This window comes from Tamaricihabitans halophyticus, from assembly GCF_004340875.1.
Classification (GTDB): domain Bacteria; phylum Actinomycetota; class Actinomycetes; order Mycobacteriales; family Pseudonocardiaceae; genus Tamaricihabitans; species Tamaricihabitans halophyticus.
The window spans coordinates 1-91,716 of record NZ_SLXQ01000019.1 but is presented as its reverse complement, the minus strand read 5'-3'; the positions used below and the strand labels follow the sequence as shown (position 1 = coordinate 91,716).

Genomic DNA, 91,716 nt, shown 5'->3' with positions numbered 1-91,716 from the left:
CGCAAAACGCTCGGCTGGGATACCCCAGCCGAGCGTCTGCGTGATCTAATCACCACCAACTAACAGCAGTGTTGCGTCGACCCCCTGAAACCGCCAAGATCCGGTCGGGCGTTTCGTGTATCTGTTTGGTCTGGTGCGGAACCGTGGTCTGCGGAGTCAGGCGGTTGCGCTCGCGCTCAGGAGGTCGCTGGGGCCCAGGCGCGCTCGCGGGCCGCAAGACGGGCGCGCCGGCGAAGTCCAGCGATGCTGTGTTTCGCGGGCACCAGGATGGCGGTGAACCAGTTCCGCCGGTACTCCTCGAGCGCCGTCGCGACCGGTCGGTACAGCACGCAGTGCACCAGGCCCGGCGTACCCAGCCGGTGCTTGCCCGGTTGCCTGCTCCTGGCGCGCATCAGACCTCCGCTCGCGTGACTCTGCTGCCGGCACCGTACGCGCTACCGGGCCAAATCCGTGGTAGGCCGGTGGGCGTGTCACCCACATAGTCAAAACCAGCGCCGTGGAACTTGCGCGTATCGACACAGCTGTGCTTCGTGGCGGTCTTGGTCAACGACGGGGCGGTCCCTGCGAAGATGGTCGCCATGTTGCGAGTAGGGCTGACCGGCGGCATCGGGGCGGGGAAATCCACGATCGCGAACCGGCTCGCGGAACATGGCGCGGTGCTGATTGATTCCGACCAGATCGCCAGGGAGGTCGTGGAGCCGGGGTCGGCCGGGCTTGCCGAGGTCGTCGATGCTTTCGGCGGCGAGGTGCTGGCCGCGGACGGAACGCTGGACCGTCCCGCGCTCGGACGGTTGGTTTTCGCCGATGACGCCGCGCGCACGAGGTTGAACGGCATCCTGCACCCGCGGATCGGCGCGCGTACCGCGGAGTTGATGGCCGAAGCGGCGCCGGATGCGATTGTGGTCCACGATGTGCCGCTCCTTGTGGAGAACGGAATGTGGGCGAACTACCACGTGGTGCTGGTGGTGGACGCTCCGGAGCAAACCCGGATCGACCGGCTGGTCAGCTCGCGCGGCATGCCGGAGGAGGACGCGCGGGCGCGGATTCGGGCGCAGGCAACCGAGGAGCAACGACGCCGCGCCGCCGATGTCTGGCTGAACAACGGCAGCACGCGGGATCTGGTGCTGGCCGAGGTCGATGCGCTGTGGGCGGACCGGTTGGTCGGCTTCGAAGGCAATCTGCGGCTGCGCAGAGCGGCCGCCCGGGATTCGCAGCCGATGTTGTGTACGTCGGATCCGAACTGGCCAACGCAGGCGGCGCGGCAGATCGACCGGATCAATGTGGTTGCGGGGGAGCGGGCGCACCGCGTCGACCACATCGGCTCCACCGCGGTGCCGGGGCTCGCCGCGAAGGATGTGCTGGACCTGCAGGTCGTCGTGTCCGATCTGGCCGCGGCCAATCGGCTCGCCGATGAGCTCATCGACGTCGGCCTGGTACGTAACAGCGAAGGTTTCACCGACACGGCGCAGGACGGTACGGAATGGGATAAGGCGCTTGCGGTGAACGCGGATCCGGGGCGCGCGGTGAACTGCCATATCCGGCCAGCCGATTCCCCTGCCTGGCGGGAGGCACTGTTGCTGCGCGACTGGCTGCGCGAGCACCCCGAGCAAGTGACGGCCTACGCGGACATCAAACGGCAGCTGGCCGAGCGCAACCGCTATACCCGGATGGATGACTACGCGACCGACAAGACCCCATTCCTGCGTGCGGCGCTGCGGCGGGCCGAGGATTGGGCGAAGGAAACCGGTTGGCGCTGAATCGCAATCTTTAGGGATCTCGCGGTCCGCGGACCCGGAGCTTCAGAGCAAGCCGCGCTGATGTGCCGCGCTCACCGCGGCGGCGCGATCCCGGACACCCAGCTTCGCGTAGATGTGCAGCAGATGCGTTTTGATAGTGGCTTCGCTGATGAATAGCTTCGCGGCGGCTTCCCGGTTGGTCGTGCCACTGGCGACCATGCGCAGTACTTCCAACTCGCGCTGGCTGAGCGCGTCCGGTGTGCTCGGTTGGCGGACCTGACCGATCAACCGGCTGGCGACCGACGGCGAAAGCACCGCCTCACCGCGATGCGCGGCATGTACGGCGCGGAGCAACTCTTCCCTCGGCGCGTCCTTGAGTAGATAACCGGTGGCACCCGCTTCGATCGCCGGTAGTACGTCGGCGTCGGAGTCATACGTGGTCAACACCAGGACCCGGGTACGAGGTGCGCTGGTCCGCAGCTGTTCGATCGCGGCGGCGCCGCCCATCCTGGGCATCCGTAGATCCATGAGCACCACATCGATCTCCTCGCGAGCGACGAACTCAAGCGCCTCGGCGCCGTCGCCGGCCTCGCCACGCACCTCGAACGCCGGATCACCGTGAAAGACTCCGTGCAAGCCATCCCGGACGATCGGATGGTCATCGACGATCAGCAGCCGGATTGGCCGGTTGGCGCTCATCGGGCCTCCGCGAGAATCGCTGGGACGCTGGCACTGATCGCGGTTCCCTCGCCGGGCCGGCTTTCCACTTCGAGGTTGCCGGCCACGCGCTGCAGCCGTTGTCGCATGGTGTTCAACCCGAACCCCTGCTCCCCGCCAGTATGCGCGCGATGCTGGAAACCCGTGCCGTCGTCACGGACATCGAGCAGCACCACATCGTCCATATAGGACAGCGTGATGCCGACCTTGCCGGCCTTCGCGTGTTTGCTGACGTTGGTCAACGCTTCCTGTGCCACGCGATAGAGCGCCAGTTCGATCTCGGCGAGCATCGGCTTGCTTTCTCCCGTGGTCTCGAAGGACAGTTCGGCCGTGGCGTCCCTGGCCCACCGCTCGGACAGCTCGGCCAGTGCGACCGGCAAGGCATGTCGTTCCAGCGATTCCGGACGTAGTGCCTGCACCGAACGCCGTGCCTCGGCCAGACCCTCGCGGGCCAAGATGCGGGCACGGTCCACATGCGCCCGCCACTGCGATGTTTCGGTGTGTGGCCGGTCGGCCGCTTCCAGCTGGGTGACGATACCGGTGAAGCTCTGTGCCAGGGTGTCGTGGATTTCCCTGGCCATCCGCTGCCGCTCGTCCAGCACCCCCGCCTCCCGAGCCTGAGTCACCAGCTGGGCGTGCAGCCCGGCGTTTTCCTCGAGCGCGGCCTCGAGTTCCTTGACGGTACGTCGGCGTTCCTCGTTCTGGTCGTGTACGTACTGGGAGGCCAACGCGCCGAGCCCGACACTGACCACCTGCACGGTAAGGATCACCAGATACAGCGCGGGCTTGTCGGTCAGCGCGACAACTGGCCCGCCCACCGGAAACGTGTGTACCACCACCGCGGTGGCCGTGAGCCCGAGGAACATCACGGCCGGCGGTCGCAGCATGAGGGCACGGAAGAAACCGGTGATCCCGAACAGGAGAAAGATCGGGTCCTGCAGGATCAGTAAGGCGCTCGTGGTGCACAGTACGGCGAAGGAAAGCAGGCTGCCGAGCATGCTTTCGCGCCACCACGCTGGCGGCAGGGTGAAGCTGAGCAGCTCCCCGAACGCCGCCGCGCCGATCAGCGCGACGATGGTCAGCCGCTGCTCTTCGGTAAACGTGCCGGCGAGCAAACTCACGCTGGCGGAGATCGCCAGCAGCACGTAGGCGCAGCTGAACATGAACCGGCTGGCCCACGGCTCGCCGGGAAATCCAGGCACGCTCGAGGTCGCGCGGGGCCATACCGGCTGGCCTGTTGCTGCACTCACCGTGGCATTATCGCTCACGGCAGCGCCCACTCGCGGAACTCGGGCCACAACTGGGCCCAGGAGCGGTCTGGCCCGCTGGCCAGCCAGAGTGGCGCGGATCGTCCGAAGTCGGCGACGCTTGCCGGAGAAGCCGCTGGCCGCAATTGCCGCACCGTCTCGAAATGTCGCCGGAGCACGGTCGGGTCGGTGCCCACGTACAACACGGTATCCGCCTGTTCGGCCGGGCTGCCCAAGGTCCAGTAACCTCGGTTACCGCTGTACGGCTCGGGTAGTTGATGCTGTGGGCCGTACTGCGAGAGTGCGCCGGCCTGCCAGTACAGTTCGGTCACGATCGCCGTACGCGATCGCTGTTCGGCCGGAATCGCCTGCCAAGCCTCGGCAACCGACTCGGTGAACCGCGGCCAGTCGATCTCCGCCACGAGAAATCGCGTTGCGTTTGGCGCTGAGCCGCTCCGTACCCACGACTCCGGCCAGACCGGTAGCGTCAACATCACGGCGATCAAGCCGCTGGCGACCATGCTTGGCCAGGTTGGCACCCAGCGCCACCAGCGGGCCGGCGGTCGCCGTTCGATCGTCACCGCCGCGGCCGCCCAGCAGATCGGGAACATCCCGGCGATGTAATAGTGGCGCCCGCCGGCGACTAGGAACAGCACGGCCAGACCGAGCAGCGTGGCACCGAGGAACCGATAGGGGCGCAGCGCGTCAGTACGGAGCAGCTGCCAGCAGCCATAGATCAGGAGTACGGCGCCGGCCAGCATCCCGGCCGAGAGAATCCCGGTCGGCAACAACAGCAGCCGACCACCAACCGCGCTCGTCTCCTCGTCGATGGCCGAGCTCATGGTCAGCTGTGGCCAGCCGTTGAACGCCTGCCACAGCACCGTTGGCAGGACACCGATCGCGGCGATCGCGGCACCGATCCACAACGCTGGTCGGCGTAGCAGTGTTCGCGGGCCGAAGAACAGCAGACAACAGCCGGCGACCAGCCAGAAACCAACGATCAGGAACTTCGTGTTGAGCGCCAGCGCGGTGACCACGCCAGACCAGACGAGTAGCCCGTCCGCGCGGGTGCGGATCCAGCGGACCAGCAGGAGGGTCAGCACCGTCCACAGGAACGGGTCGATCGTCGAGGTGGCCAGCAGGTGTCCCGTGCCGAGAAACTGGAGGCAGCAGGCGAAGGCGCTGGCGCTGAGTAGCTGCGCCCGCCGCCTGCCGCCCAACTCGCGCGCGATGAGCGCGGTGACCACCACACCGGCCGCGGTGAGCAGGGTCGCGGGCAGCCGCAGCACCACCAGTGACCCCGGTGCGATGCTGTCCATGAGGTGGGCGAGCAACGGCAGCAAGGGCGGTTGGTCGGCGTACCCCCAATCCAGCTGACGGCCGGCGGCCAGGAAGTACAGCTCGTCGAGGAAGTATCCATACCTGCCGCTGGTCAGCAGGAGCGCCAGCCCGACGATCCCGGCAATGGTCAGCACGCCACCGCGGGCGAACGTGGGCAGCTGTGCGCGCTGCGTGGGCAGCGCCGTTATCGCGGCCATGGTCACTCCCAGCGGAACAGTCGGGCCGCCGCCGCGGTGGTGACCACCCCGAAGGCAAGCAGCGAGATCAGCGCGACGGCGCTTGGCGCGCCACCTGCCCAGGTTTCCCGGAACCCGGCGAGCATCGCGCCGAGCGGCAACACCTCAGCGATGCGCTGCAGGAAGTCGGGAAACATCTCCACGGGCAGCCATACGCCACCGAGCGCCAGCATGGGCAGCAATACAGCCATGCCAACCCCGTTGGCCGCCTTCTCGTTCGGGACTACCGCCGCGATCAACATACCGATCGAGAACAGGCCGAACATTCCGGTCACGAGCACGAGGAACCAGCCACCCATGTTGCCGGGCAAGCGAAGATCGAACACCAGGAAGCCAGCGGCCAGTACCAGACCGATCGCCACGACGGCGGCCATCAGATGCACGAACAGCTGCGACAACAGCAGGTTGACCGGATGTACCGGGCTGACCGACAGCCTGCGCAGCATGCCCTTGTCGCGGTAGCCGGCGAGGAACCCGGGAAAGGCGGATATGGCCAGCATGGTGATCGTGATACTCACCGCGATGGGCGCGATCAGCGTGGAAAACGGTTCGGTGCCACCGAACTCGGCGCTGGGTTCCCGCATGGTCGGGATCAGCCCGAAGATGGTGAGCAAGGCGAGCGGCAGCCCGAGTGTGAGGGCCGCGGCGGCCGGCTCACGGAGAAACAGCTTCGTCTCGGTGGTAGTCAGTTTGCGTAGTGCCGGTATGGATGCGGACATGGATATCCCCTGTTGGTGGTCGAACTCAGGAATCGAAGCGGTGGCCGGTCAGCTCGACGAACGCATCGTCCAAATCGGCCTGATCGACCCGCAGCTCGTGCGCGACGATGTGATTGCGGGCGAGCACCGCGGTGACGGCTTGCACCAGCTCGGTGCCGCCGGTGACAAGGATCTGCCCGTCGTCCTCGCGCGCGTCGTGCACTTCCGGAAGCTCGGTGAGCATCGCGAGGTCGAACCGCGTGGACGGACGAAAGGACAGGTGCTGCCCGGTATCCACCCGCGCGACCAAGCCGGCAGGACTGTCGATCGCCACCACTGACCCGGCGTCGATCACCGCGATCCGGTCGCACAGCCGCTGCGCCTCGGCCATGAAGTGCGTGACCAACACGATCGTGACGCCACTGGCGCGCACCCGCTCGATCATCTCCCAGGTGTCCCGACGGGCCCGAGGATCGAGACCGGTGGTGAGTTCGTCGAGTACCGCGACGCGCGGATTGCCGATCAGCGCGAGCGCGATGGACAGCCGTTGTTGTTGCCCACCAGAAAGCCTGCGGAACTGAGTGTGTTGCTTCTCCTCGAGATCGAGCAGGCGCAACAGTTCATCGATATCCGCCGGCTTGTCGTAGAACGAAGCGAAGAGATCAAGCGCCTCCCGAACCCGCAGCCTTTCCGCGATCTTGCTTGCCTGCAGCTGGATCCCGAGCACCTGGCGCAACGCGGACCGATCCTGTTGCGGGTCCAGCCCGAGCGCGCGAACCATGCCGGCATCTGGCCGGCGCAGCCCAGCAAGGCATTCGACCGTGGTGGTCTTGCCGGCGCCGTTACGACCGAGAATGCCGAATATCTCGCCTTCGTCGACGGCGAACGACACATCCCGTACCGCGATGGTGTCGCCGTAGCGTTTGTGCAGCCCGTCGATCTCGATGACCGCCATGACGTGTTCCCCTCCGCAGGGCCGTGGTTATCCGTACGGAGAAGTCTTCCGAGAATCCTTGCCAAGGGGATCGACCAAGGCGACAGGATCGCACTGCGACGAGGTGGAATTCGGTATCCACCGATCGGCTGATGCCGAATTCCACCAGCCCACCTCGTTTCGCCACCGGGCCTGGTTACATGGGCGGCCAGACCTCAAAGACCCGGTGCGCCGCGAGCCAGGAACTGACGTCGTGCCGGCACCGGCAGAGCTCATCCAGTGTCCGGTGCACGGTTCGCAACGCGAAGTCCGCGTCCGTGCCGCGGATCAAGCCACTGGCGACGGCCGCGGCGAATTCCTCGGAGCGGGCGATCCGCGCGGCGCAGCCGGCGGGAACCGCGAGGCCGAGCAGCAGATCCGCGCTGTACCACCGGGTTCCGTCGACCCGGATCCGCACGGCGGTCAGCACGCTCGCGCCAGGCGAATGTATGGATCGCGGCTGTTGCCGGGTCAGCCGAATCCCGATGGCTGGCAGCAGCCAGGTGGTTTCCGAGGCATGGAACGGGTCCTCCGGAGTAGGGCATTCGGCGCGTAAACCCCAGCGTTCCGCCCGGCACAACCGTAGCCGCCTGCTGTTGCCGGAGGAGTAATGGCGGATGGACTGCGCATGATCAATCGTGTCCGCGAGCTGCGGGGTGATAGCCGTTCCCACGCGCGGACAGAGTAGCGGCACCGGTGCCAAGCACCGCTCGCAGGGGTGCCGGCATCCGCTCGCTCCGGTATCAGCCAGCTGGCCGCGAAACCCGGCGGCGCCAGCTCGTCGGACAGCCCGTCGTCGCGAGCCAGCCAGGCAGGTCGTAGCCATGCGCGGCAAGCCCGTGAATCGCCCGGTACGCGGCCTCCAGCGCGTAGCTGGCCGTCGCGGTGTCGATCAGCTCTGCCCGTAATGCGGCCAGCAGTTCGTCGGTATCCAGGACGGCCAGCCGGTGATCGGCGGCGCGCACCGTGAGGTCGAGATAGAGATCCGTGCTGCGCCAGCGTTCGGCATCGCGCTCGATACGCACGATATCCAGGTAGAAGTCCTGTGGGCGGGCGTGTCCGGGATTGAACCAGAAATCCGTGACACGCAAGCCGAGATCAGGTAGTAGCCACGATTCGAGATAGTGGAACTGGGTACGGCCCGGCGTCGCGCGCGCCAGGTAAAGACCGTACGGCTCGACTCGGTACTCGTCGACGGCGCGGACCACGCCTTTCGGATCGGTGTTGGTGTTGTTCGAAATATCGAAGATCTCGATCTTGGGCGGGTGAATCGCGGCCGGTTCACTGCTCATGCGCACCATCATGGCGGTTCAGGTCGACATCGCGCGAGCGAACCGGGTCAGGCTGAAACTGTCGGACCATACGCCTAGGCTGGTGACGTGGCATTCGCGACCGAATATCCGGTGACCGCCCAGTCGAGGTTCCGGCCGGTGGGGGATATCCCCCGCGCGGACGGTCGGTTCCAGGTGGTCGCCGACTACGAACCCTCCGGCGACCAGCCGGAGGCCATCAAGCAGTTGGCCGAACGGATCAACGGCGGCGAACGGGATGTGGTCCTGCTCGGGGCCACGGGTACCGGTAAGTCCGCGACCACGGCCTGGCTGGTCGAACGGGTCCAGCGGCCGACGTTGGTGATGGCGCCGAACAAGACGCTGGCGGCGCAGCTGGCCAACGAGCTGCGCGGATTCTTCCCGCATAACGCCGTCGAGTACTTCGTCAGCTATTACGACTACTACCAGCCGGAAGCCTACGTTCCGCAGACCGATACCTACATCGAGAAGGATTCCTCGGTCAACGACGACGTGGAGCGGCTGCGCCATTCGGCGACCTCGAACCTGCTTTCCCGGCGGGACGTGATCGTGGTTGCCTCGGTCTCCTGCATCTACGGCTTGGGTACGCCACAGTCCTACCTGGATCGATCTATCCAGCTCAGCGCGGGAGCGGAGGTCGAAAGGGATCTGTTGCTGCGGGCGCTGGTGGACGTGCAGTACACCCGCAACGACATCGCGTTCGCGCGCGGAACCTTCCGCGTGCGCGGGGATACCGTGGAGGTCATCCCCGCCTACGAGGAACTAGCCGTGCGCATCGAGTTTTTCGGCGACGAGATCGAGAAGCTCTACTATCTGCACCCGCTGACCGGTGAGATCGTGCGGGAAGTCGATGATCTGCGGATCTTCCCCGCGACTCATTACGTCGCCGGCCCAGAGCGGATGGAGAAAGCGATCCGCGGTATCGAGTCCGAGCTCGAGGAACGGCTGGCCGAGCTGGAGGGGCAGAACAAGCTGCTCGAGGCGCAGCGGCTGCGGATGCGTACCCAGTACGACATCGAGATGATGCGCCAGGTCGGCTTCTGTTCCGGGATCGAGAACTACTCGCGGCATATCGACGACCGCGAGGCGGGTTCGGCGCCCGCCACGTTGCTCGATTACTTCCCGGAGGACTTCCTCCTGGTTATCGACGAATCGCATGTAACGGTGCCGCAGATTGGTGGCATGTTCGAAGGCGATGCCTCGCGGAAACGTACTCTCGTGGAGCACGGTTTCCGGTTGCCGAGCGCGCTGGACAACCGGCCACTGGCCTGGGAGGAGTTCGCCGACCGGATCGGCCAGACGATGTACCTCTCGGCGACTCCGGGGCCATTCGAGATGGGCCAGACCGGCGGCGAGTTCGTCGAACAGGTCATTCGACCGACTGGCCTGGTGGACCCCGAGGTGATCGTCAAACCCACCGAGGGCCAGATCGACGATCTGGTGCACGAGATCCGCGCCCGTGCCGAGCGGGATGAACGTGTGCTAGTGACCACGCTGACCAAGAAAATGGCCGAGGACCTCACCGACTACCTGCTGGAACTCGGAATCCGGGTGCGGTACCTGCATTCCGAGGTGGACACCCTGCGCAGGGTCGAGCTGCTGCGTCAGCTGCGTAGCGGGGACTACGACGTGCTGGTCGGTATCAACCTGCTGCGGGAGGGGCTGGATCTGCCCGAGGTGTCGCTGGTGGCCATTCTGGACGCGGACAAGGAGGGGTTCCTGCGTTCGGAGACCTCGTTGATCCAGACCATTGGTCGTGCCGCGCGAAACGTGTCCGGCCAGGTGCATATGTACGCGGACACCACCACGGACTCGATGCGGAACGCGATCGATGAGACAAACCGCAGGCGAGCCAAACAGATCGCCTACAACACCGAGCGTGGCATCGATCCGCAGCCGCTGCGCAAAAAGATCGCCGATATTCTGGACAGGGTCTACGACGAAGCATCCGATTCGGACACCGCGGAGGTGCCGGTCGGCGGTTCCGGGCGCAACGTGTCCCGCGGCAAGAAGCCGTCGGGTGAGGCCACCAGCAGTCATAGCTCCGGGCTGTTCGCCGACAAGGATCCGTCGACGATGCCGCGAGCCGAGTTGGCCGATCTCATTCAGCAGATGACCGACCAGATGATGCAGGCGGCCCGCGATCTCCAGTTCGAGCTTGCTGCCCGGCTGCGGGATGAGATCGGTGAGCTGAAGAAGGAACTGCGCGGTATGGATGCCGCCGGGATCAGCTGATCAGGTCACTACCGGGCGGGGATCTGGCTGGCAACCAAGGTGGCCGCGTGTTCAGACCTTCCGCATGGATCCGGCGTGCCGTTCACGTTTTCCAAAGTCACGCTCATCATGAGGTCGTCGCGTACCCCGACCTGGACGGTGCAGTCGCCGAACTCGATATCGCGATCGTCGCCTAGGGCGACGGCGGGGAAACCGCGGATTGGGGGAAGCTCCTCGAAGAAGTCGTACCGGTCGCGATTCGCGTACGCGCTGCTCAGGCCCGCTGGCTGATCCTCGTGTACTTCGATCTCCAAACTGGACCAGTTGTCGCCAGTCCATTTGCAGCCTGGATTTTCCTCCGAAGGATAGGGATCGGGAAACGGCTCCAGAGCCAGACTCTCCCGATCCTGCTCGGTGAGCATCGTGCAGATCGAAGGGGAGAGCTCGCCGGCCGGGTTGGGCACCTGTGGCGCGCCGCTGTGTGGCAGTTCGGGTTCCGCCGGCTCACTGGGGCTGCTGCGTGGTGGGGTGGTGTCGCCGGCAATCGCGTCGCCGGCGACGGGGTTCGTGCAGCCAGCCAGGGCAATCAGCCCGGCGACGGCAACTACGGGAACCAGGTGACGCATGCCTGCCTCACAGTCGGGACAAGTAAGTGACATTTACATATTAGATGTCACATCTGGTCGTCCGGTTCCGTTGTTCGCTGGCTGAATTGCGGTGAGTGTGCGCTGGCACGAAGGGCGGCGGCCAGCCAGCTGGCAGCTGGGCCAAGGGTTCGGGTACGACGTGGCCAGTCGTTGATGATCGCGAGGAGTTCCCAGAAGCGTTCGCCGCGTTCATCGAATCCTTGTTCGAAGTCGTTCGCGGCTCGCTCCCGCAACCGTGGCCCGTCCGAGACGCCGTATTCCGCCGCGAACAGTGCCGCGATGCGGTCAGCCAGCATCCGGGCGTGTGCTCCGTCAGCGCTTTCCCCGCTGTCGTACGCCGCGCGCACCGCTTCCTGGGCTGACCACCACCGTTCGGCGGCCGCCGGCGCCGACTCCGGTTGCTGGGCCAGATGTCGAGTCGCGAGCGCGGCGTACATATCGCGAACCGAACGCCGGAACTCGGCGTCGCGCACCAACTCGGCAAGCTCGAGCCATGCTTCGAGTTGATCAGACGTGGGATCGTCCGGTAGGTGAGGTCGTGCCGAACGAATCCATTCGAGTAGGCCGGGAGCCAGCCGTAGCCCACCGGTGACCTCGTCCCAGAACTCGTCGAGCAGCTGATCGCGTTCCGCGTCGGACATGGTGGCCAGCTTGTGCATGAGCCGAGCCTCCGCCGCACCGCTGTCCACCTTGACTACCGCGCGCAACACCGCGCGGCGAACCCGCAGCGTCCGCAACTGCTCGTCCACCAGCTCCAGTTGGGTCCTGGCCAGCCCGGACACGGTGGTCGTCCGGTCAAGGACATCACGGATATCCGCCAAGCCCACGCCGAGTTCACGCAGTGTGCGGACCAACTCGAGCCTGCTGAGCGCGGTGATGTCGTACCGCCGGTATCCAGCCGCCGTGCGACCCGTCGGCGGCACGATCCCCGCGTCGGCGTAGAACCGGATCGTCTTGACGCTCAGCCCAGTGCGCCTGGCCAGCTCGCCGATCGAATACCACCCTTGTGCCTCGCCCACGGAATCCACCCTCGTCCAGCCGGCCGATGGAACTCCGGCGATTCTCGCGGAGCGCCGCCCGTTCAGCGCGTCGGGGCGGCCAGGTAGCGCGCCAGCATGGCGTCGCCGAGCTTGGCTCTGGCTACCTCGGTGGCACCCCGCCCTCCGGTCATGCCCGCGACGTGCTCGCCGCCGCCGGTACTGTCCACAGCGGAGTCAATCGGTACCGAAACTAGCTGGTGATGTCGCGGGTAGTGAACCGGCGTGCGGCCAGCAGTCCGAACACGGTGGCGTAGATGGTGGCCGAGAGCGCGCCATTGGCGATATCAGTCCAGTCGACGTCCTGCGCGATCAGATCGGTCCAGGCGAACGCGTAGTGGGTCGGCAGAAATTCACGCAGATCCCCGAGCGCGGTGATCTGATTGAGTATCTGGGACAGAATCGACACCAGCACCGCGCCGCCGACGGCGCCAAGTGGGGTATCGGTGGATACCGAAAGCAGCAGTGCGAGGCCGGCGAGCCAGGCAAGGTGGATCGCCAGGTAGCAGACGGCGAGCGCGATCGCGAGCAGACCGGACGAGAACGGGATAGCGTCCCCGGTTGGGCTCACGGCTTCGCCGGAGCCGTACCAGACCACGCCAACACCCAGCGCGACCACCGGCATCAGGGCAAGCGAGAACAACGCCAGTACCCCAGAAGCCAACGCCTTCTGGCGCAGCAGCCGGTGGCGTGGCACCGGTACCGCGAGCAGATACTTCAGGCTGGACCACGATGCTTCGCTCGCCACGGTATCGCCGAAGAACAGGGCCACCACCATAGGCAGCAGGAAACTGCCCGAGACGACCAGGGCGAACACCACGAAGTTGGGCGCGCTGGCCGTCGCGAGATCGACGAAACCGCCGGACCGGCGGTCCGGGTCGTCCTGGCCGACCTCGAACGCGATCACCAGTATGAATGGCAGCAACACCAGGAAGCCAAGAATCAGCTGGGTCCGCCGCCGACGCAATTGCCGAGCCAACTCAACGCGCAGCCGCAGCGTGCGTCCAGGGCGATAGCCAGCGACCGCGCCAGTGGGCTGATGTCCACTGTGCTCGTGACTGGCCAGTTCGGTGAGGTCATCGATCGCGGCCGGATCGGTGTGCACCGCGTGGCTGTTGCCGTAGGTGTGTGGGCTCTGTTTCTCGGTCACCCTTCGGTCTCCTCACCGACGAGCTGCAGGAAGGCATCTTCGAGTCGTCGCCGGGGTCCCGCCTGGTGTACGGCGACGCCCTCGCCGACCAGTTCGCGTACGGCCTCGGCCCGCGAGGTATCGCCAAGCTCGGCGTGTACCTGATCCGCCTCGGTCACCACGTCCTGAACGCCGTCGAGGCGGCTCAGTACGGCCGAGGCGGCGGCCGTGTCGTCCACCCGGAAGGTGGCCGCGCCACCGCCGGCCGTGACCTCGTTGACCGGCCCTTCGGCGATCAACCGGCCACGATGCATCACGACGACGTGGCTGCAGGTCTGCTCGACCTCGGCGAGCAGATGGCTGGATACGACCACGGTTCGGCCAGTGCTCGCGTACTGGCGGAGCACCTCGCGCATCTGGTGAATCTGCGGCGGGTCGAGCCCGTTCGTCGGTTCATCCAGTACGAGCAGGTCAGGCAAACCAAGCATGGCTTGCGCGATGGCCAAGCGCTGCCGCATGCCCTGGCTGTAGGTGCGCACCTTGCGGTGTACCGCGTCGCCGAGGCCGGCGATTTCCAAGGCCTCGGCGAAATGCGCTTGTTCGGTTGGTCGGCCGGTGCCAGCCCAGAACAGCTCCAGGTTCGCCTGACCGGACAGATGGGGCAGGAAACCGGCTCCTTCGACGAACGAGCCGATTCGAGACAGCACAGGGGCACCAGGGCCGGCCAGGTGACCGAAAACCCGGATCGTCCCCTCGGTCGGCGAGATCAACCCCATCAACATGCGCAGCGTCGTCGTTTTCCCCGCGCCGTTCGGGCCGAGCAGGCCGAGCACCTGGCCGGGTTCGACGCTGAACGACAGCTGGTCGACCGCGGTGAGGCCGCCTGGGTACGCCTTGGACAGATTCTCGATCACCAGCGGCAGGTCCGTCCGCTCGGCCACATCCTTCCCGCGGGCCCTGCGCCGCAGTACCCCGAGAACCGCCGCCAGCGCGCCGATCCCGAGTGTCACACCGATGCCGATCAGCGCTCCGGTCGGCGATTGCCCGGACGATGTCTCGCCGCGCACGGTCGGCACCTGGATCGACTGGTCATCGGCCAGGGAGATCCGGTAGCTGGCGGGGTTCGCCGAGTTCGCGTACGCCTGATCGGTCGTGGTGACGCTCAGCTGGAGCCGTTGCCCGGATTCGACCGGGCGGACGATTCCGGGCAACGTCACGGTCACGTCGACCGGGCTGCCGTCGGCGGGAAGCTCATCGATCCGGATCGGCGCGACCGCTGAACCGGGCAGCACCCTGGTCCCGTTCGACCCGACGTCATACAGTTTCGCGAACAGCACGGCGCCGTCCGCGGCGCTGTTCTGGTCGGCCGCCGCGACCCGCAATCGCACTTGGGCCGAGCCCGTCACGAGCAGCTGATTGTCCAGTTCGGCGGAGGTGAACTGGGCGGATTGGCCGGGCAGATCGACCGCGAGCTGATCGGCGATCCGGGAGGAACTCGTAACCAGCGAATTCAGCCCTGGAATGCTGCTGATGCTGGCCGGGTTGCCGCCCGGCGGGTTCACCACGGCCTGCTCCTGGCCACGAAGCGGCACGGTCTGCAGAGACGTGGCGTCCGATCCGGTCAGCCCCGGGTACTCGGGCGCGGTCACCGTGCGGATGGACGGGCTGCCCTGAGCCCGCAGCGCGCCTTCGACGTCGTATTCGAATCCGCCCTCGGCGGGACGTTCGTCGACAAGGCGGGCGGTGAACCAATCGGCGACCTTGCCGCGCAGACTAGGGCCGGGTGCGCCACCGTCATGCCCGCCGGCATACCAGACCGTGCGGACCGTGCCGCCGGCTTCGGTGATCTGGCGCGCCGTGGCGTCCGCCTGGTCGAGCCCGAACAGAGTGTCTTGCTCGCCCTGTACCAACAGTGTCGGGATATCGATGTTCTCGGTGACCGCGGCAGGGCTGCGGGAGCGCAGTAGCTGTTTGGTCTGCTCGCTCGCCTCGCCCGTGGTGGCAAGTTCCGTGTAGGCGGCGCAGATCTCCGGCAGGAAGCGGCCGCAGGGACCGAGTTGCTCCGTGGCGGCTGGCGGACTCGGGCCTGGCGCCGGTCCCGGCGGACTCGCCGTGTCGCTACCACCCGCCGAGCCGGATTCGTCGTCCGTCGTCCCATCCGCCTCGGGTGCCTCTGAGCGCGGACTGCCCACGCTCGCCCCGCCAAGACCCTGCGAGAAGAACACGCCAGCCCAGGACTGTTTGAAGACCCCGTTGTCCGCGAAGGCGCCCGCGGCCGGGGTGTTCGGGAGCTCCGCAGTGGTGCCCGCGTTCGGCACCAGTGCCTGTTCGAGATCGTTGTAGGTGATCATGGGAGCGATCGCGTCAACCCGCTCATCAGTGCCCGCGAGCAGGAGCGAGAGCGCGCCGCCGTACGAGGCGCCGGTGACGCCGAGTTTCGGATCGTTCTGGCCGTCCAGCTCGACCTCGGGCTGCCTGGCCAACCAGTCGATCAGCTGCCCGGCATCGGCAACCTCGTAGTCCGGGGAGTTCAGCGCGATCTCCCCGGTACTGCGCCCGAAGCCGCGCGCCGAGTAGGCGAGCACGGTAAAGCCCCGTTCGGCCAGCTCCCTGGCTTCCTGCTGAACGCTGTCCTTGCTTCCGCCGAACCCATGCGCGAGCAGGATCGCCGGCGCGGGGGTTTGCTCCGGCACGTACATGGTGGCATCCAGCTGGTTTGCCTGGTTCCGGTTCGGCCCGTCCTGGACGTCGATGACCGCGTCCCTGGTACTGACCTGAGCTGCTGCTGGCTCGCTGCGGAACCAGACGAGGGCGGCGCCGGCTACCGCCAGGATGACACCGACCAACAGGACATTACGGGTTCTCGAGCGGCGGAGTCGGGGCACATATGCGACCGTATGTGACGTTCGCTGAGAACGTCTTAGTGGGTTAGCTGCGTCTCATCTCTGGCGGCCCTGCTGGCGTGCTGGGTTGTCCACAAGGGATAATGAGCCGCGAACGTGGAGGGGAGTATTCCTTCGCGGCGATGTCGTCAACACGATCCCCTCATCGGGGTCCGGCAGCGCTGGTCGACCCAATATTGAGTCGGTGGAAGAGACCTCCGGGGCGTGGCTATCCCGCAGACCGGAGGTCGGAAGTACATGAATGTGCCCTTCTGGGTATGGATGGCGACAATTGGTGGATTTGTCGTCCTGCTCGCGATCGACCTGATCATCGTTGATCGCAAACCACATGAGGTGACTACCGGCGAGGCCGCCCGATGGGTCTGTTTCTACATCGGATGTGCGGTTTTGTTCGGCTTCGGCGTCTGGTACTTCGGCGGACATGGTCCGGCCATCGAATTCTTCACCGGGTATATCACCGAATACTCGCTGAGTATCGATAACCTGTTCATCTTTATGATCATCATGGCGAGCTTCGCCGTGCCTGCCATCCACCAGCACCGGGTGTTGCTGATCGGTATCGTGATCGCACTGGTGATGCGCGGTGCGTTCATCGCCATCGGCGCCAGCCTGATCAACAACTTCGTCTGGATCTTCTTCGTCTTCGGCGCATTCCTGTTCTGGACCGCATACAGCATGGTGCGGAAGAAGGACGAGGAAGAAGATCCGGAAAACGCCGTCGTACGCTGGGTGCGTAAGGCGTTCCCGGTGACCAAGGATTATCACGGGCACAAATCGATCGTGAAGATCGATGGCAAGCGGTGGCTGACGCCGATGTTCGTGGTCATTATCGCGATCGGCAGCGCGGATCTGCTGTTCGCGGTCGACTCGATTCCGGCGATCTTCGGGATTACCCAGGACGCCTTTTTGGTCTTTACCGCGAACGCCTTCGCGCTGATGGGGCTGCGGCAGCTGTACTTCCTGCTCGGCGGCTTGGTGAACAAGCTGGTCTACCTGACCTACGGGCTGGCCATCATCCTGGGCTTCATCGGCGTGAAGCTGGTTCTGCACGCGCTGCACGAGTACCACGTCGTGCCGGAGTGGCTGGACATTAACAACTGGCTCTCGCTCGGGGTCATCGTCGTGGTGCTGGCCGTCACGACCGTGGCCAGCATCGCGAAAGCCCGTCGGGACCCGGAGTCCGTGGCACATATGCAGATGAACCTGCGCGCCGAGGCACCCGAGCAGCGGGAGGAGCGGCAGGCGCAGGAGGAGGGCAACGCAATCGTGCCCTCGAGTGAGCAGGAGCAAGGAGATGCCGGGAAAAGCTCCTGAGCAAGGCTAACGATCGGGTACGGTCGTCGGCGTGCGTCCCCACGACATCGAGTTGCTCACCGTACCCGGCGCCCCGACCGTGTGCGGGGATGTGCTGCTGTTCGGCACCTCCCGCCCGGACCTCGGCGCCGACGCCTATCGAGGTGGCCTGCTCCGGCTCGACCTGAGCCGGAGCGACGGGTCCGCTACCGCCGATCCGGCGCCCGCTCGGCCGTTCACCCATGGTGACCTGGACACGGTGCCGGTGATCTCCCCGGACGGTCAGTGGGTGGCTTTCCTGCGTTCCGCGGAGGGGGTCATGGATGCGGCACCGCAGCTGCACGTGATGCCGCTGGAGGGTGGGGAGCCGCGACGGCTGACCGAACTACCGCTTGGCGCGGGGCGGCCGGCGTGGTCCCCCGATTCGCGGCGCATCGCGTTCACCGCCAGGGTGCCCGAGCCCGGTCGATACGGCGTCGAGGGCGCGGACGGGGCGGTGCGTACGGCGGGAGCGGAGTCGCCCCGCCGCTTCAGCCGGTTGGACTATCGGTTCGACGACATCGGATTCCTCGCGGACCGGCCGGCCCGCCTGTTTCTCGTGGACCTTCCGGTCGACAACGGGCCACACGGCCTGGTGACCGGTAACACGGAACCGCTGACCGACGCGCGGGTGAGCGTGCACGACCCCGCGTGGACGCCCGATGGTCAGCATGTCGTGGTCGCGGCCATGCGCGCTTGGGGCGAGCGCGAGTCGCTGCACGACGACCTGTACGCGATCCCCGTTGCGGGTGGCGACCCCGTGCTGATCGTCCGGACCGAGGGAAACGCGAGCTCGCTGGTGTTCACCGCGGACGGCCAGCTGCTCTATCTCGGCGGCGCGTATCGCGGCACCAACGCGGTCGCCCGCAACGACGGATTGTGGCGTGTCACGCCGACTTTTGATGGTGAGCTGGCCTCGCCACGGAGGCTGACTGACGCCGAAACAGTCCACTGCGAGCCGAAGGCCGGCGCGCCGGTTGTGGACGGTGATCGTGCGCTGGTCGCGGTGCTCAACCGGGGTGCGGTCGAACTGCGCGCCGTGCCATTGCGGTCCCATAACGCGGAGCTGGACGAGCTCGACGTGCTTGCCGGGAAGCGGGCGGCGGTGACCGGGTTCGCCGCATCCGACGGCAGGGTCGTATGCACCGTGTCCACACCGGACTCCGCCGGTGAGATCGTGCTGCTGGACGGGACGGGCTCGCGGGTGCTGACCGCGCTGTCCGCGCCGCTGCGGGATGCCGGGTTGGCCGAGAAGATCGAGCTGACCGGGACCGCGCCCGACGGCTACCCGGTGCACGGCTGGCTGGTGCGACCGAGCGGTCCCGGCCCGCACCCGGTGTTGCTGACGATTCACGGCGGCCCGTTCCGCAGCTACGACTGGGGACTGTTCGACGAGGCACAGGTGTATGCCGCGGCGGGATACGCGGTCGTCTTGCCGAATCCACGCGGTTCAGCGGGGTACGGCCAGGCGCACGGCCGGTCGATTATCGGCCGCTTCGGCACCGACGATGTGCTGGACGTATTGGCCCTACTCGATCTTGCCCTGGCCCGGCCGGACTGCGACGAGTCCAGGGTTGGCGTCATGGGCGGCTCCTACGGTGGCTTTCTCACCAGCTGGCTTGCCGCTTGGCACGGCGACCGGTTCCGTGCCGCGTGGAGCGAGCGGGCGGTCAACGCCTGGGATTCCTTCGCCGGTTCCTCGGACATCGGCTGGTGGTTCACCGATGCCTACTGCGGTGCCGATCCGGAAGTCCAGCGGGCGAACAGTCCACTCAGCTATGCCGAGCGGATCGAGATTCCCTTCCTGGTCGCGCATTCCGAACAGGACTGGCGTTGCCCACTCGAGCAGGCACAGCGGATGTTCGTCGCGCTACGCCGCAACGGCGTCAGTGCGGAGCTACTGCTGTTTCCCGGTGAAGGGCACGAGCTGACTCGGTCCGGGAAACCACGGCACCGGGTGCAACGGTTCGAGGCGGTCCTCGAATGGTGGCAGCGGCACCTCGGCTGAGACCGGCCTGTTCTTGCCCACGCCAACCTCAGGTGGCGAGTACCTGTTCGCGCAGGATGTCGGCGTGCCCGCAATGGTATGCCAGTTCCCGGAGCACTTGCAGGTACACCCAGCGAAGGGTGCGTGGCCCCCTCGGATGGCCGGTCACCACGGTGTCCAGCGACAGGCCCGTCGTCGTCGTTCGGGCCGTGGCACAGGCTCGCCGGTGCGCCGCGGTGATCGAGGCGATGGTGTCGTCGTCGGTGAGCTGGAAGGATTCCTCCGGGCTTCGCACCAGGCCAAGCTCGTCGCGAGTGGTGCCGCCGACGCACTCTTCGAACCACACCCGTTGCATCCAGGTGACGTGCTTGAGTAACCCGAGCAAGGTCGTCGCCGAGGTGACGAGTGTGCGGCGTGCCTGCTCTTCGGTGAGGCCGTCGAGAACCTCCTCGATGCTATGGCGGTACTCCTCGACGAAAGCGTCGAGCTGGGCACGCTCGCCATCCAGCAGGACATCGAAAGAACCCATGGGCGGTCTCCTCATCGCGTAGGCCTATGGCCGGGTCGACTTTGACCAGCTTGCTGGTCAAAGCAGGGTGTAGTTGAGTTCCGCGCAGACTCGTGCCAACGGCACGTCCAAACCCGGATGATCCAGTGCCAGCAGCACATCTGGCTCGTCGGGCAGCGCCGTGGCCGCCGGCGGATTCCACAGACATATCGCTGGCTCGCCGGAGTCCATCGAGGACCGGTACCAGATGCCGTCGAGATCGGGATGCGCCGCGCGGATCGTGCGCGCCCACGCCTGAGTGACGCTCTTCGGGCCGCTGCTGATCTCCTGCGAAGCACCAAGCCTGGTCGGCCATAGTCCACATAGGTCTAATAGGCGCAGGGTGCGATTCGGTCGTACCACGACCATTCTGGGCGCGTTCGTCTTTCGGTCCACAATAGAGGTTGTCTGGTACACCTCGGCGACGCTGGTGCGTACCGACAGCGCGAAGTAGACAACCCCCTGGTCGCTCTCGGTGCTCGGCGTACCGTCGATCGCGGGTGTTTGCGGATCGAACCGGCCATGCGCCAGCGGGCCGGTGTACCGAAAGGAATGCCACTCCTGCGGAAAGTTACCGCCACCGCTAAAGACCCGCACCAGGCGAGTCGCCGGATGCACAGCCACGACGTCCTCCGTCCGCCGCAAGGCAGCGGCGAGCACGTTCGGCGGTGGCGGCTGGGGAAGCCGTGCCATGAAACGCGATTCCTCGTGCTATCTCGGTCCGTTCACGCCGGCCGGTTAAGCCGGGACGCCGAGCGTGCTGGCGAGCGCCGCGACCGGGCGCGGGTCCCCGCCCGCGAGCAGCCATTGTCGTGGTGTCGCTGGCTGATCATCGAGTGACAGGTCGACCTGCACGGTCGTCATGAACGCGGCAAGCACCAACGGTGGCTGCTCGGGTGACACCGCGGCCAGTACCGACGCCAGGCCGGGTAGCGTTCCGTTCGGCGTGAACTGCCATGCGGGCAGTCGCCAACCACGCCGGTCCTTCCATCCCGAGAGCCGGCCGTCGGCGAGGCGGTGCCGGACCCGGCTCGTGTCGACCCCCAGTGCGCGCGCGGCATCGGGCACCGTCAACGCTGAATCGCGAAGTACGGCCTGCGCGGCCACCGCGCGGATCCGCCCGTCAGGTTCGTCCGGAGCGCCCGCGCTGAGGTCCAGCCCGACATCACGCAGGGCGGCCCGCTGTTTCGGGTCGAAAAACTGGGCGGGATCCGGATGCGGTGGAGACAGTCGGCTGGCTGCCTCTTCCACCAGCGAAAGGAACTCGCCCGCGGTACTGCGCAGGCCAGAGCGGGCAAGGACGGCTTCCAGTGCGACTGCCATGTCCCCAGTCTACCGCAAACGTGCGCATTCGTGCGGACGCGTTGCGTTACCCGCGTCGCGAGCTGGCGCGTTCGATCAACGTCGCGTTCAGCGTCGTCGTGCTCGGTGGCTTCGAGTTGTCCCCGATCCGCGCCAGGAGCAGCTGCGTAGCCACCGCGCCGATGTCATAAGCGGGTTGGGCAACGACGGTCAGGGGCGGGTCGAGTAGCTTCGCCCAGGGCACATCGTCGAAGGCGACCAGCCCGATGTCCTTGCCTGGTCGCAGGCCGAGTTCGTGACAGGCTTCGAGAGCGCCGATCGCGAGTGAGCTGTTCGCGATGAGTAGCGCATCCGGCGGGTCCGGTTGTTGGCGCAGTGCGAGCGTCGCGCCGTGTGCGCCCGCGCCGCGATACTCGGCGTGCCGGACCAGGCGTGGCTCGTGCTCGACGCCGGCGGCGACCAGCGCATCCGCGTAGCCGGCTAGCCGGTCGTCGGCGGTCTGCACCCCAGAAGGCCCTGCTACGCATCCGATTCGTCGGTAGCCCTGATCCAACAGGTGCTTCGTGGCCTGCTCGGCGGCCATCCGAGTGTCCACAAGTACGCGATCGCTGCCGGCAAGCGGGCGGTCTACGGCGACCACCGGGATGCCGTGCTCGCGGAGCACGTCGGCGTTGCTCGCGGAATCGGTTGGCGACATGATCACCCCGGCGACCCGCTCCTGGATCGCCACGTCGAGATAGCGGCGCTCCTTGGCGGCGTCCTCATCGGTGTTGCAGAGCACCACCGAGTACCCGACCGCTTGGGCGACGTCCTCCACGCCTCGGGCGATCGCGGTGAAGAACGGGTTGGCCACGTCGGAGATGATCAGTCCGAGTACGGCGGTTTCCTGTCGGCGAAGATTACGGGCGGGACCGTTCGGCTGGTAGCCGAGTTCCTTTGCCGCGCTGACCACACGAGCACAGAGCTCAGGGTCGACCGAGGCCACGCCGTTCAGGGCGCGGGAGACCGTTGCCGTGGACACCCCGGCCATCGTGGCGACATCGTTGATCGTTGCCACCCGCACCGCCTTTCCCGTTGCCAACCAGGCGGACCCCGCTCCTGATGCTCGTGCGGGGTGCACTGACAGCCTATTGACACTGTTCGCGAGCACAGCATAGCGTCCAGGTAAACGATTACTCGAGTTCTGGCCGACACGGGGTAGCTGGCCCGCCGCGTGCGCTTTGGGCAGTTCGGCCAACTCGCTCTCAGAAGTCGTCGGATCTGGCACGGGAGGGTTTGTGGCTCGCATCGGTGTGATCAGCATTTCGGACGGTCGGCCGTACGTGCAGGAAGGCGTCGCGGATTTCGTCGCGAGCTACCAGGACCAGCTGGTCCACCACCTGACGGCGGCCGGGCACCAGGTCGTGGTCGGCTCGGCGCAGGTCACCTCGAACTCGGTGGCCACCTCGGTAGCGCGCGAGGTGGACGCGGCCGAGGTGGACCTGACCGTGTTGCACTACGCCGTCTGGGCGTTTCCGCATTTCACCATGCTGGCGGCGGGGCAGCTGCGCGGTCCGCTCGTGCTGCTTTCCACCATCGACCCGGTACAGCCGGGCATGGTGGGCATGTTGGCCAGCGGCGGCGCTCTTGACCAGATCGGTCGCGCGCACGCCAGACTGTGGGGCGATTCGCGGGATGCTGAACTGATCGACGCGATCGGGGAACGGGCGGACGCGGCGGCGGCGGTCCGTTCCCTGCGGGGTGCCACGTTCGGCCGGATCGGTGGTCGGCCGATGGGGATGTACACCGCCGTCGCGAACGTCGACCAGTGGCAGCGGCAGTTCGGCGTCGACGTGGAGGAGATCGACCAACTGGAGATCATCCGGCGGGCGGAGGCCGCCGATCCCGCCGAGAAGCGCGCCGGGCGGGAGTGGTTCGAGCGGTACGCCACCGTGCACTACGACGGTGCGAAACTCACCCCCGAACTGCTCGAACGGCAGGTCGGCTCCTATCTGGCGATGCGCGAGCTGATCGACGAATGGGGCCTGGATTTCAGCGGGATCAAGGCGCAGCCGGAGCTGACCCAGTACTTCGCCACAATGGACGTTGCCGAGGCACTGCTGAACGATCCGTACGACTGGCGCGGGGCGAAGGTGCCGCATATCTGTGCCACCGAGGCCGATATGGACGGTGCGCTGACCATGCGGTTGCTCAACGGACTTTCTGGCACACCAGTGCTGTTCGCCGATGTGCGGCACTATCACGCGGATCGGGATGTCTGGGATCTGTGCAATTCGGGACAGCACGCGACCTGGTACGCGGCGCGCAGCGCCGACCCGGCGGAGAACCTCGCGAAGGTCCACCTGCACCCCGAGGTGTTCTTCTTTCCCGCTGGCGGCGCTTCGGTGCAGCATATCGCCGCGCCGGGCGAGATGACTCTGGCGCGGCTCACCCGGCTGGACGGGAACTACCGGATGCAGCTGATGCGCGGCGAGTTCGTCGAGTTCGACGCGGCGACGAACGCCGAGATGATGGACAGGTCCACGCCCGAGTGGCCGCACGCCTGGGCGCGGCTGGACGCGCCAGCGGCGACCTTCCTCTCCCGATTCGGGGCGAACCATATTCACGCGATACCCGGCGACCGCCGCGCCGGCGTCCGCGCCGTGTGTGATCTCCTTGGCATCACCATCGATGAGTTCACGGGAGAATGACGGTGTCTTCAGCCGGCCTGTTACTCGGTATCGACATTGGCACGGCGAGCTCGAAAGGCGTGCTGGTAGCCGCCGACGGAACAGTGCTCGCGCGCGCCAGCCGAGCGCATCAGACCTCCTACCCGCATCCAGGCTGGGTCGAGCATGACGCGCGAACCGTGTGGTGGCAGGACTTCCTGGAGATCACCAGGGAGCTGGTGGACGCGGCCGAGGGGCGGGAGCTGGCTGGCCTCGCGGTGAGTGGAATCGGCCCGGTGCTGCTGCCAGCGACCGCGGCGGGCGAGCCGTTGCGCCCGGCGATCCTGTACGGGGTGGACACCAGGGCGAGCGCGGAGATCACCGAGCTGACCGAGGAGCTGGGCGCCGAGGAGATCCTGCGGCGCGGCGGCACGCCGCTGTCCAGCCAGGCGGTGGGGCCCAAGGTGCGCTGGTTGGCAAAGCACGAACCGGAGGTGTTCGCGCGCACCGAGCGGCTGCTGATGGCCAGCTCGTATCTGGTGCACCAGCTGACCGGGGAATACGTTCTCGATCACCACTCGGCTAGTCAGTGCGACCCGATGTACGACCTGCACGCGCGGGATTGGGCAGCGGACTGGGCACGGCAGGTGGCCCCTGGGATCGAGCTCCCGAGACTGGCCTGGCCGACCGAGGTCGTGGGCGCGGTGACCGCCGAGGCAGCCGGGGAAACCGGACTGCCACAGGGCCTTCCGGTGACCACCGGCACGGTGGACGCATGGGCGGAGGCGACCAGCGTCGGGGTAACCCAGCCCGGCGAGACGATGATCATGTACGGCACCACGATGTTTCTGATCAACGTCCTCACCGATCCGCGGCCGCATCCCGGTCTGTGGACCACCTGCGGGGCGTTGCCGGAGACGTACTCGCTGGCGGCGGGGATGGCAACCTCGGGTGCGGTGACCGATTGGCTGCGCAAGTTGGTTGGCGGGGAGTTCGGCCCGCTCGTCGAGGAAGCCGCGCGTGTTCCGGCTGGCAGCAGGGGATTGCTGTTGTTGCCCTATTTCGCCGGTGAGCGGACTCCGCTGTTCGACCCGGATGCTCGCGGAATGCTTGCCGGGCTGACGCTCGGCCATGGCCGAGCGGAGCTGTACCGGGCAGCGCTCGAGGGTATCGCCTACGGTGTTCGGCATAACCTCGAGGTAATGCGTGAGGCGGGTGGTACCGCGCGGCGGCTGGTCGCCGTGGGCGGCGGCACCCAAGGTGGACTGTGGACCCACATCGTGTCCGATGTGGTGGGTGCCGCGCAGGAGGTTCCCGCCGAGACGGTCGGCGCCTGCTACGGCGACGCCGCGCTCGCCGGGATCGCCGTCGGTATGGATGTGGACGTGCGTGCGTGGAATCCGGTCCGGCGAACCGTGCAACCGGATCCCGACCGGGCCGCCAAGTACGAGACCTACTACCAGCACTACCGCGCGCTGTACCCGGCGAGTAAGGACATCGCGCACTTTCTCGCCGCTGAGCAGCGCGCGGCCGAACCGGCGGATTAGCCAGCCGCGCGCTGCCAGCTGTGTGGATCCGCGCTGGTCTGTGTGCCGTTGGCGAGGTCCTTGACCTCGTGCTCGCCACCCTCGTCGAAGGGTGGGAACCAGACGTACGGAATGCCCTTCCGTGCGGCATACCTGAGCTGCTTGCCGATCTTGTCTGCCTGGTGGTAGAGCTCGGTGTTCAGTCCGCGCCCGCGCAGGATCGCCGCGGTGCGCACCGCCGATTGCCGTCGTTCGTCGCTGGGGACGACCACAAGCACATCGCTTGGGCAGCTGGCGCCCGTGGTGATCTGACCGTCCGCGACCAGTTTCGCGAAGATCCGGGTCAATCCGATCGAGATCCCGATGCCCGGCAGGTTGCGCCGGATATAGGATCCGGCCAGGTTCTCGTAGCGGCCGCCCGCGCAGATACTTCCGTAGTCGGGCGCGTCGGTGAACTTGCACTCGTAGACGGTGCCCGTGTAGTAGTCCAGGCCGCGTGCCACGGACAGGTCGGCGAGCACGCTGCCGGAGGGCAGGTCGGACATCGAGTCCAATACGAACCCCAGTTCGTCCAAGCCCTCGGTAAGCAGTTCGGATCGTCCGCCCAGCTGGTCGATAGCATCAACGACCGAGCTGTCCGTGCCCCTGATCTGTGCTAGGTCCAGACAGGCCGTGATCTGGTCCTTGTCCAGTCCCAACTCATCGGCGAAGGCGCGCTCCACCCCGGCATAGCCGATCTTGTCCAGTTTGTCGGCGATCCGGATCACGCCGACCGGGTCGGTGATCCCCTGGGCTTCGTAGAACCCTTGCAGCACCTTGCGGTTGTTGATGTTGATCGTCCACGCGGGCAGATCCAGGCCGGTAAGGATCTCGTGCACGATCCGGGGGAGTTCGGCATCGAAGTGCAGTGGAACCTGGTCGACGTTGATCACGTCGATATCGCACTGGGTGAACTCGCGGAAACGGCCAGCCTGCGGGCGTTCACCGCGCCAGACTCGCTGGATCTGGTAGCGCTTGAACGGGAAGACCAGCTCGTTGAAGTGCTGCGCCACGTACCGCGCGGTGGGCACGGTGAGATCGAAGTGCAGGCCGAGCCGACCGTCTCCGGTATCGTCGCCGTCCGCCTGCAGCCGGCGTAGCGTGTAGACCTCCTGGGAGGTCTCGCCCTTGGCCATCAGCACGTCCAGTGCCTCGACCGAGGGTGTCTCGACCGAGCAGAACCCATAGCTCTCGAACGTTCTGCGGATCGTGTCCAGCCAATGCAGCTCGACCACGCGCACTTCGGGCGTCCATTCTGGGAAGCCGCTGATGGGCACGGGACGGACCAGCTGCTGGTCACTCATGGGTACCTGCACTCCTCGTCTGGTGGCGTGAACCCGCTCAGGATATCGGCCGGTACGCCCGCAGCCGGAGTCGGCGTAGGTGGGCCTGGTGGAGGTGGCGCCACCGCATCAAGCGCGCAGCGTCATCAGCATGATCGGCTCCGTCGTCGGCTGTGGTGAACCGCCAGTCGGTTCGACCGTCACGCCGAGTTGACTGACTTGCGGGGTCAGTTCGACGATTCGCGGAGTCCCGCCGCTCGCCTCCGGCTCCAGTAGTCCGGCCGACTGGGCGCCGTCAGGGCCGATCAGCCACAACTGATGGACGTGTTCGTCGCCCGGCGGTGCAATGTCGCCGAGGAAGGCGGCCTTGCCGAGTTGTTCGGACACCAGAACGGCACCCTGCTGGCGTCCGTTGGAGTCCCGAACCACCCGGGTGTCGGCGGCAAGCATGATCGCGGACAGTTCCGCGCTTCGCGCGGCGGCTCGGTCACTCTGTTGCTCGGCCTGCTCCAGTTGCTGCTGGGTCTGCCACGCGATTCCGCCCAGTACACCCGCGGCGACGAGCGCCACGGCCGCCGCGGCGGCGGCGATACGCACCGGCCACCCGGTGGTCCGGTCGGAGCGCTGGCGGGAGGCTGGTGCCATTGGGTCCGCCATCGGCGGGTCCTGTCGCGTGCGCGAGATCGTGGTCAGGATCCGGCTCTTGAGTTCGTCTGGTGGGTTTACCGGATTCGCGGCTCCGAGCTGGGCGACGGTCTCGCGTAGCTCGCGGACTTCGGCCGCGCACTCGGCGCAGACCGCGAGGTGCTGTTCGAACTCCACGCGTTCGGCCTCGCCGAGGGCGTCAACCGCATAGGCGCCAGTCAGTTTCGACATGTCGGCAGTCATCCGCCCACCCCCATGCAGTCGCGTAGCCGGATCAAACCGTCCCGCAAGCGCGTTTTGATGGTAGCCGCGGGTGTTTCGAGCAAATCCGCCGTCTCGCGGTAGCTGTACCCACGGTAGTAGGTCAATACGATCGACTCACGCTGCAGTTCGGTGAGCGTATCGATGCAACGGCGGACCTGCCGGTGTTCCAGCCGCCCGAGGACGGATTCGGTGACGTCGTCGAAGGCCGTGCCAACCGAGCGCGCGCCGACGCGTCGTTCCCGATCAGCCGAAGCCTGTGCGGTACGGACCCGGTCGACGGCGCGGCGATGGGCCAAGGTGCAGACCCAGGTGGGCACGCTGCTCAGGTCCGACCGGTAACGGCTGGCGGTGCGCCAGAGCTCAACGAACACTTCCTGGGTTACTTCCTCGGCCTGTGCTGGATCGCGCAGGATGCGCTGAATGAGTCCGAAAACCTGACCGGCAAGCTGGTCGTAGAGCGTTTCGAAAGCCCGTTCATCGCCTTTGGCGATCTCCGCCAGCAGTGCTCGCGGCTCGTTGGGTAGGTCCTCGCCGGTGGTGTCCCGTTCTGACCACCACGCGGCTCTGCGACCAGGCGAGCGGTCACGCGCCCCGGAATCTTGTGCCACCGTCTGCTCTCCTTGTCCTCGTCCGTCAGGCCGGACCCGGCTTGCGGAAGGCGAGCTGCCAGACGTCCAGTTGATGGGACCGAAAGCCCGCCTCAGAATAGGCCAGATAGAACTCCCACATGCGACGGAACTCCTCCGGAAAGCCGTGCTTTGCGATGATTGGCCAATTGCTCAGGAAACGAGTTCGCCACGACTGGAGTGTTTCGGCATAGCCAGTGCCGAACGAGCGCCGCTGTGCCGAACGCAGTTCCGTGTGCTGGCGGATGCCGTCGTCGATCACACGAATCGACGGGACGAGCCCACCGGGGAAGATGTACTTGTGTATCCAGGTGTAGGAGTCCTGTGTGGCCAACATTCGTTCGTGCGGCATGGTGATCGCCTGCACGGCGAGGCGTCCACCCGGCCGAAGTAGCCGGTCGATGGTGCGAAAATAGGTTGGCCAGTACTCGGCACCGACCGCCTCGATCATCTCGACGCTGACCAACGCGTCGTACTGGCCAGTTACGTCCCGGTAGTCGCAGAGCCGGATGTCGACGAGGTCCGCGACGTTTTCCGCGGCTATTCGTTCGAGCGCGAGCGTGCGTTGCTCCTCCGACAGGGTCACCGTCGTCACCCGAGCGCCTCGTCGAGCCGCGCGTATCGCCAGGGATCCCCAGCCCGACCCGATCTCAAGTAGCCGAGTGCCGCGTCCGACTTCCGCGTAATCCAGGATAGTGTCTAGTTTGGACATCTGGGCTGCGGCGAGGTCGTGATCGTTGCGGGCAAGTGGCGCCCCGGAGTACGTCATCGAGGGGTCGAGGAAGAGTTCAAACACGTCGTTCGACAGGTCGTAATGTCGGGCGATATTGCGCTTCGCGCCGCTGGTCGTGTTGCGCTCGGTCACTGGCCGACGAGTGTCAACCCAGCGGCGGAGCAGTTTCAGCGGGCGTGGAACCAGCGTCGGAAGGTGCTCGGCGAACGGCGTGAGCAGTGTGGCTGGTTCCGGGCTGGACCAGTCCTCGGCCATGTAGCCCTCGCCGAAGCCGATCAGTCCGCTTGCCCCTACGCGTTGGAAGAAGTCCGCGGGCCGGCTGATCCGCATCAGTGGCGCGTTGGGCCCGCCCATACCGAGTCGGTCTCCGCCGGCGAGGGCTATCCGCACGGGCAGGTCGCGAACGGCGTGCCGGAACAGCCTTTCGGCGATGCAGCCGCGAACTGGCGCGTGCGGGACCGGCGGCAATGCCTCCCAACTGGCCCTACTCGTGTCGGGCGGGGCAGTGGCGGTCCGGAGTGGGTGGCCGACTGTGCTCATCGCGGCTGCTCCCGAGCTTCGAAGGGGTCGCGGTTGGTTGTCGGTGAACAGTCGAAGTCCTTTCGGGGACGGCGGCGAGCGATGCCGTTGCGTAGCCATAGGGCGATGCCGTGCCGTCGGATCAACGCTGATACGCGCTGAGGCACAAACGGGTGGCGGAGGACCCTGCGGACCAGCCCGAATTGCGTGTAGGGGGCGCGGGTACCGGCCATTGTCGCGGTGAGCAGCGTGCCGCGCTGATCGCGGAGCTCGATGGTGATCGACAGGTACTCTCCTGGCTCGGTAAGCCACATCCGGTAGTGCCCCGTCGAGGGCAGGAATGGTGATACGAAGAATTCCTTGGTCGTTTCCGCATACCCGCTGCCGTTTGGGCGCAACACGTAGCGATGTGCCTGGTGATAGGTGTTGTGAACCTCCGCGACCACACAGGCAAGCGCGCCGTCCGGCCGATAGCACCAGTACAGCGTGATCGGATTGAACACATACCCGAACATTCGGGGATGCGCGAGCATCAGCACCGTACCGCCGGACAGCGAGACACCGCTCGCGGTCAGCCAGTACGTGAGATTGTCTCGAATGGACAGATTCGGGTCGCCGAGGTGATCGCGCGTGTCGAAGCGGGCTAGCGGACGAAGGTAGCGCGGCAACACCGGCAGCGCATCCAGATCTACGAGCCAGGTGTACATCCGGTGCCGAAATCCACGTGCCGGTCCATCAACGTGTCGGGTGTGCGCGATGGTGATGTCGTATAATGCGGGCGCGGTCATCGAACTCACCAGCCCGAGCCGAGCGCGGTCGCGGCGCGGACGCCACTCACGCAGCCGTCTTCATGAAATCCCCAGCCGTGATAGGCGCCGGCGAACTGCAAGCGTTCGTCGCCGAGTTCCCATAGCCGGCGTTGTGCCCGTACCGACTGCCGGGTATAGATCGGATGCCGGTAGACCATCCTGACCAGTACCTGGTCGGGTTGTACGCGGTCGGTGGCGCCCAGCGTGACGATATAGTCGCGCGGTTCGGCCAATCGCATAAGCCGGTTCAGGTGATAGCTGACCAGCACCCTGTCCGGTCCGGCCGCACATGCCGGCTTGAGGTAGTTCCACGCGCCGCGCGCGGCAGGCAGACTCGGCAGCAGCGAACTATCGGTGTGCAGCCATGTGACATTGTTCGAGTAGCCGAAGGCACCTAGGACGGTTCGCTGCTCCGGGCTTGGTTCGGCGAGCAAGCCGAGCGCGGTATCCGCGTGCGTCGCCACCACGGCCCGGCTGAACTGTGCCGATTCGCCGGTCGCGGTCCGCACGGAGACCCCGTTGGCGAGTCGGCGGACCTCGGTGACCGGAACGCCGGTGCGCACCACATGCAGTTGTTTCGCGACGCGAGCCACATACTCCCTGGATCCGCCGACGATCGTGCGCCACGTCAGCGTGTTGCGTATGGACAGTTGCCCGTGTCTGTCCAAGAACTCGAACAGATAGCGTGCCGGGTAGTTCTTGCAGAGTTCCCGTTCGGCAGACCACACCGCGGAGACCAATGGCAGGGCGAAATGTTCGACGAAGTAGTTCGAGTAGCCACCGGCGCGCAGGAAGTCACCGAATGTCAGATCTTCTGTCGTCGAGTCGGCAGCGAGTAGCTGTCGTGCCTGGCGGTGGAATCGGGGTATCTGACCAAGCATCCGCAGGTAGCGGCCATGTCCGACGTTGCGTCGCTGCGCGAAAAGCCCCGAGAGCCCGCGGGCGCCGGCGTACTGCAGCCGGCACTGCTCGCAATACACGCTCAACGACATCCGCGTGGGTTGCGTCTCGATACCCAGTTCGTCGAACAGCCGAAGTAGGTTCGGATAGGTTCGGTCGTTGTGTACGAGGAAAGCGCTATCCACCGCGATCGAGCTGGCATCCGCTGTGGGCAGCTCGTGCGTATGCGCGTGCCCACCGAGGCGTTCTGCTGCCTCGAATAACGTGACGTCGTAGCGACGCTGTAGCAAATATGCCGCACTGAGGCCCGAGACCCCGGAACCGATCACCGCTACCCGATCACGAGTCACGATCGTTCTCCTTGTCGAAGAACCGGTCGAGGAACTCGCGTACGACCAAGTTCCAGGCGGCCCGGCGTTGCAGCATGCCGTGTCCGGATCGGTCAATGGCCACGTATTCCGCGGAGGCGGAGTGTCCCGTAGCGCGTCTGACGTACGCCGCGCTGCGCAACGGCGAGGTGACCGTATCCCTGGTGCCGTGCGCGATCAGGACCGAACGATCGGCGAGATGAGCCACCGGTTCATCGTCTTCGAGCCACGGTGCGAGCGCGGCGATTCCACACACCTGTGGAGCATCGCCCAGTCGAAGCGCAACCCGGCCGCCCATGGAATGACCCACCAGCAGCACCCTGCCGCGCGGATGCGTCCGAGTGATCTCGCCAAGCGCCCAGTTCGCGTCGGCAACGGCGTCGAGGCGCTGTTCATTCCAGCCACGCATTCGGTTGCGGAGGACCGCGATGCTGACCGGCGCCTCGGTTACCGTCGAACGCAGCGAACGCGCGAACCAGCGCATCCGTTCGTAAGCTAGCTGGCCGGCGCGCACTGGCGACTCGTCATGCGCTCGGCCGCCGTGCAGCACCAGCACGACTACCTGGCTAGGCGCGTCTGGCGGGGTGGGCCAGGTATGCAAGGCAGGGCGGACAGGATGCTCAGTCATGAACATGACTGGTATTCGCCGCCGGCTGACCACCCGATCGGTATAAGTGTTGTGCGTCACATTTTCTGCGGCGCTGCCATCGGTACCGATGGCAGCGCCGAATGACACGTACGACTGATCTCCGTGCGCGCCGCACTGACGGAGGCCTCGCCGACCGCCTCGGTGCCGTACTCGAGCGCGTGCTTGGCATGTCCCTGCCGCTCGGGTTACACGCCTGGGATGGCTCGCGGACCGGACCATCGTCCGGGCCGCAGGTGCTACTTCAGCGGCGAAGAGCGGTGCGGTTCGTGCTGTGGAGCCCCGGCGAGCTGGGTCTGGCCAGGGCGTTTGTCGCCGGCGATGTGGTGGTCGACGGGGATCTCGGCGAAGCGCTCGAAGTGTGCCGCCGGTGGGCTGACGCGAACGCGGTTCGTGCGCCGCGGTTAACGCCGGCCACTATCTGGTTGCTGGGTTCACTGGCGGCACGCCTCGGCGCGCTTGGCCCACCACCGGCGCTGCCTCGCTCGGAGGCCAGACCGCGTGGCCGTGTGCACACCAGGATTCGTGACAAGTTCGCGATCTCGCATCACTATGACACCGGGAATGCCTTTTTTGAGCTGCTGCTTGACCCGAGAATGAACTACTCCTGCGGCTACTGGGAGAACCGGACAGCGTTGGCCGACGAACCGAGCCGGGCAGGGGAATGGTTGGCCCGGGCGCAAGTGGCCAAACTCGATCACATCTGTCGCAAGCTGGCGTTGCGTCCAGGCATGCGATTGCTGGACATCGGGTGTGGTTGGGGAGCGCTCATAATTCACGCGGCTCGGCAGTACGGTGTACACGCCACCGGGATCACGCTGTCGGCCGAACAGCACGACTATGTGTCAAGACTGATCGATCGCTATGCGTTGGGTTCGAGCGTCGAGGTACGCAGGCAGGATTATCGGGATCTGCCGTCCGTCGCGCACGACGCGGTCGCGTCGGTGGAGATGGGTGAACATGTGGGTGCCGCCAACTACCCAAGGTACGCGGCGACGTTGTATCGCATGCTTGCGCCAGGGGGACATCTGCTGCTTCAGCAGATGTCGCGTGGTAACGCCGCCGGTGGCGGTCCGTTTATCGAGTCCTACATCGCGCCGGACATGACGATGAACCCGATCGGCCGCACCGCGGACATGCTGGAGGCGGCCGGTTTCGAGCTCGCCGAGATCGAGGCGATGCGGGAACACTACGTGTGGACGATCCGAGCCTGGCGGCAGCGGTTGGCTGAGCAGCGGGATCGGGCGGTCGAACTGATTGGCGAGGAGAGATTACGAGTCTGGTCGTTGTATCTGGCCGGTGGCGAACTAGCATTCGCGGATAACCGGATGGGCGTCCATCAGGTTCTCGCGACCCGGCCAGCAGCCCGATGACCTTTCAGGTCGCCGGGTTGACCCTCGGGGCGGCGCTGATTTTGGTGACGATCGCGTTCGGTGTCGCTTGCCTGCGTCGGCGGTTCGACACGATCGATGGTTTGTGGGGCGTTGGTTTCGCGGCGATCGCTGTTGTCGGTTGGTGGGTCGCGCCGGTCGTTGACGCACCGGGTGCGATCGGTGCGCTGCTCACCGTGTTGTGGGGTACCCGGCTGTCGCTACACATCTACCAGCGCAACCGGGCCAAACCCGAGGACGAACGGTATGTGGCGATGTTACGGCGCGCGCGTCGACGCCCGCTCGGGAGGATGTATTTCCGCGCCTACCTCACGCAAGGCGTGGTGATGTGGTTCGTGTCCGCTCCGGTGCAGTTCGCGCTGCATGAACCCGCAACCGACGGTATGCGATGGTTGCTGTGGCCTGGCGTACTGCTGTGGACGGTCGGTTTCGCCTTCGAGTCGGTGGGAGATCTGCAGTTACGGCGATTCGCCCGCGATCCGGCGAACGCGAACTCCGTCCTCGAGCGGGGTCTGTGGCGATACACCCGGCATCCCAACTACTTCGGCGACGCTTGCGTCTGGTGGGGACTGTACGTCGTCGCCTGTACGAGTTGGCCAGGCGTGGCGACGATCGCCTCCCCGCTGCTGATGACCTGGTTGTTGGCAAGGGGAACAGGCAAACCAATGCTTGAGCGAGATCTGGTTCGCCGCCGGCCTGGTTATGCGGACTACGTCGCCCGGACGAGCGGATTCGTTCCGCTACCGCCGAAGCGATCAGACTGATCACCAATCCGTGACCGCACGGGCTCCGAATAAGCGGTATGCGTGCGCGCCGGTCGACTACCCATATGAGCCCAGTCCGTGGAGCGATAGTCGGTTTGTTGTCCGTTGGCTGTGGGTTGGCCTTCGGACAGCTGATCGCCGGATTGTCCGGCGCGGACTCCGCGCCGCATCTGGTGGTCGGCAACACCATGATCGATCTGACGCCGGAGCCGGTCAAGGCGTGGGCCATACGACAGTTCGGCGACAGTGACAAGGCCGTGTTGCTCGCGGGGATGGCAGTCGTGATCGCGCTGCTTTCCGCCTGTGCTGGCGTGATAGCACGGTTCGCTCCGTTGGTTGGATCTATCATCATCGCAACCTTCGGCGGGCTCGGCGTCCTGGCGGCCGTGCTGCGCCCGGACGGTGATCTCGTGCGCACATTGCCCGCAATCACGGCGGTACTCGTCAGTCTCGGCTGCTTTGCCGTGCTCATCCGGTTCGCCAGGCAGGAAGCGGGACGCGCCGCTGCGCAGACGACCGCCCCGAATCCAGCGAGACGTCGGTTTCTCGTCACTGCCGCGACAATGGCTGGGCTTGCCGGGCTGGCGGTAGCTGGCGGCGGGCTACTCATGAATCGAACGGGTATCGAAGCGGCACGACAACGGATCAGCGGGCTACTGCGCGCTAATCCACCCACGCCGCCAGGTGCCGATTTCGCCAGTGACGGCACACCCACATTCATTACCCCGAACCGGGACTTCTATCGGGTGGACACCTTGCTGTCCGTGCCCCGAATCAACCCGGCGGAGTGGCGGTTACGGATTCACGGCATGGTCGACAGTGAGCTCGACGTTGACTTCGCCGAGCTGACCGCTCGCCGTTCCGTCTCCCGGACCATCACGATGACCTGTGTGTCCAATGAGGTGGGTGGAAAGTACGTGTCGACGGCGGTGTTCACCGGGGTTCCGCTGCGTGAACTGCTCGCCGAGGCGGGGGTGCGGTCAGGAGCGGAGCAGGTCTTCAGTACCAGTTGGGACGGTTACACGGCGGGTACACCGGTGGAAGTGCTCACCGATCCGGATCGCGACGCACTGCTCGCCTACGGGATGAATGGTGTTGCCTTGCCCGCCGAGCACGGCTTCCCCGTTCGTATGGTGACTCCCGGTTTGTACGGCTATCTTTCGGCCACGAAATGGGTCGTTGATCTCGAGCTGACCACCTTCGATCGGCAGACCTACTGGGAAGCACGCGGGTGGGCGACCGATGCGCCGATCAAAGTGCAATCCAGGATCGACCGACCGGCGGCCTTCGAGAGACTCGCCCCCGGCCCAGTCACCATCGCCGGCGTCGCATGGGCACAACCCAACGGCATTGAGCGCGTCGAGGTCCGGGTGGACGGTGGTACCTGGCGATCGGCCGAACTTTCCACCGAAGTGAACACGCACACGTGGCGGATGTGGCGCCTCTCGGTCGAACTCGGCCCTGGCGGCCACAGCATCGAGTGCCGGGCAACGGACAAAACCGGACAGCGGCAAACGTCGCGTCGCGTACCACCGACTCCGAACGGCGCCACTGGCTGGCATTCAGTGTCGTGCTCGGTAAGCCAGTGATCGTGATCTGTTCGTGATCTCGCGTGGCCAATCGATTCCACGACCGGATGCGAATCACCCGTGACAAGAGAAAAGCAGTCCAAACAGGACGGGAGACGACCGTGAAGCGAAGGTTCCAAGGTAGTGCGGCGATGGCTGGCACGATCGGGTTGCTCGCCGTGGTCCTGGCCGGTTGTGGCACCTCGGATGATCAGGCCGGCGAGAACACCGCAGAGCAGGAAGCGGCGGCAACCGAACAGACCCAGAGCTCCCCAGCGGCGAGCAACGGCGAGACCACCGCGGACGACGTTTTCGGCCCCGGTTGTGACCAGGTGCCGACCGATCCGAACGACCAGGGTTCGGTCGAAGGCATGATCGATGACCCGGTAGGTACCGCGGCGAGTAACAACCCGTTGCTCACCACGTTGACAGACGCCGTTACCCAGGCCGGACTCGTTGATACGTTGAACGATACGGAGGCCAAGTACACCGTGTTCGCCCCCGCGGACCCGGCTTTCGACGCGGTGCCAGAGCAGGACCTGCAGGCGCTGCTCGACGACAAGGAGCAGCTGACCGCAACGCTGACCTACCATGTCGTTCCCGAGCGCATGGATGCGCAGGGCATCGTCGATGCGGGAATGCTCGAGACCGTAGAAGGCAAGAAGATCACCGTTGAGGGGTCGGCCGACAAGCCAACCGTGAACGGCGCCAATGTTCTGTGCGGCAACATTCCTACGGCGAACGCGACGGTGTTCGTGGTCGACGAGGTTTTGATGCCACCGCAGGGCTGACGTAGCACTACCGTGCGCGCGGCAGCCGTTGCTCGACAGGCGGCAGCTCGAATGGGCGATGCGGCAGGGTCTGATACCAGTAGGCCACCGAGGACCAGTCGTCGCTTCGCTTGTTCGCGTGACCGTGTTCGATGCCGACTCGGATGGACTTGGTGAAGTGCACCGGATCCTCGATATGGAACCGGTACAGCGAGATCTGGCCCTTCCAGTTCGGTTCACCTGGCAGAGTGATGCCGTGATAGGGCGCGTGATAACTCTCGGCCGGGCACCATGCGGTGTTGAAATAGTCCTCGGTTCCAGTGCCGTGTAGTCGTGGTGGGAACTCATCCCCGTCGACGAAGATCATGTCGTCACCTTCGCCGTACCAGTCCCATTCGGTACTGGGCGAGAGGTTGTGAATATTCACCACGCAGCCCACGTAATGCCCGCGCCCCTCGGCCTCCAGGATGAGGTAGTTGCCGGCACCACTCAGGTTGGTGCCGGCAAGGAGGTGTTCCGGCGTGCTCGTCTCACCCTGGGGCACGCCGTCGGTGGGGTTCTCGCGCCGCCACTGCGCGTGGAAGTAACCGAGGTTCTCCTCCACTCGGTCGTAGGTTTCGTAGTCCACGTAGTAGTAGAAGTACACCGGTTCGACACTCAGTTCGCTGATCAGCTCGATCGTCGCCGCGCGCGCGAACGGCATGGGAAACCAGCAGTTGAAGCCCTTTCCGTCCGCGGGGCTCATCTGCAGCGGGGCGGATACGAAGTTGGTGGTACGCGCGTGGCCGACGCCGAAAAAGTCACCAAGGGGCACCAGCACACTGGGCGCCTGCGCATCGTCCCAGGTGATGCGCAGCACCAGACGTCGCAGATAGTCCTGTTCGGCCACCCACGGCGCGGGACGGTCGGGCAGCGCGACGGTGCACCAGATATGCGTGATCGCACCCGGACCGGCCAGCTGGGCAAGCGTGGTGGTCGCGCCGGGTGGCACGGTGAGCCGATCGTCGTTACCGCCGCTTGTGTCCCAACTGGACACTCTGCCACGCCAGGCGTTCCGCAACCGCGGAAGGTCGCGCAGGCTGCTGCCATACGTGCCGTAGCTCGATTCGGCCACGGGTGAGCTCCCTTCGTCGTTATCTCAGCCCCGAAGTCTTCAGGGTTTCCACCAGCCGGCGCTGACCAAGCATGAACACGATCACCGTGGGGATCGCGGCAAGCACCGAGGCAGCGAGTACGTACTGGTACTCCTGGGCGTACTGGCCCTGCAGCGACGCGATGCCGACCTGGACGACGCGAAGATTCTCGCTTTGCGTCACGGTGAGCGGCCAGACGAACGAGTTCCAGTTGGCAAGAAAGAACAGTACGGCCAGCGCGGCGAGCACCGGCCGGCTCAGTGGCAGCACCACATGCCAGTACAGCCGGAGGTAGCCACAACCGTCCAGCAGCGCGGCGTCTTCCAGCTCGCTCGGCAGGTTGAGATAGAACTGCCGTAGCAAGAAGATGCCAAAGGCATTGAATACGCTCGGCACGATGAGGCCGGCGTAGCTGTCCACCATGCCCAGGGTCAGCGTGACCATGAACAGCGGGACCAGGATCACGGGCAGTGAAACCAGCAGGGTCGCGATCACCAGACCAAACGCGATACCTCGGCCGCGAAAGCGCAGCCGGGCCAGCGCGTAGCCGGCCATGGTGTGCAGCAGCAGCGCGATAACCGTGACCGCGATCGACACCAGCGCGCTGTTGGCCAGGTAGCGCAGAAACGGTACCTCGGTGAGTACGTAGGCAAAGTTGTCCAACGTCAAAGTCGCCGGCCAACTCATTGAGAAGACGTCACTGCCCGGCCGAAACGCGGCTAGCGTCAACCACAGCATCGGCAGCACGGTGAGCAGCCCCACCAGATAGCCAACGGCTGGCACCCAGCCGAAGCCGGCTTTTCCCGAAGCTGGGCTACGACTCGGAACTGGGCTACGACTCATCGAATCGCCCCCCCACGGGTCGCCGCGAAAAGCGCGCCGGTTACCACGATCAGCGCCGCCACGATCATGGCGCTGATCGCCGCCGCATAGCCAAACCGGCCATACAGGAAGGCTTGCTGATAGGCGTAATAGATAACCGTGGACGTCGCATTGGCCGGGCCGCCCTGGGTGGTCACGTAGATCAGATCGAAGGCCAGTACGCCGGTCGCGGCGTTGACCAACGAGGTCACCAGTACGAAGAAGCTGGTCGGGCGCAGCGCGGGCCAGGTCACGCTCCAGAAGCGCTGCCAGTAGTTCGCGCCATCCACCGTGGCGGCGTCGTACAGATCCTGCGGAATATCCTGCAGACCGGCCAGGAAGATGAGCATCTGGTAGCCCATCAGGAACCAGACACTGATCAGTACGAGGGTGGGCAGCGCGAGCGCGGTATCGCTGAGCCATGAGACGTCGCCAAGGCCGAATGGGGCGAGGATCGAGCTCACCGCACCGGTTTTGTCCGTCAGCAGAAACTTCCACAGTACGCCAACGACGACAAGGCTAATCACGTTCGGGAGAAAGAGCGCTGTTCGTACCAGGCCGACGCCGGGGTAGTCGCGCCTGGTGAGCAACGCGAGGCAGAGACTGACCACGAATGCCAGTGGCACGAACAGTGCCACGTAGGTCGCCGTGATCCCGAAACTCTTCCACAGCAGCTGATCGCGCGCCATCAGCCGGTAGTTGTCCAGCCCGACGAACTCGACCTTGCCGAATCCATCCACATCGAACAGTCCGATTGCGATCGCCAGCAGTGCCGGGCCGGCGACGAACACCACCAGTCCGATGCCGTCCAGGGCGAAAAAGCCGTAGCCGGCGCGCGCCTGACTTGGTCTGCGGGGCACCAGCATGGTCAGCCCGCTCATTGGATCGGCGCTCCGTCGTAGGTGGACAGAAACGTATCGATCGCTTCGGTAGCTTGTGCGGCCGAAGCCGCCGGATCGGCGTTGTCCAGCTGGCAGGCTTGCAGCGTGTCCGAGATCGTCCGGTAAATTTCCACCGGATAACGCGGCTCGCCCACCGCCTTCGGAGCGATTCGGTCGACGAAGAGCCGATAGGCCGGGTTCTCGAAGTCGCCCTGCCGTTGCGCCGCGCGGCGTACCGAATCGCGAACCGGAATCGTCATCTTGACTTTCGTGTTCCACTGCCGGCTTCGCTCGATGCACGCCGCGTCCGAACCGCCGAGCGCCCAGGCAACGAATCGGGCGGCGGCATCCGGGTCCCGTCCCTTGGCGTTCGCGCAGAGCGCCCAACCGCCAGCACAGGTCAGTTCCTCGCCGCCCTCGGGCACTGGTAACGGTGCCACGCCATAGCGGAAATCCGGGGCTAGCTCAGCGATCTCGCCGATCGCCCAGATGCCCACCTGCTGCATGGCGCAGTAGCCGGCGGCGAGATTGGAAATCGAGTCATTGCCGCCGGACCCCTGTGGACGACCGGGAGCGAGGCCACGATTGATGGCTTCCTGCCAGAGACGGAGCGCGGCGACGGTCGCCTTACTGTCGAACGTGCTGCGCCGCTGATCCGCGGCCAGCGGTGAGCCGCCGCCCATCCACATGAACGGGTACCAGGTGAAGTTCTGGTAATAGCCGGGATTGGTCTCGACAACCAGACCGAAGCGGCGAGCCGTGGTGAGCTTGTCCGCGACGTCGAGCAGTTGGTCCCAGGTACGCGGAACGTCCGCGGCGGAGAGCCCGGCGCGCTCGAACGCCTCGGTGCTGTAGAAGAGCGCCAGCGGCTCGCTTTCCATGGGCAGCCCGTACACCCGCCCTTCGAACGTTCGTGAATCCAACGCACCCGGTAGATAGTCCGCACGCACGGTGGCATTCAGGTAGGGCGTGAGATCAGCGAGCACGCCGGCGTTGTGGTAACGCAGGAAATCGCCGGGACTGAGCATGAACACATCGGGCCCATGGTTCGCACTGAACGCGGTCTGGAGGGTCGGGCCATTGAGGTAGTCGGCGTTGGGTACATATCGAAGGCGAACCTTGGGACGGTGGTCCGCGTTCCATGCCGCGGCCAGCCGCTGGATCCAGTCGCTCTGTTCCTGTGAGGTGCCGCCGGGGCCGATGAAGTTCCAGAAAGCGAGCTCGTCAGCGTTGGACGGGGCGCAGCTGGTGAGGGCGCCGGTGCCGAGCGAGCCGAGGCCGAGCGCGGTCAGCCCGCCTAGGGCGGCACGCCTGGTCAGCAGGGGAGGTGCCGCCCCTCGCGGGTTTCGTGGTGGCTCCGACATATGCACCTCGATCGGAGTAAACGATTTCTTGCGACGCTAATGGGTGATCCGTGCCACGTCAACCAGTGGCCGGGCACGTCGCCGTCCGATGGTTGTCCACAAAGGATGGATATGGCGTGGCGAGTGTGCGTACATCTACTGAACTTGCCGGAAAAGCGAGTGAATTGGCGGTGTTCTGCTGGCTCGGTGCGCGGTGGCAGCTCATGATGAGGTGTCCGGATCCGCGCACCGCGCGGGTCGGGCCGCATTGACCTGATCTTCTCCGGAAATGGGGTGCCTCGTGCCGACCTCCACCACCTTGCTGCGGGCGACCGGCGCGCCGGTCGCGGCCCTGCTACTCGGCTCGCTGCTGACACCGGCCGCTGCCGCGACACAACCGGCGAACGCGGTCGAGGAAATAGCGCCGGGAGTCAGCTATGAGCGGATGGAACTGTCCACGGACAACGGTTCGGTGGTGGCCCACGTGTTGACCGCCGAGCTGGGGCAGTCCGGGGTCGCGCTCGACCTGCTGTATCCGGGCGAGATCGCGGCAGGGGAGGCCGTCTCGGCGATGGCGGATTCGGCTGGGGCGGTCGGCGGGGTGAACGCGGACTTCTTCAATATCACCCAGGAACACGACCCGGCGCCGGCGACGAGCGCGCCGGTAGGCCCCGTGATCGCGAACGGCAACCAGCTCAAGGCCGCGGTGCCAGACGGTCAGCGGTTCGGCCCAGGCTTGGCCGAGGGCACATCGACCAAGGATGTCTTCGCGGTCGGCGCCGACGGTGCGGCACGGGTCGATACGCTGACCCTTGCGGGCAGCGTGCAAGGCGACAAGGGCAATTTCGACCTCGCAGGACTGAACCAGTACGCGATCGCGGTGGACGGTATCGGCGCATTCACCAGCGACTGGGGCACGGCGTCCCGGATGCGGGCGACCTGCGGCACGGATACCGATCGACAGGCACCGTGCAGTTCGGAAACCGCGGAGGTCACGATCACCGGCGGGGAGGTCACTGATACCGCCGACGAACCTGGCTCCGGAGACATCGCGGAGGATTCCGTGGTGCTGGTCGGCAGGGAACAGGGCGCGGCGGAGCTCGGCGAGCTTGCCGTCGGGGACAAGGTCACCGTGGACTATCAACTCGAATCGGCCGATGGCACGGACCTCGACTTCGCGGTCGGTGGCGCGCCGATCCTGCGGGATGGTTCGGCGTTGCCTGACCTGGATACCGGCACCTTGGCGCCGCGTACTTCGGCCGGCGTCAGTGCGGATGGCAAGACCGTGTACCTGGCGACCGTGGACGGTCGGTCGGGATCCAGCGTGGGAATGAGTATCGCGGAACTGGCCGATCTGCAGGTGGATCTGGGTGCGGCCGCCGCCGTGAACCTGGATGGCGGCGGCTCCTCGACGCTCGTCGCACGGGAATCCGGCGCGGACAAGGTCACGGTACGCAATGATCCTTCGGATGGCGCCGAGCGGTCGGTGGCCAACGGCATCGGGATACGCGTGGGCGGGTAACTGAGCGGGCGGGTGCTGGGCGGCGGCAACGAGCACGTCCGCCCCTGCGGCTACGCCAGTGCTTGGGCGGATGCGGTGCTGGCGCGGTGCGCCGGGTACTCTCACTCGACCGTGTCCGCCCGAAATGCCTACTGGGGATCAGATTGTCCGCGTCGTCAGATCTGTCCCCTGTTGGCGCCGGCGAGGCCGCCCCGTCCTCGCGGCGAATCAGTTGGGATGTCGTCCGGGTCGTCGCCGTCTTCTTCGTGATCCTCGGCCACGTAACGAGTTCCGGACCACGGATACATCCAGAGCTGGGGGAGTACTTCCCGCGCAGCAACCTCCCGTTCGGCGCGGCAGGGCTGATGGTCGTCTCGGCGTATTTCGTCTGCGTGACGATCCGGCGCGCGCGGCCCACTCGGTGGCTCTGGCACCGGTGCGCGCGATTACTGCCGACCTTTGTCGTCGCGGTGCTGCTGACCTATGGACTCACCCGTTATGCCGTAGCCGGGTTCAACGGCCTCACCTTTCCCGGTGGGTTCCTCGGGACAATGTTCGCGGATCCGATCAGCGTCGATGGGCCGGCCGAGGGGGTGCGTCCGTGGTATCTCCCTACACCGCTCGATCTCGGGACCAACCTCGCCATGATCGTGCCGTGGTCAGCGGATTTCCACTGGGTCGATCCGTCGTACTGGACGATGCCGATTCAGGTGCTCGCCTTCGCGGCGGCGGCCATGTTGTTTCCGCGCCGCCTGGTACGGGGTGCGCGGATCTTCTGGCTGCTCTGGGCGATGATCGTGATCCCGCTACTGCTCCCGGTCGCCATGCATCCGTTCGACACGGTGCGCGAATGGGTAGCGCCCGCCGTCAGCGGACTCGGGCTCAGCTACGCGCGGTTGTTCGCCGTCGGTGTGGCCATCTGGTTGTGGTCGAACGGCCGGATGGGCACGCGACATCTGGTGGCGCTGACGCTGGTGGTGACAACCGCGCAGTTCGTCAGCAGTCCTGATCTGTCCGAGATCAACCTGCCGGTGATGCTCGCGTTCGGGGTGTTCGTACTGCTTGTCGCCAAGGCGGCGAGCGGTCCCGACTGGATGTTTCCGGTGTTCGTGCGATTCCGCGCGCAGCTGCGCTGGCTGGCTGGCATTACCTTTGGCGTGTATCTGGTACAGCAGCAGCTCGGTTACGTACTCGCGCGCCTGCTCGCCGATCTCGGGGTAGGCCCCTGGCCACGGCTGGTCGTCATCTTCGGCGCGGCCGTCGTGGCTGGTTGGTTGCTCACCGTGGTGGTGGAGCGCCCGGCGGGCCGGCTACTCACCCGTCGGATCCGGCATCGGCAGGCGCCCGCACGCTAGGACTCGTTCCGCTCCGAGTCGCCGTCCATTGTGGTTGACTTCACATCCACGGTCGCTACTGTGAGATGTGCTGACAGTGAATTCGCGTGACGAGACGTTGTTGTCGACCAATCGCAGGCCGCTGTGCGCGGGCCTGCCAGCAAGCGATTTGCCATTTGGATATCCGGATCTCGCAAGGCTCGACCGTTGCGGATCTCCGTCGAGGAGCCCGCCCGCGGAAGGGAGTGCACATGGCCGCGCCGACGAAGGTAAGCATTCTGCATACCGGTGCTATGCACGCGGATCTGACCTGGTTGCTGCTGGCTCCGGGGAAGACCATTCAGCGTCGAGCCAACCGGGACCAACCAGCGCCATGGACGGAAGTGCCCAGCCACTGCGTGCTGGTCGATACGCCGGATGGCAAGCTGCTGTGGGACACATCCTGCCCGCCGGACTGGGAACAGCGCTGGGAGCCGACCGGGTTGCAGGAGTTCTTCCCGTATGACGCGGCAACCGAGGACGAGTACCTGCATTCCCGACTCGAACAGCTGGACCTCCAGCCGGGTGATATCGACTATGTGGTGCTGTCCCATCTGCACTTCGACCACGCCGGTAACGCCAACCTGTTCAAGAACAGCGAAGCCACGTTGGTCTGCAGTGACAAGGAAAAGGAGTTCGCCTTCGGCTTCGAAGGTGCCTTCCAGGGCGCGCACCTGAAGGCGGATTACGAGGATCTCGAGTTCGAGACCGTTTCGGGGGACACCGAGTTCCTGCCGGGGGTGACCTTGCTGCAGACGCCGGGACACACCCCTGGCTGTATGTCCATGCAGGTCGATCTGCCAGACACCGGAACGATGATCTTCACCTCGGATGCGGTGTACATGGGCGACAGCTATGGGCCGCCCACCGTGCCGGCGGCGATCGTCAACAATCTGGAGCAGTTCTACGACTCGGTGGAGAAGCTGCGCGGGGTCGCGGAGCGCACGAACGCGACCATGGTGTTCGGCCACGATCCAGATCAGATCCACCAGCTGCGCACCGCGCCAGACGGGTACTACACCTGATCAGTGGAAAGGCGCGGTGTCGAAGATGACCACTCCTGAGCTCACCGAGGAAACGATCTTTACCTGGGGTGCGCCCCCGTTGAAATTCGGCGCGGGCGCAGCCGACGAGATCGGTTTCGATCTTGCCCAGCACGGCGTGCGCCGCGTGCTGATCGTGACCGATTCGGGGGTCGCCTCCACCGGGATACCGCTGCGGATCGCGGATAGCCTGCGGCGCTACGAGATGGTGTCCGAGGTATTTGACGGGGTGCACGTTGAACCCACCGACGACAGTTTCGCCAAAGCGGTGGGCTACGCCCGCGAGCAGGGTCCGTGGGACGCGTTCGTGGCCGTTGGTGGGGGATCGGCGATCGATACGGCGAAGGCGGTCAACCTGCTGACTAGCCACCCCGGCGAACTGATGGACTACGTGAACAAGCCGATCGGGCTGGCGAAAACGCCGGCCGGAGCGCTCAAACCGCTTGTCGCGGTGCCGACCACGGCGGGTACCGGCTCGGAGAGCACGGCGATGTGCGTGCTCGACATCCTGTCCATGAAGGTGAAGACCGGTATCAGCCACTGGCGGCTGCGGCCGACCATGGCGGTCGTCGACCCGCTGCTGACGATGAGTGTGCCGCCGGAGGTCACGGCGGCGAGTGGGATGGACGTGGTCTGCCATGCCCTCGAGTCCTACACCGCGCGGGACTACCGAACGCTGCCCAGGAAACAGCCGGAGGAACGGGTCACCTACTGTGGGGCGAATCCGGTGTCCGACCTGTGGTGCCAGCAGGCGCTGAGCTTGCTCGCGCGGTCGTTTCGGCGTGCGGTGCGCAGTGGCGCGGAGGACCTTGCGGCCCGGACGGACATGATGATGGCGGCGACCTTCGCGGGTATGGGGTTCGGCAACTCCGGCGTGCATATCCCGCACGCGAACGCCTATCCCATCGCCGGGATGGTCAAGGACTATGTACCGGCTGGTTACCCGCCGGACGAACCGATGGTTCCGCATGGTCAGTCCGTGTCATTGACCGCGCCGGAGGCGTTCCGGTTCACCTACTCGGCCGCGCCCGAACGGCATCAGCATGCCGCGGAGTTGCTTTCTGGCGGCGGAGCACTGGCGGACGAACCGGCCGAGCGCTTACCTCAGGTCTTGGTGGATCTCATGCGGGATATCGACATCCCGAACGGGATCGGCGCGGTCGGGTACACCGAGGCGGATATCCCGGACCTGGTACCGGGCACCATGAAACAGCAGCGGCTGCTCGCGACGTGCCCGCGTCCGGCTGGTGAGGAGGAAATCGCGGAGATCCTGCGCCGATCCGTGCAGAACTGGTAGCCGAAGGGTGGGGTGACATGCCGATCTACGAGTACCGCTGTGCCTGCGGGCTGCGCTTCGAGAAGCTACAGCCGCATCCCGAGGCGCCGGCTCCCGGTTGCCCGGACTGCGGCGCCGAGCCGGCGAAGTTGCCGTCGGCTGCGGCGGTGCTCGGGAAGGCAGGCGCCGGACTGGCGCGCGAGGAAATGCCGCAGACCTGGCGGGGTACCTACAACGGCAACCGGGAGTACGTGACCAAACTGCGTCGCGACTGGGATCAGCGCCAGCGGCTGGAGCAGCGGCACCCGGAGCTGGCCGGGGATACCCGTCCAGTTCTCGCGCATGAGGGCAGATACCACGACAAGCCATTGCGTGCCGGCGATCCGTTACCCGGCGACGGCGGAAAGGAAGCGCCCAAGGCTGGCGGCCATGGCCACTTCCATGGACACGGGCACGGCCACGCGCACGGGCACGGCCACGCCGCCTCGTGAGGTTTGGTCAGTCGGATCGCTGTAGCTGATCGGTCTGTCGGGCCAACTCGTGATCTACCGGAATCGTCCAGTCGAGCGGGTAGTCGAAAAGCCAATCCCGGTCGGCTGGCTCCGCGTTCGGTTTCCACTGCCTCCGCGATCTGGCGTTGCGCACGGTGCGTTGTAGCGCATTCGGCATCTTGGCCGGGGTCAGCCGGGCACCGCTGGAGATGACGCGGTTGACTCTGGCGCGGCGAAGTAGCTCATAGCAGGCGACGGCCTCGTCGTGGGTCGGCAGATCGCGGAGGGCCTTACCGAGCATCACCGCGTCCTCCAGTGCCATGGACGCGCCCTGGCCGGAGGCGGGCGACGCCGCATGTGCCGCGTCGCCGATCAGTACCATCGGTCCGGCCAGCCAGGGGGCATCGGGCAGGTGGTAGATGTTGTCGACGAACAACTCGGCGGTGGTGTGGCCGACGATGTCAGCGGCGGGTGTCCGGTCTTGGCGGAACTCCTCGATGAGGCGGTCGCGCCAGCGCTCCGGGCTGGCGGTGAGTTGGTCCGGGTGCAGTTCCTGGCCGGGGGTTCTGGCGAACCACCAGGTTTCACCTTCGGGCGAGACCGTGTAGCCGAACGAACCGTTGCGCCCCCTGATCATATGGAACGTCGCCGGATCGGCGGGTGGGCTCGCGGTCCTGGTATAGCCGTAGCACACCTGCTGTCCGGCGTAGGCGGGTCCGGCAGCGGTGGGGTGCATGATTGGCCGAACGCTGGAGTGCAGCCCGTCCGCGCCGATCAGCAGTTCGCCCGTAGCGCTGCTGCCATCCGCGAACGTCGCCGTGACGGCGGCGTCCGATACGTGGACGTCGGTGAGCCGTTTACCGTGCACCACTGGGATGCCGAGCTCGATCGCCCGTTGTTGCAACACGCGGTAAAGCGCGGCGCGCCGCAGGTGGTGGTGCCCCGGCGTGGCACCATGCGGACCGCGTAGCGGCACGTTGGCGATGGGCTTACCCTTGTCGTCCCGGAGATCCATTGTGGACAGCGGGAAGCCGGCCTCGCGTACGGCATCGGCGGCATCGAGCTGTGTCAGCGCCAGCATTCCGTTAGCCCCTACGGTGAGGAACGCGCCCGCGTCCGCTCCGCCCGAAGCGCAGGCTTCGTACACCGCGACGTCCTCGCCGGCCTTGTGCAATGCCATCGCCGCCGCGGTTCCGGCGATGCCGCCACCGATGATCAGCACTCTGGGCACCTGGCCACCCTAGTGGGTTCGGTGCCGGTGCGGCGGCGAGTTGCCAACTCGACAGACTCGCCAACCTGAAAGAACGCGGGCACGTGGCACGACTCAGTGGCGGACGGCCGTCTCGTGTACGTATTGCCAGCGCAGTCCGTGCGGGGCTCCAGCGTCCTTGCGTAGCACCGCGGTGACGAGCCGCTGGCTGACGTCGCCGGCACGCGAATGCGTTTCCCGGAACCGCACCGTGACAAGGTCGGTGGTCTGGGCGACAATGCCGATCTCATCGATGTCGATCCGAAGTCCAGGGGCGGCGTTGCCCGCGCCGGCCAGGCCGTCGAACAGTTGGTCAACACGCAGCAGGTGACCGTCGATGGTGATGATCTCGAACTGCGGCAGGTGCGACCGCCGTAGCTCGTCCAACACCTCCGAGCCGCAATCGGTGCCCAGCCAGCGGGCCAGCCGCGCATGCTGTCGTTCGACCTCCGCGAGGACGTGCTCGGCGAGGTCGGTCACCAGCCGCGCTCGCGCCATTCGGCCAGCTTCGGGCGCTCCGTGCCGAGCGTCGAGTCGTCGCCGTGTCCGGGATAGAACCAGGTGTCCTCGGGCAGGGTGTCGAACAACCGAGTTTCCACATCGGCGATCAGCGAGTCGAAGTCCTCCTGCGACCAGGTCTTACCCACGCCGCCGGGGAACAGACTGTCGCCAGTGAACAGATGGGGATGCCCGGCCGGATCGCGGTACACCAGCGCGATCGATCCCGGAGTATGTCCGCGCAGGTGGATCACCTCAAGAGTGCAGTCACCCACCGTGACCGTATCGCCGTGCTCCACCAGCTGGTCCGGCGGCACCGGCAACGGCTCGGCGTCAGCCGGATGCGCCACCGTGTTCGCGCCATTCGCGCCGGCTACCGCACCAAGGGCCTGCCAGTGGTCCCCGTGCTGATGCGTGGTGACCACGGTGCGCAACGTCGGCCGGTCGTTGTCGTGCCCGATCAGATCGGAGATCCGCTCCGGTTCGTTCGCGGCGTCGATCAACAGCGCTTCGTTCGTATTCCGGCAGACCAACAAGTACGTGTTGTTGTCCATCGGCCCTACGGACAACTTACTGATCGTCAGCGCGGCCAGCGTGCGGCGCGCGGCCGGGCCGCCTTGTTCCACATGTCCGGTGTATTCCTCGACCACATCCACAGCGCTACCGTAGTAGCTGACCCGGCGTACCGGCCACTGAGCTACCGTTGGGTCATTGCCGGGACTTTGGCCGGGTGCAACCGCAGGTCGAAGCCACCGCGGAGATGCGGGCGCGATTTTGTCGGGGGCCGGTTCTAGCATGGGGCCCGGGAGTCTGAACAGCCATGCGCGTGTGGCTAGCACGTGGCATGTGGCACACCATGTGAAGGGGATTCGGCGTGGCCGACCGCCTTGTCGTTCGCGGTGCGCGCGAACACAATCTGCGCAGCGTAGACCTCGACCTGCCGAGGGACAGCTTGATCGTGTTCACCGGACTGTCCGGGTCTGGTAAGTCGAGCCTCGCGTTCGACACGATCTTCGCCGAGGGACAGCGACGATACGTCGAATCGCTCTCCGCCTACGCGCGCCAGTTCCTCGGCCAGATGGACAAACCGGACGTGGACTTCATCGAGGGCCTCTCGCCGGCGGTGTCGATCGACCAGAAATCGACGAGCCGGAATCCGCGCTCCACGGTCGGCACGATCACCGAGATCTACGACTACCTTCGATTGTTGTTCGCCCGCGCGGGCAAACCGCACTGCCCACAATGCGGCGAAGCGATCAGCAAGCAGACTCCGCAGCAGATCGTGGACCAGGTGCTTGCGATGGAGGAGCGCACCAAGTTCCAGGTGCTCGCCCCGGTCGTGCGCGGCCGCAAGGGGGAGTACGTTGATCTGTTCGCCCAGCTGCAGAGCCAGGGCTATTCCCGGGTTCGTGTCGACGGCGCGATCCACTCGCTGACCGAGCCGCCCAAGCTCAAGAAGCAGGAGAAGCACGAGATCGCGGTGGTGATCGATCGGCTCACGGTGAAGTCGAGCGCAAAGCAACGCCTCACCGACTCGGTCGAGACGGCGTTGCGCCTCGCCGATGGACTGGTCGAGCTGGAGTTCGTCGAGCTCGCCGAAAACGACCCGCACCGCATTCGCGGCTTCTCCGAACATCTCGCCTGTCCGAATGGTCATGCGCTCACCGTCGAGGATCTCGAACCGCGTTCGTTCTCCTTCAACTCGCCGTACGGTGCCTGCCCGGAATGCACTGGTATCGGCTCGCGCAAGGAGGTCGATCCCGAGCTGATCGTCCCGGACGACGAGCTGTCCCTCGCGGACGGCGCGATCCAGCCCTGGGCTGGCGGTCAGAGCGCGGACTACTTCCAGCGACTCCTTGAATCCCTCGCCGAGACCATCGGATTCCGGATGGACGCCCCGTGGCGGAGGTTGACGGCCAGAGCGCAGAAGGCCGTGCTGTACGGGGTCAACGAACAGGTACACGTGCGATACCGGAACCGCTACGGCCGGCAACGCTCGTACTACGCCAACTTCGAAGGCGTGATCCCGTTTCTCGAGCGCAGGCAGGAACAGACCGACTCGGACTATATGCGGGAACGCTACGAAGGCTATATGCGCGACGTGGCCTGTCCAGCGTGCCAGGGGAGTCGGCTCAAGCCGGAGATCCTCGCCGTGACGCTCGAACACGAAAGCCAGGGCCCGCGGTCCATCGCGGAAGTGTGTGCGCTGAGCGTTGCCGAATGCGCCGAGTTCGTCTCCGGCTTGGTGCTGGGCAAGCGGGAAGCCATGATCGCGGGCGCGGTACTCAAGGAGATCGACGCGCGCCTGCGCTTCCTGCTGGACGTCGGCCTCAACTATCTCTCCCTGGACCGTGCGGCGGGGACGCTTTCCGGCGGTGAGGCGCAACGAATCCGGCTGGCCACCCAGATCGGTTCCGGCCTCGTGGGTGTGCTCTATGTACTCGACGAGCCGTCCATCGGCCTGCACCAGCGGGACAACCACCGGCTGATCGAGACGCTCACCCGGCTGCGGGATCTGGGAAACACCCTCATCGTGGTGGAACACGACGAGGACACCATCCGCGGTTCCGACTGGATCGTCGACATCGGACCGGGCGCCGGTGAGCACGGTGGACATATTGTGCACAGCGGGCCGGTCAAGAAGCTGCTGAAGGCGAAGAACTCGCTGACCGGGGACTATCTCGCTCGCCGCAGGGAAATCGACATACCCGAGATCCGCCGGCCGGTCGATCGGAAGCGCAAGCTCACCGTGGTTGGCGCCCGTGAACACAACCTGCGCGGCATCGAGGTGGGTTTCCCGCTCGGCTGTTTGATCTCGGTGACCGGCGTGTCCGGCTCCGGTAAATCGACCTTGGTGAACGACATCCTGGCCACCGTGCTCGCGAACAAGCTCAACGGTGCGCGGCAGGTGCCCGGTAGGCACACCCGGATCAAAGGCCTCGACCTGGTCGACAAACTGGTGCAGGTCGACCAGTCGCCCATCGGTCGCACGCCGCGGTCCAACCCCGCGACCTACACCGGGGTGTTCGACCATATTCGGAAACTGTTCGCGGCAACGACCGAGGCAAAGGTCCGTGGCTACCAACCGGGCCGATTCTCGTTCAACGTCAAGGGTGGCCGCTGCGAGGCATGCGCCGGCGACGGCACCATCAAGATCGAGATGAACTTCCTGCCCGACGTCTACGTGCCATGTGAGGTGTGCAAGGGAGCGCGATACAACCGGGAAACCCTTGAGGTGCACTACAAGGGCAAAACGATCGCCGAAGTGCTCGATCTGCCCATCGAACAAGCCGCTGAGTTTTTCGAACCGATCAAGGCGATTCACCGGCACCTCAAAACACTGGTCGACGTCGGGCTCGGCTACGTCCGACTCGGTCAGCCGGCACCGACCCTGTCCGGCGGCGAGGCGCAGCGCGTCAAGTTGGCCAGCGAGCTACAGAAGCGGTCCACGGGCAAGACGGTGTACGTGCTCGATGAGCCGACCACCGGTCTGCACTTCGACGATATCCGCAAACTCCTCGGTGTCATCCATGGCTTGGTGGACAAGGGAAACACCGTGATCGTCATCGAGCACAACCTCGATGTCATCAAGACCTCGGACTGGATCGTCGATATGGGACCAGAAGGCGGCTCCGGGGGCGGCATGGTCGTGGCCGAAGGGACACCGGAATCCGTCGCGGACGCAGACGAGAGTTACACAGGACAGTTCCTGCATCCGATCCTGAACGCCTGATCCACCTGGCCGGCCGGGTAGGCGCGGTCGGCGCCACCCGCCGGCCAGGTTCGTTGGCACGTGGTGCGCGGCCACAGTAGCCGTAGAATTGGACCGTGCTTGGCGACCAGCTGAACCGCTATCGATTCACGGCCACCTGGGTGGTTCCGGTCGACCCAGGTACGGTGTTCGGTGCCTTGGTCGATATCGGTACCTACCCGACGTGGTGGGCAGATGTGCGCTCGGTTACGGCGATCGACTCGAACACCGCCGAGTTGGTGTGTCGTTCAGTGCTTCCGTATCAGCTGGTGCTGCGGGCCACTCGCGCCGAACAGGACGAGCACGGTGGCCGACTTCGCTTGGCGCTCAGTGGCGACCTCGAGGGCTACATCGGATGCGAGCTGGACGTGTTCGAGCATCGCGATCGTCGCCGGCCGGCCCGGCATGGCGCGCGGACCAGGCTTTCCATCGCGCAGGAAGTCGTCGTGCGGAAGCAACTGCTCCGCAGAGTCGCGCCAATCGCGCGACCGTTGTTGCGGGCAAATCACACGGCGATGATGCGTCGCGGTCAGCGTGGTTTCCGGCGCCATCTGCGGGGCCCGGCTCAGACCTTCGCTGGTTCTGGTGGTGGGGCGGACTCCTGATCCGAGTGATCGTCGAGCATCGTGGTCTCGTCGAATGGATCACGACCGGCGAAGACCTCCTTCGCCTTGCTCGTATCGAACTCTCTCGTCCAGGTCCCGATCAGCACGGTAGCGACTGCGTTACCGGCGAAATTGGTCAACGCGCGTGCTTCGGACATAAACCGGTCGATTCCCAGTATGAACCCTACGCCATCCACCAGTTCGGGGCGATGCGATTGCAGACCGCCGGCAAGGGTCGCGATGCCCGCGCCACTCACGCCCGCCGCGCCCTTCGACGCGATGATCATGAAGAACAGCAGCGAGATCTGCTCGCCGATGCTCAGCGGCTGATCCTGCGCCGCGGCGATGAACAGCGTAGCCATGGTCAGGTAGATCGCCGTGCCGTCGAGGTTGAACGAGTAGCCGGTGGGCACGGTGATCCCCACGACAGGCTTGCTCACCCCAAGGTGCTCCATCTTCGCGATCAATCTGGGCAGCGCGGACTCGGACGACGAGGTGGAAACGATGAGCAGGAACTCGCGGCCCAGATACCGCAGCAGCCGGAAGATGTTCACCCGCGCGCCCAGCCACAGCACCGTGCCGAGTACGCCGAAAATGAACAGCAGGCAGGTCGCGTAGAAGCCGAACATGATGACGGCGAGGCTGGTGAGCGCGTCCCATCCGGTGTTGCCGACAACAGCCGCGATCGCGCCGAACGCGCCGACCGGGGCGGCCCACATGATCATCGCCAGGATGCGGAAGACCAGCCGCTGCAGATGTTCGATACCGCGCAGAATCGGCTTTCCCGCCGGCCCGAGTTTCTGCAGAGCGAACCCCGCGAGCAAAGCGACCAGCAGGGTCTGTAGGACCGATCCTTCGGTAAAGGCGGACACCAGGCTTTCCGGAATGATGCCGAGCAGGAAGTCCACGGTGCCCTCGCCACCCTTGGCTTCCGCCTGTGCTTCGGCGGCAGCCTCGGGATTCAGATGCAGACCCTCACCCGGGTGCAGGATATTACCGACGACCAGCCCGATCACCAGCGCGAGCGTGGACATCGCGATGAAATACCCCAGCGCGAGCATGCCGACCTTGCCGACCTTCGCGGCCTTGGCGACCGAGCCGATACCTAGCACGATGGTGCAAAAGATGATCGGCGCGATCATCATCTTGATCAGCGCGACGAATCCTTCGCCGAGCGGTTCGAGTTGCGTGGCGAAATCGGGCGCGGCGAAACCCAACGCGATTCCCAGCACCACGGCCGCGATCACGGCCAGATAGAGAAAATGCATCCGGTCCCTGCCCTTGCGGGCTGGCGGCTCGGATGGCGCGGTGCTTTCCGTTGTTGGCACCGTTGCCTCCTCGGTTGGACTGCGCGGAATTGGCGCGAAACGAATAGCGTGACTATCCACAGTCAGGTCCGACCGGTCACCGTTGTGTTCATATCGTTCACGAAATCTCTCCGTGCCCACTGGGTGAGCGGGGGATTGTGGTGCGATACCGGACGTGGCACGTATCGCGCGACAATTCCGCAAGCCGTGGAGCCTGGCCCGCCAGCTGCTACTGCTGCAGGTGGTGCTGGTCGGGGTACTGGTCAGTACTGGCACCGTGCTCGCCTACCTGGACGCCACCACCGCGACCGAGGATGCCGCCCGCGAGGAGGTCACCTCGGTGGCCGAAACGATCGCGGACACACCACAGGTCCGCGAGGCGCTTGCCGGCAGTGGGCTGATCCCGCTGCAGCCGTACGCGGAACGAGTGCGGGCAGACACCGGGGTCGACTTCATCACGATCATGGCCCCGGACGGGACCCGACGTACTCATCCCAACCCGGAGCAGATCGGCCGGCAGTTTCTCGGTAACACCGCGCCGGCGCTACGGGGTAGGTCGTTCACCGAGACCTACGCCGGCACACTCGGACCGTCGATGCGCGCGGTTGTTCCGGTATTCGATGACCAGGAACGGATCGTCGGTCTGGTGAGCGTCGGCATTACGGTCCGGGCAATCAGCGTCGAACTGCGGGAACGACTACTGCCGCTACTGGCGACGGCTGGCGCTGTCCTGATCGCCGGAGTGTTGGGCACGTACCTGGTGAGTAGACGGGTCAGCCGGCACACCGAGGGTCGTTCACCCGCCGAACTCGCGCGGATGTTCTCGTACTACGAGGCGATTCTGCACGCGGTGCGGGAAGGACTTGTACTGGTCGGCAAGGATGGCCGAGTCGTGCTCTGCAATGCGGCGGCTCGCGAACTGCTCGCGATCCAGCAGGAACCGGACGGCACACCGGTCGCCGAGCTCGGCCTGCCGGCTCAGCTCACCGCGTCGATGCTGGATCCACTGCCGCGGCACGACGAGATCCACGTGACCGATACCAGCGTGGTTGTCGTCAATACCGCCCCGGTGCGGGCAACGGGAGATCCGATGGGCAATGTGGTGACTCTGCGCAATCACACCGAACTCCAGGAACTGACCGGCGAGTTGCACAGCGTGAAGGCAGTCGTCGAATCGTTGCGTTCCCAGGCGCATGAATCCGCCAACCGGCTGCACACGGTGGTGTCGCTTGTGGAGCTCGGCCGAACCGACGAAGCCATCGAGTTCGCTACCGAGGAGCTGCACCTGGCTCAGCGGTTGACGGACCAGGTGGTCGAAGCGGTGAGCGAGCCGGTACTGGCGGCGCTGCTGCTCGGTAAGGTCGCCCAGGCAAACGAACGGGGTGTCGAGTTGCGTATCGCGCCGGAGAGCTCGGTGGCCGAGCCGGTCGCCGGGATAACCGCCCGAGACCTGGTTACCGTTCTGGGTAACCTGCTGGACAACGCGATCGACGCCGCCGCGGAAAGTACCGGCAGGGCCAGGGTGGAGGTCGCCGTGCGAATCGTGTCGGAGGAACTACTGGTGCGGGTGCTCGACAGCGGGCAGGGCATGTCGGATGAAGCGATGGCGACCGCCTTCGAGCGTGGTTGGTCCACCAAACAGGTCAGCACGGACGCGCGGGGCGGCGGCCGTGGACTGGGACTGGCCCTGGTCGGACAGGTGGTACGCAAACACGGCGGAATCGTGCGGGCAGCGCGGGTCGAGCAGGGGACCGGCACCGAGTTCAGCGTGCGGCTCCCGCTGGATCGGGAGGATCCAGCGTGATCAGCGTGCTGGTGGTGGAAGACGATCCGATCGCGGCCGAGGCGCATCGCCGCTACGTGGATCGGGTGAGCGGCTTTCACACCGTTGCCGTGGCGCATTCCGGCGCTGAGGCGCGCCGCGCGCTGGACCGGGAGACCGTCGACCTGATCGTGCTCGACCTGTACCTGCCCGATGTACATGGGCTCGATTTCTGCCGAGCGCTGCGCGCGGCGGGCCTGATCGTCGACGTGCTCGTGGTGACCGCCGTGCGAGATCTGACCGTAGTGCGCGCCGCGGTGTCCATCGGTGTGGTGCAGTACCTGCTCAAGCCGTTCACGTTCCCCGGGCTTCGGGACAAGCTGGAGCGCTACGCCAAGTTCCGGAATGCCGTCGACGGTGCCGGCGCGGTTCGTGGTCAGGCCGAGGTCGACCAGGCATTCGGCGTGCTGCGCAGTGCTGACCGGCCACAGCTGCCCACCGGCATGAGCGAGACCACGCTCAGTGCGATCAACCAGGCGCTCACCGACGCCGGTGGCTCGCTGACCGCGACCGGGACGGCGAGCGCGACCGGTGTGTCCAGGGTGACCGCGCGCCGATACCTGGAATACCTGGCGGACAACGGATTCGCGGAGCGCGAGCATCGGTACGGCCAGGTCGGTCGCCCCGAGGTGTGGTATCGGGTGAATGGCTGATCGTCGAACCGGTATCCCAGACGCGGTGACTAGAAGTAGGTACGGATGAAGTCCACCACCGTGTCCCCGTCGACAAGCGGAATCAGCGGCCATTTGTCGAAGACCGTGCAGGGGTGGGAAAGGCCGAAACCGACCCAGTCGCCGACCTCGATCGGCGAATCGGCGGGCAGCTCGAGGTGGGTGTGCTGGTCGTTCATCGCGCGCACCATATGTCCGGTGAGCGGGGTCAGTCCCGATGCGCCGCGTCGCCATTGTGGTTCCGGGAGCCCGTCGTCGAACGAGGCGTCCCGCTTGCCCATGGTCAGTACCGCCCGGTCGGCGGTCGGCAGCGAACTCACCTGCGCCCAGGCGCGCAGCGCCGAGCGAAATGGCGCCGCGTCCGTCAGCCGCGGAGTCGCACCGAGCGGCGAGGTCGCGCGGTAGAAACCGTCGTCATGGCTGAGGTATCCGCCACTGCGCAGCACCGGACGCACCGCGAGGCCAGCTGGCCAGCCAGTGGCCAGCGCGTCGGCGACCTGGTCGAAGTACGCGCTCCCACCAGCAGTGACCAGCACCTGGTCGAGATGGTCAAAAAGGCCGTGCGAGGCGAGGGTGGTCGTGGTTGACCGAAGCCGTTCCAGATAGTCGGCGACGAGGGACCGCGTGTGTTCGGTGGCGTCATGGCCAAGCGAGCCCTCGTAGCCGCTGACGCCGAGCAGGCGAAGTTCCGGGCTGTCGCGAACCGCTCGGGCCACGTCCAGCGCCGTCGACTCGTCCTGGACGCCGGTACGACCGCCTTCCACTTCGACCAGCACGTCGACCTGGCGGTGCGCGCCGTGTTCCCGCAGGGTGTCGGCGAGTAGTCGCGCCCCGCGCACCGAATCGACCCAACAACAGAACTCGAAAGCCAGGTCGGCGGCCAACTCGTCGGCGAGCCAGCGAATCGCGGCCGGGTCGACCAGTTGGTTCGCGAAGACGATCCGGGATACCCCGAACGCCCGGTACACCCGCAGCTGGCTGGCATTGGCCGCGGTAATCGCCCAGGCCCCGTGCTCAGCTTGCTTGGCGAACAGTTGCGGCGCCATCGTCGTCTTGCCATGCGGGGCGAGGAGCATTCCGTGCGCCGCGCACCAGTCGGCCATCGCGCGCAGGTTGTGGTCCAGCGCGTCGGCCTCGAGTACGACGAACGGGCCGAGAAAGCCATCGGTGAACAGGTCCGGTCGTCGAGCCGCGGCGGCGGCGATGGTGAGTCCGTGCATCGCGCTGGGGATCGCCTTGAACCGCCAGTCCACTCGCTCGGCCCGGGCACGCTCGAGTGCACTGGGGTCGACGACACAGGCTGCGGTCCCGGGCTGCATGCCAAGTTGCATAGGATGCAATATACGTTGCACAAGGTGCATTATGATAGGGCTGCGAGTCGGAGTTTGCCGAGATTCGCGGAACCGGTGGGACGGGGGCAGTGCGATGAGCCAGAGTCTGGAACGCGGGCTCGCGGTACTGGCTCAGCTGGCCCAGTCAGGGCGCCCGGGGGACGGCAAGACCCTCGACGAGCTGGCAGCGGAGCTTGGCGTGCACAAATCGACCGTGTCCCGGCTGTTGCGCACCCTGGAAGCCGGGCATTTCGTCCGCCGCGTCAACACGCGGCACTACGTGCTCGGCAGTGCGCTGTTCGAACTCGCGAACCAGTCGCTTGACGAGCTGGACGTGCGGCGGGTCGCGCAGCCCGTGCTGGTCGACCTCAACCGGCGTACCGGGCATACCGTGCATCTGGCCAGTCTGGAAGCTCATGAGGCGGTCTGCATCGACAAAGTGGACGGCCGGCATTCGGTTCGGATGTATTCCAGGATCGGCCGGCGTGCGCCGGTGCACTGCACCGCGGTGGGCAAGGTGCTGGTGGCTGGCCAACCAGCTGAGCTCCGCGCCGCGATCGCCGCGGAACTCAGCTACTCCCGCAAGACCGGCACGACCATCACCGATGCAGGTGCCTTCGCGGCCGAACTGTCGCGAGTGGCCGAACGCGGTTACGCGGTGGACAACGCCGAACACGAAGACTTCATCCACTGTGTCGCCGCGCCGGTACGGCGTGGCGACGGCATGGTGGTCGCCGCGATCTCGCTGTCGGTGCCGGGCGTCCTGCTGGATCTGGACGGTTTGCTCGCGCTGGTGCCGGAGCTGCTCGCGGCGGCCGAGGAGGCCTCGGCCCGTAGTGGATGGACCGAGAAGAAAACCAACAGGTGAAGGAGAATTGATGGCCAAGGTGTCGATCAGCACCGAGGACGCGCCGAAGCCCGTCGCGGCGTATCAGCAGGCGGTGCGGAAAGGAAACATCCTGCAGGTCGCCGGTCAGGTCGGGATCGACCCGAAAACCGGTAAGCCGGCGGGGGACACCGTCGCTGAACAGACCGCCCAGTTGTTCGACAACCTGCGGGCCATCCTCGGCGCGGCCGGAGCCAGCATGGACGACGTCGTGATGATGCGGGCCTACCTCACCGATGGCGCGCACTTCGCCGAGTTCAACGAGGTCTATGAGCGGCAGGTGAGCGCACCATTCCCGGCTCGCACCACCGTTTACGTTGGGCTGAACCCCGGCCTGCTCGTCGAGATCGACGCGCTCGCCGTTCTGGACGACTAGAACTCCGCCGCTCGTGCCGGCAAGAGCCTGGCACGAGTGGAGTAGTCGAGTCAGTACACGGGCCCGGTGTAGCGTTCACCGGGCCCGTTTCCCGGTTCGTCGGGGAGCACCGACTCCTCGCGGAACGCGCGCTGCAGCGACTGCAAGCCATCTCGGAGAGGCCCGGCATGCGGCCCAAGGTATTCCGCGCTCGCCGTCACGAGGCCGGCCAGTGCGGTGATCAGGCGGCGCGCTTCGTCCAGATCGCGGCTCGGGCTCGCCGCGGGATCCGACGCGGACAGCCCAAGCCGTTCGGCTGCCGCGGACATCAGCATCACCGCCGAGCGGCTGATCACCTCGACGCTCGGGACCTCGGCAAGCTCACGCACGGACGGCTGATCAAGGGACTGCGCTGCGGGCTCGTCTGACACGTCTGTTACCCTCGCATGAGCGACCAGCTCCCGAACTGTCGGGGGCCGCAAGTGGAGCCCCGCTCCCACCCGGATCACCGAACCAGGTGGCCGGGTCCGGTCACACGATTCCGCGTAGTCGGGAGCTTTGAGCGTTCGGAACCGAGCACTCGGAAGCCCGTCACGGTCGCGGATTCGTGACGCCCGGGACGCAGGTCAACGCCTCGTGTCCGTGGGTGATCGGATTTGTGGGCCCCACACGTCGAAATAGACGGTGGGGTTCAGTTGTTTTATGGGGCGCTACTGCGAAACGACGGTCACCGTGCGGCGACCCTGGTCTGCGGCCAGGCAAGCGCGGCACAGCAGTAGCAACGACATTTTGACCCAGGGAGGCCCCATCAGCTCCGAGACGCGCATCAATGAGCGCATCCGTGTTCCCGAGGTTCGCTTGGTCGGACCGAACGGCGAGCAGGTCGGTATCGTCCGCATCGAGGATGCGCTCCGGCTCGCCCAGGAAGCGGATCTAGACCTCGTCGAGGTCGCGCCGCAGGCACGTCCGCCGGTCTGCAAGCTCATGGACTACGGCAAGTTCAAATACGAGAGCGCGCAGAAGGCTCGTGAGTCTCGTCGTAACCAGCAGCTCACGGTCATCAAGGAACAGAAGCTTCGTCCCAAGATCGATGCCCATGACTACGAGACGAAGAAGGGGCATGTTTCCCGCTTCCTCGAGCAGGGCCACAAGGTCAAGGTCACGATCATGTTCCGCGGTCGTGAGCAGTCTCGGCCGGAACTGGGCTTTCGCCTTCTGCAGCGGCTCGCCGAGGACGTGGCCGAGCTCGGGTTCATCGAGTCCAATCCGAAGCAGGACGGTCGCAACATGATCATGGTGTTGGCACCGCACAAGAGCAAGGCGAAGGCCAAGGCCGGCAAGGGGCAGGCGGAGCGCTGAGCGATCAAGCTCGTGCCGAAGCCGCCAGCCGAAGCAGGAAATCGAAGGACGACACATGCCGAAGAACAAGACGCACTCCGGGACCAAGAAGCGCATCAAGGTCACCGGTAGCGGCAAGCTGCGCAGGGAGCAGGCCGGGCGTCGGCATCTGCTCGAGAAGAAGGCGAGCAAGATGACCCGCCGGTTGGAGGGCACCGAGGCGGTGTCCGACAACGACAACAAGCGGATGCGCCGCTTGCTGGGCCGCTGATCGGCCCAGCGCACCCTCCAGTTCGCTGACCACCCGGGCGATACGCCTCACCCACGGCGTACGCCCCGAGAGATTGACAGGATGAACTAGTGGCACGCGTGAAGCGGGCGGTCAACGCCCACAAGAAGCGCCGCGCAACCCTCGAGCTGGCCAGCGGTTATCGCGGGCAGCGTTCGCGGCTGTACCGCAAGGCGAAGGAGCAGAACCTTCACTCGCTGAACTACGCCTACCGGGACCGCCGCGCTCGTAAGGGCGACTTCCGGCAGCTGTGGATCACCCGGATCAACGCCGCCGCGCGGGAGAACGGGATGACCTACAACCGCTTCGTCCAGGGCCTCAAGGCCGCTGAGGTCGAGGTTGACCGCAAGATCCTGGCCGAGCTCGCGGTCAATGACCCGCAGGCGTTCACCGCGCTGGTCGCGGTCGCCCGCGAGCACGCCCCGGCGCAGTCGGCCGCGAAGGGCCAGTGAGCGGCTACCTGCCCAGCTGCCCGACCAACGATGGCTGATCAACGACCCGAGGCCGATCCGTTCACCGAGCGGACGCCTCGGGTCGTTGCCGCGCGGCGGCTGACCACCCGCGCTGGCAGGGACGAAACCGGCCGGTTTCTTGTCGAGGGCGCCCAGGCGATCTCCGAGGCACTGGACTGGGCGGCCACCGCGCCAGCGCGGATGCACGAGCTGTTCGTCACCGAGCGGGCGGCCAATAAGCATGCGGATCTCGTGCGGCTGGCCGAACAGGTCGGGGCACGGATCTCCCGGATCACCGAGCGCGCCGCCGCGGCCTGTTCGGAAACGGTGACCCCGCAGGGCATCGTGGCGGTCTGCGCCCAGCCGACCGTATCGCTGGCGCAAGCCATATCGACTGGCACCGCACCGCGACTGGTGGCGGTGCTCGTCGATATCGCCGATCCGGGAAACGCGGGCACCGTACTTCGGGTGGCCGATGCGGCCGGCGCGGACGCGGTGGTGTTCGCCGGCGATACGGTCGATCCGCACAACGGGAAATGCGTGCGGGCCTCGACGGGCAGCCTGTTCCACCTGCCCGTCGCGCGCTGTCGGGATCCGGAGCAGGCGTTCAGCGCCTGTCGTGCCGCCGGCCTGCGGTTGATCGGGGCCGATGGCACTGCCGAGCGAACCCTGGACGACGCGGGCGAGCTGCTGACCGACCGGGCGGCGTGGGTGTTCGGTAGCGAAGCACACGGGCTGGCCGCGTCGACGAGGGGGCAGCTGGACGCCCTGCTAGGTGTTCCGTTGTACGGTGCGGCGGAAAGCCTGAACCTCGGTACGGCCGCGGCCGTCTGCTTGTACGCCAGCGCGATGGCACAACGCGCGACCAGTACCGGGGCCCAGCCCCCGACCTCACGAAATATCCCTGGCGCCGATCACTTAGGATCGTCAACCATTCACTGACGTATGCCGGAACGCGTCGTCGGACCTGCGACGACTGACACGCGCCCCGGGTATGCGCTGATGGCCGCTAGCGGCGAGGAGTTGTCCAGCACACGATGTCCGGAGCCAATGACCCGTACGACCCCAAGCAGGTCGCCGAGCTCGCGCCGGAGGCGCTCGAGGATGCGGTAACCAAGGCGATGGAAGCCTTCGGTGCCGCGGCTGACCTGGACGCGCTCGCCACGATCAAGCCCGCGCACCTTGGCGATCGTTCACCGGTGCTCACCGCCCGGCGGGAGATCGGTGCCCTGCCGCCGGCGGCCAAGGCCGAGGCCGGCAAGCGGGTGAACGCGACGCGTCAGCGTATCCAGGAGGCCTTCGACAAGCGGCGCGCCGAACTGCAAGCCGAACGCGACTCGACCGTGCTACGCGAGGAAGCCGTCGACGTCACCCTGCCGTGGGACCGGGTACCGCGCGGCGCGCGCCATCCGGTCACCATGGTCGCCGAGCGGGTCGCCGATGTGTTCGTGGCGATGGGCTACGAGGTCGCCGAAGGTCCCGAGCTGGAGACCGAATGGTTCAACTTCGACGCGCTGAACCACACCGAGCACCACCCGGCGCGTCTGATGACGGATACCTTCTACGTGGGTGAGCCGTCGTCCGGCCTGGTGTTGCGCACGCACACCTCACCGGTACAGGTGCGCACCCTGTTGCAGCGCGAGCTGCCGGTCTACGTCGTCTGTCCGGGGCGCGCGTTCCGCAACGACGAGCTGGACCCGACTCATACGCCGGTGTTCCACCAGGTCGAAGGGCTGGCGGTGGACAAGGGACTGACGATGGCGCATCTGCGGGGCACGCTGGACGCGTTCGCCCGTGCGATGTTCGGCGCCGAATCGGTCACCAGGTTCCGGCCACACTTCTTCCCGTTCACCGAACCCTCGGCCGAGGTGGATATCTGGTTCCCCGAAAAGAAAGGGGGCCCCGGCTGGGTGGAATGGGGCGGTTGCGGGATGGTCAACCCGAACGTGCTGCGTGCCGCCGGTGTAGATACCGACATCTACTCGGGATTCGCCTTCGGGATGGGTATCGAGCGAACCCTGATGTTCCGCAACGGCTTGCCGGATATGCGGGACATGGTGGAAGGCGATGTACGGTTCACACTGCCGTTCGGAACGGAGGCCTGAGCGTTGCGAGTCCCGGTGAGCTGGCTGGCCGAACACCTCGAGATCGACCCAGAGGAGGCCACGGCGGAGCGTTTCGCCGAAGCCTTCGTGCGGGTCGGCATCGAGGTCGAGGGCGTCGAGGAGCTGGGCGGAATCACCGGTCCGGTGGTGATCGGCCGGGTATCCGCCATCGAGGAGCTGACCGAGTTCAAAAAGCCGATCCGGTACTGCCAGGTCGAGATCAGCGATGACGACGAAGAAAACGGCATCATCTGTGGTGCGACCAACTTCGCCGAAGGTGACCTGGTCGTCGTGGCCCTGCCTGGTGCGGTGCTACCCGGCGGTTTCGAGATCACCGCGCGCAAGACCTATGGCCGGACCAGCGAAGGCATGATCTGCTCGGCCACCGAGCTCGGGCTCGGCGACGATCACTCCGGCATCCTTGTGCTGCCGAGCGGCACGGCCGAGGCAGGCGATGACGCCATCGACGTCCTGGACCTCAATGACACCGTGCTCGATCTGGCGCCCACTCCTGATCGGGGCTACTGCCTTTCGGTGCGTGGCCTGGTTCGCGAACTCGGCTGTGCCATGGACGTGTCCTTCGTCGACCCCGCGCAGTTCGACGTGCCGGAGGCGGAAGGCGATGCCTGGCCGGTGCGGGTAGCGGACCCGGTCGGCTGTCCTCGTTTCGTGGTCCGCAGGGCCAGCGGCGTGGACGCTGGTGCGCCGACGCCGTGGTGGATGCAGCGCAGGCTGCTGCTCGCCGGCATGCGGCCGATCTCGCTGGCCGTGGACATCACCAACTACGTGATGTTGGAGCTGGGGCATCCGCTCCATGCCTTCGATGCCACCGCGCTGCGCGAGGAGCTGGTGATTCGCCGGGCCGAAACCGGTGAAACGCTGACCACGCTGGATGGCGCCGAGCGAACACTCGACCCGGACGACGTCATCATCTGCGATGAGCGCGGACCGATCTCGATCGCCGGCACGATGGGCGGCGAAAGCACCGAGATCGGCTCGGAAACCTCGGACATCCTGTTGGAAGCCGCGCACTGGGACCCGGCATCAATCAGCCGCACCGCGCGCCGGCACCACCTGTTCAGCGAGGCCGCCAAGCGATTCGAGCGTTTCGTCGATCCTGCCCTGCCGCCCGCCGCTCTGGAACGCGCGGCCAGGCTGCTGCGTACCTACGGCGACGGCACGATCCACCCAGGTCGCACCGACGTCGGCGGCGTGCCCGAGCAGGCCGCGGTGACCATGCCGATCGATCTGCCGGACCGGGTAGCCGGTATCTACTACGCGCGCGGGGTGACCGCGCGCCGGCTCAGCCAGGTCGGCTGCCGACTGCAGGTGGACACCAGCGAACAAGGTGCTGCCCAGGTCACGGCAACCCCGCCGAGCTGGCGCAACGACCTGCGGCAACCCGCTGATCTGGTTGAGGAAGTGCTCCGGCTGGAGGGCTACGACACGATCCCCTCGACGTTGCCCGCCGTGGTCGCCGGTACGGGGCTCACCCGTGCGCAGCGTCGGCGCAGGGGCGTGGCCAAGGCATTGGCTGACGAGGGTTATGTCGAGGTACTGCCCTTCCCGTTCGTCGCCGAGTCGACCTGGGACGCCTTCGGGCTTGCGGATGATGACCCGCGGCGGCGCACGATGCGGCTGCGCAATCCAATCGAAGCGGACCGGGATCGGTTGACGCCCACGTTGCTGCCCGGTTTGCTCGATGCGTTGCAGCGCAACGTGGCTCGGGGGATGCGCGATGTCGCGCTGTTCCATATCGGTCAGGTCGTACGGCCGGAGGCTGAGCAGCCGGACGCCCCGGAGCTCGGCACCGCCGGTCGGCCGGATGAGGCCGAGCTGGCGCGGTTGTACTCGGCTGTGCCGCCGCAACCGCAGCATGTGGCCGTCGTACTGACCGGCAGCCGGCAGCGGTCCGGTTGGTGGGGCAAAGGTGAACCGGCTAGCTGGGCGGATGCCATACAGGCAGCCCGGACGATCGCGGCGAGCGCGGGCGTCGAGTTGCGGATCAGGGCCGCGGAGTACCAGCCGTGGCATCCGGGCCGCTGTGCCGAACTGCTGGTCGGTTCGGAGACGGTTGGTTACGCCGGCGAGTTGCACCCGAAGACCGTGGAGGCGCTTGGCTTACCGAAGCGGACCTGTGCGATGGAACTGAACCTCGACGCGGTGCCGCTGCCCGAGCAGCACGTGGCTCCGGTGATCTCCGCATTCCCGCCGGTGCGACAGGACGTCGCGGTCGTTGTGCCGAGCGAGGTGCCGGCCGCCGATGTCGCCGAGGTCCTGCGCTCGGGGGCTGGTGAACTGCTCGAGGACATCGCGCTGTTCGATGTGTACACCGGGGAACAGGTCGACGAGGGATCCCGTTCGCTGGCTTACGCGATGCGGTTTCGTGCCGCGGATCGGACGCTGACCGAGGACGAGGCGAGCGTGGCGCGGGAGGCGGCGGTGACCGCCGCCGCGGAGAAGTTCGGCGCCAAACTGCGTGGCTGACCGGGTAGCGCCGCCTAGTCAGCGGAAACCGAGGTCAGTTGAGGTTGCGGAGGGCTTCGCGGCGGGAAAGCGTGGATAGCTCGGGGTGCTCGGCGACGAACGCACGTACCCAGTCCGGTGCCGTTTTGGCGTAGTCGCGCAGCGCCCAACCGATCGCCTTACGGATGAAGAACTCGGGATCGGTCCGGTTGGCCTCGACGCAACTGGCGAGTAGTGCGTGGTCGGTGCGGGCTTTCGCGCCGACTTGGCAGATCAACGCCGCACGGCGCAGCCACAGGTCCTCGTTGGTTTGCCAGTCGCGTATCAGCGGAGTGAGCTCGTCCGGATAAGCCCTGAGCAGCGGCCCGACGAGGCGGGTGGCGATCTCGTCGACCAGGTCCCACCAGGCACCCGACCTGATGAGCTCGCCATACCAACCGGCCAGGTCGGGGCCTTGCCAAGGCGTGTAACTGCGATGCCGGCACAGCTCAAGCGCGAGGTAGCGTTCTTCCCGATACGCGGCCCCGTGCCACAGTTCGCCAACCGCGGCGAGCCAGTCGGCGCGGGCCGGCAGCGGATGGGCGGCGAACACTCGTCTGGCCAGCGCGTGCCGTTCCGGTTTGGGCACGCCGCGAAACGGCAGGGTAGAACGCATATAGCTGCGCATCTTCGGGGCCTTCTCTGGATCGGCGAGCCCAGCGAGTTCCGCGCGCACTGCCGATGCGAGAGTTGACCCGGTCACCACCCGGCCAAATCTACGCCGCGACGCGCCGTTATATCCGGCGGGAAACGCGGTTGCCGGACAGCCGTGTCAGGGCAAGGATCGGTCTCCGTGCCCGGCTGGTTGTTCGCGCTGCTGTTCGCGGCGTTCGTGTTCTACACCGACGACTACGTGATCGCCGGCGTGCTACCAGAGATCGCGAACGACCTGGGGATCAGTGCGGCGCTGACCGGGCAGTTGGTGACGGTGTTCTCGGTGACCGTCGCGATCGCCGCACCAGTGGCCGCGGTGATCTTCGCCCAGTGGGCGCGGCGGGTGGTCTTGAGTGTCGCGCTGATCGGGTTCATCGTCGCCAACGCGCTCGCGGCGCTCAGCGACTCATACTCATTACTCGTGGTGCTGCGGATCGGCGCCGCCCTTGCGGCCGCGATGGCCACTCCAACACTGTTTGGCGTCGCCGCGTCGCTCGCGCCGACCGAGCGGCGCGGCCGCTACCTGGGCACCGTTTCGCTTGGCGTCACCGGTTCGATCGCGCTCGGGGTGCCGCTCGGTACCTGGCTCGGCGGGCAGTCCGGCTGGCGAGCGGCCTTCGCCGCGATGGCGATTGGCGGCGTACTCGCCATGGTGTGGCTGCTGGCGACGCTGCCGCGAACGGAGCCGTCGCCGCCCGTGCCGCTGCGCGAGCAGGCCCGGGTATTGCTTGCCGGGGGAGTGTCACTTGGGTTGCTCGCCAACGCACTGATGATCACGGGCTCGATGATGTTGCTGACCTATCTCGCGCCCTTCGCCGCGGAACTGGCGAACGCGGATACGGGCCATCGAGTGGTGCTGTTCGCGGCCTCGGGGATCGCCGGGATGGTCGGTATCTGGCTAGGCGGGATCGCCACTGACAGGTGGGGGCCCAACCGCACCCTGGTGTACGGGATGACCGTGTTCATCGCCACGATGCTGGCGTTCAGCGCGCTGTGGCCGCTGCGCCCAGTGACGCTGTGGATCATGGCGCCGCTCGCGGTGTTGTGGGCGGGGACGGCGTTCTGGAACGCGCCGGCGTTGCAGGCGCGGTTACTCCGGCTGGCTGGCCCGGTCGGCACCCAGGCCCTTGCGGTGAACAACAGCGGCACCTATCTGGGCGTGGCTACCGGCGGTGCCCTTGGTGGCGCGCTGCTCGGCGCGTGTGGCGGAGGAGCGCTGCCCGTGGTCTCGGCAGCGCTGGGTGCGCTGGCGCTCCTGACGTTCTACGGTGCGACACTGACGGCAGGTGACGCGAGGCGCGCGACCTCGCCCGTTGATTGATGTTGCACGATGATGCATAATCATTCATATGACGGTGCGGATCGCGGTGGCGGGTGCGAGTGGCTATGCGGGCGGGGAACTGCTCCGGTTGCTGCTCGGGCATCCCGAGGTGCACATTGGCGCGTTGACCGCTGGCGAGAGCGCGGGCAGTCGACTGTACGAGCATCAGCCGCAGTTGGTGCCGCTCGCCGACCGCGTACTGGTGAGCACCACCCCGGATGAGTTGGCCGGGCACGATGTGGTTTTTCTCGCGCTGCCGCACGGCCATTCCGCGCGACTGGCCGCGGAACTCGGCGAGGACACGGTCGTGATCGACTGCGGTGCCGACCACCGGCTGACCGATGCCGGGGCATGGCAGCGCTGGTACGGCGGCGAGTACTCGGGCAGCTGGCCATACGGCATGCCGGAACTACCGGGGGCACGTGCCCGGTTGCACGGCGCCACGCGGATCGCCGTGCCAGGGTGCTATCCCACGGCCGTATCACTCGCGCTTGCTCCGGCGCTACAGGGTGGCTTGGTGCTGCCCGAGGCGACGATCGTCGCGGTGACGGGAACCTCGGGCGCGGGGCGCAGTCTCAAACCGCATCTACTCGGCTCCGAAGTGATGGGTTCGGCCAGCGCGTACGGGGTTGGTGGCGTACACCGGCACACCCCGGAGATCGCGCAGAACCTCAGTGCCGTGGCGGGCACCCCAGTGCGGGTGTCCTTCACGCCGGTACTCGCGCCGATGTCCAGGGGAATCCTGGCGACCTGTACCGCGCCCGTCGTGGCCGATGTGGACGGAGCGGTGGCCTACGCCGCCTACCAGCGGGCCTACGCGGACGAGACCTTCGTGCGGTTACTGCCCGACGGTAGTTGGCCCGCGACCGCGGCCACGCTTGGCAGTAACGCCGTGCAGCTACAGGTGACGGTGGACGCGGACGCCGGCCGGCTGGTCGCGGTGTCGGCCGTGGACAACCTGACCAAGGGCACTGCCGGTGCGGCCGTGCAGTCGATGAACCTCGCGCTCGGCCTCCCCGAGGCCACCGGACTGACCAACGTGGGAGTGGCACCGTGAACATCGAGCAGGGCAGGGGAGTGACCACGCCGGCAGGCTTTCGCGCCGCCGGCGTGGCCGCCGGGATCAAGAGTTCCGGCGCGCGTGATCTCGCGCTGGTGGTCAACGACGGCCCCCGGCAGGAGGCGGCAGGCGTGTTCACCACCAACGCGGTCAAGGCCGCGCCGGTGCTGTGGTCCAGCCAGGTGCTGACCGAGCGGCGCCTCCACGCGGTGGTGCTCAACTCCGGCGGGGCGAACGCCTGTACCGGCCCGGAAGGTTTCCAGGACACCCACGCCACCGCGGAGCAGGTGGCGGACACCCTCGGCGTCGGTGCGATCGAGGTCGCGGTCTGCTCTACCGGACTCATCGGTGAGCGGCTGCCGATGGATCGGGTCAGCATGGGCGTGGCGGCCGCGGCTGGGGAACTGGATTCGAGTCAGCAGGCTGGTTTCGCCGCCGCCGAAGCCGTACTGACCACCGACACCCGCGCCAAACAGGCCTGCGCCACACACCCGGACGGCTGGTCGATCGGGGGGTTCGCGAAAGGCGCGGGCATGCTCGCGCCGAACCTGGCCACCATGCTCAGTGTGCTGACCACCGATGCCGTCCTGGACGAGGTGCAGCTGGACGCGGCGCTACGGTACGCCGTACGCCTCAGCTACGACCGGCTGGATGTGGACGGCGGCACCTCCACCAACGACACGGTGCTGGTGCTGGCTTCCGGCGCCTCGGGGGTTCGCCCGGATCCGGGGGCTTTTCAGGAATGGCTGACCGCCGTATGCGACGACCTGGTCCGCCAGCTGCGTGCCGATTCCGAAGGGGTGACCAAGGAGGTTGACCTGCACGTGCGGGGCGCGGCCAGCGAAGCCGACGCGGAGCGGATCGGCCGGACCGTCGCCGAGGACAACCTGGTCAAGACCGCGCTGTTCGGATCGGATCCGAACTGGGGGCGCATCGCCATGGCCACCGGCCGGGCCGGCGTGCCGCTGGACGCGCAGCAGTTGGAGATCACCGTGAACGGCGTTGTGCTGTTCGCGGCCGGGCAGCCGGTGGGGGATCGCTCCGCGGCCGATCTTTCCGGCCGGTTCGTGGAGATCATCGTGGACCTGCACGCGGGAGAGGCAGAGGCGACGATCCTGACCACGGATCTCTCGCACCACTACGTCGAAGAGAACAGCGCGTACTCGTCATGAGTGGGGCGGAGGAAGCTGGCGACGAGGCGATGGCCGATAACGAGGACCGGGCGCAGGCGGTACGCAAGGCCGAAGTACTCGTTGAGGCACTGCCCTGGCTGGAGCGCTTCCACGGGGCGACGGTGGTCGTCAAGTACGGCGGAAACGCGATGATCGACGATGCGCTCAAACGCGCGTTCGCGCAGGACATGGTGTTCCTCCGGCTGGCTGGGCTGCGGCCGGTCGTCGTGCACGGGGGCGGACCGCAGATCAGCTCCATGCTTGGTCGGCTCGGCATCGACGGCGAATTCCGGGGCGGCCTGCGGGTCACCACACCGGAGACGATGGACGTCGTCCGGATGGTGCTCGTCGGCCAGGTCGGACGCGAACTCGTCGGACTGATCAACACGCACGGGCCGTACGCGGTCGGGATGTCCGGTGAGGACGCCCGACTGTTCACCGCCCGCCGCCGATCAGCCACTGTGGACGGAACGCAGGTGGATATCGGGCTCGTCGGGGACGTCGCGGAGGTCAACCCGGACGCGGTGCAGGACATCATGCGTGCCGGCCGGATCCCCGTGGTGTCCACTGTGGCGCCGGATGCGGACGGCGTGGTGCACAACGTGAACGCGGACACCGCGGCGGGAGCGCTGGCCGCCGCGCTCGGCGCGGAGAAGCTGGTGGTGCTCACCGATGTGGCCGGGCTGTACCGCAACTGGCCCGACCCATCCTCGCTGGTGCACCAGGTCCGCGCGGGCGAACTCGAAGAACTGCTGCCCGGCCTTGCCAGCGGCATGGTGCCCAAAATGGAGGCCTGCCTGCGCGCGGTCCGTGGGGGTGTGCCGCGCGCGCACGTGATCGACGGGCGGCTCGCGCATTCGGTACTGCTGGAGGTGTTCACCAGCGCCGGCGTCGGCACGATGGTGCTCGCCGAGGAAGAGGAGGATTGATGCTCCCGAATCCCGTGACATCCAACGAGACGGGGCAGCGACGCTGGGAAGCGGCGTTGATGAACAACTACGGCACCCCAGCACTGACGCTGACCCGTGGCGAGGGTGCCCATGTATGGGATGTTGACGGCAACCGGTACCTCGATATGTACGGCGGTATCGCGGTCAACGCGCTCGGCCACGCGCATCCGGCGATCGTCGCCGCGGTGACCGAGCAGATCGGCGCGCTCGGCCATGTGTCCAATTTCTACGCGCACCAGCCCGGTCTGGCTCTGGCCGAGGCGCTGCTCGAACTCTGCGGGGCGACCGGCGAGGGCAAGGTACTGTTCGCCAACTCGGGCGCCGAGGCCAACGAGGCGGCTCTGAAGATCACCCGGCTGACCGGCCGGAGCAAGGTCGTCGCCTGTACCGGCGGGTTTCACGGCCGCACCATGGGCGCGCTCGCGCTGACCGGGCAGCCCGCCAAGCAGGCGCCGTTCGAACCACTTGTTCCCGGTATCACTCACGTGCCGTTCGGGGACGTCGACGCGCTGCGCGCCGCCGTGGACGCGGACACCGCGGCCGTGTTCGTCGAACCGGTACTTGGCGAAGGTGGTGTCCAGCCGGCGCCGGACGGCTATCTCCAGGCCGCGCGCGAGATCACCAGCACCGCGGGCGCGTTACTCGTCCTGGACGAGGTACAAACCGGGATCGGCCGCACTGGTGCCTGGTTCGCCTTCCAACGCGCCGGTATCACCCCGGATGTGCTGACCCTGGCCAAGGGGCTGGGCGGCGGACTGCCGATCGGTGCTTGCCTCGGCTTCGGTCCAGCGGCCGGACTGTTGCAGCCGGGGCAGCACGGCACCACCTTCGGCGGTAACCCGGTCTGCGCGGCTGCCGGCTTGGCCGTTCTGCGGACGATCGCGCAGGAGGATCTTTGCGAGCACGCGGCCGTCCTTGGCAAGCATCTCGCTGGCGGGGTGGCCGAACTGGCGCACCCATTGGTGGCCGGGGTGCGCGGGCAGGGACTCCTGCTCGGCATCACGTTGCACGAACCGGTCGCCGCCGCAGTAGCCGGTGCCGCGCGCTCCGCCGGCTATCTGGTCAACCCGGTGACCCCTGACGTGCTCCGGTTGGCGCCCCCGCTGGTGCTCAGCCAGGAACACGCGGACGCGTTCCTGACCGACCTTCCCGCCGCACTGGACGCGGCGACCACCACCACGAGCGAGGACTCAACCTGATGACACGGCATTTCCTCCGGGACGACGACCTCACCCCTGACGAGCAGCGCGCGGTGCTCGATCTGTCCGACGAGATGAAGGCGGATCGCTTTGGTCACCGGTCACTGGCCGGCCCGAAGGGCATTGCGGTGATCTTCGAGAAGAACTCGACCCGCACCAGGGTGTCCTTCGAGGTCGGCATCGCGGAACTCGGCGGCCATCCGGTTGTCGTGGATGGCCGGATGATGCAGCTCGGCAGGGAGGAGACCATTGAGGACACCTCCCGAGTGCTGTCCAGGTACGTGCACGCGGTGGTCTGGCGCACCTTCGCGCAGCAGCGGATGAACGCGATGGCCTCGGCGTCGTCGGTGCCCGTGGTGAACGCGCTGACCGATGAGTTCCACCCCTGCCAGGTGCTCGCCGATCTGCAGACGATCCGGGAACGGCTGGGCCGGCTGGCCGGCGTCACGCTGACCTACCTTGGTGATGGCAAGAACAACATGGCGCATTCGCTACTCCTCGGCGGGGCGACCGCGGGTATGCACGTCCGGGTGGCCGCACCGGACGGCTTCGTCCCCGACCAGGAGATTCTGGCCAGCGCGAAGCAGCGGGCCAGTGATACCGGCGGCAGCGTTGCCATCCTCGCCGACCCCGACGCGGCGGTGGAGGGGGCGAACGTACTGGTCACCGACACCTGGACCTCCATGGGGCAGGAGAACGACGGGATGGACCGGGTCACGCCGTTCCGCAAGCTCCAGATCAACGCGGACCTGGTGAGCCGAGCCGAATCCGATGCGATCGTGCTGCATTGCTTGCCGGCACACCGCGGGTGGGAGGTGACCGATGATGTGCTCGACGGGCAGGCCAGTGCTGTCTGGGACGAGGCGGAGAACCGGTTGCATGCCCAGAAAGCCCTGCTGACGTGGTTGCTCGAGCAGGAGCGCCAATGAGTGACGGGGTTTCCTCGGTGAGCAATCGAGTCGCGCGGCAGGCTCGGATCGTCGAGCTCGTCGCGCAGCGAGCGATTCGTAGCCAGCCAGAGCTGGCGAAACTGCTCGCGGTCGAGGGAGTGGATGTCACGCAGGCAACGTTGTCACGCGACCTTGATGAGCTCGGCGCGGTCAAACTGCGCGGCGCGGACGGTGGTGCGGCGGTCTACGTGATCCCCGAGGACGGCAGTCCGATCCGCGGGATGCAGGGTGGTACATCCCGGCTGAGCAGGTTGCTCGGTGAGCTGATGGTGTCGGCGGACTCCTCGGTGAACCTCGCCGTGCTGCGTACTCCACCCGGTGCGGCACAATTCTTGGCGAGTGCCGTAGACCGCGCGGCGCTGCACGAGGTGGTCGGCACTATCGCCGGCGATGACACCGTGCTGGTGATCGCCAGAGAGCCGATGACCGGGCGGGAGTTGGCTGACCGCTTCACCGCACTCGCCACGCGCGTGTCTGTAATGGACGATGAACAAGGAGAACAACAATGACGGAACGGGTCGTGCTGGCCTACTCCGGTGGACTGGACACCTCGGTGGCCATCGGCTGGATCGCTGAAGAGACCGGCGCCGAGGTGGTCGCGGTCGCGGTGGATCTCGGACAGGGCGGCGAGGATCTGGAGACGGTGCGCAAGCGCGCGCTGGACTGCGGGGCCGTGGAGGCCGTGGTCGCGGACGCGCGAGACGAGTTCGCGGACCAGTACTGCCTGCCAGCGCTGCAGGCGAACGCGCTGTACATGGACCGCTACCCGCTGGTCTCCGCGCTGTCCCGGCCGGTCATCGTGAAGCACCTCGCGGAGGCGGCCAAGGCCCATGGCGCGACCATCGTCGGCCATGGCTGCACGGGCAAGGGCAACGACCAGGTGCGCTTCGAGGTCGGTATCGGCGCGCTGGCGCCGGATCTGAAGGTGATCGCGCCGGTGCGGGACTACGCCTGGACGCGGGAGAAGGCGATCAGCTACGCCGAGGAGCGCAACCTCCCGATCGACGTCTCCAAGAAGTCCCCGTTCTCGATTGACCAGAACGTGTTCGGGCGCGCGGTGGAAACGGGTTTCCTCGAGGATCTGTGGAACGCGCCGACCAAGGACGTCTACTCGTACACCGCGGACCCGACGCTGAACTTCGGTAAGCCCGACGAGCTGGTGATCGCCTTTGACCAGGGTGTGCCCGTGGCCATCGATGGCCGCAAGGTCAGCGTGCTGGAGGCGATTCAGGAGCTGAACACCCGCGCTGGGGCGCACGGCATCGGCCGGATCGACATGGTCGAGGACCGGCTGGTCGGGATCAAGAGCCGCGAGGTCTACGAGGCGCCAGGGGCGATCGCGCTGATCACCGCGCACCAGGAGCTGGAGAACGTCACCGTGGAACGTGATCTCGCGCGCTTCAAGCGGCAGGTGGAACAGCGCTGGGGCGAGTTGGTGTACGACGGCCTCTGGTTCTCCCCGCTCAAGGACGCGCTGGATACCTTCATCGCGAAGTCCCAGGAGCACGTCACCGGCGAGATCCGGCTGGTACTGCACGGCGGCAGCGCCGTGGTCAACGGCCGGCGGAGCGCTGAATCGCTGTACGACTTCAACCTCGCCACCTATGACGAGGGCGACAGCTTTGACCAGTCGTTGGCCAAGGGCTTCGTCCAGCTGTGGGGTCTGCCGAGCAAGATCGCAGCCAAGCGTGACCTGGCCTGACCAGCGCATCCATCGGGAACGAGCACATTCAGGAGGGACATAGTGGGATCGCAGGCCGGCCAGCCAGTGCAACTCTGGGGCGGCCGGTTCAGCTCGGGACCAGCCGAGGCGATGGCCAAGCTCAGCTCGTCGACACATTTCGACTGGGTGCTCGCGCCGTACGACATCGCGGGTTCGCGCGCGCATGCCAGAGTGCTGCACCGGGCCGGCCTGCTCAGCGCGGCTGAACTCGACGGCATGTTGTCCGCTTTGGACACGCTTGCCGCCGATGTGGCCAGTGGCACCTTTACCCCGACGCTTGCGGACGAGGACGTGCACACCGCGCTGGAACGCGGCCTGCTCGAACGGGCCGGTGCCGAGTTGGGCGGAAAGCTGCGAGCTGGTCGTTCCCGCAACGATCAGGTGGCGACGCTGTTTCGCATGTGGCTGCGGGATGCCGCGCGCCGGATCACTGAGCTCTGCCTGGATGTGGTGGATGCGTTGCTGGCACAGGCCGACGCCCATCCGGACGCGGTGATGCCGGGTCGTACGCATCTGCAGCATGCGCAGCCGGTACTGCTCGCGCATCACCTGCAGGCGCATGCGCAGGCGATCAGCCGTGATGTGGAGCGGCTGCGGGACTGGGATCGACGGGCCGCGGTTTCGCCTTACGGTTCGGGAGCGCTCGCCGGTTCCTCGTTGGGCCTGGATCCAGCGGCGGTGGCGGCCGATCTCGGGTTTGACGCGCCAGCGGAGAACTCCATCGATGGTACCGCCGCACGCGATTTCGCCGCCGAGATCGCCTTCGCGCTGGCGATGCTCGGAGTGAACCTGTCCAGGGTGGCCGAGGAGGTCATTATCTGGGTGACCGCCGAGTTCTCTTACGCGGAACTGGATGATGCCTGGGCTACCGGAAGCTCGATCATGCCGCAGAAGAAGAACCCGGATGTCGCCGAGCTGGCTCGGGGCAAGTCCGGCAAGCTGATCGGCAATGTTTCCGGCCTACTGGCCACGCTCAAGGCGCAGCCGCTCGCGTACAACCGCGATCTGCAGGAAGACAAGGAACCGGTGTTCGATTCGGTGGCTCATCTCGAGCTACTGCTGCCCGCGATGGCCGGCATGCTCGGCACCCTGCGCTTCCGCACGGACCGGATGGCCTCGTTGGCGCCGGCTGGTTTCACGCTCGCTACCGATATCGCGGAATGGTTGGTACGGGAGCAGGTGCCGTTTCGGGTAGCACACGAAGCGGCTGGGGAATGCGTGCAACGTGCCGAGGCGCGGGGTATCGGGCTGGACGAGTTGACCGACGCGGAACTCGCCGAGGTACATCCTGCCCTGACCCCGCGGGTTCGTGAGGTGCTGACCGTGGCTGGTTCGATAGCCTCGCGAAACGCCTACGGCGGCACCGCGCCGGATCGGGTGGCCGAGCAGCGGGACCGGCTACGGGCCCGCGTCGCCGAGCACCGAGCGTGGGTCGCCAAGCAGTGAGGCAACTGGCGGCGCGGGATCTCGCGGCTGACCCGACTGATGTGGCCGTCGACTTGCTCGGCTGTGTCATCGAGTCGGTCGTGGACGGCGCGCCGGTCGCGGTTCGACTGGTCGAGGTCGAGGCGTACCGGGGCTCCGATGATCCTGCTTCGCACTGCTACCGGGGCCGGACAGCACGCAACGAGGTGATGTTCGGCCCCGCTGGTCGGCTGTACGTGTACTTCGTCTACGGCATGCACTTCTGCGCCAATGTGGTCTGCCTGACCGATGGTCAACCCGGTGCGGTCCTGCTCCGCGCCGGCGAGGTCGTGTCCGGATTGGACGTCGCGTGGACGCGCCGGCGGACCGCCAGAAACGCTGCCGAACTGGCGAAGGGGCCCGCTCGGCTCACCGGTGTACTCGGTATGGGGCGGGAACACAACGGTGTTGATCTCACCGATAGCGCTGCGCCGATCCGGCTCTATCGCGGTGATGCGGTAGAGCCGGCCGCGGTACGTACCGGGCCCCGCGTCGGAGTCGGGTCGGCCATGGACACGCCGTGGCGGTACTGGCTGGACGACTCGCGCGCCGTCAGCCAGTACCGCAAAGGCGGCAAACGACGGTCATAGTTGACCAAAGGCGGCCTGTAGGCCGAGGCTACTGACGGCAACGGCAAGCCAGACAAACAGGCCAAGGAGCAACGGGCGCGGTCCGGCCTGGCGAATCGCGCTGGCCCGCAGGCTGAAGCCGATCGCGGTGAGGGCAACCGTGATGCAGAAGGTGGCCGCCCAGGACAGCGGATCAACGAACGAGTCCGGGATCAGGCCGAGCGTGCGGGCGGCGGAGGCGGCGAGGAAGCCCAGAATGAACAGCGGCACGATCCGCCACCACGAGGTGCCGGCCGGCTCGCCAGCGGCTCGGGCAGCCGATTTGCGCTGCCAGACAACCAACGCAAGGCAGATCGGAATGATCATCAGGCTGCGGGTCAACTTCACGATCACCGCGTGATCGCCCGCCTCGGCGCCATAGGTATAGGCGGCGGCCACGACCGATGAGGTGTCGTTGATCGCGGTACCGCTCCATACCCCGAACGCGGTCTCGGAGAGCCCGAAGAGATGCCCGAGCGGCGGGAACACCACGACGGCGACCACATTGAACAGAAAGATCGTGGCCATCGCGTAGGCAATCTGCACCTGGCGCACCGGTAGCACCGAGCTGGCCGCCGCGATCGCGGAAGCACCACAGATCCCGGTGCCGACCCCGATCAAGGTCCCGGAACCGGAGTCCACCCGAAGCAGCCGACCGAGCAGCGCCGCGACCACGAGGGCCACCGCGAGCGTCCCCAGCATCACCGGCAGCGAGTCAGTGCCGACCTGGAGTACCTGGGTGAGCGAAAGCCCGGTGCCAAGGAGCACAATGGACACCTTGAGGACCTGCTTACTCGCGAAGGCGAAACCCGCCGCGCAGTGCTCAACCACCTTCGGCCCGGCGATCCGGCGCACCAGGATGGCGCATCCGGCGCCGAGAGCCAGGCCAAAGATCGGGCCGCCGATAACCGGAAAGAACTGGCCGAGCACGGTGGCGGGTATCGCGACGAGGATGGCGAGGAGCAAACCAGGCAGCGGACCGGAGGACCGTCCGGTCTCCCCGGAGCCCACCTGATCCGGCGTCTGCCTGGTTGCGTCAATGACCACACATCAAGGGTGGAACGCTTCGGGGGAGTCCGGTAGGCACCGTGTTCGCATGAGGTCATAACCCCAACTTATGACCCAGGTTGGCGCGGTCGGTGGCTCCTACGCGCTGCGATAGAGCTTCGTGAGGGTGAACTCCCGGTGGTTGAGCGCTTCTGATGCGGTGATTCGGCCGTTGATGGTGCGTTCCACCAGGTCGATCAGCGCTTCCCCTGCCTGTTCCACTGTGGACTCTCTGCTGAGCACGTCGGAGCAGTCCACATCGATGTGGTCGGCCATCGAGTTTGTCGTGTGCGGGTTGGCGCTGATCTTGACCACGGGTTGCACCGGATTGCCGATCACGTTGCCCTGGCCGGTGGGGAACAGGTTCACCACGCCACCGCCCGCGGTCATCAGCGTGACGCATTCCGCCGCGGCCGAGGATGTGTCCATGAAGTTCAGTCCGGGTTTGGTTGGCGCCTCGGCGGGTGCCAGCGCGCCAACGATCGGCACCGAGCCGGTTTTCACGATATTTCCCAGCGCCTTCTCCTCGATCGTGGACAGTCCGCCCGCGATATTGCCCTGGGTCGGTTGCGAGCCGAGCAGGTTCGCTCCGGTCTGCTCGATCATCTCGATGTAGCCGTCGTAGAAACCCTGGAATCGCGCGCGCACCGCATCATCCACGCAGCGTTCCGCGATCAGGTGCTCACCGCCGGTGAGTTCGCTGGTCTCCCCGAAGATCATGGTCCCGCCGGATTCCACCCACTGATCCACCAGGTACGCGGTAACCCGGCAGGAACCCAGCCCGGTCGTCGTGTCGGATTCACCGTCTTTGGTGGACAGTACGATTTCCGATCGTTCCACTGACTCGCGGGTGAGCTCGCTCGCGTCCTGCAGGAACTTCTTGGCGTAGCGCGAGGCTTGTTCGATAACCCGCAGGTCGCCTAGCCCTTCAATGGATACCCGATGTACTGGTTTGCCCGTTTTCGCGATCCCGTCCGCGACCACGTTTGTCCAGTTGGGCTCGATACCGACGACGATCACGGAGGCGATGTTCGGATTCGCGCCAACGCCGATCAGCGTACGGAACGTGAGGTCAAGGTCCTCGCCGAACTGCAGCCTGCCGAACGCGTGGGGGAGCGGCAACGTGCCGGGCACCAGCGCCGCGATGCCCTCGACCGCGGCATTGGACAGGTCGTCTACCGGCAGGATAGCCACGTGATTCCGGGTGCCGACCGAACCATCCGGCCTGCGATACCCAGTCAGGCGACGCTGTTTTGCCACCGTGCGCTCCTAACATTGTGCGTGTGGACGTAGTTTCCGCGGCTGATGTCGGTAGTCGCGATGCCAATGGGCAGGCCGTACTCGATAACCTGCGCGCCCTTGGCGATCGCGGTGAGCGCTACCTTGTGACCAAGGGGAACTCGCTGGTCGAGTTCGACGCGTTCGGTGGCGTCGCTGTCCAGGTAGCCACCCTCGGCGGGGCCCGGTTCCAGATCCCGAACCGCGACTGCCACCGCGTCACCAGTGCGGTGCGCCAGGAAGTCCGGCGAGGCTGCGGTCATTTCTCCTCGTTTCAATCTACCATTAGGTCAGTGGTCTTACCTCTACGTAACTACGGTAGGAGTGCCTGCTAGTGGTGTCAACGTGCCGACGGTGCGTTTACACGACCGCCGGGCTGGGATAGCTTGACCCCCGGGCAGAGGTCAAACCTCTGATCGTCAGACATGCTGGCACGCCGGACTCGTGACGCCGGGCGGCTAGCCAGGGAAAGTGAGGCGATGTGGCATCGGGCAAACTCGCCGGACCGGTTGCCGTGGTGGAGGATGTGGCTGGTGCGGCGCTGGACCGGCTCGCACTCACTCACGATATTCGCTGGGAGCCGGACGCCTGGGTGGACCCGGACCTACTGCGCCACGTGATGTGCGAGGCGCATGCCGTGGTCGTGCGGAACAAGGCGCAGATCACCGCACAACTACTTGATGCGGCACCGGATTTGCGAATCGTGGCGCGTGCGGGTGTCGGCTTGGACAACATCGATATCGCTGCCGCGAATGCCGCTGGGGTCGTCGTTTCCGCGGCTCGCGGGGCCAACGCGGTGAGCGTTGCCGAGCACACGGTGCTGCTCGCCCTCGGCGTGTTGCGCGACGTTGTGGCACAGGACCGTGCCGTCCGAGATGGGACCTGGAACCGGGTGCCCGGTAGGGAGCTGTCCGGGAAGACATGGGGACTGCTTGGCCTCGGTGCCACCGGCCGCGCCGTTGCCGAGTTGCTGCGTGGTTTCCGGATGCGGGTCGTTGCGCACGATCCCTACGTGTCGGTGGCTGAGCCGTGGGTCGCGACGACCGGGGTGGAGCTGACGGACCTGGATACCGTGCTGGGCGCGGCGGATGTGCTGAGCGTGCATCTACCGGAGACCGCGGAGACGGCAGGGCTACTCGACGCCGTGCGGTTGGCCGCGATGAAGCCCAATGCGGTACTGGTCAACGTCGGCCGTGGTGCGGTCGTTGACGAGCAGGCGCTCGCCGACGCGGTGCGAGCAGGCGCGCTTGGCGGCGCGGGACTCGATGTTCGTGCGGTCGAGCCGCCCGGCGCGAGCCCGCTCGACGCGGTTTCCCGGGTTCTCTACACCCCACATATCGCCGGGATCACCGAGGAGAGCCAGGAGCGGATTGTTCAGCTCCTTGCCGAGGACATCGAGGCCGTACTCGCTGGGCAGTCGGCCCGCAACGCGGTGGGCTCCGTCGGTAAGGCGCGCTGAATGCCTACCGTTGCGGAACTGCGCGACATGGCGGAAGCGTTGCTGGGCGCGAGCGGGGTGCCGGCGCCAGCGGCGAAGCGGACGGCCGAACTCATCGTCCTTGCTGACGTGTGGGGCATCCCTTCACATGGCCTGCTGCGGTTGCCGCATTACCTCGCGCGGCTACACGGGGGAGGGTGTCGTGCCGATGCGGAGCTCACCCCGATGTCCGATTCGGGCGTTGTCGCCAGCTTCGACGGCGGCGCCGGACTGGGCCACTGGCAGCTGTGGACCGCCGCGCAGCAGGCGCGGGATCGCTGCCTGGACACCGGGATCGCGGCCGTGGCCGTGCACAACTCGTCACACTGCGGCGCACTCGGCAGCTATGTCTATCCCGGACTGGCCGAAGGGCTGGTCACTCTGGTGGTCAGCAACGGACCGCCAGCCATGCCGCCGTGGTCTGGCCACACGCCGGTGTTGTCCACCAGCCCGATCGCCGCGGGATTTCCGGCAGCGCCAGCGCCGATCGTGATTGACCTGGCAACCAGCGCGGTCGCCAGGGGGACGGTCGCGGCGCACGCGCAACGCGGCGAGGCACTCGAACCTGGCTGGGCCTTCGACGCGAATGGGAAGCCAACCACTGATCCGCGGGCCGCGATGAGCGGGATGCTGGCACCGCTTGGTGGAGCCAAAGGTTACGTGCTCGCGCTGCTGGTGGAATGCCTCACCGGCGCGCTGGTAGGCCCGACGCTCTCGGGCCAGGTAGCGGATATGTTCGACCGCGCCGATGACGCCAAGCCGCAGGGCATTGGGCACCTGGTGCTGGCGCTGCGGCCGGAGTCCTTCGGCCCCGGCGCCACCGAACGGTTCTCTTCGCTCGTCGAGTCAGTGCGCAGTGCCGGTGGGCGCACGCCCGGTCTCGATCGCACGGCACCCGATGCCGTTGACCCGGGACAGCCCGTGGAGCTGGCACCGAGCACGGCTGACCGGCTCGCCGAGTGGCAACACACACTCGGACTGGGGTGAGCCGGTCGCCCGGTTGGCTGGGGAGAGGTACAGTGGACTGACCAGTTGACCGGAGGAGGGCTTCGTGGGCGCAGGGTTATGGGAGCCGATCCGGCCGCCGGGATCGCTCGCGGCGCGGATTGCCGAGCGCGTCGAGGAGCTGATGACGGCTGAGCAGCTCAAGCCAGGCGATCGGCTGCCGCCCGAACGGGAACTGGCCGCGATGCTCGGAGTCAGTAGACCGTCGCTGCGCGAAGCCATCCGGTCACTTGCCGCGCGCGGTCGACTGTCCGTTCGGCACGGTCAGGGCGTGTTCGTCGAGGCGCCGTTGACCGCAAAGCGGTTGGCAAGCAGCCTGCGCTCAGACGAGCACGATCTGGACGAGCTGTACGCCATGCGTGAAGTGCTCGAAGTGCCGGCTGCGGGTTGGGCGGCGAAAAACCGCACCGAAGCGGGTATGGAGCTGTTGGACGAGGCCTACCGGGAACTGACGGACGCGGCCAACGGCCAGGCCGAGTGGGACGAACTGCAGCGGCTGGACGCGGGTTTTCACGAAGCGGTCGTGCGCGTCGCGGGAAACCGGTTCTTATTGCGGACGCTTGGCGTGCTGAACGAGATCATGGCGGCGGGGATGGAGACCACGCTGCGCCATCCAGGACGGCTGCGGCAGTCAGCCAAGGAGCATGCGCGCATCCTGGAAGCGATCAAGGACGGCGATTCGCGCGGCGCGCGGGCGGCCGCGCGGGCGCATATCCGGGGCGCCCACACGGCCGCCTTGCGCTACGTCGAACAGCAGGCCCAAGAGCGGGGCTGAGCGACTCAGCCGAGCCCAACCAGGGCGATCGTCGCCGGCATGATCAGCACCACCAGGATGATCCCGAGTAGATCGAAGGCGAACCCGGAACGCACCATCTTGGTGATCGGTACCGCCCCTGATCCGTAGACGATCGCGTTCTGCGGCGTCGACACGGGCAGCATGAAGCCGAGCGACACCGCGAAGGTGGCGGCGAGCGCGGGGACGAACGGATCGACGCCGGCTTGTGCCGCCACCGGGATGAGGATTGGTACCACGACAGCGGCCGCCGCCGTATTCGAGGTGGTTTCGGATACCAGCACCGCGAGCGCGACGGAGAAGATCAGGATCGCTATTCCGGTACCCAAGCCGAGCGCGTTGGCCGCACCCTGACCGATCCGCTCGGCGAGCTTGGTGCTTTCCAGCAACGAGCCGAAGATGATCCCGGAGCCGAAGAGCAGGATCGTGCCCCAGTCGATCTTGCTCGCGTCCGTCCAGGTGAGGGTGAATTCGCGCCTGGACCAGTTCGTCGGCAGGAAGAACAGCAGCGCGGCGCCGAACACCGCGACGATACCCTCGTCGAGGTGTTGGCTGACCGCGTCGTAGGCGGCGGATTCGCTACCCGCTATCAGCGCCACGAAGCCGGGTGCGATCCAGAGGCCCACGGTTACCGTGAAGGCGATCAGCGTATTGCGTTCGGCCCGGGATAACGTGCCAAGCTTTTCCCGCTCCTGCGCCACGTATTCCTCGATACCGCTGAGTCGCTTCAGCTCCGGTCGGTTCAGCAGAAGCAGCACTACGGCGAGAACCACGAACAACGCCAGGCACAGTGGCAGCGCCATCAGGAACCAGTCGAGGAACGATATTCGTGTTCCGGTCGTATCCTCGATGATCGCCCGGCCAATGAGGTTTGGCGCTGAACCGATCGGGGTGAGCAGGCCGCCTACGCTGGAACCGTAAGCGAGCATCAGTAGCAAGGCGACCCCAATCCGGAGCCGCAGTGGGTCAAACGGCGCGTTCGTTGACTGGTGCCGGCGAACGAGTTCGGCGATCACGCCGAGAATCCCGACTGCGGTCGGCAACAGCATGGCGACGGTCGTGGTGTTCGTAATGAACGCGGAAAGCAGCACGGTGATGAGCCCAAAGGCCCAGACGACGCGCGCCGCGCTCTTCCCCACGCCGGGAAGCGACAGGATCCGAAACGCGAATCGCTTCGCGAGCCCATGCCGAAGCATTGCCTGGGCGAGGATGAACGCTCCGATGAAGACGAACACCGTGGACGTGCCGAACGGCGCGAGTACCTCGTCCGCTGGTGCCACGCCGAGTAGCACGATCAATGCTATGCCAATGAGTCCGCCAGCCGGGATGGGTACTGGTTCGCAGACCCAGAGCACTACGACGCCGAGCAGGATCGCGGCCAGCTTGTGCTGGTTCGGTTCGAGTCCGGTTGGCAGCAGCAGAAAGATGCCGACGATAAGGGGCGCGAGGACGAAACCCACCGTGCGCCGGGCGCGTTCGAAACGTTCCTCTTTGGGGGACAGTCGTTGTTCACCGAGGCTGCGGTATGTCCCACCGGAAAGTAGCGCGGAGGTGACATCGGTGCGAGCGCTATCCGGCGTATTGGCAGGATCGGATGCCTTGCTCACCTCTGAAGCCATGCCCCGCACCATAACCAGCCAGTGAGCTGTACCACTACCCCTGACTCATATTGAGATCAGTTGACAGAGGTCAGACCGCGCTAGTAGTGCTCGGTCCGGTCGCGCACGGGCACAGGTGTGACGAGTGGAACCATCCGATGTGCTTCTTTCCGGGTCAGCGCTCGATTAGCCTGCGAGTCACGGTAGGTGACTGGCGGGGTGGTATGCGCGCGCAGGGGCGGGCTTGCCTGGGGCCCACGTGCCCGCATGGTCGGTGTTGCCGTGGATAGGGAGTGCGGCTGTGTCGACGGTGATCGTGCTCGGCGCCGGTGCCGTGCTCTTCGCCGCTTTCCTTGGCGGTCTCACCGGGTTCGGCTACAACCTCATCGTGATGCCGTTGATGTTGTTGATCGGGATACCGGTTACGACCGCGGTGGTACTCAACCTGGGAATCGCGCTGCTCACCAGGCTGGCGGTGATTTTCCGGTTGTGGTCCTACATTCACTGGAAACGCGCCTTGTTCGTCGTGGGTGGAAGCGCGCCTGGTTTGGTGGCCGGCACGTGGATTGGTGGCACGCTGGACGAAACGGTCTTGCGGGTCGTCACTGGATCGCTCGTACTGGTCGCGGCTCCGTTGATGCTGCTCCGGCGTAAGGCGGGTATGCGTCGCTCAGGGGCGCCCTACGCGCTCGCCGGATTCGTTGGCGGGACGCTCGGTACCACGACATCACTCAACGGGATTCCCGTCGCCATTACACTCTCCGGTGAGGACGATGACCAGCGCAGGTTCATCGCCGACCTGGCGGTTTTTTTCGTGCTGAGCAACATCATCGCGCTGGCCCTGCTGGTTGGCAGGGACGGGATCGCCGCCGCGGACTTGCTGCTGCTTGGCTACTGGATTCCCGGGGCGCTGCTCGGCAACTGGCTTGGCACCGCCGTCGGCACACGCGTTTCGCAACGTACATTCCGGTTGCTCACCTGCGTTTTCGTGATGGGTGCCGGTGTGGCCACCCTCGCGGCAGCCTGAGGCATTTCGTGGCGTACGGCTGGCCACCGTCGCGTTGACACTCCCCGCTCGCATGCGGTACGCCTGCATGGGGGAGGCGGGACAGAGGTCAAACCACTGGAGGCGACGATGCCGGCAGAACAAGCAATCTCGAGGGAACGTCTGACCGAACCGCCCGGCGAGATCTACACCTCCACGATCCTCGAGCCGAGTTATCGGTTCATGCTTGCCGAGTACTTCGAGCCACTGCTGCGTACCAACGAAGCGTGGGCCGTGATGCTCGGGGACACCGGTATCGTCGAACCAGCCAATGTGCGCGCGTTACTGGCCGCGCTGGGGCGGCTGACCGAGGAAGGCGCGGAATCCTTCCGCGAGTTCAATCCGGCACATGAGTACTTTTACTCGCATATCGAACACCGTCTCGCGGACTACGCGGGTGGCAACGCCGCGGGTGAGATCAACCTCGGCCGCACCCGGCCCGAACCGCTCACCAGGATGGCTCTGCGGGAACGGATTCTGCGCGTCAGCGAAGAGTTGGTCGAGCTGATCGACGCGCTACTGGGGATCGCTGAACGGGAAGCCGATACCGTGATGCCGCAGTGGACCCATATGCAGCCGGCCCAGCCGTCCACGTTCGGGCACTACCTGCTCGGTATCGTCGGCGCGCTGGAGCGCGACACCGAGCGGCTCAGGGCCGCCTACCGAAATACCAACGTCTGCACCCTGGGATGTGGTGCGCTGGCCGGCACGTCCTATCCGGTCGACCGGGATCAGGTAGCCGAGCTACTCGGTTTCACGGGGGTGCGGGACAACACGATCGACTGCGTGGCATCCGGGGACTACGCGCTCGAAGTCGGGAGCGCGATCGCGCAGCTGGGTACCAACCTGAGTCGTTGTTGCGCTGATCTCTACGTGTGGCACACCGACGAGTTCGGGCTGGTCGAGATCGGCGACTCATACGCGGGTTCGAGCAGCATGATGCCGCAGAAGAAGAATGCCTACCCGTTCGAATACATCCGAGCGCGCGGCGCACGCGCCGTCGGCGAGGCGACCGCGGCCTTCGGTGCCTTGCACAACACGAACTTCGGCGACATCAAGGATGTCGAGGAGGAAATGGTGCCGCCGATCTTCCGCGCCTGTGACGAGATGGCCGACTCGCTTCGGCTGCTCAGGGGCACCGCGCAAACCCTCCGGGTGCACCGGCAGCGGTGCGCATCCCGGGCGGCCGCTGGATTCTCGACCGCGACGGAACTGGCAGCGGTACTGCACCGGAACACCGATCTCGACTACCGATCCGCGCATCGGGCCGTCGGGCACTTGGTGCTGCTTGCCACCCAGCGCGGCCGCGAACCGGACGATGTGGACGGCGCGCTGCTGGACGAGGCGGCGACGGAGGTACTCGGCGGCCCGGTGGGGCTGAGCGACGCACAGGTTCGCGCGGCACTCGATCCGACGACATTTGTCGCGGCACACCGGGTTCGGGGCGGCCCCGCGGCGGACTCGGTACGCGAAGCGCTCACCCGAGCACGGCAGACCGCGTGGGAAGCTCGGACGGATCTGGCTGACCGGCGTGCCCGGCTCGCCACCGCGGCGCGGCGGCTGCGCGAGCGGGTCGACGGCTACCTCGGGCGGGGCTAGCAGATGCGAAAACGTGCCAACAAGGCAAAGACACCGTTGCGCGTCGTCGTCTCGCGCAGTGACCCCACCGAACCCGACGAATTCGAGGTTTCGAGGATCCAACCGATGATGGTGTTGGACGTACTGCTGGCCATCCAACGCGAACAGGACCCGGCGATCGGATTCCGGTACTCCTGCCGGGTTGGCATGTGCGGCACCTGCACGGTGCGATTGGACGGCAGGTCGGTGCTGGCCTGCCAGACGCCCGTTCCCGCGAACGTAACGCGCATCCGGATTGATCCACTCGCGGGGTTGCCGGTTCTGCGTGATCTCGTGGTGGATACCGCACCCTTCTGGCAAGCGTGGGAAGCGGTGCGGCCCTACCTTGTGCCGAAGGACCCAGAAGCCGGAATGGACGGTGCGCCAGCAACCATCGAGCCGGACTCGGCAGAGCGAAAACAGATCGACCCGGCGCTGGACTGCATCGGTTGTGCCGCATGCTTTTCCAGCTGCGGCATCGCGAGCGCGCGGAGGGACTTCCTTGGGCCTGCCGCACTGAATCGCGCGATGGTGTTGATCGCGGACAGCAGGGATCAGGCCAGCACCGAACGGCTTTCCGTGGTGGGCACCGATTCGGGGGTGGACCGATGCCACTACATCTACGGCTGTACCTCGGTATGTCCAAAAGGGCTGGATCCGGCCGCGGCGATCCGCCGGCTGCGGAAGTGGCGATTCGATGACACACGGTGAGACCGGCGGCGGGCGCGGCACGAGTCCGTGGCCGCAACCCCTCGAACTGGATACCGATATCGCCGTGGTGGGCAGTGGCGGCGCGGGTCTGATGTGCGTACTACATGCGGCGACCGCTCGTCCGGAGCTACACGTGACCGTGGTGAGTAAAGGTGCGGTCGGACGTTCCGGTTGCACGCGGATGGTGCAGGGCGGGTACAACGCGGTACTCGATCCACGCGATTCGGTGGAGCTACACTTCCAGGACACCTTGGCCGGCGGGAAGTTCCTGAACGACCAGGAGTTGGCGTGGACCCTCGTCAACGACGCGCCCCGGGTGATCAACGAACTGGAAACCCGGGTCGGCTGCTTCTTCGACCGAGCTCCGGATGGCCGGATTCACCAGAAAGCCTTTGCCGGCCAAGCCTTCGACCGCACGGTACATCGCGGGGATCTGACCGGAATCGAAATCATGGGCCGGTTGCGGGATCAGATGTTCCGCCTCCGACCGCATGAGCTGGAGGACGTTCGCGCGCTCGACCTGATTCGCGACCCCTCGGGTTCACTTGCTGGATTGACCGCGGTGGACATGCGCAGCGGTCGGCCGATCGTGCTGCGCGCCCCGGTCGTCGTGATCGCGACCGGCGGCGCGGCGACGATGTACCGGGTTGCCGCGCCAGCACGGGAGAAGACCGGGGACGGGGTGGCCATGTGCCTGCGTGCCGGATTACCGGTTCGCGATATGGAGATGCTGCAGTTCCATCCGACCGGCTTGCTCGCTGGCCGGGCGCGGATGACCGGCGCGGTGCTCGAGGAGGGCCTGCGTGGCGCCGGCGCCTATCTGTTCAACGCCGAGGGCGAGCGGTACATGGCCCGATACGATCCGGAGCGGATGGAGCGTGCTACCCGCGATGTGGTCGCGCGCGCCGGGTATCTCGAGATCGCGCGGGGACGCGGCACCGAGGACGGTGGCGTGCTGATCGATATCTCCCATCTGGGCGTGCGGGAGGTCGAGAGCCGCTTTCCGGGAATGGTCGCGCGGACCAGGCAGATCGGTCACGACCTGGCCCGTGGACCCGTGCCGGTCTCACCGACGGCGCATTTCCACATGGGTGGGGTGCTGATCGACCGCGATTGCCGTACCGAGCTCGATGGTCTGCTGGTCGCCGGTGAGGACGCGGGCGGCACCCACGGCGCGAACCGGCTGGGCGGCAACGGCGTCGCCGAATCGACCGTCTTTGGCGCCCGGGCTGGTGATATGGCCGCCGAACTCGCTGCCCGTGGGACGGCGCTGGTTCCCGATCCGGCCGAGGTGAATCGGTCGTTTACCCGCGCGTTCGGACCGCTGAAGCGGGAGTCCGGCGGATGGCCGTTCGCCTTGACCAACCGGCTCAAGGAGCTCATGTGGCAGCGGGTTGGCGTGGTGCGGGATGCCGAGGGCTTGGCCGAGGCGGCTAACGAACTGGCGGAACTCGCCGTGGAGGTTGACCAGGTCGCCGTTCCGGGCGGCCCCGCGGTCAACTTCGGCTGGCAGGAAGCAATGGATCTGGTCAATCAGGTCACCGTCGCACGGGCGATCGTGCATGCGGCGAGCTGGCGTACCGAAACCCGGGGAGCGCATGCCAGGGCGGACTTCCCGGATGCGGCCACCCAACCGCGTTATCTCGTGCAGCGCTACGCCGAGGGTGCGGACGCGCCCAGCGAGTTGATCGGCAGCGTGCACGAGGTCGAGTTCAGCCGGCTCAGTCCGGAGGAAGCAAAGGGAGTGCGTCAATGAGCCTGCCGCAGTTCCTGTTCTTCTGCGTATTCGCACTGGTGGCCGTGGCGATCATGGCGTTTGGTTGGTACGTCGTGCGCGCCGCGCGGGTCGACGACGGTGGCGAGTACCCGAGCCGGCGGCTACTCGCGCGGCTGGCCAGGCCAGGGGCCGACCGGGCGGAGCTACAGCGCTGGGCGTTCTACCTGCATCGCATCAGCGGGGTCGGGCTGTTCATGTTCCTGGTGATGCACGTTGGCGACGTGAGCCTGTACGCCATCTCCAGGGAACTGTACGACGAGGTGCATCAGGTCTACGGGACTACGCCTATGCGCGTGGTCGAGGTGCTGCTGCTGTTCGGCTTGTTGTTCCACGCGCTCAACGGGCTGCGGCTGATCGTGGTGGACATCGCGGACCTGGGACTGCGGGCGGCGACTCGCGGGTTGTATCTCGTTGCCGGTTTGACACTGGTCGCCGGCAGCGCGGGCGGCGCGGTCATCATGTGGCCGGTGTTCGGATGACGGCCGCGTCCGCACAGTCCCGAGACGGGCAAGACGTGTCCGGTACGCGGCCGCTCGCCGCTGGCCTCCGACGCAGGCGGACCGGCTACGTGCTGCTGCGGATCTCCGGGCTGTTGCTCACCGTGCTGGTGCTCGGCCACTTCGCGGTGACCCACGTGACCACGGACGTGGCCGATACGGACTCGCGGTTCATCGACGAACGGTGGGCATCCGCGTTGTGGATCGGCTGGGACGGGCTGATGCTCATCGCGGTGGTGCTGCACGCCGTGCTCGGGCTCTGGGCGGTGGTAGCCGATTACACCGTGGGGCGACGGCGAAGGGTGTACTGGGCGATCGTGCTGACCGTGGCGGCTGGGGTGCTGGTCGTGGGCCTCGGGGTGCTGGCTATCGCCGTTCTCGCGCACTAGCTGTGCCGTTAACCGGCTTGCGGGTAGGGGGCCGGTGTGGTGGAAGATGGCGCCCGTGAGTGAGCACATTCTTGACGAGTTGTCCTGGCGCGGCCTGATCGCGCAGTCCACCGATCTCGACGCGCTGCGACGCGAGCTGGATAGCGGGTCGGTGACCGTGTATGGGGGTTTCGATCCCACGGCGGCCAGCTTGCACCTCGGTCATCTTGTGCAGATGCTCGTACTACGCCGATTCCAGTTGGCTGGGCATCGCCCGGTGCTGCTCGCGGGTGGTGGGACAGGACTGATCGGCGATCCAAGGGACGTCGGCGAGCGTTCCCTGCACTCCGCGGCGACGGTGCGCGAGTGGGCGGGCAGGCTTCGTGGCCAGCTCGCGAAATTTGTTGACTTCGAGGACCCGAAAGTGCCGCCGATCGAGGTGAACAATCTCGACTGGACCGAATCCATGCCGGTCACCACGTTCCTCCGCGACGTCGGCAAGCACTTCTCGATCAACACGATGCTGGCCAGGGATACGGTCAAGCGACGGCTGGAATCCGACGGTATGTCCTACACGGAGTTCAGCTACATGCTGCTGCAGGCCAACGACTACCGCGAACTGTTCGAGCGGCATGGCGTACGGCTGCAGATCGGTGGCTCTGATCAGTGGGGCAACATCCTCGCTGGCGTCGACCTGATCCGAAAGGTGCACGGAACAGCCGTGCATGCGCTGACCACGACCTTGATCCTGGACTCCGAGGGGCGCAAGCTCGGCAAGTCCACCGGTGGCGGAAGCCTCTGGCTGGATCCGGAGATGACCTCGCCGTACGCCTGGTACCAGTACTTCATGAACCTTTCGGACGCGGACGTCGTCAACTGCCTGCGGCTGTTGACCTTCCTGACTCGGGAAGAGATCGCGGAACTCGACACGGCGACGCGGGAGCGACCAGCGGCCCGGGAGGCACAGCGCCGGCTGGCCAAGGAGCTCACCGACCTGGTGCACGGTCCGGCGCAGACCGAGCAGGTAATCGCCGCCAGCCAGGCGTTGTTCGGTCGGGGCGAGCTGGCCGAACTTGCCGAGGCAACGCTGGACGCGGCGATGGCCGAGGTGCCGACCGGGGAGGTACGGCTGGCCGATGCGCCGACCGTACTCGAACTGCTGACCGCGACTGGACTGTGTGACAGCAAGGGTGCCGCGCGGCGAGCCGTTCAGGAAGGCGGCGCCTACGTGAACAACCAGAAGATCACCGAACTGGACTGGCGGCCGGATGTGAGCCAGGTATTGCACGGTCGGTGGTTGGTGGTGCGGCGCGGCAAGCGGCACGCCGCTGGTGTTCGCGTCGACGTATAGGTTGCGGCCCGCCGGTGGACGTTAGCCGCCGGTGGGCCCTGTTACCTGGGGTTTTGTGGTTTGGGGGACCCCCTGTTTTGGGGGTGTTGGGGTGGGTGTAATGTTTCGTTCTGCCAGCGCGGGGCGGGCC

Annotated in this window: 86 protein-coding genes; 47 read left to right on the top strand and 39 right to left on the bottom strand. The window is 66.3% G+C overall.

The annotated features are described in order from the left end of the window. Positions 1-176: 176 nt before the first annotated feature. A complete protein-coding gene (locus EV191_RS26695; RefSeq protein WP_132880442.1) occupies positions 177-392 on the bottom strand; it encodes a hypothetical protein in 216 nt (71 codons plus the stop codon). 186 nt (positions 393-578) lie between these two features. Here EV191_RS26695 and coaE point away from each other — a divergent pair, with 186 nt between their 5' ends. After that, complete coding sequence (gene coaE / locus EV191_RS26690) at positions 579-1,757, top strand: dephospho-CoA kinase (protein ID WP_132880461.1); 1,179 nt, start codon at positions 579-581, stop codon at positions 1,755-1,757. Positions 1,758-1,799: 42 nt separating this feature from the next. On the opposite strand, the gene EV191_RS26685 is transcribed toward coaE, so the two are convergent. The 7 genes from EV191_RS26685 to EV191_RS26655 all read right to left on the bottom strand — a co-directional run bounded on the left by EV191_RS26685 (position 1,800) and on the right by EV191_RS26655 (position 8,240). Beyond that, on the bottom strand, positions 1,800-2,435 hold the full coding sequence (locus EV191_RS26685) for a response regulator (RefSeq protein ID WP_132880440.1): 636 nt from the start codon (positions 2,433-2,435) through the stop codon (positions 1,800-1,802). Then, entirely contained in the window at positions 2,432-3,703 is a 1,272-nt protein-coding gene (locus EV191_RS26680; RefSeq protein ID WP_243659254.1) for a sensor histidine kinase, read from the bottom strand. Before EV191_RS26680 ends, EV191_RS26685 begins: the two co-directional genes overlap by 4 nt. Before the next feature lie 14 nt (positions 3,704-3,717). Then, positions 3,718-5,238, bottom strand: coding sequence for an ArnT family glycosyltransferase (locus EV191_RS26675; RefSeq protein WP_132880438.1), 1,521 nt, complete (start codon positions 5,236-5,238; stop codon positions 3,718-3,720). 2 nt (positions 5,239-5,240) lie between these two features. Beyond that, positions 5,241-5,996 carry an ABC transporter permease gene (locus tag EV191_RS26670; RefSeq protein ID WP_132880437.1) on the bottom strand — a complete coding sequence of 252 codons (756 nt, stop codon included), beginning with the start codon at positions 5,994-5,996 and terminating at the stop codon, positions 5,241-5,243. A 25-nt stretch (positions 5,997-6,021) separates the two neighbouring features. Next, on the bottom strand, positions 6,022-6,930 hold the full coding sequence (locus EV191_RS26665; protein WP_132880435.1) for an ABC transporter ATP-binding protein: 909 nt from the start codon (positions 6,928-6,930) through the stop codon (positions 6,022-6,024). Between the two features lie 175 nt (positions 6,931-7,105). Then, positions 7,106-7,621 carry a ribonuclease FAU-1 family protein gene (locus tag EV191_RS26660; protein ID WP_132880434.1) on the bottom strand — a complete coding sequence of 172 codons (516 nt, stop codon included), beginning with the start codon at positions 7,619-7,621 and terminating at the stop codon, positions 7,106-7,108. A 70-nt stretch (positions 7,622-7,691) separates the two neighbouring features. Next, positions 7,692-8,240 carry a ribonuclease FAU-1 family protein gene (locus EV191_RS26655; RefSeq protein WP_132880432.1) on the bottom strand — a complete coding sequence of 183 codons (549 nt, stop codon included), beginning with the start codon at positions 8,238-8,240 and terminating at the stop codon, positions 7,692-7,694. A gap of 87 nt (positions 8,241-8,327) precedes the next feature. Between EV191_RS26655 and uvrB the strand changes: the two genes are divergently transcribed. Next, the gene (gene uvrB, locus EV191_RS26650) at positions 8,328-10,493 is read left to right on the top strand and encodes an excinuclease ABC subunit UvrB (protein WP_132880430.1); all 2,166 of its coding nucleotides are present in this window, start codon (positions 8,328-8,330) and stop codon (positions 10,491-10,493) included. Between the two features lie 8 nt (positions 10,494-10,501). Here uvrB and EV191_RS26645 read toward each other — a convergent pair whose 3' ends face one another. From EV191_RS26645 to EV191_RS26630, 5 genes are all read right to left on the bottom strand, one after another. Continuing rightward, a complete protein-coding gene (locus EV191_RS26645) occupies positions 10,502-11,098 on the bottom strand; it encodes a DUF3558 domain-containing protein (protein ID WP_165913113.1) in 597 nt (198 codons plus the stop codon). 47 nt (positions 11,099-11,145) lie between these two features. Beyond that, positions 11,146-12,138 carry a MerR family transcriptional regulator gene (locus EV191_RS26640; protein WP_132880427.1) on the bottom strand — a complete coding sequence of 331 codons (993 nt, stop codon included), beginning with the start codon at positions 12,136-12,138 and terminating at the stop codon, positions 11,146-11,148. A 62-nt stretch (positions 12,139-12,200) separates the two neighbouring features. Further along, positions 12,201-12,326, bottom strand: a complete 126-nt coding sequence (locus tag EV191_RS30865) for a hypothetical protein (protein WP_279388466.1) — start codon at positions 12,324-12,326, stop codon at positions 12,201-12,203. Positions 12,327-12,349: 23 nt separating this feature from the next. Next, complete coding sequence (locus EV191_RS26635) at positions 12,350-13,306, bottom strand: ABC transporter permease (protein WP_243659253.1); 957 nt, start codon at positions 13,304-13,306, stop codon at positions 12,350-12,352. Beyond that, positions 13,303-16,170 (bottom strand): alpha/beta fold hydrolase, encoded by a 2,868-nt coding sequence (locus EV191_RS26630; RefSeq protein WP_132880426.1) that lies wholly within the window; start codon positions 16,168-16,170, stop codon positions 13,303-13,305. The genes EV191_RS26635 and EV191_RS26630 overlap by 4 nt, the downstream gene beginning before the upstream one ends. 255 nt (positions 16,171-16,425) lie before the next feature. On the opposite strand from EV191_RS26630, the gene EV191_RS26625 reads away from it, so the two are divergent. Together EV191_RS26625 and EV191_RS26620 are read left to right on the top strand one after the other, a co-directional pair. Beyond that, complete coding sequence (locus EV191_RS26625; RefSeq protein WP_132880424.1) at positions 16,426-17,502, top strand: TerC family protein; 1,077 nt, start codon at positions 16,426-16,428, stop codon at positions 17,500-17,502. Between the two features lie 31 nt (positions 17,503-17,533). Continuing rightward, entirely contained in the window at positions 17,534-19,528 is a 1,995-nt protein-coding gene (locus EV191_RS26620; RefSeq protein ID WP_132880423.1) for a S9 family peptidase, read from the top strand. A 28-nt stretch (positions 19,529-19,556) separates the two neighbouring features. Here EV191_RS26620 and EV191_RS26615 read toward each other — a convergent pair whose 3' ends face one another. From EV191_RS26615 to EV191_RS26600, 4 genes are read right to left on the bottom strand one after another with little or no spacing between them, the layout of a single operon-like run. Continuing rightward, positions 19,557-20,036: a DinB family protein gene (locus EV191_RS26615; RefSeq protein WP_132880421.1), complete on the bottom strand. Its 480-nt coding sequence runs from the start codon at positions 20,034-20,036 to the stop codon at positions 19,557-19,559. Between the two features lie 57 nt (positions 20,037-20,093). Continuing rightward, a complete protein-coding gene (locus EV191_RS26610) occupies positions 20,094-20,747 on the bottom strand; it encodes an RES family NAD+ phosphorylase (RefSeq protein WP_132880419.1) in 654 nt (217 codons plus the stop codon). A gap of 45 nt (positions 20,748-20,792) precedes the next feature. Next, positions 20,793-21,377 carry a MerR family transcriptional regulator gene (locus EV191_RS26605; RefSeq protein ID WP_132880418.1) on the bottom strand — a complete coding sequence of 195 codons (585 nt, stop codon included), beginning with the start codon at positions 21,375-21,377 and terminating at the stop codon, positions 20,793-20,795. Between the two features lie 46 nt (positions 21,378-21,423). Next, positions 21,424-22,413 carry a LacI family DNA-binding transcriptional regulator gene (locus EV191_RS26600; RefSeq protein WP_132880416.1) on the bottom strand — a complete coding sequence of 330 codons (990 nt, stop codon included), beginning with the start codon at positions 22,411-22,413 and terminating at the stop codon, positions 21,424-21,426. A gap of 220 nt (positions 22,414-22,633) precedes the next feature. Here EV191_RS26600 and EV191_RS26595 point away from each other — a divergent pair, with 220 nt between their 5' ends. Both EV191_RS26595 and EV191_RS26590 read left to right on the top strand, forming a co-directional pair. Next, positions 22,634-24,046, top strand: coding sequence for an L-fucose/L-arabinose isomerase family protein (locus tag EV191_RS26595; protein WP_132880415.1), 1,413 nt, complete (start codon positions 22,634-22,636; stop codon positions 24,044-24,046). Positions 24,047-24,048: 2 nt separating this feature from the next. Further along, a complete protein-coding gene (locus EV191_RS26590; RefSeq protein WP_243659251.1) occupies positions 24,049-25,551 on the top strand; it encodes an FGGY-family carbohydrate kinase in 1,503 nt (500 codons plus the stop codon). Here EV191_RS26590 and hisS read toward each other — a convergent pair. The 7 genes from hisS to EV191_RS26555 all read right to left on the bottom strand — a co-directional run bounded on the left by hisS (position 25,548) and on the right by EV191_RS26555 (position 32,344). Continuing rightward, positions 25,548-26,873, bottom strand: a complete 1,326-nt coding sequence (gene hisS, locus EV191_RS26585) for a histidine--tRNA ligase (protein ID WP_132880412.1) — start codon at positions 26,871-26,873, stop codon at positions 25,548-25,550. The two genes, EV191_RS26590 and hisS, sit on opposite strands and share 4 nt — an antisense overlap. Positions 26,874-26,981: 108 nt before the next feature. Continuing rightward, complete coding sequence (locus EV191_RS26580; RefSeq protein ID WP_132880456.1) at positions 26,982-27,740, bottom strand: anti-sigma factor; 759 nt, start codon at positions 27,738-27,740, stop codon at positions 26,982-26,984. Beyond that, entirely contained in the window at positions 27,737-28,369 is a 633-nt protein-coding gene (gene sigK / locus EV191_RS26575; protein WP_132880410.1) for an ECF RNA polymerase sigma factor SigK, read from the bottom strand. The genes EV191_RS26580 and sigK overlap by 4 nt, the downstream gene beginning before the upstream one ends. Positions 28,370-28,394: 25 nt before the next feature. Further along, positions 28,395-29,660, bottom strand: a complete 1,266-nt coding sequence (locus EV191_RS26570; protein WP_207894735.1) for an SAM-dependent methyltransferase — start codon at positions 29,658-29,660, stop codon at positions 28,395-28,397. Then, positions 29,657-30,427 (bottom strand): DUF1365 domain-containing protein, encoded by a 771-nt coding sequence (locus EV191_RS26565; protein ID WP_132880407.1) that lies wholly within the window; start codon positions 30,425-30,427, stop codon positions 29,657-29,659. Before EV191_RS26565 ends, EV191_RS26570 begins: the two co-directional genes overlap by 4 nt. 5 nt (positions 30,428-30,432) lie before the next feature. After that, positions 30,433-31,698 (bottom strand): NAD(P)/FAD-dependent oxidoreductase, encoded by a 1,266-nt coding sequence (locus tag EV191_RS26560; RefSeq protein WP_132880406.1) that lies wholly within the window; start codon positions 31,696-31,698, stop codon positions 30,433-30,435. Beyond that, the gene (locus EV191_RS26555; protein ID WP_165913112.1) at positions 31,688-32,344 is read right to left on the bottom strand and encodes an alpha/beta hydrolase; all 657 of its coding nucleotides are present in this window, start codon (positions 32,342-32,344) and stop codon (positions 31,688-31,690) included. The genes EV191_RS26560 and EV191_RS26555 overlap by 11 nt, the downstream gene beginning before the upstream one ends. Before the next feature lie 101 nt (positions 32,345-32,445). Between EV191_RS26555 and EV191_RS26550 the strand changes: the two genes are divergently transcribed. The 4 genes from EV191_RS26550 to EV191_RS26535 all read left to right on the top strand — a co-directional run bounded on the left by EV191_RS26550 (position 32,446) and on the right by EV191_RS26535 (position 36,876). Then, positions 32,446-33,735 (top strand): class I SAM-dependent methyltransferase, encoded by a 1,290-nt coding sequence (locus tag EV191_RS26550; protein WP_132880402.1) that lies wholly within the window; start codon positions 32,446-32,448, stop codon positions 33,733-33,735. Continuing rightward, a complete protein-coding gene (locus EV191_RS26545) occupies positions 33,732-34,517 on the top strand; it encodes a DUF1295 domain-containing protein (RefSeq protein WP_132880401.1) in 786 nt (261 codons plus the stop codon). The genes EV191_RS26550 and EV191_RS26545 overlap by 4 nt, the downstream gene beginning before the upstream one ends. Positions 34,518-34,582: 65 nt before the next feature. Further along, positions 34,583-36,106, top strand: coding sequence for a molybdopterin-dependent oxidoreductase (locus EV191_RS26540; protein ID WP_132880399.1), 1,524 nt, complete (start codon positions 34,583-34,585; stop codon positions 36,104-36,106). A 131-nt stretch (positions 36,107-36,237) separates the two neighbouring features. Beyond that, the gene (locus EV191_RS26535) at positions 36,238-36,876 is read left to right on the top strand and encodes a fasciclin domain-containing protein (RefSeq protein WP_132880398.1); all 639 of its coding nucleotides are present in this window, start codon (positions 36,238-36,240) and stop codon (positions 36,874-36,876) included. A 7-nt stretch (positions 36,877-36,883) separates the two neighbouring features. On the opposite strand, the gene EV191_RS26530 is transcribed toward EV191_RS26535, so the two are convergent. The 4 genes from EV191_RS26530 to EV191_RS26515 are packed head-to-tail and all read right to left on the bottom strand — an operon-like array spanning position 36,884 to position 41,094. Continuing rightward, positions 36,884-37,969 carry a glycoside hydrolase family 172 protein gene (locus EV191_RS26530; protein WP_132880396.1) on the bottom strand — a complete coding sequence of 362 codons (1,086 nt, stop codon included), beginning with the start codon at positions 37,967-37,969 and terminating at the stop codon, positions 36,884-36,886. Between the two features lie 19 nt (positions 37,970-37,988). Then, complete coding sequence (locus EV191_RS26525; protein WP_132880394.1) at positions 37,989-38,831, bottom strand: carbohydrate ABC transporter permease; 843 nt, start codon at positions 38,829-38,831, stop codon at positions 37,989-37,991. Continuing rightward, positions 38,828-39,730, bottom strand: a complete 903-nt coding sequence (locus tag EV191_RS26520) for a carbohydrate ABC transporter permease (protein ID WP_132880393.1) — start codon at positions 39,728-39,730, stop codon at positions 38,828-38,830. The genes EV191_RS26525 and EV191_RS26520 overlap by 4 nt, the downstream gene beginning before the upstream one ends. After that, entirely contained in the window at positions 39,727-41,094 is a 1,368-nt protein-coding gene (locus tag EV191_RS26515) for an ABC transporter substrate-binding protein (RefSeq protein ID WP_132880391.1), read from the bottom strand. The genes EV191_RS26520 and EV191_RS26515 overlap by 4 nt, the downstream gene beginning before the upstream one ends. Positions 41,095-41,374: 280 nt before the next feature. Between EV191_RS26515 and EV191_RS26510 the strand changes: the two genes are divergently transcribed. The 5 genes from EV191_RS26510 (at position 41,375) to EV191_RS26490 (ending at position 46,757) form a co-directional block, all read left to right on the top strand. Further along, entirely contained in the window at positions 41,375-42,595 is a 1,221-nt protein-coding gene (locus tag EV191_RS26510) for a phosphodiester glycosidase family protein (RefSeq protein WP_243659250.1), read from the top strand. A gap of 143 nt (positions 42,596-42,738) precedes the next feature. Continuing rightward, positions 42,739-43,929, top strand: coding sequence for an acyltransferase family protein (locus tag EV191_RS26505; RefSeq protein ID WP_165913111.1), 1,191 nt, complete (start codon positions 42,739-42,741; stop codon positions 43,927-43,929). Positions 43,930-44,159: 230 nt separating this feature from the next. Next, positions 44,160-44,972, top strand: coding sequence for an N-acyl homoserine lactonase family protein (locus EV191_RS26500; RefSeq protein ID WP_132880387.1), 813 nt, complete (start codon positions 44,160-44,162; stop codon positions 44,970-44,972). 25 nt (positions 44,973-44,997) lie between these two features. Beyond that, entirely contained in the window at positions 44,998-46,287 is a 1,290-nt protein-coding gene (locus EV191_RS26495) for a hydroxyacid-oxoacid transhydrogenase (RefSeq protein WP_132880385.1), read from the top strand. Positions 46,288-46,304: 17 nt separating this feature from the next. Further along, the gene (locus EV191_RS26490; protein ID WP_132880383.1) at positions 46,305-46,757 is read left to right on the top strand and encodes an FmdB family zinc ribbon protein; all 453 of its coding nucleotides are present in this window, start codon (positions 46,305-46,307) and stop codon (positions 46,755-46,757) included. A 7-nt stretch (positions 46,758-46,764) separates the two neighbouring features. Here the strand turns inward: EV191_RS26490 and EV191_RS26485 are convergent, their stop codons facing one another. The 3 genes from EV191_RS26485 to EV191_RS26475 form a co-directional block, all read right to left on the bottom strand. Next, entirely contained in the window at positions 46,765-47,988 is a 1,224-nt protein-coding gene (locus tag EV191_RS26485) for an FAD-dependent monooxygenase (RefSeq protein WP_132880382.1), read from the bottom strand. A gap of 93 nt (positions 47,989-48,081) precedes the next feature. After that, positions 48,082-48,504, bottom strand: coding sequence for a hypothetical protein (locus tag EV191_RS26480; RefSeq protein ID WP_132880380.1), 423 nt, complete (start codon positions 48,502-48,504; stop codon positions 48,082-48,084). After that, on the bottom strand, positions 48,483-49,160 hold the full coding sequence (locus tag EV191_RS26475; protein ID WP_132880379.1) for an MBL fold metallo-hydrolase: 678 nt from the start codon (positions 49,158-49,160) through the stop codon (positions 48,483-48,485). Before EV191_RS26475 ends, EV191_RS26480 begins: the two co-directional genes overlap by 22 nt. Positions 49,161-49,378: 218 nt before the next feature. Between EV191_RS26475 and uvrA the strand changes: the two genes are divergently transcribed. Both uvrA and EV191_RS26465 read left to right on the top strand, forming a co-directional pair. Next, positions 49,379-52,237, top strand: coding sequence for an excinuclease ABC subunit UvrA (gene uvrA / locus EV191_RS26470; RefSeq protein WP_132880377.1), 2,859 nt, complete (start codon positions 49,379-49,381; stop codon positions 52,235-52,237). Between the two features lie 95 nt (positions 52,238-52,332). Continuing rightward, on the top strand, positions 52,333-52,860 hold the full coding sequence (locus EV191_RS26465) for an SRPBCC family protein (protein WP_243659249.1): 528 nt from the start codon (positions 52,333-52,335) through the stop codon (positions 52,858-52,860). On the opposite strand, the gene EV191_RS26460 is transcribed toward EV191_RS26465, so the two are convergent. After that, complete coding sequence (locus EV191_RS26460) at positions 52,821-54,128, bottom strand: cation:dicarboxylate symporter family transporter (protein ID WP_132880453.1); 1,308 nt, start codon at positions 54,126-54,128, stop codon at positions 52,821-52,823. The genes EV191_RS26465 and EV191_RS26460 overlap by 40 nt on opposite strands. Before the next feature lie 205 nt (positions 54,129-54,333). On the opposite strand from EV191_RS26460, the gene EV191_RS26455 reads away from it, so the two are divergent. Both EV191_RS26455 and EV191_RS26450 read left to right on the top strand, forming a co-directional pair. Beyond that, positions 54,334-55,971: an ATP-binding protein gene (locus tag EV191_RS26455; protein WP_424565509.1), complete on the top strand. Its 1,638-nt coding sequence runs from the start codon at positions 54,334-54,336 to the stop codon at positions 55,969-55,971. Beyond that, complete coding sequence (locus EV191_RS26450; protein WP_132880375.1) at positions 55,968-56,642, top strand: response regulator; 675 nt, start codon at positions 55,968-55,970, stop codon at positions 56,640-56,642. Before EV191_RS26455 ends, EV191_RS26450 begins: the two co-directional genes overlap by 4 nt. A gap of 29 nt (positions 56,643-56,671) precedes the next feature. Here the strand turns inward: EV191_RS26450 and EV191_RS26445 are convergent, their stop codons facing one another. Beyond that, positions 56,672-57,991, bottom strand: coding sequence for an amino acid deaminase (locus tag EV191_RS26445; protein WP_243659247.1), 1,320 nt, complete (start codon positions 57,989-57,991; stop codon positions 56,672-56,674). A 94-nt stretch (positions 57,992-58,085) separates the two neighbouring features. Between EV191_RS26445 and EV191_RS26440 the strand changes: the two genes are divergently transcribed. Next, positions 58,086-58,859: an IclR family transcriptional regulator gene (locus EV191_RS26440; RefSeq protein WP_132880374.1), complete on the top strand. Its 774-nt coding sequence runs from the start codon at positions 58,086-58,088 to the stop codon at positions 58,857-58,859. Between the two features lie 10 nt (positions 58,860-58,869). Then, positions 58,870-59,253 carry a Rid family detoxifying hydrolase gene (locus EV191_RS26435; RefSeq protein WP_132880372.1) on the top strand — a complete coding sequence of 128 codons (384 nt, stop codon included), beginning with the start codon at positions 58,870-58,872 and terminating at the stop codon, positions 59,251-59,253. 50 nt (positions 59,254-59,303) lie between these two features. On the opposite strand, the gene EV191_RS26430 is transcribed toward EV191_RS26435, so the two are convergent. Continuing rightward, on the bottom strand, positions 59,304-59,663 hold the full coding sequence (locus EV191_RS26430; protein ID WP_132880371.1) for a DUF1844 domain-containing protein: 360 nt from the start codon (positions 59,661-59,663) through the stop codon (positions 59,304-59,306). Between the two features lie 358 nt (positions 59,664-60,021). On the opposite strand from EV191_RS26430, the gene infC reads away from it, so the two are divergent. From infC to pheT, 6 genes are all read left to right on the top strand, one after another. Then, entirely contained in the window at positions 60,022-60,591 is a 570-nt protein-coding gene (gene infC / locus EV191_RS26425) for a translation initiation factor IF-3 (protein WP_132880369.1), read from the top strand. A gap of 55 nt (positions 60,592-60,646) precedes the next feature. Further along, complete coding sequence (gene rpmI / locus EV191_RS26420) at positions 60,647-60,841, top strand: 50S ribosomal protein L35 (RefSeq protein ID WP_132880368.1); 195 nt, start codon at positions 60,647-60,649, stop codon at positions 60,839-60,841. 89 nt (positions 60,842-60,930) lie between these two features. Next, complete coding sequence (gene rplT / locus EV191_RS26415) at positions 60,931-61,311, top strand: 50S ribosomal protein L20 (protein WP_132880366.1); 381 nt, start codon at positions 60,931-60,933, stop codon at positions 61,309-61,311. Positions 61,312-61,341: 30 nt separating this feature from the next. Beyond that, positions 61,342-62,253 (top strand): TrmH family RNA methyltransferase, encoded by a 912-nt coding sequence (locus EV191_RS26410; RefSeq protein ID WP_132880364.1) that lies wholly within the window; start codon positions 61,342-61,344, stop codon positions 62,251-62,253. Positions 62,254-62,348: 95 nt separating this feature from the next. Further along, a complete protein-coding gene (gene pheS, locus EV191_RS26405; RefSeq protein WP_132880363.1) occupies positions 62,349-63,416 on the top strand; it encodes a phenylalanine--tRNA ligase subunit alpha in 1,068 nt (355 codons plus the stop codon). Positions 63,417-63,419: 3 nt separating this feature from the next. Further along, positions 63,420-65,903, top strand: a complete 2,484-nt coding sequence (gene pheT / locus EV191_RS26400; RefSeq protein ID WP_132880361.1) for a phenylalanine--tRNA ligase subunit beta — start codon at positions 63,420-63,422, stop codon at positions 65,901-65,903. 34 nt (positions 65,904-65,937) lie between these two features. Here pheT and EV191_RS26395 read toward each other — a convergent pair whose 3' ends face one another. Further along, the gene (locus EV191_RS26395; RefSeq protein WP_424565508.1) at positions 65,938-66,627 is read right to left on the bottom strand and encodes a DNA alkylation repair protein; all 690 of its coding nucleotides are present in this window, start codon (positions 66,625-66,627) and stop codon (positions 65,938-65,940) included. 87 nt (positions 66,628-66,714) lie between these two features. Here EV191_RS26395 and EV191_RS26390 point away from each other — a divergent pair, with 87 nt between their 5' ends. The 10 genes from EV191_RS26390 to EV191_RS26345 are packed head-to-tail and all read left to right on the top strand — an operon-like array spanning position 66,715 to position 77,004. Continuing rightward, the gene (locus EV191_RS26390) at positions 66,715-67,896 is read left to right on the top strand and encodes an MFS transporter (protein ID WP_132880358.1); all 1,182 of its coding nucleotides are present in this window, start codon (positions 66,715-66,717) and stop codon (positions 67,894-67,896) included. A 28-nt stretch (positions 67,897-67,924) separates the two neighbouring features. Continuing rightward, on the top strand, positions 67,925-68,953 hold the full coding sequence (gene argC / locus EV191_RS26385; protein WP_132880356.1) for an N-acetyl-gamma-glutamyl-phosphate reductase: 1,029 nt from the start codon (positions 67,925-67,927) through the stop codon (positions 68,951-68,953). Then, on the top strand, positions 68,950-70,128 hold the full coding sequence (gene argJ / locus EV191_RS26380; RefSeq protein WP_424565507.1) for a bifunctional glutamate N-acetyltransferase/amino-acid acetyltransferase ArgJ: 1,179 nt from the start codon (positions 68,950-68,952) through the stop codon (positions 70,126-70,128). The genes argC and argJ overlap by 4 nt, the downstream gene beginning before the upstream one ends. Positions 70,129-70,157: 29 nt before the next feature. Beyond that, the gene (argB, locus tag EV191_RS26375) at positions 70,158-71,057 is read left to right on the top strand and encodes an acetylglutamate kinase (RefSeq protein WP_132880447.1); all 900 of its coding nucleotides are present in this window, start codon (positions 70,158-70,160) and stop codon (positions 71,055-71,057) included. Next, positions 71,057-72,277: an acetylornithine transaminase gene (locus EV191_RS26370; RefSeq protein ID WP_132880355.1), complete on the top strand. Its 1,221-nt coding sequence runs from the start codon at positions 71,057-71,059 to the stop codon at positions 72,275-72,277. Before argB ends, EV191_RS26370 begins: the two co-directional genes overlap by 1 nt. Continuing rightward, on the top strand, positions 72,277-73,206 hold the full coding sequence (gene argF, locus EV191_RS26365; RefSeq protein ID WP_132880353.1) for an ornithine carbamoyltransferase: 930 nt from the start codon (positions 72,277-72,279) through the stop codon (positions 73,204-73,206). The genes EV191_RS26370 and argF overlap by 1 nt, the downstream gene beginning before the upstream one ends. After that, positions 73,203-73,736, top strand: a complete 534-nt coding sequence (locus EV191_RS26360; protein ID WP_132880352.1) for an arginine repressor — start codon at positions 73,203-73,205, stop codon at positions 73,734-73,736. The genes argF and EV191_RS26360 overlap by 4 nt, the downstream gene beginning before the upstream one ends. Beyond that, positions 73,733-74,929 carry an argininosuccinate synthase gene (locus EV191_RS26355; RefSeq protein ID WP_132880350.1) on the top strand — a complete coding sequence of 399 codons (1,197 nt, stop codon included), beginning with the start codon at positions 73,733-73,735 and terminating at the stop codon, positions 74,927-74,929. Before EV191_RS26360 ends, EV191_RS26355 begins: the two co-directional genes overlap by 4 nt. 42 nt (positions 74,930-74,971) lie before the next feature. After that, a complete protein-coding gene (gene argH, locus EV191_RS26350) occupies positions 74,972-76,396 on the top strand; it encodes an argininosuccinate lyase (protein ID WP_424565506.1) in 1,425 nt (474 codons plus the stop codon). After that, positions 76,393-77,004, top strand: a complete 612-nt coding sequence (locus EV191_RS26345; protein ID WP_243659246.1) for a DNA-3-methyladenine glycosylase — start codon at positions 76,393-76,395, stop codon at positions 77,002-77,004. Before argH (EV191_RS26350) ends, EV191_RS26345 begins: the two co-directional genes overlap by 4 nt. Here EV191_RS26345 and EV191_RS26340 read toward each other — a convergent pair. The 3 genes from EV191_RS26340 to EV191_RS26330 all read right to left on the bottom strand — a co-directional run bounded on the left by EV191_RS26340 (position 76,999) and on the right by EV191_RS26330 (position 79,610). After that, on the bottom strand, positions 76,999-78,069 hold the full coding sequence (locus tag EV191_RS26340; protein ID WP_243659245.1) for a YeiH family protein: 1,071 nt from the start codon (positions 78,067-78,069) through the stop codon (positions 76,999-77,001). The genes EV191_RS26345 and EV191_RS26340 overlap by 6 nt on opposite strands. 99 nt (positions 78,070-78,168) lie before the next feature. After that, positions 78,169-79,329 carry a UxaA family hydrolase gene (locus tag EV191_RS26335; RefSeq protein WP_132880345.1) on the bottom strand — a complete coding sequence of 387 codons (1,161 nt, stop codon included), beginning with the start codon at positions 79,327-79,329 and terminating at the stop codon, positions 78,169-78,171. Beyond that, positions 79,308-79,610, bottom strand: a complete 303-nt coding sequence (locus EV191_RS26330; RefSeq protein ID WP_132880343.1) for a UxaA family hydrolase — start codon at positions 79,608-79,610, stop codon at positions 79,308-79,310. Before EV191_RS26330 ends, EV191_RS26335 begins: the two co-directional genes overlap by 22 nt. Positions 79,611-79,828: 218 nt before the next feature. Between EV191_RS26330 and EV191_RS26325 the strand changes: the two genes are divergently transcribed. The 3 genes from EV191_RS26325 (at position 79,829) to EV191_RS26315 (ending at position 82,604) form a co-directional block, all read left to right on the top strand. After that, positions 79,829-80,806: an NAD(P)-dependent oxidoreductase gene (locus EV191_RS26325; protein WP_132880341.1), complete on the top strand. Its 978-nt coding sequence runs from the start codon at positions 79,829-79,831 to the stop codon at positions 80,804-80,806. Further along, entirely contained in the window at positions 80,807-81,811 is a 1,005-nt protein-coding gene (locus tag EV191_RS26320) for an Ldh family oxidoreductase (protein ID WP_132880340.1), read from the top strand. Between the two features lie 64 nt (positions 81,812-81,875). Further along, complete coding sequence (locus tag EV191_RS26315; RefSeq protein WP_243659244.1) at positions 81,876-82,604, top strand: FadR/GntR family transcriptional regulator; 729 nt, start codon at positions 81,876-81,878, stop codon at positions 82,602-82,604. Positions 82,605-82,609: 5 nt separating this feature from the next. Here EV191_RS26315 and EV191_RS26310 read toward each other — a convergent pair whose 3' ends face one another. Continuing rightward, positions 82,610-84,241: an SLC13 family permease gene (locus EV191_RS26310; RefSeq protein ID WP_132880338.1), complete on the bottom strand. Its 1,632-nt coding sequence runs from the start codon at positions 84,239-84,241 to the stop codon at positions 82,610-82,612. Between the two features lie 280 nt (positions 84,242-84,521). On the opposite strand from EV191_RS26310, the gene EV191_RS26305 reads away from it, so the two are divergent. From EV191_RS26305 to tyrS, 7 genes are all read left to right on the top strand, one after another. Continuing rightward, entirely contained in the window at positions 84,522-85,247 is a 726-nt protein-coding gene (locus tag EV191_RS26305) for a sulfite exporter TauE/SafE family protein (protein WP_165913109.1), read from the top strand. 108 nt (positions 85,248-85,355) lie between these two features. After that, positions 85,356-86,864, top strand: a complete 1,509-nt coding sequence (gene argH / locus EV191_RS26300; protein ID WP_132880335.1) for an argininosuccinate lyase — start codon at positions 85,356-85,358, stop codon at positions 86,862-86,864. Positions 86,865-86,867: 3 nt separating this feature from the next. After that, positions 86,868-87,593, top strand: a complete 726-nt coding sequence (locus tag EV191_RS26295) for a succinate dehydrogenase/fumarate reductase iron-sulfur subunit (RefSeq protein WP_132880333.1) — start codon at positions 86,868-86,870, stop codon at positions 87,591-87,593. Continuing rightward, positions 87,580-89,349 (top strand): L-aspartate oxidase, encoded by a 1,770-nt coding sequence (locus tag EV191_RS26290; RefSeq protein ID WP_132880332.1) that lies wholly within the window; start codon positions 87,580-87,582, stop codon positions 89,347-89,349. The genes EV191_RS26295 and EV191_RS26290 overlap by 14 nt, the downstream gene beginning before the upstream one ends. Continuing rightward, positions 89,346-89,849: a succinate dehydrogenase, cytochrome b556 subunit gene (gene sdhC / locus EV191_RS26285; protein WP_132880330.1), complete on the top strand. Its 504-nt coding sequence runs from the start codon at positions 89,346-89,348 to the stop codon at positions 89,847-89,849. The genes EV191_RS26290 and sdhC overlap by 4 nt, the downstream gene beginning before the upstream one ends. Further along, a complete protein-coding gene (locus tag EV191_RS26280; RefSeq protein WP_132880329.1) occupies positions 89,846-90,256 on the top strand; it encodes a succinate dehydrogenase/fumarate reductase transmembrane subunit in 411 nt (136 codons plus the stop codon). Before sdhC ends, EV191_RS26280 begins: the two co-directional genes overlap by 4 nt. Before the next feature lie 55 nt (positions 90,257-90,311). Then, positions 90,312-91,586 (top strand): tyrosine--tRNA ligase, encoded by a 1,275-nt coding sequence (tyrS, locus tag EV191_RS26275; RefSeq protein ID WP_132880327.1) that lies wholly within the window; start codon positions 90,312-90,314, stop codon positions 91,584-91,586. Positions 91,587-91,716 lie beyond the last annotated feature (130 nt).

Excerpts from the sequence above, each read along its gene's own strand:
- EV191_RS26515 (WP_132880391.1), bottom strand. The coding sequence starts at position 41,094 with ATGTCGGAGCCACCACGAAACCCGCGAGGGGCGGCACCTCCCCTGCTG.
- argB (WP_132880447.1), top strand. The coding sequence starts at position 70,158 with ATGGCCGATAACGAGGACCGGGCGCAGGCGGTACGCAAGGCCGAAGTA.
- EV191_RS26565 (WP_132880407.1), bottom strand. The coding sequence starts at position 30,427 with ATGACCGCGCCCGCATTATACGACATCACCATCGCGCACACCCGACAC.
- EV191_RS26675 (WP_132880438.1), bottom strand. The coding sequence starts at position 5,238 with ATGGCCGCGATAACGGCGCTGCCCACGCAGCGCGCACAGCTGCCCACG.
- EV191_RS26290 (WP_132880332.1), top strand. The coding sequence starts at position 87,580 with ATGACACACGGTGAGACCGGCGGCGGGCGCGGCACGAGTCCGTGGCCG.
- EV191_RS26540 (WP_132880399.1), top strand. The coding sequence starts at position 34,583 with ATGAGCCCAGTCCGTGGAGCGATAGTCGGTTTGTTGTCCGTTGGCTGT.
- pheS (WP_132880363.1), top strand. The coding sequence starts at position 62,349 with ATGTCCGGAGCCAATGACCCGTACGACCCCAAGCAGGTCGCCGAGCTC.
- EV191_RS26550 (WP_132880402.1), top strand. The coding sequence starts at position 32,446 with ATGACACGTACGACTGATCTCCGTGCGCGCCGCACTGACGGAGGCCTC.
- coaE (WP_132880461.1), top strand. The coding sequence starts at position 579 with ATGTTGCGAGTAGGGCTGACCGGCGGCATCGGGGCGGGGAAATCCACG.
- EV191_RS26665 (WP_132880435.1), bottom strand. The coding sequence starts at position 6,930 with ATGGCGGTCATCGAGATCGACGGGCTGCACAAACGCTACGGCGACACC.
- EV191_RS26355 (WP_132880350.1), top strand. The coding sequence starts at position 73,733 with ATGACGGAACGGGTCGTGCTGGCCTACTCCGGTGGACTGGACACCTCG.
- EV191_RS26440 (WP_132880374.1), top strand. The coding sequence starts at position 58,086 with ATGAGCCAGAGTCTGGAACGCGGGCTCGCGGTACTGGCTCAGCTGGCC.
- sdhC (WP_132880330.1), top strand. The coding sequence starts at position 89,346 with ATGAGCCTGCCGCAGTTCCTGTTCTTCTGCGTATTCGCACTGGTGGCC.
- rpmI (WP_132880368.1), top strand. The coding sequence starts at position 60,647 with ATGCCGAAGAACAAGACGCACTCCGGGACCAAGAAGCGCATCAAGGTC.
- EV191_RS26535 (WP_132880398.1), top strand. The coding sequence starts at position 36,238 with ATGGCTGGCACGATCGGGTTGCTCGCCGTGGTCCTGGCCGGTTGTGGC.
- EV191_RS26370 (WP_132880355.1), top strand. The coding sequence starts at position 71,057 with ATGCTCCCGAATCCCGTGACATCCAACGAGACGGGGCAGCGACGCTGG.
- EV191_RS26615 (WP_132880421.1), bottom strand. The coding sequence starts at position 20,036 with ATGGGTTCTTTCGATGTCCTGCTGGATGGCGAGCGTGCCCAGCTCGAC.
- EV191_RS26695 (WP_132880442.1), bottom strand. The coding sequence starts at position 392 with ATGCGCGCCAGGAGCAGGCAACCGGGCAAGCACCGGCTGGGTACGCCG.
- EV191_RS26295 (WP_132880333.1), top strand. The coding sequence starts at position 86,868 with ATGCGAAAACGTGCCAACAAGGCAAAGACACCGTTGCGCGTCGTCGTC.
- EV191_RS26360 (WP_132880352.1), top strand. The coding sequence starts at position 73,203 with ATGAGTGACGGGGTTTCCTCGGTGAGCAATCGAGTCGCGCGGCAGGCT.
- EV191_RS26490 (WP_132880383.1), top strand. The coding sequence starts at position 46,305 with ATGCCGATCTACGAGTACCGCTGTGCCTGCGGGCTGCGCTTCGAGAAG.
- EV191_RS26410 (WP_132880364.1), top strand. The coding sequence starts at position 61,342 with ATGGCTGATCAACGACCCGAGGCCGATCCGTTCACCGAGCGGACGCCT.
- EV191_RS26500 (WP_132880387.1), top strand. The coding sequence starts at position 44,160 with ATGGCCGCGCCGACGAAGGTAAGCATTCTGCATACCGGTGCTATGCAC.
- EV191_RS26460 (WP_132880453.1), bottom strand. The coding sequence starts at position 54,128 with ATGCATTTTCTCTATCTGGCCGTGATCGCGGCCGTGGTGCTGGGAATC.
- EV191_RS26670 (WP_132880437.1), bottom strand. The coding sequence starts at position 5,996 with ATGTCCGCATCCATACCGGCACTACGCAAACTGACTACCACCGAGACG.
- EV191_RS26605 (WP_132880418.1), bottom strand. The coding sequence starts at position 21,377 with ATGGCAGTCGCACTGGAAGCCGTCCTTGCCCGCTCTGGCCTGCGCAGT.
- EV191_RS26525 (WP_132880394.1), bottom strand. The coding sequence starts at position 38,831 with ATGAGTCGTAGCCCAGTTCCGAGTCGTAGCCCAGCTTCGGGAAAAGCC.
- EV191_RS26445 (WP_243659247.1), bottom strand. The coding sequence starts at position 57,991 with ATGCAACTTGGCATGCAGCCCGGGACCGCAGCCTGTGTCGTCGACCCC.
- EV191_RS26625 (WP_132880424.1), top strand. The coding sequence starts at position 16,426 with ATGAATGTGCCCTTCTGGGTATGGATGGCGACAATTGGTGGATTTGTC.
- EV191_RS26520 (WP_132880393.1), bottom strand. The coding sequence starts at position 39,730 with ATGAGCGGGCTGACCATGCTGGTGCCCCGCAGACCAAGTCAGGCGCGC.
- EV191_RS26555 (WP_165913112.1), bottom strand. The coding sequence starts at position 32,344 with ATGACTGAGCATCCTGTCCGCCCTGCCTTGCATACCTGGCCCACCCCG.
- EV191_RS26330 (WP_132880343.1), bottom strand. The coding sequence starts at position 79,610 with ATGACCGCAGCCTCGCCGGACTTCCTGGCGCACCGCACTGGTGACGCG.
- EV191_RS26610 (WP_132880419.1), bottom strand. The coding sequence starts at position 20,747 with ATGGCACGGCTTCCCCAGCCGCCACCGCCGAACGTGCTCGCCGCTGCC.
- EV191_RS26645 (WP_165913113.1), bottom strand. The coding sequence starts at position 11,098 with ATGCGTCACCTGGTTCCCGTAGTTGCCGTCGCCGGGCTGATTGCCCTG.
- EV191_RS26580 (WP_132880456.1), bottom strand. The coding sequence starts at position 27,740 with ATGACTGCCGACATGTCGAAACTGACTGGCGCCTATGCGGTTGACGCC.
- EV191_RS26495 (WP_132880385.1), top strand. The coding sequence starts at position 44,998 with ATGACCACTCCTGAGCTCACCGAGGAAACGATCTTTACCTGGGGTGCG.
- argF (WP_132880353.1), top strand. The coding sequence starts at position 72,277 with ATGACACGGCATTTCCTCCGGGACGACGACCTCACCCCTGACGAGCAG.
- EV191_RS26655 (WP_132880432.1), bottom strand. The coding sequence starts at position 8,240 with ATGAGCAGTGAACCGGCCGCGATTCACCCGCCCAAGATCGAGATCTTC.
- hisS (WP_132880412.1), bottom strand. The coding sequence starts at position 26,873 with ATGAGTGACCAGCAGCTGGTCCGTCCCGTGCCCATCAGCGGCTTCCCA.
- EV191_RS26570 (WP_207894735.1), bottom strand. The coding sequence starts at position 29,660 with ATGAGCACAGTCGGCCACCCACTCCGGACCGCCACTGCCCCGCCCGAC.
- EV191_RS26545 (WP_132880401.1), top strand. The coding sequence starts at position 33,732 with ATGACCTTTCAGGTCGCCGGGTTGACCCTCGGGGCGGCGCTGATTTTG.
- argC (WP_132880356.1), top strand. The coding sequence starts at position 67,925 with ATGACGGTGCGGATCGCGGTGGCGGGTGCGAGTGGCTATGCGGGCGGG.
- EV191_RS26435 (WP_132880372.1), top strand. The coding sequence starts at position 58,870 with ATGGCCAAGGTGTCGATCAGCACCGAGGACGCGCCGAAGCCCGTCGCG.
- argH (WP_132880335.1), top strand. The coding sequence starts at position 85,356 with ATGCCGGCAGAACAAGCAATCTCGAGGGAACGTCTGACCGAACCGCCC.
- EV191_RS26320 (WP_132880340.1), top strand. The coding sequence starts at position 80,807 with ATGCCTACCGTTGCGGAACTGCGCGACATGGCGGAAGCGTTGCTGGGC.
- EV191_RS26310 (WP_132880338.1), bottom strand. The coding sequence starts at position 84,241 with ATGGCTTCAGAGGTGAGCAAGGCATCCGATCCTGCCAATACGCCGGAT.
- EV191_RS26480 (WP_132880380.1), bottom strand. The coding sequence starts at position 48,504 with ATGGCGCGAGCGCGGCTGGTGACCGACCTCGCCGAGCACGTCCTCGCG.
- EV191_RS26685 (WP_132880440.1), bottom strand. The coding sequence starts at position 2,435 with ATGAGCGCCAACCGGCCAATCCGGCTGCTGATCGTCGATGACCATCCG.
- EV191_RS26280 (WP_132880329.1), top strand. The coding sequence starts at position 89,846 with ATGACGGCCGCGTCCGCACAGTCCCGAGACGGGCAAGACGTGTCCGGT.